Here is a 113,900-nt window from a genome sequence, read left to right as displayed (position 1 = left end):
GATCAACCCGCCTCTGGCCCGACCCAGCCGCAAGAACCGGCGCGCCATCGCCTGCTCATCCGAGATGAGCGCACCGTCGGGGTCGATCGCGGCCCGCCACACCTGCGCCTGCACCCGCACCTCATCGGCATGGAACTCGCCCGCCGAGCCGGTGACCGCCGCCTCCGCCGCGACGAAGTCAACCTCGAGCACACTGCCCGCGGGCACTAGGTCACGATCCTCCACCGGTGTCACACGATCCAGCAACGGCCCGAACGTGGTCACGATCGCCGTCGCCGCATCAACACCGATCCGACCCTCCCGCAGCGCCGCCCCGACGGTCGGAAACGCCGGCGGCACCGTCTCGCCGGTGAGCGTCGTCTCTGGCGCGAGCCGCTCCCCCAGCCGCAGGCGGCGCTGCGCGGTCACCGCGCTGACGCCGGTGACGCGCTGCACCAACTCGACCGCGGTGCGACAACCGTGACGCCTCGCCATCGACTCCCCGCCAAGGCTCGTGCGAGAGCGTCGACCAATCTCACCAGCGACCGAGACCCGAAGCGAGTCAAGAAGCCGGCCGGCCCGCTCCGCGATGTCGAGCAGCTCGATCAGCCCAGCGTCATCCGCGCTCTCGATCCGAGCGTGCTGCGCCTCAACGAACGCCACCAACCCCGCAGGCAGCAGCGCAGCCTGGACCGCGCCTGCCGCAGCGGCGGCGCCAGAAGCCGCGTCGCCCTCGCCCCATCGGTGAACCATGCCCCGATGCTGTCACCAGCCACCGACATTCAAGATCCACGAAAAACCCAGATCAGCGGCCGCTTTCCTGTGGAGAAATCAGACCCTGTGGAGGAGACGGTGCGTGCGGGCAACATAAGAAGGCGTGAGACAACGTCCCCAAGAGTCAGTGCTGCAACGGCGACCAGTCGCGAGGTCCCGGACCATTCCTCAGCGGCACCACTGGCTGCTGCGGAGGTTGGTCGGGCTTCGTCCTGTGGACGAGCCCCGGAGCGTTCCCGGGCGGCCTGCGCCGCTGATACTCGGCGCGCTGTCGAGCGACTCGACGGTTCGCCGCCTGGTACTCCAGCCGGATCAGCCAGCGAAGCGACGTCACCGCGCCGATGCAGGCGAAGAGCCCGAGCACGCCGAGCAGAACGAACGGCGTCCAGTCCGTGACGTACCCGAGAGCTTCATTGATCTCCCCCAGCATGAGCGTCACCCTAGGGCAACCGCGGCCATTTGAGCTAGGTTCACGATTGGAACTGAGTTGCCGTCATCCCACGCGGAAGCGCGACAGTCTCGTTGGCGCGGGGCAAGTATCCGCGTCGAAGGGCCTTGCTGAAGCCCTCAATCGACCTTGCTCACCCCACCGCCCCGAGCAGCACCTCCGCCACGCGCTCCTGCTGCGCCGCGGTGAGATGCGGGAACATCGGCAGAGAGAGGATCTCTTCCGCGGCGCGCTCCGCGACTGGAAACGCTCCGCGTTCATGCCCCAGGGAGCGGTACGCCTCGGTGAGGTGCACCGGCGTCGGATAGTGGATGCCGGTTCCAATGCCGGCGCCCGCGAGCGCCTCGATGGCCTTCGCGCGGTTCTGCACGCGCACGACGTACAGGTGCCACACGTCGACATTGCCGGGCATCGACTCGGGAACTCCCACCGCGGTGCCCGCCAGTAACTCGCCATACCTCACCGCCGCCGCGCGCCGAGCCTCGTTCCATCCGGAGAGTCGCTCGAGCTTCGCCTTCAGCACGACCGCCTGCAGAGCATCGAGCCGCGAGTTGGTGCCAACCGTCTCATGCTCGTACTTCGCGCGCGACCCGTGCCCGCCGATCAGCCGCACCCGATCGGCGAGTTCCTCATCGTCGGTGGTCACCGCTCCCGCGTCGCCCGCCGCACCGAGGTTCTTCCCCGGGTAGAAGCTCGTTCCCGCGATCGCCCCCAGCGATCCGGCGCCACGCCCGTGCCTGGTGGCCCCCTGTGCCTGCGCCGCGTCCTCGATGATCAGCGCGCCCGCGCACTCCGCGATCGGCTCCAGCGCTTCGACCGCGGCGACCTGGCCGTAGAGGTGCACGGGAATGATCGCTCGGGTTCGCGCGGTCACGGCGGCGGCGACGGCATCCGGATCGATGAGCAGATGCACCGGGTCGACATCCACCAGCACCGGCATCGCGCCGGTGAGACTCACGGCCTCTGCGGTGGCGATGAACGTGTTGGCCGGCACGATCACCTCGTCGCCGGGGCCGATCCCAGACGCTCGAAGTGCCAGTTGCAGCGCATCGGTTCCGTTCGCGACGCCCACGCAATGCTTCACCCCCACGGATGCCGCATACGCACGCTCGAACTCCATGACCGCCGCGCCGCCGATGAACGCCCCGGAACGCAGCAGTTCGAGCACGAGCGGCTCGATCTCGGGCATGATCTCGGCCTGCTGGGCAGTGAGATCAACGAATGGGATGTCGGCGGCGACGGCCGCGCGCTCACTCACAAGGCTCATGCGAAGATGCTCCGTTCGATGAATTCGGTCACGGCTCGGGACGGATCGCGCCAGGTCTGCTCGGCGACCGATTCGGAAAGCGATTGCGGCGTGGTCGGGGCCCGCCACGAACGCCAGGCGCTGTCGAGCGCTCGCGCTAGCGCGCCGGGTGTCGGCTGCGCCCAGGCGACGTGCTCGTTCCGCAGCACGATCCGGTTGTGATCCGCGTCGTTGACCACTGGCCTCACGCCGCTGGCAAGCAGTTCCCAGGGGATCAGCGACACGTTGGAGAACGACAGGCTGAGCCCCACACGGCAGCGGTTGTACAGCTCGTCGAGCTCGCGCGGAGTGATGCGCCCATGATCGACTGCGTCGAAGGGAAGGTCGCCGGGCGAGTCGCCGAAGAAGTGGATGCGCGCTTCAGGGTGCATGCTGGCGAACCGCTGCAGAGCGAGCACGCCGAGCTCGTGGCCGCGCCTCGCGACACCCGGCTTGCTGTAGAAGACCACCCCGTCGCGATCATCGAGGTTGCGCACGCTGTACACATCGGTGTCGGCGCCGAACTCGAAGTGGGAGCAATGCATGCCGAACCGATCACTGAGCAGCCCTGCGAGCCACGCTCCGGCCGTGATGCCGGTGAACCCGAACCGATACGTCTCCTCTGCGAGCGCATACAGCGCGCCGTGCGGATAGAACCAGGGCTCATAGTCCTGCACGAAATACATGCGGTGACCGGTCAGGTGCGGCCGGCTGGCGAGCACATGCGCTGTCTGCCACGACGTCGCGATCCAGACATCCGCGACACCGAATCCCTCGGCCGCGTCTCGCACCTCGGCGCGCACGCGCGGCCAGTGCTGCCGGATCACCGCTTCGTGCGCCACCCGGTCACCGCGGAACACGTCGTACAGCACCAGCGCCGTCGAGTGCCCGGCCTGCTCGAGCCCCTCGACCATGCGCAGCATGGTGGTGTGCCCGCCCGACCCTGCCCCGGGCGGCGTGGTGATCCAAGCGATGCGCAGGGGCCGACCGGTCACGACAGGGGGCGCTGCGGGCACCAATTGCGCCGCGTCGGCGACATCGTCGGGATGCAGCGGAAACGGCTCCCCCGCTTCGCCCAGCATCCGATGCGCGACCCGCACCAGTCTTCGGCGCACGCCGGCCACACCATCAGCCTGCAGCACGCGACGCAACTGCCTGAAGCGCGACCGGATCACCGGGCCTCCTTGATCGAGCGGACCACCGATCTGCCGACTTGCGCGGTGAGCAGCAGATACACCGCGAGCCCTGAGCAGCCCGCGACGATGAGGGCTGCCCAGGGCGAGTCGATCAACGAGCCGGCCCACGCCGCCACTGCGCCCGCCGCGAGCGCCGCGAGCAGCAGCGGCGAGAACGCCCGCAGTTGAGCACTCACCGGCACATCGGCGATGCGAGAGAGCAGCCATAGGTATGCGGGCACGACGACGAACCAGCAGACCGCCGCGTGCGCGTAGCCGGCTCCGGCGATGCCCCAGCCGGCGACGCCGGCGATCATCGCGGGCACCAGCGCGATGATCCACAGCACTTGCACCCAGAGGAGTCCGCGCGTCTGGCCTGCGCCGACGGCGAGGTCGGCGAACAGCTCGGAGAGGATGCGGGATGCCGCGAACACGCCGAGCCCCAGCAGCGCCACCGCTCCGGGCAGCCACCGCTCGCCGTAGAGAGCGTGCATGAGCGGGGCGCCCAGCGCCGCCACCAGTGCGCAGATCGGGAAGGTGATCCACGCGACGCCTCGGATGAACTGGGGTACGAGCTCGCCGAGCGTTCCCGCAGCGTGCAACCGGCCGAACGCGGGAACGGCGACGGTTCGGATCAGGGTCGTGATGACGGTGCTGGGGAGGGCTGCGAGGTTGAACGCGAGGAGATAGAGGCCCAACTGCTCGGGGCCCAGCATCCGGCCGACCACGATGTAGTCGACGTTGAGCATGACGAACGCGACGAGGTTCGAGAGCGCGAGCGGCATCCCGAGCCGCATGAGGAACGACAGCTCGGCACGGTTCCAGCCCGGCAGGTAGCGGCGCGGCGTGACGATCCAGTAGCCGATGGTCGAGACGAGCTGCCCCGCCACACGCGACCAGGCAAGCGCCATGGCGCCCCAGCCCGCGAGTGCGAGCGGGACGACGAGCGCGAGGGTCACGAGGATCGCCGTCAGATCGACGATGACGCGCTGGCGCTGCAGGAAGTCGCGCCACACGAGCGCGGTCGGCACTGAGGCGAAGCTCGCGAGCATCACGCTGATCGCCATGACCTGAACCACCGGCGTCGCAGATGGATCGCCGAGGGCGGCCGAGAGCCAGGGGGCGACGAGCACCATGGCGGTCGTCAGCACCGCACCGGTGACCAGCGAGATCGTGAACACCGTGGGCGCGATGCGGTCGGGGTCTCGATCGCCGCGCGCGATCGCAGCCGTCGTGCCGAGCTCGGTGATGTTCAATGCGATCGTCTGAGCGACGAGGGCGACCGCGAGTGCGCCGAACTCGTCGGGCGCGATGATGCGCGCGACGATGAGGGTGGTGACGAACTGCAACGTGCGCGAGAGCGCGATGTTGACCCCGCCCCAGAACGAGCCACGGCGGATGCGGGCGGCCAGCGTCGCCTGATCACCACGCCCGTCACGTACGCCCGTCACGAGATGCCTGCCGTCTCCCAGATGCGCCAGCGCACGCGATCGAGCTGACGGCGCCCGTGCTCGAGGGCGCGCTGAGCGGTGGCAGGCGGCATCCCGCGCGATTGCCGGGCGATGCGCCGGCCGAGCAGTCGGGCACGCCGAGATTGTGCCGACGCAGCGGAGATCTCAGCAGCGACCTGCCGGAGCGGCGCCACCGCCTCAGCCGGATCCCCGGCGTCGAGACTGCGGGCCGCGATCAGCAGCGCCTCGCGTGCGAGCGCCCGCCTGGCCCGCTCCAGCAGCTCGTCGGCGTCTTCGAGGTCGAGGTCCGGGTCGGTCAACGCGTTGAACGCGGCCAGCCTGTGCCGCAGATCGACCGCCATGGTGGCGAACGTGGTGAGGTGCATATTGCCGCCGTGCACCCGGTACCAGGCCTGGGGGCTCCCGTTGACCCTGCCGACATCCCAGTGCGCCGCCACCCTGAGCCAGTAGTGCAGATCGCCGGAATGAGGCAGAGCCGGGTCGTATCCCCCGGCGTGGTGCATCGCGTCGGTGCGCAGCACAGCCTCGGGCGAGAGGATGAAGTTGCGTCCCCGACGCACCGACCACTCGATCCACTCGTGGCCGTGCCAGATCGACCAGGTCTCGGGGAGCGGCCGGTGCGGCGGGGAGAACTCGTCGGCGTGGCTTCGGTCGCCGTCATCTTCGAAGGAAGCCGCGTGGCCGTAGACCAACCCCACTTGTGGGTGGGCCTGCATCAGCCTCGTCGCACGCCCGAGCGCCCCGTCGGCGATCACGTCATCGGCCGAGACCAGGGTCACGAACTCGGTGTCGACCAGTGCGAGGCCATCGTTGTAGGTGGCGATGTGTCCGAGGTTCCGCGTGTGCAGCAGCGCGCGCACTCGCTCCGGATACCGATCGGCGAGCGCCTGCGCGACGGTCGCCGAACCATCCGGTGAGGCGTCGTCGACGATGATGACTCGGGCGTCGACGTCGTGCTGCGAGAGCACGCTCTCGACCGCGTGGGGCAGGTAGTGGCCGTAGTTGTAGCAGGGGATCACGACCGTGATCTCCCCGGGCGCGGCAGCGGGCCGCGGCATCCGAATCCTCATCGTGTCCCCCGACTCATGACGCTGTCGCTCGCCACCCGGCCCCGGTCAGTCACGGTGTGACCGCCACGGGCACCTCGAGTGGCCGCGCCGGCACTCCGGCCCAGATCTCCCCCGGCGGCAGGTCGCGGGTGAGCACCGCGCCCATGCCGAGCACCGAGTGCTTGCCGACCCGCACGTTCTCGCGAACCCCGCAGTTCATCCCGAGGTACGCGCCCTCGCCGATCCACACGTTGCCGCCGAGCACCACGCCCGCGCAGAGCGTCGCGTACGACTCGATGAGCACGTCATGCGTCAGCACGGCGTTCGGCATGGCGACGACATGCCTGCCGACTGAGACATTGGTGGTCAGCACCACACCGGCGAGCAGAATGCTGCCCGGGCGGATGTCGCATCCGGCCGCGACGGAGGCGCCCCGGTCGATCACGGTCACGTAGTCGTCCTCGGTGCGGCCCTGCGCGATCAGCCGATCATCGAGGGAACTGCGCGCCCTGCCCTTGCCGGCGCACAGCAGCAGACGCGCATCCGGATACTCCCGGGCCACCTCGAGCGGACCGAGCACCGGCAGGCCGTCGAGCTTCAGCCCGGCTTTCGCCGGGTCGTCGTCGAGGTAGCCGATCACGTCGTGCTCCCCCGTTCTGCGGATCGACGCGAGAGCCTCTCGCGCGAGACCGCTCGCCGCGACCAGCAGCAGCTCAGCCATGCGCGAGCGCTCCTACCGGTGCGAGGATCGCCTCGATCACGGTCGCCAGCTCGGCTTCGGTCATCTGGTGATACACGGGCAGGATGACGGTGCGGTCGGTCAGGCGCTCGGTGACGGGCAACGGCGCCCGCTGCGACGCTCCTCCCGCATACGCCGGCTGCCGGTGCGCCGCCATGATCCCGCGACGCGCAGACACTCCGGCAGCCGCGAGGTGCTCGAGCAGCCCCTCGCGGTCGAGCGGGTAGTCGTCGCCGATCTCTGCCCAGAGCGACTGGAAGTTGCTCGTCCCGAAGATCGGATCGGTAACCAGACGGATGCCGGGGACGCCCGTAAGCCGCTCGGCGTACTGCGCCGCCAGCTCTCGCCGACGGGCCACGATCGCGGGCAGCTTCTGCAGCTGCACGAGCCCAAGCGCCGCCTGCAGGTCGGTCATGCGGAAGTTGAACCCGATCTCGTCGTACTGCTCGGCGGGCGGCAGCACTGATGCGTGGCGCTCTGCGGCCGAGACGCTCATGGCGTGCTCGCGCAACCGTCGGGCCCGCTCCGCCCAGTCGGCGCGAGAGGTCGTGAGCATGCCGCCCTCCCCCGTGGTGAGCAGCTTGCGCGGGTGGAACGACCATGCCGCCAGCTCTGCACCGGCACCGACCGGGCGGCCCAGGTACTGAGATCCGGCACCGCATGCGGCATCCTCGATCACCACGATGCCCCGCCGGTCGCAGAGCGACCGGATCGACTCCAGATCGGCGGGCACCCCGCCCTGATCCGCAACGATCACCGCGCGCGTTCTGTCGGTGAGCCGGGGTTCGATCGTCGCTGCCGTGAGGTTTCCCGTGAGCGCGTCGACGTCAGCGAACACCGGCTGTGCGCCCACATAGGTGGGGGCGTTCGTCGTCGCGATGAACGAGAACGACGGCACCACGACCTCGTCGCCCGGCTCGACGCCGGCGACGATGAGCGCCAGGTGCAGCGCTGTCGTGCAGTTCGAGGTGGCCACGGCGTGCTCAGCCTGCATCGCGGCCGCGAACTCCTGCTCGAATTCGGCGACGCGCGGGCCCTGCGCGACCCAGCCGCTCTCGATCACCTCCGTGACCGCAGCCACCTCCTCGGGCCCCATCCACGGCTTCATCACGTTGATGCGCGACATCACGCACTCACCTTCCGGCCCGCAGCGATCTCATCTCGCAGCGGAGCCCACCACTCGACGAGCTCACGGAGGCCCTGCTCCAGACCCACCTGCGCCTCGAAGCCGAGGTCGCGTCGTGCGGCGGAAGTATCGGCGAGCCTTCGCACGACGCCGTTCACCGCCCGCTCGGGCCCGTGCTCGACGTCGAGATCGGAGCCCATCACCCGCAGCAGCGCCTGCGCGAGCTCGAGCAGGCTCGTCTCGGTGCCGCTCGCGATGTTGTAGACGCCGTCGGTCACAGCGCTGGTGGCGGCCATCAGATTCGCCCGGGCGATATCGCGTGTGAAGACGAAGTCCATCGTCTGTCGACCGTCGCCGAAGATGAGCGGCGGCTCCCCATCTGCGATGCGTTCCATCCAGCGCACCAGCACCTCGGTGTACGCGCCGTGCACGTCCATGCGAGGGCCGTAGACGTTGAAATAGCGGAGCACGACGGCATCCAGCCCGGTCATCGCACGGAACGAGCGGATCATGCCCTCGTTGAACGACTTCGCCGCGCCGTAGAAGGTGTCGTTGGCGTTGTGATGGTGACTCTCGGGGGTGGGGAACTGCTCTGCCATTCCGTAGACCGAGGCGCTCGAAGCGGCGATGAGCTTGCCGACCCGGTGCCGGGCCGCTGATTCGATGACGTTGAACGTGCCGTCGACGAGCACCTCGAGAGCGAGCCGCGGGTCTTCGGCGCACTGGGTGATGCGAATGGCGGCCTGGTGGAACACGAGATCCTTGCCTCGCACCAGTTCGTCGACGAGTTCGCGATCTCGCAGGTCGCCCTCGATGAGCCGCACCCGGCCGCTCTCGAACGCCGGCTCGAGGTTCGCGAGACGGCCGCGAACGAGGTTGTCGAGCACGTCGATGTGCTCAGCACCGGCGTCGACGAGCTGGTCGACGAGCGTCGAGCCGACCGTGCCGGCACCCCCGGTGACGAGCACTCTGGCTCCGCGGATCTCGGTCATGCGACAACCTCCAGGGGTGAGCGATTCGATGGTGAGGCATGACCGGCGTCGACCGGCACTGCGGCGCCGGCGGCACGGAGACTGATGGCTGCGGCATCCAGCACGCTGAGCACTCGCATTCCCGCGTGCCCATCGGTTCGCGCTGGACGCCCTTCGGAGATCGCGGCGGCGAACTCGGATGCCATCGCGGCGAGCGCCTCGTGCTCGGGCAGCGCGGGCGACCAGGTGTCGCCGAGCCGGTACGACACGGTGGCCGCACGCCGCTCGGCGGTGGCGGCCGATTGGCGATCGATGTCGACCCCACGGTCGTAGATGCTCAGGCGCTGTTGCGGGTTGAGGTCATCCCAGACCAGCGTGCGCTTGGTGCCGCCGATGACCATCTGCCGAATCTTTGTCGGGCTCAGCCAGTTGACGTGAACATGCGCGATCGATCCGTTACCGAAGGGAAGCGACAGGTATCCGATGCACGCTTTGCCGGCACCCAGCGGGTCGGCGCCCTGAGCGGAAACCGATTTCGGTCGAAGCCCTCCGGGCAGGATGAAATCGAGCACCGAGAGGTCGTGCGGCGCGAGGTCCCAGAACACGTCGACGTCGGGTTGGATGAGTCCGAGATTGATGCGAACGGAGTCGACGAACAGGATGTCGCCGAGTTCGCCCTCCTCGATGAGTTGGCGTATGCGCATCACCGCCGGCGTGTAGCAGTAGGTGTGGTCGGTCATCAGCACCAGGCCGCGCTCGGCCGCCGCGCGCACCATGCGCTCGCCGAGTTCGCGCGAGTCGGCGAGCGGCTTCTCGACCACCACGTGCTTGCCTGCGGCGAGCGCGGCGCACACGACGTCGTGATGGGTGCGCGCGGGAGTGGCGATCGCGACGGCGTCGATCGCGGCATCCGCCAGTACCTCGTCGAGGCTGGTGACGACTGCCGCTCCCCCGACCGCGTCGGCGACGCGCTGCGCGCGTTCACGGTCGAGATCGCAGATGGCGGCCAGTTCCCAATCGGGGTTCGCCTTGAAGTTGCGGGCGAGGTTCGGGCCCCAGTAGCCGGCGCCGATCACGGCGATGGTTCTTCTGTCGGGCATGTCTTCCTGCTCCAGAATTCGGGTGTTCGTGGACGAGGAGCGCCAACGCAATCAGCCGGATGGATCGAACAGCACGTCGACCCAGAAGTTGTGGGGCGTGGGCGCGCCCGGGTAATCGGTGCCATACACGTACGCGCCGCCCATGGCAGGACTCGAGAGCGGACCGTTCACCACGGGGTCCTTGAGTCCGTTCAGGGTGACCGCGTAGCGGCCGGTGGAACTGTGCAGGCCGATCCGGTACTCCGTTCCGGCCTGCAACATCACTGGGGAGCTGAACATGGCGGTCTGCCAGCCCTCGGCGGTCTCATCGACGAACTGCACCTCGGCCAGTCGGCCGCCATTGGTGTTCCAGAGGTAACCGGTGTGGGTACCAGTGTTCGCGGCTCCCTTGTAGAAGCGCACGCCGGTCACCGCTCCGGGCGCCTGTGCCACGAATCTCAGGGCGACTTGCACCGATGCAGTGTCGTCCCATGCCGGGTGCTGAGGCACGCTGTCGGCCGGGAACAGTGAAACGACATCGACGGTCGGCGGCGGATCGGCGGTGGTGAACGACCAGGAGGCTCCGCTCAGCGCTGCGCCGTCGATCGACACTGTCGCCCGGTAGACCGTGCGCCACTCGAGCGGGTTCGTCGGGGTGAACGAGAGCGTCGACTTCGCCGAGTCCCACGCGCTCTCTCCCGCGACGGCCCCTGCCGGTCCGGTCAGCGCGAGTGACGGCGCGCGGGTTCCGACTCCGCTCAGGGTCGCGGTGATGACGTCGGTCGGCGCAACGCCGGTCGCGTTCGAGGTCGGGCTCGTCGCCGTCATCGTCACCGGTGTCGGCTCAGGCGTCGGTTCAGGGGTGGGCGTCGGCTCGGGCGTCGGTGTGGGTTCGGGGGTCGGCGTCGGCTCCGGGGTCGGTTCGGGTGCCGGCGTCTGCCCGCCGGTCACGAACACCACGTCGACGAAGTACGCCGAGGCGTTCCAGCTTCCCGTCGGGAAGCCGCTCGAACTGCCGTAGCGGAACCGGCCGTTCTGCGAGGTCTCGGCGGTGATCGGGCCGCTCGTGCGCTGGGTGCTGAAGTACCCGGTCGTGTACGAGTAGCCGCCGTTGGGGGCGAAGTACGAGACGACGTACCGCTCACCCGGTGTCAGCGCCACCGGCGTTGCGAGATTCGCGGTCTGCCAGCCCGTCGCTGTCTCGTTCGTGAAGGTCACTCGAGCGAGCGCGGTGCCGGCGGAGTTCCACAGCGTTCCAGTGTGCGTTCCGGTGTTCAGCGACCCCTTGTAGAACCGGATGCCGGTGACAGAGCCCGGCTGCGACACCGAGAACACCATGCCGAGTTCGACCGACGCGGGCTCGTTGACGCTGAGGGTCTGCGGCGTCGTGTTGCCGTGCAGCGTGAACGTGCCGCTCGGCTGCGGCGCTGTCGCGGTGGTGAACGACCAGTTGCCACCACTCACTTCGGCGCCGGCGATCGCCACCCTCGCCGTGTAGCGGGTCGCCCAGGCGAGCGGTGCCGCCGGAGTGAAGCTGACGGTACGGGTCGTGGCGTTCCAGGTCGACGTGCCGGCGACGGCGCTTCCGTTGGGGTCGGTCACCGCGAGCGTGGGGGTTCCCGATGCACTGACGGCGCTGAGCGTGGCGGAGACAGACGCCGACGGTGACACTCCGGTCGCGTCCCGAGCGGGGGTGGTGCTCGAGACCGAGATCGGTGTCTCTGGCGGCGGTGCCGTCGTGCCGGTCGCGAAGACGATGTCGACGAAGTAGTTCGACGCCTTCCACACGTTCTCGGGGAACCCGCCGCCAGCGCCGTAGCGGAATCGTCCGTTCACGACAGTGTCGGCGATGATCGGCCCATTCGACCGCTGCGTAGAGAAGTAGTCGGACGTCACGGCATAGCGGCCCTGCGGGGCGTAGTACGACACGACGTACCGCTGACCGGGCGAGAGCGTGACGGGCTGCGAGAGCATGGCGGTCTGCCAGCCGCTCGCCGTCTCGTTCGCGAAGGTGACCTGCGCAAGACGCGTACCGTCCGCCGCCCACAGCGACCCGACGTGCGTGCCGCCGTTGCCACTGCCCTTGTAGAAGCGGATGCCGGTCACCATGCCGGCCTGCGTCACCGAGAAGGCCATGCCGAGCTCTACCGCTGCCGTGTCATCGGTCACTGCCGATGTCACCGGCGTCGCGTCGCCGAGCAGGCTGAACTGTCCGTTCCAGGCGGGCGGAGCAGCCGTCGTGAACGACCACGTGCCGCCGGTCGGCGTCGAGCCGCCGATGGAGACGGTCGCCTGGTAGCGCGTCGACCACTCGAGCGCCGCCGTCGGGGTGAAGCCGATCGTGCGGTTCGCGGCATCCCACCTGGTGGTTCCGGCCACCGGGCCGGCGGGGCCGGTCAACGTGATGGTCGGCGTGCTGGCCGGGTCTGCCGAGAGCCGCGCTGACACCGCCGTCGAGGGCGCCACATCGGTCTGTCCGGCTGCGGGGGTGCTGCTCGTGACCGACACGGGGAGCGGGCTCGTGGTGTTGTTCACGTACACGACGTCGACGAAGTAGTTCGTGGTGGAGCTCGACGATGGGAAGCCCGAACTGTAGGTGAACGCACCCGCCGAGGCGCCCACGCGCAGGGGTCCGCGAGTGAAGCCGCCGTCGGCGAACGCACCGAGCGTGGCCGAGTACGCACCGACCGTGGTGCGATATGCGGCGATGTACTCGGTTCCGGCCTGCACAGTGATCGGCGTGCCGAAGTAGACGGTCTGCCAGCCCGAGGCCGACTCGTTCACGAAGGTGGCCGAGCCCAGCTCACGGCCGTCGCTGCTCCACAGCGAGCCGACGTGGGTGCCGGTGTTGCCTGCGCCCTTGTAGAAGCGGATGCCGGCGATCGCGCCGTCGGTGAGCGGGGTGAACTTCACCCCGAGGGTGACCGGGCCGTTGTCAGCGACCTCGAGGATCGCGGGGGTTGCTGTCGGCGGGAACAGTGTGCACGGGCACGCGGCCTCGCCTCCATCGGTCACCGTCGTGAACGACCAGGAGGCGCCCGTCGCCAAGGCGCTGCCGTTCGTGCCGGTTGCGCGGAGCACGACGGTATAGGTGGTGCCGGCCTTCAGCGCGGCGCTCGGTGTGAAGCGCACGGTGCGAGTGGCGGCGTCGTAGGTGACAGCGCCCTGCACTGCGGCTCCCAACTGGTCGGTCACCGTTGCGCCGACGGAAGAGGCGACGACATCCGCGGAGAAGCGCGCGGTGATTGGCGTTGAGACGGGCACATCCGTCGCGCCTGGAGTCGGCCACTGACCGACCGCGGCAAGCGGCACGTTCGCCGCGGTGTCGAAGATCGCGTCGACGAAGTAGTTGCCCAAGCGGTAGCTCAGGTTCGGGAAGGTCCCCGCATTGCCGTAGACACCGGCGGGCTGCGCACCGTAGCCCGAGGCGATCGTGAAGGGCGGCGCGGCCTTCGCGGAGTACGGCCAGTAGTAGGTCTCGATCGAGTAGCGACCCCGCGGTGCCGTGTACGACACCACGTAGGTGGTGTCCTTGGCGACGGCGACCGGGGTCGAGAAGAAGGCGCTCTGCCAGCCGGCGGCGGTCTCATTCGAGAAGGTGACCGTCGCGAGGCGGTTGCCTGCGGCATCCCAGAGCGATCCAACATGGGTGCCGAGGTTGGCGGCCGATTTGTGGAACCGAACTCCCGAGATGAACCCGTCGACCTGGGTGGTGAAGCGCAGCCCGAGCTCGACTGCGGAGGTGTCGCCGGAGTCGACGGTGGCGGGCTGGGTGGCGCCGAAGACGCTGTACGGCCCCGTCACCTGCAGCGGCACCGTCGCGGGCGTGGACGCGTAGTTGGCGCTGTCGTCGATCGCTCGCACCCGGATGCTCTGGGCGCCCATGCCGCTCTGCACGTAGCTATAGCTCCACTGGGTGGTGCCTATCGCCGCCCGCCACGTGGTGCCGCCATCGGTCGAGACTTCGACGCCGGCGACGATTCCGCCCGAGTCGGCTGCGGTTCCGGTGACGGTGACGAGCGTTCCGTTCGCGACGGTCGCTCCGCTGACGGGAGAGCTCACCGTCACGGTGGGCGGCGTGCGGTCGGTCGTCTGCTGGGCTTGCGTGAGGCCGCTCATCAGGGTCGCCGGCTGAGCGCCCATATCGGCCAGCAGGTTCACCTGCGCCTGCTGCATCCGCGGGTCGGCCGGAGCGCCCTCGCCGTCGTGCGTCTGATCGAGCCCCCACGCCCATTGCACGCTGCCGGCGGAGAACACCAGTGCTCCGCTCGAGGCTCGGTAGAGCGTCGTGTGGTGCTTCGTCGTGCCAGGAGTGACAGTGTTGCCGAAGTCGCGCAGCACCTCGGGCACCGCGCCGGTCGTGGTCGACATGCGGATGAGCCCGGGCGGGCTGTAGCCGTTCTCGACCACCTCGTTCGACTCGTATCCGACCGTGTGCGCGGCGAGCGTCGCTGTCTGCGTGCCGCTCATCGACGCGAGCGGCGTGTGCCGCCACATGCGGTACTTGCCTTCGGCGGCTGAGACGGTCAGCGCGAGATCGCTGTGGTTGATCAGGTACATGGTGCCGGTGAGGGCGTTCTCGGGCAGACCACCGCCGTTCGCCTGCGACGCGAACCTCGGGTCGCGCCACGTTCCCGTCCACTCCGCACTCGGGTCGATCTTGGCGTCGTTCCAGGTCTCCTTGTACGACACGAGTGTGCGGTACTGCGTGCGGTCAGCGGATGCCGCCGGCTCCCACCGCACGCGCCAGTACATCTCGTTGCCCGTGAGGAACTGCATGTTGACCCCGGCGGCGCGAGCAGCCTCGACGTTCGCTCGCTGCCGGCCCGACCAGTACTCGTCGTGGCCGACCGAGAGGAAGACCTTGTGATTGCGAAGGTTGGCGCCGAAGCGGTCGGAGTCGATGCCGCTCGCGTAGCTGACGTCGTATCCGTTGCGCTCGAGGAAGCGCACCTGCGCGTACTCGCTCGAAAAGTAGAAGTCGCGCTTGGTGACGCCCTCACGGGTGTTGAAGGGCCGGTTGTAGCTCAGCTTGTACGCGCGCCCATTGGCGCCGCCCTTGTAGAAGCTCGAGCCGCCATAGCTGTTGTACGCCTGCCAGGTGGTGTCAGAGGTCTGGAACAGGATGTCGGATGATCGCGCATCGTTGCGCACGACGAAGATGATGTGGCTGTCGCCGCCGGTGTCCGCTCGCTTGAGACGGGCGACGTAGACGCCCGAGACCGCAGTGGAGGGCACTTGCCAGGATGCCGAGACGGCCCAGTTGCCGCAGTCGTAGAGCTCGGTCGCGACATCCCTGATGCACTGCGGCTGGCTTTGCGGCAGTCGCGCGGAAGGCTGGATGGTCGTGATGAGTCGGGCGCCGTTGCCCTGGTACCAGCCCGTGCGATAGATCTCGAGCGAGTAAGCGCTCGCGTTGGTGTCGACCTTGAAATCGATGCGCTGTCCCGCGTTGACGCTGATGTCGGTGGCGAACCCTTGGATGCTCGGGTCGCCCGCCCCGTCGATGTCCCACACGCTCGCCGGCGTGCCAGGCTTCGTGTTCTCGCAGGCGACGGGGTTCCCGCCTGTGCCGCACGGGTCCACCGCGGCGCTCGATGGGGAGCTCGTCTGAAACAGCATGGTGGTCACCATGGCGATTCCAAGGAGCAGCGCGAGGATGGTGCGACCCGCATGCTGCGTTCTGGACGCAGTCGGATCGTTCGGCACGGTCGGGAACGAAGCTTCGCGCACGGAGTACCTGCGATTCGGGTTGGCAGGCGGGCAGACTGCTGTCTGCGAAGGGCTGCCGTCGTGCAGGCAGCGGGCAGTGCTACGGCGACGCGTCGACCTCGAGTGGTCTACGACCTCGGGTGGCTGCAGACCTCGGGTGGTCTTGCGCCGTCGTCGTGTTCGGGCAAACGGGGTGGGTGGCCCCGGATGCGTGCCACCCTCCCACGACGAGCACCGCCCGGTCTACCCCCCGAATGGGGGGGTGCTGTGCATCTTCGGTCAGGCGGTGATTCAGTCGTCGCGAAGCCGGCTCCCGGAGACCTGCCCTGATCAACAGGGACTTTCGGGCCTGGACGTTCATCCCGGTCGCCGCTAGCTTCGCGGGATGTCGGCTCGCCCCGGCCCGCACGAGGGCGGTGGCGGCTGCGTCCGTCGAACTGAGGAATCGGACGGTGGTGACCTCAATGCGGAGTTGGCGCACGACCCCGTCACCAGGTGAGCTCGAGCTTGTGGAGACGCGGGTGCCTTCGCCGCGGCCCGGGGAGGTGCTGGTGCGCGTCGAGGTATGCGGCATCTGCCGCACCGATCTCCACGTGATCGATCGTGAACTTGAGGTGCATCGTGAGCGCGTCATCCCAGGGCATCAAGCCGTCGGCCGGGTGGCGAGCCTCGGGGCGGGCGTGGAGGAGCCGTTTATCGGGACGCTCGTCGGCGTGCCCTGGTTGCATCGCACGTGCGGAGAGTGCCGGTGGTGCCGTTCGGGAGCGGAGAACCTCTGCCCGAGGTCGCAGTACACAGGCTGGGACGTCGATGGCGGGTTCGCCGAGTTCATCGTCGCACCGGCCGCCTTCATCTACGAGCTTCCCGACGCGGCTGATCCGGCGACCGTGGCACCATTGCTCTGCGCCGGAATCATCGGCTTTCGAGCCCTGAGCCGAGCAGCGCTTCCGCCCGGCGGGGTTCTCGGCCTCTACGGCTTCGGATCCAGCGCGCACATCGTCGCCCAGCTCGCCATCGCCGCGGGCGCACGAGTATTCGCGATGAGCCGGGGCGAGCAGAACCGAGCGCTCGCGCGCGAGCTTGGGGCGGCCTTCGTTGGCGACGCGATCACCGCTCCCCCTGAGCCGTTGGATGCGGCGATCATCTTCGCGCCCGCAGGCGAACTCGTTCCGGTGGCGCTCCAGGCTACTCGAAGCGGCGGCACCGTAGTGCTGGCTGGTATCGAGATGAGCGACATCCCGTCGATGTCGTATCGGCGCACCCTGTTCCGAGAGCGAGACCTGCGCACCGTGACATCGAACACTCGCGATGACGGCCGCAGGCTGCTGAATCTGGCGGCGAACCTCCGACTGCGACCGAGCATCACCCGAGTGCCGTTCGACTCGCTCGACTCCGCCGTCGAATCGATCCGTGATGGCACCGCCAGCGGTTCGCTCGTGCTGTCCGTCGGCGAATCGGATGCCGAGGCGGCGCAGCGGCCGTCGTGACGAGTGCCGGCTCGACCGGCCGAAGGACCTAAGCCCCGCCGAACCGGCTCACCCAGCGGGCATGCTGATGGGGTGTTCCGTGACCGCATCGACGGCGCGAACCGGTTGCTGAGCGAGTTGCACGAGTTCCGCGGCGACAACAATGCCGTCGTCCTGGGACTCCCTCGGGGTGGGGTGCCGGTCGCGGCCGTGGTCGCTGAGGAGTTGGAGCTCCCCCTTGACGTAGTGGTCGTGCGAAAGCTCGGCGCACCATTTCAGCCTGAACTCGCCATGGGCGCTATCGCCGAGGGGGGCACGAGAGTGCTCCACGAGACCTTGATCTCGGAGTTGGGCGTTGACTATTCGCAGCTCGCCCGAGTCGAGCAACGAGAACTGGCAATGCTGAACGACCGCGTGCAGTTGCTGCGACGGAACGCGCCTCCTCGCTCCCTCGACGGTTGCACCGCCATTCTGGTCGACGACGGCTTGGCGACCGGCGCCACCGCCGAAGCTGCCTGTCGATCTGCCCGAGCGAGAGGCGCGGACCGCGTCGTATTCGCTGCACCGGTCGGGCCTCACGATGCTGCCCGCCGTGTTCCGTCAGCCGATCGAGTGATCTGCGCCAACGTCCCAGACTCGTTCTACGCGGTAGGTCAGGCGTATGCAGAGTTCGCGCCGACCAGCGACGAGGAAGTCATTCTCCTTGTCGACGAGGCGCGGCAGCGGGTCGAGGGACGTCCGTGGCGAGCGCGCATCGGCATCCGAACATCAGAGGTGGAAGTTCCCACGGGTCGAGCCGCGCTCAGAGGAACCTTGGGCCTCCCTGCCGACCCCACTGGATTCGTGATATTCGCCCACGGGAGCGGAAGCAGCCGCTCGAGCCCCAGGAACCGACTGGTGGCAGGCGCACTCAATCGCGCAGGCATCGGGACGCTGCTCATGGACCTTCTGCTGCCGCGGGAGGAGGCGCACCGCGAGAAGGTGTTCGATATCCCCATGCTCGGAGAGCGGCTCGTGCTCGCGCTGCATTGGCTCCGGACCGCGGAAGGGATCCGGAGGCTTCCTATCGGATACTTCGGCGCCAGCACCGGTGCGGGCGCCGCACTCTGGGCTGCCGCGGCACCAGAATCCGCCGTGACGGCGATCGTCTCGCGGGGCGGCCGCCCAGATCTCGCCGGCGACCGACTTGGGAGCGTATCGGCACCCGTCATGCTCATCGTCGGCGGCGATGACGCCATCGTGCTCGACCTCAACCGCAACGCGCAGGCGCGCTTGAACGGTCCGAGCGAGTTGGTCGTTGTGCCCGGAGCGACGCACCTGTTCGAAGAGCCGGGCGCTCTGGCCGAAGTCGCGATCGCCGCCCGGCGCTGGTTCCTGCACTGGTTCTCGCAGTCCGACTGAGCGCGCTCACTCGTGCCCGGCATCCTCCTCCGCACGCGCCCAGTCGGTCGCGCCGTACCAGTCGATGACCACGACTGGCTCATCGCCGACGACCCACGCATCATGGCCTTGCGGGAGGCTCGTGATGTCGCCGGGCCCGCCGACGAACTCCCTGCCATCGTCCATGCGGATCGCGAGCCGGCCCTGAACGTGGTACTGGAAATGGGGGGCGAGGCAGGAGTCAGTCCCGGCGATCGGCTTCACATCGTTCGACCACCTCCACCCGGGTTGGAGTGTGAGGCGCCCGATGACACTGTCACCGACCTTCAAGAGCTCAGCCTTGCCGTGCGGGAACTCCCGCACCTCTGAAGGCTTGGCGAACGTTTCATGCTCTACGGTCTGCACTGTGTCCTCCTGACCGAACGCGCACCTCTCGGCGGCGCGTTCACAATCCACCCGTCGGCGAGCCCCGACAAGAGGCGGTCGCCCTGCACCGTGCCGCTACGGCCGAGTCGTGGCCACGGCCGAGTCGCTTGATCTCCCGAGAACACCGCCGCCTACGAAGCACTTCACAAAGCCGACGACGTCAAGTCATGATCGGCACACGAGAACGGTGCGAAACGCCGGGCCGTGCTCCCCCGCGTCGAGCGTTTGCAGGTCGGACGGGATTGGGGGCAGCAATGAAAGCAGAGCCCGCGCCGCCCAATGCGCGGCCGACGCGCGTGGTCCTCATCGTGGGACTTCTCCGCGCGGCACTCACCGCGGTGGTCGTCACGCTGGCGTACTTCTTGCTCCCCCTCGACCGGATGCGTGCGGCCCCGTTGTGGATATCGCTCGGCGTTGCGGGCGCCGCCCTGCTGCTGTTGGCCACCTGGGAGGTCCGCGGTATTTCTCGATCGCGATACCCAGCCATTCGCGCCGTGCAAGCGCTCGCGCTGACTGTTCCGCTGTACGTGCTTCTGTTCGCCGCAACGTATTACGGGATGGCGGTCGAGAATCCGCACAACTTCGAGCCCTCTGGCCTCACGCGCGTCGACATGCTGTATTTCACGGTCACGACGTTGGCGACCGTGGGATTCGGCGACATCGCCGCAGCGAGCCAGGAGGCACGACTCCTCGTCACCGTGCAGATGATCTTGAATCTGCTCATCCTCGGCGCAGGCATCCGCGTCTTCGTGGGCGCAGTCCGCAGTCGTCGCGCAACAAACCGCGCGCAGCAAGCGCCGTGAACGCGAGGACGTCAAGATCCTTGCCGTGATGGCTCAGTCACCGTGACGAGAACTCTGCGAAGGAGAGCTGGGGTACCTGGACTCGAACCAAGAACAACTGAACCAGAATCAGCCGTGTTGCCAATTACACCATACCCCAGTGCGCCCTGCCGAGGCCGGGGCACGAGTAGCTACTTTACCCTACGCAGCAGGCGTGAGCGAATCACGGACGACGGCCTCGGAAGGACCTTCGGCCCGAGATGGTTCGCCGTCGCGCGTGGAGAATAGGGGCGACCGAGGAGGGCAGCGATGTCTACCTACCCCGATGCGCCGATGGGCGATCGCACCCCCTATCAACAGGGCGCGTATCAACAGAGCACGCCATCGAACAGGTCATTCATCGCAACGTGGCTGTTCGCCTGGCTGCTCGGCTTTCTCGGTGTCGACCGCTTTTACCTCGGAAAAGTCGGTACCGGGATCGTGAAGCTGCTCACGATCGGTGGTCTCGGTATCTGGTGGCTCATCGACCTCATCCTCACCCTGGCCGGCGTGCAGCGCGACAAGGAGGGGCGGCTGCTGCCCGACTACCAGGAGCACAAGCTGATCGCGTGGATCGTCACCGCTGCCGGCACCGCACTGTGGATCTTCATCTCCGCGATAACCCGGCTCTTTGCGTTCGTACCCGAACAGCTCGGGCCGATTACGCCTTGGTGGAACGGATGACGAGGATCGCCCATGTCTGACGGACGGAGAAGCGTCAAAGTGGTCGAGCGCGCCGGGCCTTGGGGCTTCTTCTTCGTACTCGCTTACATCGGCGCCGCCATCTACTTCATCTCGCACTCCGACGGCAGTTTCCTCGGGGTAGTGCTGGGACTCTTGCAAGCGATCGTCTGGCCGGTGTATGTCATTTACCACGTGCTCGAACTCCTGGCCGTATGAACCGGCAGCGCGGCACTCCTCACATATCTCTGCGGGAAGCAGGTTGCAACGATGTCTCGAACCCATGTCATCACCGGAGCCGCAAGCGGAATCGGGAAGTCCACTGCTGAGTTGCTGACCCAACGCGGCGACCGAGTCATCGGCGTCGACCTGCGCGGCGCCGATGTGAACGTCGATCTCTCGACCCCGGAGGGGCGAAGCGAACTGGTCGACAGGGTCACCGACTTGAGCGACGGCGTGATCGACACCATCATCGCGAACGCCGGACTGGCGACGCCCACCGCAACCACTGTGGCGGTGAACTTCTTCGGCACTGTCGCGACGCTCACCGGCCTTCGGCACCTGCTCGCCGCGTCGTCTGCGCCGAGGGCGGTTGCGACCGCGTCGATGGCCTCGCTGTTCCCTCCAGACGACGCGCTGCTCGAAGCGCTCACGGCCGAAGACGAGCCGCGAGCGATGGAGCGAGCATCCGAGTTGGAAGCGGCGGGCGGCGACGCCGCATCCCAGATCTACGGAACCACGAAGCGGGCGCTCGCGCGCTGGATCCGGCGGAACGCGATCACGCCTGACTGGGCGGGAGCTGGCATCCCACTCAATGCGATCGCGCCCGGCGTGGTGAAGACGCCGATGACGGAGGCGTTCACCGGCACCGAGGAAGCGCGCACGGCCATCCTGAAGACGGTTCCCATGCCCCTGAACGGCATCTTCGAGCCGCGCGACGCCGCATATCTGCTCGCCTGGCTTGTGAGCACCGAGAATGCACACCTCTGTGGGCAGGTCATCTTCATCGACGGCGGCTCAGACGCGGTGATCCGCGGCGACTCGACCTGGTGACAGAGCCGGTCGCCAAGCGCTCTCAGTGGAGGACGTCCAGGACGACTCTCGACCCGCTGCCAGGGCCCGGAAGGGTGAACGCACGGAAAGGCCGTTTGCTCTCCACGCCTACGCCGAGCACGGTCCTGCCCTCGAAGCTGCCGGCCCACCCGATCTGCCGGAACACCTCGAACCCTGAGACGTCGGCGACCTTGTTCCGATCGGCCGGGAAGTACGTCTCTTCCCGGTCTCGATGTCGTAGGCGGGCGCGAGGACGACCACGCTGAGGAAGGCCGAGCCGGCGAGGGACAGCATCCGACCGCTCCCCTCCTCACTGACTGCGGAGACGTACCGCACCTCGTAGCCGGGCGCACTCCGGTCGAGGTCGATCACGAGGCGGTCGAAGCAATCGTGGCGGCCGACCCGCACGTCGGTCACGCGCGCGGTCGAGGCCTGCGTCGCCGCTTGCGGCGCGGTGGTCCAATCGGCTTCGCACGATGGTCCGGGCGGAGGGGGCGTGATCGGCGCAGCCGTCGGTTCGGGCGAGAGCGTTGGGCTCGTGGGCGTCGGGGCCACCGGCTCCGACGGCGAGGCCGATGGCGTCAGCGTCGAGGTCGGGCTGGGCGAGGGCCCGCCCGTGCACCCGCCCAGCAGCATGACTGCTGCGAGCGCGAGAATCCCCCACGCCGCTCTCACGCCCTGCGCGGTGAGATCGCGCTCGGCAGTCTTGCGGGGTCGGTCACCCGTCATACCCGAACAGTAGGCTCGCGCCGGTTCCCCTCCACAGGGCCCTTCGACCCGATGTCACAGGCCTTCGAAGAGCAAAGCAGCAGAGCAGCAGCGCAGCAGAGCAGACAGCTCAGCGACTGTGCGCGGTCGGCACTCCGATGAGGTCGCGGTTGATGGTCGCCGCGACTCGAGCGCCCGCTCCCGCGGCCACGATGAGCTGCTGCGGACCGGGTGAGGTGCAGTCGCCGGCGGCGTACACACCCGCATGACTCGTGCGTCCATCGCGGTCGATCGTGAGCAGGCCCCAGCCGTCGGTGGCCAAGTCGAGCGAGCCGGCGAAGTCGAGTTGCGCGTGCCACTTCGGCCGAACGAATCCGCCGGAGATCTCGATCACGTCGCCGTCGTCGAGGCGGATGCCGCTGACACCCTCGCGGCTGCCCTCGACATCGGCGATGGGTCTGCGCTCGACGCGCACGCCACGGTCGGCCAACACTTCTTCCTGACCGTCGGTGACAGCATCCGCGCCATTGGTGAAGACCGTGAGGTGGTCGCTCCACTGCGCGATGAGCAGCGCCCGCCACGCGATGTCGGAAGTCTCGCCGATCAGCGCGATCGGCCGGTCGCTGTACTCGTAGCCATCGCAGGCGACGCAGCTGAACAGGCCCATTCCGTAGAACGAACGGATGCTGGGGAGCTTCGGCAGCGTCTCCTTCAGCCCCGTCGCGAGCAGCACCGTCTTGCAGCGCACCACGCGGTCGGGCTGACCGTTGATGCCGCGAGCCCGCACTTCGAACAGGCCCGTCGAGCCGGTCGTGTGAGTGTCGGTCTGGTAGATGTGGCGCCCGGGCTCCTCGAGCGCGGTGATGGACTCGACGACCGCCAGTTGGTGCTCCGCTTCCGGGTAGGCGAGGTACTCCTCGCGGCCGAGTCGCCGGAGCTCATGCGGCGGCGTGTTGTCGCGCGTCAAGAAGCCGTGAGAGATCAGGGTTGCCGAGTGACGCGGGCGGTTGCTGTCGAGCACGAGCGTGCGTCGCCGCGCACGCACGAGATTCAGCGCGGCGGAGAGCCCCGCCGGCCCCGCTCCGATGACGATGACGTCGTACTCGGTGGCGGCATCCGTCGGCAGCGGAGCGCGCTCGGTGGTCACAGCCGCGCCCGAAGCCGTTCGAGTCGGGTCAGCGTCGAGTCGCGGCCGAGCAGCTCCATCGACTCGAACAGCGGCGGGCTCACACGACGGCCCGAGATCGCGGTGCGCAGCGGACCGAACGCGAGCCGCGGCTTCTTGCCGAGGCCGTCGATGAGCGACGCGCGAAGCGCGCTCTCGATGCCGTCGAGGCCCCATTCGTCGAGCGCTGAAAGCGCCTCGATCGATGCCTGAAGCACCTCGCCTGCGTCGTCCTTCAGCCCGATGAGCGCGTCGTCCTCGTACTCGATGGCGTCATCGGCGAGGAAGAAGAAGCCCATCATGTCGCGCGCTTCGCTCAGAAGGGCGATGCGCTCCTGCACGAGGGGCGCGGCCTTCGCGAGCAGCACGCGATGCTCGCCGCTGTTGATGAGGTCGGCGAGGTAGGGCAGCAGCCGCTCGGCGAAGTCGGTCGGCTCCAGCATCCGAATGTGGTCGCCGTTGATGGCCTCGGCCTTCTTCACGTCGAAGCGGGCCGGGTTGGGGTTCACGTTCTCGACATCGAACGCGTCGATCAGCTCGGCGATCGTGAACACGTCGCGATCTGCCGCGATCGACCAGCCGAGAAGTGCGAGGTAGTTGAGGAGTCCTTCGGGAATGAATCCGCGGTCGCGGTGGTGGAACAGGTTCGACTCGGGATCACGCTTCGAGAGCTTCTTGTTGCCTTCGCCCATCACATACGGCAGGTGCCCGAATCGCGGGATGAAGGTGGTGACGCCCGCCTCAATCAGAGCGCGGTACAGCGCGATCTGCCGCGGGGTCGAGCTCAACAGGTCTTCACCGCGCAGCACGTGCGTCACGCCCATCAGCGCATCGTCGACCGGGTTCACGAACGTGTACAGCGGCAGCCCGTTCGGACGCACGACGACGAAGTCGGTGAAGCTGCCGGCCGGGAACGTGATCTCGCCGCGAACGAGGTCGGTGAAGCTCAGGTCGGTGTCGGGCACTCGAAGGCGCAGCGCGGGCTGACGTCCTTCGGCGCGGTAGGCGGCCCGCTGCTCATCGGTGAGGTCGCGCTCGAAGTTGTCGTAGCCCTGCTTCGGATCACGCCCGTTGGCGATGTTGCGCGCTTCGATCTCCTCGGCGGTCGCGAACGACTCGTAGAGGTGACCGGATGCCTTGAGCTTCTCGATGATGTCGGCGTAGATGCCTTGCCGCTGAGACTGCCGGTACGGGCCGTGCGGGCCACCGGTGTCGATTCCCTCGTCCCAGTCGATGCCGAGCCAGCGCAGTGCCTCGAGCAACTGGAGGTAGCTCTCCTCACTGTCGCGCGCCGCGTCGGTGTCTTCGATGCGGAAGATCATCGTGCCCCGGTTGTGCCGGGCGTACGCCCAGTTGAACAGGGCCGTGCGGATGAGCCCGACGTGCGGGGTGCCGGTCGGAGACGGGCAGAAGCGCACTCGGATATCGGAACCGGTCGCGGTGGAGAAGAGATCAGCCATCGAGACCGATTCTAGTTCGCCGGAATGGGCGGTTCAGCGGTTCTCACGCGCCCGTGAGCGGGCGCGCACGATCAGCCAGATACCGAGCACCACATTGACCGGGATCCACAGCAGGAAGACTGACCACCAGAGGTCGAACGCGGCGGGGACCAAGGGATTCACCCCAGGGTCCATCTCAGAGTCAGCGAGGCGCTGCACCCAGGCCGCCGCAATGCCGAGCAGCACCGCGCCGGCCGCTCCGAACGTCGCGACCAGCTTCTCCCACGTGCGCCACACGCGCGACATCCAGACGAGCACGATGCCGACCACCCAGCCGAAGAACGGCACGACGAACCCGCCGACCGCGACGAGCAGGACCGCCGCAAGTTCGAAGCCTCGGATCCCGGTGGCAGCGAGCCCACCCGGTGCCGCCTCGGCACGCGCGTCGGATGCCGCAGACAGCGGTTGCGCGCTGATCCCCGCCGCGGCACCGTCAGGCGCCGCAACAGCGCCGCCTGCGGCCGCCTCCTGGCGGGCGTTCGCCGCGATCAACTGCGGGTCGCCGAGCAGTTCGATGCGCTCGGCGGCGGTCGCGGCATCCGCACCGAGCAGCTCTTCTTCGACACCCGCGCGGATGTCGCGGCGCACGCTTTCGGGCAGGCCCTCGAGCGCCACGTCGAGCTCGGCCAGGTACGACCGTGTGACGCGTGGCAGTTCCGACGACGGCGTGGACGTCATGTGCTCCTCGGTTCGGCGGGTTCGGTGATCGTCGCTTCGTGCGGCGGCCCCGAGCAGGGGGTCGACAGTCCACCGACGCTTCACGCACCCGACCGCCCTGCGCGCTCGGGACGATGGGCCGACGCGCGAGATTCGCGCGGATACCGGCAGGTCAGGCTCGGTTGCGCGCCGGGTTCGAGAGCACGCCGATGCCGTCGATCTCGATCTCGACCGTCTGCCCGTCGACGAAGCCACCGAGGCCGGCGGGTGTGCCGGTCAGAATCAGGTCGCCCGGCAGCAGCGTCCACACATCGGAGATGAACTCGATCAACTCTGGAATCTTGTGCAGCAGATCGCGAGTGAAACCGTGACGACGCTGCTCGCCGTCGACCCTGGTGGTGATCTCGAGGTTCGAGGGGTCGAGCTCGGTCTCGATGACGGGCCCGATCGGGCAGAAGGTGTCGTAGCCCTTCGCACGGGCCCACTGACCGTCGGCGAACATCTGGTCGCGCGCAGAGACGTCGTTCGCGATGGTGTAGCCGAAGATGTGGTCGTACGCGTCGGCGGCCTTCACACGCTTCGCGATCTTGCCGATCACGACTGCGAGCTCGCCCTCGTGCACGATGCGCCCCTCCACCGGCGGGATCTGAATCGTCTCACCGGGGCCGATCACCGAGGTGTTCGGCTTCAGGAAGATGAGGGGGTTGCTCGGCGCTGCGACATCCATCTCAGCCTTGTGCTCGGCGTAGTTCAGCCCCACGCACACCACCTTCGACCGAGGGATCACGGGAGCCAGCAGTCGAGCCGACTCGAGCGGCACACGCTCCCCCGTGGTGTCGAACCCGGCGAACATCGGGTCGCCCTGCAGAACGACGAGTTCCTCGTCGTCGACGATGCCGAAGCGCGGGTCGCCGTCGCCGGTGGTGAAGCGTGCGATTTTCACGTGTTCTCCTCGCGCGCATGAGCCATGCGCATGGTCACATACTGATGGTGGTGATGCTCAGGTGTGAGGGCGCCGGTGCCCATGGGTCCCGCGGATGCCGCGGGCGTGCGTGCTGATCAGGCGTCGAGTCGCAGCATCCAGCCGTGCTTGTCGTCGCGACGACCGTACTGGATGTCGGTCAGCTCCTGCCGGAGTGACATCGTGAGCTCACCCGCCGGCGCATCGGCCGAGCCGATGGCGAAGTCGGGCGTCTTCAGCATCGCGATCGGCACGATCACGGCAGCGGTGCCGCACGCGAAGACCTCGGTGATCTCGCCGGAAGCCGCGCCGTCCCGCCACTCGTCGATCGAGATCTCACGGCGCTCGATGGCGTGGCCGCGGTCGGCGGCCAACTGCAGCACCGAGTCTCGTGTGACGCCCTCGAGGATGCTCTCGGATGCCGGGGTGACCAGCGTGCCGTCGCGCTTCACGAACACGATGTTCATGCCGCCGAGTTCCTCGACGTACTTGTGGTGCACGGGGTCGAGGAAGAGCACCTGCTGGCAGCCCTGCTCGTAGGCTTCCGCCTGAGGCAGCAGCGAGGCCGCGTAGTTGCCTCCGGTCTTCGCGAAGCCCGTGCCTCCGTCTGCTGCTCGCGAGTACTTGCTCGACAGCCAGATCGACACCGGTGCGACGCCGCCGGAGAAGTAGGCGCCGGCGGGGCTCGCGATGAGGTAGTACGCGACCTTGTTCGCCGGGCGCACGCCGAGGAACGCCTCCTTGGCGAACATGAACGGGCGCAGGTACAGGCTGGTCTCCGGGGCTGAAGGCACCCAGTCGCCGTCGACCGCGATGAGTTCGCGCAGCGATTGGATGAAGTACTCCTCCGGCAGCTCCGGCAGCGCGAGACGTCGTGCTGAGCGGTTCAGGCGCTGAGCGTTCATCTCGGGCCGGAACGTCCACACCGAGCCATCGCCGTGTCGGTAGGCCTTGAGCCCCTCGAAGATCTCCTGCCCGTAGTGCAGCACCGCTGCCGAGGGATCGAGGGCGATCGGGCCGTACGGCTGGACTCGCGGCCGGTGCCACCCGCCGCCACGCGACCAGCAGATGTCGACCATGTGATCGGTGAACCGCGTGCCGAACCCGGGATCGGCGAGCACTTCATCGCGCTCGGCGGCCGACTTCGCCTGGAGGTTCTTCGTCACCGCGAATTGGAGCGGAGTAGCGGTTGCGGCGCTGGTCATGGCGTTCCTTAGTGGGCGATCGGTTGGTTCGTTCTATTTGGTCGGTGCTCTTCGGATCGGTCAGTGCTCGCCGATCGCCGCCACGATGGCGTCGCCGGTTTCGCTGGTGCCCCGACGCGCTTCGCCGCGGCCGGCGAGGTCGCGCGCCACTGCCCCATTGATCTTCGCAGCCTCGTCAGCGAGCCCGAGGTGCTGCAGCAGCAGCGCGGCCGAGAGGATGGCGGCGGTCGGGTCTGCGAGCTGCTTGCCCGCGATGTCAGGCGCAGAGCCGTGCACCGGCTCGAACATGCTCGGGAACTCGCGGTCGGGGTTGATGTTGCCCGAGGCGGCCAGGCCGATGCCGCCGCTGATGGCGCCAGCGAGATCCGTGAGGATGTCGCCGAAGAGGTTGTCGGTCACGATCGTGTCGAACCGGCTGGGCTCCGTGACCATGAAGATCGTCGCGGCATCGACGTGCAGGTAGTCGACCGCAACCTCTGGGTACTCAGTGGCGACGCGGTCGACGATCCGCTGCCACAGCCCACCGGCGTGCACCAGCACGTTGGTCTTGTGCACGAAGGTGAGGCGCTTGCGGGCACGGGATTGCGCGGTCTCGAACGCGAAGCGCACGACGCGCTCGACACCGAAGGCGGTGTTGACGCTGGTCTCGTTGGCCACCTCGTGGCGGGTGCCGATGCGCATGGCACCGCCGTTGCCGACGTACGGCCCTTCGGTGCCCTCGCGCACCACGACGAAGTCGACATCGCCGGGGGCTGCGAGCGGCGAGCTGATGCCGGGGAACAGCGTCGCCGGGCGAAGGTTGACGTAGTGGTCGAGCGCGAATCGCAGCTTGAGCAGCAGCCCGCGCTCGATGATGCCTCCCGCAAGGCGGGGGTCGCGCGGGTCGCCCCCGACCGCGCCGAAGAGGATCGCCTCGTGCTGCTTCAGTCGTGCGAGGCTCTCGTCGCTCAGCACCTCGCCCGACTCCAGATAGTGGGTGGCGCCGAAGGGGTACTGGGTCTCGACCAATTCGATGTCGGCCGGAAGCACTGCCCTCAGCACCTTGAGTGCTTCGGCGGTGACTTCTGGGCCGATGCCGTCTCCAGGAATGACGGCGAGATCGATGGTGCGAGGCATGGCCACTAGCGTATCGCGCGTTCGGGAGCGGCCAGAGCGAACCCCCTCTGACGTTCCCAGCGGTTGCTCGTCTTGCGGACAGGTTCCCCACAGGGTCACCATGTGCCGCGGGCCCTGCGCCGATATCACCTCGGTGTCGACCTGGCCCAAGGATCGGAGGAAGCCGTCATGAGCATCGGTTTCGGAGTGTTCCTGTTCGTCGTGGGTGCGATTCTCACGTTCGCGCTGCAGGTAGAGGTCGACTGGATCTCGCTTGACCTCGTCGGCTGGATCCTGATGATCGCCGGCGTGGTGACAGTGCTGATCGGCATTGTCCTGATGGCGCGTCGGCGTCGTTCGACGAGCGTCTCGCGTACCGAGATCGACCCGGGTACCGGCGCGGCGGTGCGCCGCGACGACAACCTGAGCGATCCGCTCTGAGTCACGAGTGAAGGGCGGGGCACGAGGTGTCCCGCCCTTCACCATGGGCGGGCTCCGTGCTCAGCGTTGGCCGCGCTGACCGCACCTAGACTCAAAACATGGAAATCGTTCGCAATATCCTGCTCGTGCTCCACTTCGTGGGTCTCGCCTCGCTGTTCGGCGGCTTCATGGTGCAGATGTCAGCCTTCAGGACTCGTTCCGGCCGCATCAACCCCGCGATCCTCCATGGAGCGCTCACGCAAGTGGTCACCGGCCTGCTGCTGGTGGGCGTCGCAGAGATGGGCGACGCCGATGTCAACCACGTCAAGATCGGCATCAAGCTGGTCGTGGCGCTGACCATCTACGTTCTCGCGCTGGTGTTCCGCAAGAAGGAGACGATCTCGAACGGCATCCTGGGAACGATCGGGCTGCTCACTCTCGTGAACATCGTGGTAGCGGTCTTCGTCTAGCGCGGACTGCAACGTGAAGGGCCGGGGTCTCCCCCGGCCCTTCTTCGTTCTTCCTGTTCGTGGTTACGCGAACGGATGCCGCAGCCGCACCTCGATCGGTGGTCAGACCTCGATGACGTCGATCTCGCGAACGAAATCGGCCTCGATGGCGCCCTCGATCTCGCTGAGCAGTTCAGCGGGCACCGGTGAGTCGACCATCACGATGCTCAACGCCTTGCCGCCGGCGGTCTTGCGCGCGACCTGCATACCGGCGATGTTGATCTGGGCGTCGCCGAAGAGCTTGCCGTACACCGCGACGATTCCCGGGCGGTCGACGTAGCGCATCACGATGAGGTGGTCGGCGATCGGCACCTCGACGTCGTAGCCGTTGACCTCGACGATCTTCTGCGCCTGCCTCGTGCCGGTCAGCGTGCCGGAGACCGAGATCTGCGACCCGTCGCTGAGCGCACCGCGAAGCGTGAGCAGATTGCGGTACTCCTCACTCGTTGCGTCGGTGATGAGCTGCACCTCGACGCCGCGCTGCTCGGCGAGCAACGGCGCGTTCACGTAGCTGACCTGCTCGCTCACGACGTTCGTGAAAATGCCCTTCAGCGCTGCGAGCTTCAGCACGCTCACGTCGAAGGCGGTGATCTCACCGCGCACCTCGACAGCCACGCTCGTGAGCGGGCTGTCGACGAGACCCGCGAACACCTGGCCGAGCTTCTCCATGAGCGGGATGCCGGGGCGAACAGTCGGGTCGATGACACCGCCGGCCACGTTGACCGCGTCGGGCACGAGTTCGCCGTCGAGCGCCAAGCGCACCGACTTCGCCACCGAGACACCGGCCTTCTCCTGCGCCTCACCGGTGGAGGCGCCGAGGTGCGGGGTGACGGTGATGTTGTCGAGCTCGAGCAGCGGCGAGCCGGTGGGCGGCTCGCTGACGAACACGTCGAGCCCTGCACCGGCGATGCGCCGCGACTTCAATGCCTCGTAGAGCGCGTCTTCATCGATGATGCCGCCGCGGCTCGCGTTGACGATGCGCAGCGACGGCTTCGCCTTCGCGAACTGCTCGGCGCCGATCAGGCCCGTGGTCTCAGGAGTCTTCGGGATGTGGATGGTGATGAAGTCGGCGCGCTCCATGAGTTCGTCGAGAGTCACCATCGTGACCCCCATCTGCTGAGCCCGGGCGGGCGTGACGTAGGGGTCGTAGGCGATGATCTCGGTGCCGAACGCGGCGAGCCGCTGTGCGACGAGCGCACCGATCCGACCGAGGCCGACGATGCCGATGGTCTTCTCGTAGAGCTCGACACCGGTGAACTTCGAACGCTTCCATTCGCCGGCCTTCAGCGAGGCGTTCGCGTCGGGTACGAGACGCGCGAGTGAGAGCAGGTGTGTGATCGCGAGCTCGGCGGCGCTGACGATGTTGGAGGTCGGCGCGTTCACGACCATGATTCCGGCCTCGGTCGCGGCCTTGATGTCGACGTTGTCGAGACCCACGCCCGCGCGTGCGATGACCTTGAGCTTCTTGGAGGCGGCGATCGCCTCTGCATCGAGCTTCGTGGCCGAGCGCACGAGCACGGCATCCGCGTCCGCCAATGCTTCCAACAGCACCGCGCGGTCGGTGCCGTCGATGTTCCTGATGTCGAAGTCAGGGCCGAGCGCGGCGACGGTGGCGGGTGACAGTTCTTCTGCGATCAACACGATCGGCTTAGCCACGGGTGCTTCCTTCGATTGAGACGGAGTGCGTCGGAAGAGACAGAAACGTTGTCGGAAACGACTGAACGAGTCTACAGACCGCCGGCATTCACATAGGCGGTCAGGGTGAGGGTCAAGGCTGCTGAGGCGCACAAGCCGGCGAGCAGGGCGCCACCCCGTTCGATCAACGGCCGGCCGCGTCCGATCAGCACCGCGGCGATGAATGCCGCCGGCGGGACGACGATGTTCGCGATGAGGGCCGACCACGGCACCGGCTGGTCGATCTGGAAGAGGTCGTTGAAGTACGCGATCTGCTGGGGCAGAGCGACGGCGCTCGAGGCCGCCTCCCAAAGGTCCCACGCGAAGAAGAGCCCGAAGACGACATAGAGCACCACCAGCGACGCCGTGCGCGGACGCTTCGGCGCCAGGCCGTTGGATGCCGGGGCCGCTTCGGCCGGGGACTCCCCCGTGATCGCATCGTTCACGCCCGTGCTCGGGTTCTCGAGATTGCTCATGCTGCGCTCCCGAGCACCCAGGGAAGCGGCACCAGCAGCACGAGTCCGGCCGCCAGCCAGCCGAAGCGCGCAAGCGGGCGTCTGCCCCGAGTGAGCACGAGCACGACGGCGAACCAGACGGCGGGCGCCACGATGGCGAGCGCCTCTCCGAGCTGATACATGATCTCCGGCAGCAGCGCGCCGAGGGTCACCGGGTCGCGGAACACGGCTGCGACCCAGCCGACGCTGTAGATGACGTAGATGCCCGCGATCACGCCGAGCGCGACCAGTTGCAGCGCACCACCCGTCGACGAGGCGACGGCGGCGCCTGCGTTGGAGGCATCCTGACCGCCTTCGACTCCGGTCGAGAGCGCACCGCGCGCCGAAGACTTCTGGGGCGAGGCGGTGTCGAGGGACTCGTCACCAGCCCATCGCAGCGCCTCATCGTCGGACGCGTCGAACCGGTCGTCGGGAGAATCGCCCTGGGTCACCCGCGCAGCTCTTCGTAGATCTCTTTGCAACTGGGGCAGATCGGGAACTTCTCCGGGTCGCGGCCCGGCGTCCACTTCTTGCCGCACAGGGCCCGCACCGGCTTGCCCGTGATCGCCGATTCGACGATCTTGTCCTTCGGCACGTAGTGCGAGAAGCGCTCGTGGTCGCCGTCTTCGAGCTGCTCCTGGTTGAGCAGCTTCTCGAGTTCGCGATCGAGAACGTCTGTGCCGCCGCCGGTGTGTTCGGTGCTCATACCTTCATCGTAGGCTTCAACGCCTGTTCGCGCCCTCCGCGAGAACGGCCAGCGAAGGGGGTTCGGAAGAGGGCAGCGAAGGGGCCAGCGGCGCAGACTGTCGGATGCCTGAGAGCACCCTCATCGACTCCGGTTCGCGGCTTGCCTGCCGCTGTCGAGACTCAGCCGCGGAGCGCAGCCGCGAGGAGTTCGGGGCCCCGGCGATCGAAGATCTTCCCGCCGAGGTGCAGACCGAGCACAAGACAGAGCAGCCCGAGACCCACGCCGCACCACAGGGTGAGCCAGACGTACTGACCGCCGAGCAATTGGCTTGCGACCGCCAGCGCGAACACCGGTCCGGCCAGCAGGAGCGTCGCGAAGAACGAGACCGCCTGCCGCACCGCCCCGCCGCCGCCCGACGGCTGTTGGAACGGGCTCTCGCCTGGAAGCGCCGTGGGGTACGGCAGGGCCGCGGAGGCGACCGACGAGACTCCGATCGACGCACCCAGAATGGCGAACCCGACGCCGAGCATGGGCGGCAGGATCGCGGCGTCGCCGTAGACACCGGCGCACAGCAGGCTCGCGAGGGTCACGGCCGGCACACCGATGATGATGGGCGGAACTGCCCGCCCCACTCGGTCGTCGAATCCGCGAGTGTCGGCCACGAGGTGGAGCCACACGGCGCTGTGGTCGAGCGCCACATCGTTGTGCACCGACCACCCGATGAACAGGGCCACCACCGGCACCGGCAGCAGCGCGATGAAGTCCACCGGCACGCCGGCGATCAGCAGCGGCACCGCCATGAGCAGCGGGATGAGGGGCACGACGACGATCGCCGTGAGGTAGCGCGGGTCGCGCACCCAATAGGTGAGGCTGCGCGCAGCGATCGCCCACGCCGCGCCGCGCCCGAAGAGACCGAACAGCCCGATGCTGGAGTGGTGCTCCCTCCTGCCTGCAAGGGCAGGAGCGCGCAGCATCCGCTCGACCGCGAAGGACCAGCTGCCGAAGAGCACCGCGACCGAGACGAACGCGACGAGCAGCCTCAGCAGTGCGCCCCACCAATCGCCCTCCGACGCGAGTGGGCCGACGGCCCATGCGGCCCCGAACGGCGTCCAGCCGAGCACCGCAGCGATCTGAGCCACCAGCTCACCGCCCTGCCGCGCCCAGTCGAAGTCGGCGATGCGGAGGAGCACCGGAACGATCAGGGCGAGTACCACCAGCGTGATCACCCGCACGACGCCGCGAGCGACCAGCACCGAGTGGAGCGCAGCTCCGACGCTGATGCCGAGCCGCCCGAAGAGCGCGAGAGTGGCGACGAGCGCCGGCAGTGCGACGACTCCGAACAGGCCCGCAACGCCGTCCCGTGCGAACGTCACCGTATGGGCGATGCCGATGACGATGAAACCCAGCACCGGAAGGCTGAGCACCGACGACAGCAGGATGCCTCTGGCCAGGGCGGCGGGTTCGAGCCCGAAGAGGACGAACCGGCGCGGGTCGAACTGGTCGTTCCCCGAGACGAGCAGCGGCAGCACGAAGATCGCGGCGGTGAACAGGGCCCCTGCGGTCGTGGCGATCGCGGCGGCGGTGTCGACTGGCAGCTCGCGGAGCAGCGCGAACCCGCCGAGTGCGAGGGCGAGGAGCGCGATGCCGTACACGACGACGATCGCGAGGCCCGCGAGCCCGAGGGGGCTGCGGCGCAGTGCGTTCGCGAGGAGGGAGAGCCTCAGTCCGAGAAGCTGTGCAACCACTCGAGCTCCCCGCTCTCGCTGTCGGCTCCGGCAAGCTCGATGAAACGCTGCTCGAGGGATTTGCGCGCGCGCACCTTGCCCATCGTGCCCGAGGCGAGCACACGACCCGAGACCATGATCGCGACGTGCGAGCAGACGCGCTGGATCAGATCCATGCTGTGGCTCGAGAGCAGCACAGTGCCACCGGATGCCGTGTACCGCTGCAGCATCTCGATGATGGTCGCGGTCGATACCGGGTCGACCGCCTCGAAGGGCTCGTCGAGCACGAGCACGCGAGGCGAGTGCAGCATCGCTGCCGCCAGCGCGATCTTCTTCGTCATTCCCAACGAGTAGTCGCCGACGACCCGGTCGAGCGCGTCTTCAAGCCCGAGCGCCTTGGCGAGGTCGGCCGAGCGTCCACGCAGGGTGAGCGTGTCGAGCCCACGCAGCGACCCCGCATAGTGCAGGAACTGCGCTCCGGTCAGGCGGTCGAACAGACGCAAGCGGTCGGGCAGCACGCCGAGCTGCCGCTTGGCCAGCGCGGGGTTGAGCCAGACGTCTGCACCATGCACCGTCACCAGGCCGGCGTCGGGCCGCAGCAGTCCGGTCGCCATCGAAAGCGTGGTGGTCTTGCCCGCGCCGTTCGGCCCCACGATGCCGTAGAAGCTGCCGGCCGGCACTTCGAGATCCATCGCGTCGACCGCCGGCACCCCGTTGAAGTACTTGGTGAGGTTCCGCATGCGAAGCACGACCTCGGCGGGCGCCTTGCGGGGCCGCGGCTTGGCCGGTGCGCTTCGACTACCGCTTGCCGCGTGCGGTGCGACGCGCTTGACGGGATTCGCCTTCGATTTCGCGGGAGCCCGCTTCGCGGGGGCCTTCTTCGCCGTCGTCTTCTTCGCGGGCGACTTCTTGGCCTCTGCGGGCGCGCTCGCAGCCTCGGCATCGCTCTCAGCGTCCGCGTCGCTCGTCGATGCGGGCGAGCTCGGGGCGGCCGGAGGCCCGGGAGGCGTCGGGGCGACGGGAGGAGCAGGCGGGGGCGGAGGCGCAAGGCGCTCCACTGCGGTTCGCACGCCGGAGCTCGCTTGCTGTTCTGGGGCGAGATCGTCTCTCACCCTGTCGTCGACTCCGGGCTCCACTCCTCAACCGTAGCAAGCGCTTCGCGCGCAGCCGACCTCGAAGATCTATCACGAAACGGCTACATTTCCGTGATCGGTGCGGGCCCCCGAGCGGGGGCAGGGGTACCGTGGTGCTCGCACGACGGAGTGTCCACAGCATTGCTGCGCGCCGAACAGCAGGTGAACGGGATTCAGCGTTCTCCCCGGTTCATACAGGTTCTGCACGGGCGCGGGCAGCACAATCCATGAGGAGGAAATGTGAGCACTCAAGTCGTCATTCTCGCTGCCGGTATGGGCAGCCGGCTCGGCCGCACGCTCCCGAAGTCGCTCACCGAGTTGAGCGACGGGCGAACCATCATGCGGCAGCAGCACGACAACATCCATGCCGCCTTCGGCCACACCGCGAAAATCACCACCGTCGTCGGGTACAAGCTCGACTACATCATCGACGCCTTCCCCGAGGCCAACTACGTCTACAACGAGCAGTACGACGTGACCAACACCTCGAAGAGCTTGTTGCGGGCCCTGCGTCGCACGAAGCCGGGCGGCGTGCTCTGGATGAACGGCGATGTGGTCTTCGACCCGACCGTGCTCGTGCGCGCCACCAACCTCGTCCAGCGCGACCAGTCGTTCGTGACGGTGAACACCTCGAAGGTCTCGGATGAAGAGGTGAAGTACACCACGGATGCCGAGGGCTACATCAAGGAGCTCTCGAAGACGGTTCGCGGTGGCCTCGGCGAGGCTGTCGGCATCAACTACATCTCGAGCCGTGACAAGGCTGCGCTCATCAGCCACCTGCAGCGCGTAGACGATCAGGACTACTTCGAGCGGGGCATCGAACTCGCCATCGAGCACGACGGTCTTCGGGTGGAGCCGTTCGACATCTCCGACCTGTACGCGGTCGAGGTCGACTTCGCCGAAGACCTGGAGCGCGCGAACCTCTACGTCTGACCCGCAGCGGGGCGCGCAAGCCCCCGCGTCAGCGGGCAATAGCATTGAGGCCGTGACTGTCCGCACCGAGTCTCCCGCGGCATCCGGGTTCTCGAGCTATCGCCATTCGCTGTGGCTGCTCACCCGGCGCGACCTGCGTGTGCGGTACTCGACCTCGTTCCTGGGGTACCTCTGGTCGGTGATCGACCCGCTCGTGATGGCGGGGATCTACTGGTTCGTCTTCACGCAGGTGTTCGATCGCACCGTCGGCGAGCAGCCCTACATCGTCTTCCTGCTGTGCGCGTTGCTGCCCTGGATGTGGTTCAACGGCGCGGTCGGCGACAGCACTCGCGCGTTCCTTCGCGAGGCGAAGCTCATTCGTTCGACGCGCATCGCGCGTACCGTCTGGGTGAATCGCATCGTGCTGTCGAAGGGCGTGGAGTACCTGGCGAGCCTGCCGGTGCTCGCAGTGTTCGCGGTCGCCTTCGGGGCAGCGTGGCACTGGGAGCTGCTGCTGATGGTGCCCGCGGTGCTGCTCCAGACCGTGCTCACCGTCGGCATCGGGCTGATCGTGGCCCCACTGGTCGTCTTCTTCCGAGATCTCGAGCGGGCCACGAAGCTCGTGCTGCGGTTCCTCTTCTATGCGTCGCCCATCATCTACGGCATCGGCGACCTGCCCGACGGCCTCGAGTTCTGGATGTCGTTCAACCCGTTGGCCGGCATCTTCAGCCTGTATCGAGCGGGATTCTTCCCCGGGCAGCTGCACTGGGATGCCGTCGGCATCAGTGCCGCCATGAGCGTGGCGATCCTGCTGATCGGTGTGTGGGTGTTCCGGCGAGCCGAGCGACTCGTGCTGAAGGAGATCTGATGGCCGTGATGATCGCGACCGAGGGCCTCGGCATCCGTTTCCGGCGCAATCGACGTGGAAGGCGCAGCTTCAAGGATCTGTTCGCATCGAAGCACCGCCGGTCGCGGCCGAATGAGTTCTGGGCACTCAAAGACGTGTCGTTCAGCGTCGAGCGGGGTGAGGCGATCGGCGTCGTCGGGCGCAATGGGCAAGGCAAGTCGACGCTGCTCAAGCTCGTGGCCCAGGTCATGCTTCCCGACGAGGGGTCTGTGCGAGTGCATGGCGGAGTGGCGCCGCTCATCGAGATCACTGGCGGCTTCGTCGACGACCTCACGGTGCGCGACAACGTGTACCTCACCGCCGGGCTGCATGGCATGACCAAGCGCGAGATCGACGCCTGCTACGACGAGATCATCGAGTTCGCAGAGATCCAGGGTTTCGAGGAGACCCCGTACAAGCACCTCTCCAGCGGGATGAGGGTGCGCATCGCGTTCGCCGTGATCTCGCGCCTCGACGAGCCGATCCTCTTGGTCGACGAGGTGCTGGCCGTGGGCGACAAGGCCTTCCGCGAGAAGTGCTACCGGCGGATCGAGCAGCTGCTCGCCGAGGGCCGCACGATGTTCTTCGTCTCGCACAACGAGCGCGACCTGAAGCGCTTCTGCACCCGCGGGCTGTACCTCGACAAGGGGCGCCTGGTGCATGACGGGCCGATCGACGAAGTGCTCTCGCTGTACAACCGGCACTACGCCGACAAGTAGTCGCCTCTCCCCCACCGATCTCGCCGCGCGGACGGCATCCACAGCGGTCGCCGGGGTGTCGGGGGCCGTTCATAGCCTCGCGGCATGTTCACCCCGCTCAGGCCCGTCGACCCCGAACTCGCCTACGCCGTGCCATTCGTCGTCGAGCGAGCGCGAACGCCGGTCTTCGAACTGCTCAACACGAGCGAAGAGCCCGCGCGCGCGGTCATGCTGAGCCTCATCGGCGATGGTCGGCTGGTCTCCGGGATGCCGACGACGCTCGAGCCAGGGGCGCGCCTGAGCTTTGCGCTGCACGGCGACGATGTCGCACGCGGCAGCGTCGTGATCGTGCGCTGGTTCAGGACCGACGGCTGTGAGTACCTGTGGCGTATCGCGTTCTGACTGCCGCTCCCGCTCGGCCGGTTGGCACTGCCCGACGGGTGCTAGTGCTCCGCGCGCCGTTCCCGCTCTCGAAGGAGTTCGGATGCCGTCAGCTGATGCCGCCGCTCAGGAAGAGAGTCGACGCCGATCCCCCGCACGAGCTCGCCCGGGTCGATCTCAAGGGCCGCCGCGATGCGCACAATGGTGAGGAAGTTGGCGTTTCGGTAATCTGCCCTCATGTCTAAGCCATCCTCAGCTGCGATCTACGCGCGCATCTCTTCCGACACGACCGGCGAGGGTCTCGGGGTGCAACGCCAGCTGGAGGACTGCCGGAAGCTCGCTGCTGATCGCGGCTGGCAGGTCGCGGAAGAGTACGTGGACAATGACATCTCTGCCTACAGCGGCAAGATTCGGCCCGCGTATCAGCGGATGCTGCAAGACATGGCGGCAGGCCTGCGCGATGCGGTGATCATGTACAACTCGGACCGGCTCACACGGCAGCCGATCGAGTTGGAGGAGTTCATCCGCGTGTGCGACCAAGCGGGAATCGAGCAAGTCGCCAGCGTCTCGGCTGACTTCAACATCGGCACCGACGATGGTCTGTTCAACCTCCGCATCATGGCCGCGTTCGCCGCGAAGGAGTCAGGGCGCAAGTCCGCACGCCAGAAGCGACAGATCCAGCAGCGAGCGGAGGCAGGTTTGCCCGGCGGCGGAAGCACACGCCCGTTCGGATACGAGCCCGACAAGATCACGATTCGGGAGTCCGAGGCAACCATCGTGAGGTCGCTGGTTGATCGATTCTTGGCTGGCGAGTCCACACGGTCATTGGCGATCTGGTTGAACGACAGCGGCATCCCCACATCGTCCGGCACGGCGCGATGGGCATCGCAAACCGTGCGCGGGATGCTCCGAGGACCGCGCCTCGCCGGCCTCCGAGTGCACCAAGGAGCGATCATCGGGAAGGGCATCTGGCAGCCGATCATCAGCGAGGAGGTGCACGCCCGGATCCTTGCGGAGTTCGACAAGCGCAAGACGTCCCAGCACCGTGCGCCTCGCCGATACCTGCTGTCTGGGATGCTCCGCTGCGGCAACTGCGGGGCGAAGCTGAACTCAGCTGCAAAGCACAGCGCGACAAGAAGCGAAACGCGCCGCTACGTATGCACCGCCGACCCGCGCACCGGAGGATGCGGCAGGCTCACCGTGGTGGCCGCGCCGGTCGAGGAGTGGCTGACCGAAGCTGTGCTCTACCGACTGGACAGCCCCGATCTGGCGGCAGCGCTTACTGGCCAAGCGCACGAGGATGCCGAACGGGATGCGCTCATGGAGGAACTGCAAGCCGATCGCGCGCAGAAGGACGAGCTGGCCCGGATGTGGGCCAACCGCGAAATTGCCAGCGCCGATTGGAAGAGCGCTCGCGAACCGATCGAAGTGCGCATCGCGGCCACCGAGCGACGCCTGCACCAGATGCAGGGCACCGAGGGCGTCGCGCAGATCGCCGGGACGGGCGACGAGATTCGCGCTAGTTGGGCATCCTTGAACCTCGAGCGGCAAAGCGCGATCATCAAGGCGCTACTGGACTTCGCCACGATCAAGCCCGGCAAGCGCGGAGCACAGTCGCTGGATCCGTCCCGGGTGGTGCCCACGTGGCGACTGTGAGCGGTCAGGTGGCGGGTCCGCCGCGCCGCGGCGCTCCCCCGCCACCCTGACCGCCCATCAGTGCGCCCACCTTGGCAACCACAACGGGATCCGACACCCGCACCGGCACCCCCTGCGCGGCGCACGAGTCCTCCAACCACTGCCGCAGAAGCTCTTGATCCACCGCCACAGCTAGCGCCCCCACTGCGCCCAGATCGCCGGAGGGCCCTGCCAGTCCTCCACGTCCGAGGACGACCACCGCGTAACCGGCTGCCCGCCAAGCACCGCCGACGCCTGGTCGATCACCTCGCTCACCGTGGAACCAGACAAGGCGACGGGTTCCGGCTGGAAGCCCTGCGCCACGTCATACCGATGCAGCCCGAGGGCCCGAGCATCCGGATCCGCGAACGTCTTCGCGACGTACTTCGATAAGTACCCCGCCGCCCGCCGCGCTTCCGACAGCGCCCCGGAGCCCACCGGCAGATCGCCCAGCAGCTTGATGTGGACGAACCCGCGACCCCACGTCCGCTCGATCGCGCCACGCTTGATGAACTTCCCCACCGCGAAGTGCGCGTGCAGGCCGTGCCCGGACTTGTGCCACTCCGGAACCCACACGTACGGGAAGGCCTCACCGCCGATCGACTCGCGCAGCTCGCGGAAGAACTCGCCAAGGTGGCTGCGGATCGCCTCGGGATCGTGGCATCCGTCACCGCGATAGGTCAGCGTGCCCAGCCGGTTCAACCGATTCGCGGCGCAGTACCGGCGCAGTCGGGTCCGAGCGCGCCGCCCTGCCTCCTCAGCCGCCCGCTCGGGGTCCTTCGCCTGACCTCGCGGCACGTAGGCGGAGCGCTTCGTGACGTAACGACGGTAGGAACCCCCGCCCTCCCCGGCATCCGGATAGAGCGAGAACTGCCAACCCGAGGCAGGGCGCAGGAAAGCACCACCAGAGGGGGAAGTGGGAACAGACAAAGGGACGACCAATCAACGAAAACCAACGAGGAATCGCTGAAGGCAGCCGTCGCGAACACGGCAATGCAGAAGCAGTTGGGCGCGAACAGTTGCACTCAGCAGCCCGATACGGGCGAACGCCAGAACGGCGAGGGGCACCGTGACGACGGCGCCGCAATCTCAGTAAGTGTCTGTTGGTATGGAAGAACCCGTGACTTCGACACAAGGGCTTCCCTCGCCACGTCTCATAACCGCGGCACCCTTGCGTACCCAGATCTACCAGATGAATTACATCGTTGTCATTCGTTCCCAGCAGACCCTCAGGCACGGGCAGCGGCGCTTCGCGCCGAGCTGCCGCGAAACCGGCCGCTCCGCGCCCGGTTTCTTTGCCACCGAAGGCCCTACCGCGGTTTGCGAGAGCTAGAGAGTCCGCGACGTCGAGCGCGAGTGTTACGCGGGTGCACAACCCGCCACAGGGCCCGTTCGCCGGGCGAACTGAGGCGCCGGACTGCCTGGGCGGCTTCCCGAGTTATGTTGCTAGTTCAAGTAAAGCGGCGCCGCTACGCGGCGCCGACGCGGAACGCATCTGCATCACTACAGCCAGCTTCCACCCACGGCCCCCAGTCGTCGTGGCTATCGGAGATAGGGCTGAACCATTGAATTCGTCCGACCGTGCTGTAGATCGGAATCAACGCGACTAAGTAGCGCCGCTGCTTGTTATCGTGTGACGCTACAGGAAGGCCATTCAGCACCGCAGCCTCACTCAGATGGAGATCCTTTTCAAGGGCAGAGCGAATTCCATCATCTTCGACCTGTGCCACCGCAGCACGCAGGTCGCTTACATTTCGATCGCGTTCTCGGCGAATGCGACCGCGCAACTCCATCGCGGCCAGCCAAGCTACCATCGGTCGAGAAGCATGCTTCTTCCACTCCGACTGAAGCGCAGGTGTGATAGCGGCACCTGTCGCACAATCCTTGTTCTCCAGTTGTCGAACTAACGCCAAGCATGCTGCGCTTGAAGGATGACGGGCTGGGTCACTCACGCGCCGGGCCACCGACGCGTCGATCAATATGTGGCGCGATGGCCTCATTAGTCGGCTTCCTCGTGAAGCTGGACTGCATCAAGGTACTGCCAGTCCGCATCCTGAGACACTTCGTCGAAATCAACTGGCCATTCTCCGAACCGCCCCACGTCATCGATCGACGCCTCCACCGAGGTTTGGAACCCTGTCGACGGATCGCGCGAGAACCAATTCAGCGAAACGGAATCAGAAGGGAGTTTCCCTTTCGCAATACCGGTCTGAATTCCGCGAATGAGAAGAGAACTGTGAGTTTCCGCCACTACGTAAACGCCGCGATTAGCAGCTGCGATCAGGGCATCCGCAAGAGCCAGTTGAGCGCGAGGGTGAAGATGAATCTCTGGTTGTTCGACATACACAAGCTGGCCCGGCTTCGCCGCCAGGAGGGCGACGAGAACAGGCAAGGTCTGACTCACCCCGAATCCTACGTCCGCAACGCTAACGAGGTCTTGAGCGCCGCCCTGTTGTGCGTGGGGCATCCGCCCAACGACAAGTTCGATGGAAGCATCGTTCAGTTTCCGGGCCGACAGCTTCCATGTAAGCCCCAGTGCTTCGAGTTGCTTTGAAAGGACTCCGACGAGCGGGCTTTCCGATTCCGTCCATTCGTAAATAATGCTGGCCACGTATGTTTCGAAAGTGCCCGGATACGTACTTCCGACCGCGGAACGCGCATAGGCGCGCTCCGGGTTTCCCCGCAGTCCCGGCACGTGGATGATGCCGCGAAGGAACCTGACCCATCGATCGTCGTCCGCGTCGCCGCTGACATTGAGACGGTAAGTCATCTCCCCGTCACTTACCGTCATGAAAGGCTCCAAGAAGCAGCGGTTCCTGTAGACCTCGAACCCCCACGAGTCATCCGCTCGGGCCGCCGACTTCTCCGACTGACCAATCTTTCGAACGGCCTGCACATATCGTTCAGCCAGACCTCGATACTCGTCCCGCAGCCTAGCCAAGTCCTTCTTACTAAGCGGGTCCGACAAGACTGTCTGAACACCGTGGGCGCTGGATGTATCTGTCGCAATAGACAATGCCCCGGCGCGCGCAACGAACCTGACCTCGCGCGATTCTTCCCCTTGGTACATGCCCGCCATGAACTCGTTAACTACGTCATTGCGAGACTTGCCACGACTAAGAATTTGCGAGTGTTCAGTGATCTTGACGTTCGGGCCGTATAGGAGGAGCGCACCGGGGTCAAACGCAGAATCAAGCGTCTGCTTCATCATCAGGAATGGCTGAATGAAGCTGGACTTACCCGAGCTATTCGCACCGCTAATTATTGTGAGGGGCTTGACCGAGAGAACACTCTTGTTCCGAATGGCCTTGTATCCCTCCACTGAAAGCGAAAGCGGCCCCGGTGTGTTCGGCTTGCGTTTCGGAACTCTGGCCAAGTTGTAGCTCCTCGTAGACAGCGGCAGCACTTAGGCAGGAACGCCCAAAGGGCCCTGCTCGATTTCGATAGCGTGTTATTGCTAGCCGAACCCGATCGGGATCGCCTTGATTCTAATGGCCGCCCAAGCCTCCCACGGGGAACGTCGATACTTCCTCATGGCCCCCGGGGGTCGGCTTAACAACTAGCCAGCAAGTTCGGGTTGGCAACGCCGCGCTCGACCTTGCCCCAGTTGGTCCAGTGGAGCCCAGCGAGTTCGGCGATGTCCTCCTGGCTGAGCCCGAGCCGCAGGCGGGCCTCGCGAACGCGCTGGCCGAGCGTGATCGCGGCAACGGACTTCGAAGCGGGCACTACTCATGACTAAGCGCATGGCGCGTATGAATCCAGAGCGCACGAGCCCCATGTGTTTGAACCTCAGTGTTCAGATCGGCACGGGAGCGCCTCAGCCTGGGCGGATTACCATAGGGCCCCCGACCGGGAAGGAGCGCCCTGGTGCCTTTGGATCGACGAATCGCTGCCCCGCACCGACTCGCGGAGCAAGCGGCGCAGCAGCGCATGATCGTGCGCGGGTTCGACCGCCTGCTCACCGTGCAGCGGCCGGTGGTGCTGGCTACGCTTCGCGACCTGCGCCGCCGGCATCCGTCTGCGAGCCCCGACGAGACCATCCGGATGCTCGAGCGGCGCTACCTGGCCGCGGTCACAGTCGGAGGGGCGGGCGTCGGAGCCAGCGCGGCGGTGCCGGGTGTGGGCACAGCCGTCGGTATCGCGCTCACGGGCGTGGAAACCGCGGTCTTCCTCGAATCAAGCGCTCTGTTCGCGCAAGCGGTCACCGAAGTGCACGGCATCGCGGTGACCGACCCCGATCGCGCACGCGCCCTCGTCATGACGATGATGCTCGGCGACTCGGGGGCAGACCTGGTGCGTCAACTCGCAGCGCAGTTCGCCGGGAACGGTATGCCGCAGACGGCGTTCTGGGGCGACATCATCGGCAAGAGCTTGCCCAAGGCCTTCACCGGCCAGCTCGCAGACCAGGTCAAGCGGCAGTTCATGCGCCGCTTCGCAGCGAACACCTCCAGCGGCGCGGTGGCACGACTGCTGCCGTTCGGAGTCGGTGCAGTCATCGGCGGGAGTGCGGCACACCTCCTGGGCCGCAAGGTGGTGACCAGCTCTCGGACGGCGTTCGGACCCGCGCCACAGCTCTTCCCCGACAATCTGGCTGCGATCGTTCCGCCCCGTCGGGCGGTCCGCACTGCATTCAAGACAGCAGCCGCGACCACGGTCGAGGCTGGTCAGCGCGCAGCGGCCGGCACCGCTTCCGCGGCGAAGCGGGCTGCGTCGAGCACAGCCAAGGCGGGCCGGACGGTCGGCAACGGTCTCGCTCGGCCGGTCAGACGATCGCGCCGCACCTCAGTCGCCGAATCCGCCTCCGAAGCGACTCAGGACTCGTCGACGGGTGCTTCGTCTTCGTCGGCTTCCTCATCGTCGAACGCACCCACTAGCGCTTCCTGATCGGCATGCAGCTTGGCGTGCACCTGCCAGTGCTCGATCAGCCGCTCCACGGCCCCGTGGAACCGCTGCGTCGATGCCCCTGGCGTCGTGTCGCCGAAGTGATGCTCCGACCAGCGCTGAAGCGTCGCCAGCGACTCGGAACTGGTCTGCACGCGGTCGACAGCCTCGACGACATTGCCCGCGTCTTCCACGTCGAGCCACTCGCAAGAGCCGAGGAACCCCGACGCATCGACGACAGCATCCGACGAAGCAGGGCGTGTAACGATGATGGGCTTCCCCGTCGCCAGCCGGTCGTAGATCATCGCTGACACATCGGTGATCGCCACGTCGGTGGCCGACAGCTGCCAGTCGAGCGACCCGCTGGTGTCGTAGATGTGTCCCGCAGCCGGATCAGCGGCGTTCGCGGCCTCGATCGCCGCGATGACACGCTTGTTCGCCTCGCCGTACGAAGGGTCGGCCACCCCGCTGCGGGGGTGAGGCCGGTACACCACCCGGTGCCTGCCGCTGGCGAGCAGTGCGCCGACGAGCGCCTCGCCGTGAGACGCCACCGAGCCGTAGCGCATCGACCCGCGATCGCCCTCCCAGGTCGGGGAGTAGAGCACGACCGTGCGGTCGTCAGCGGAATACGGAGGCTGCGCGCGCAGGTGGTCGACCTGCGGACGCCCGATGACCAGAGCACGCTCGTCGACGTCGTAGTCCCAGAGCGCGCGGCGCAGCCGATCGAGCGCCGCCTGCCCTGCCACGAACGCGAAATCGTAGGCCTTGTACTGATTGCTGCTCATGTACGCCTTGTCGCTCTCGCCATGGCTGATGAACACGTGCCACATCCGACCGAACCGGAACATCTGGAAGTTCTTGGCGTTCTGATTGACGTAGAACACCAGCTTCAGTTGCCGCTGCTCATGCACGAACCGCTCGAGCTCGGAGATCTTGCGCAGGTACAGCGTCGGAAGCGGGGCCTCGTCCCACAGTGTGAGCGCAGTGCCCGGCGATCTGGAGATGAGCACGACCCGGTGCTGCTTCGAGAGCTCCTTCAACGGTTCGTACCACTGACGGATCTGGTAGAGGTTCACCCTCGTGTCGGCGAAGTACACCGCGATCTCGACGCTGTCGGCATCCGGCATCGGCATGTCTACCAGCCGTCGCTCGACACGCAGTCGTGTCAACCGCGACCTCACCATGTTGCGCAGGATCCGCACAGCGGTCTTCGCGTCGTTCAGCAGCGGCAATTCTTGGTCCTCCGAACGTGCCCTCGCCCGGCAGGCACATCGAAGGATTAAACCAGCGCGTGTCACACAGCCGCCCCGAAACTGCGGGATAGTTGTTGAATCGTGTCCGGGTTCACCTTCTCAGCCGGCAATGCCGCGAAGCTGCTGTCTGCGCCGCTCTATGCCCTCGGCGCGCTCGCAACGCGCCTGACGCCGAGGAACGCGCGGCTCTGGGTGTTCGGCTGCGGCTCCGGGCTCGGTGAGGGGGCCCTCGAACTGGCTCGGCACGTGGCGCGGGCGGATCCGAAGGCGCGTGTCGTCTGGCTGGGGCGCGACGAGGCCGAGGTCGAGGCCGCTCGCGCTCGAGGGCTGCAGGCCGCTCGCCGGGCCAGCTGGCGAGGACTGCGGGCGACGCTTCGCGCCGGTGTCATCGTGATCACGCACGGGTTCGGTGACGTGAACCGATTCGCGGTTCGCGGGGCCTTCATCGTGCAGCTCTGGCACGGCATCCCCTTGAAGCGCATCCAGCTCGATGCCTCTGCGACCTTCGACTCCCCGTTGCCGCTCGAGGGCCTGCTGCGGCGCTTGTATCGGCTCGCCGGCCGCAACATCAGCCTCATGCCGGCAGCCGGCAACATCTCGGCCGAGCGGCTGCGCAGCGCGTTCGGCCTGCCTGCCGAACGGGTCGTCGTGACCGGCGACCCACGAGACGACGTGCTGTGCCGAGGCACAGCGGCCGAGCGCGAGTTCGCGGCGCGCGCACTGCTGGCACCTCTCCTCACCTCGCAGACCGCCGGCGCGACCGGTACCGCGCAGCATGAGCGCGGAGTGCGGTTGGTGCTGCACGCGCCGACCTGGCGCGACGGCGAGCCCGACCCCGTGCTGCCGACCGACAGCGAATGGGCTGCCATCGACGCCTGGCTCGAACGCACCGGCTCCGTGCTGCTGCTTCGCCCGCATCCGCACTCGGTCGGCGAGTATGCGGAAGCGGCCACCCGTTCGCCGAGGGTCGCGCTGGTCGACTCGGAGGCGATCAGCGACGTCAACACCGTGCTTGCGGCCGTCGACGTGCTCATCACCGACTACTCGTCGATCGCCTTCGACTTCGCACTGACTGGGCGGCCGATCCTGTTCCTGGCGCCCGACCTGGAGCGATACAGCCAGACTCGTGGGCTGTACGAGGAGTACCACGACTTCAGCGGCGGGATGGAGGCGTCCGACTGGGCGGCGCTGCTCGACCTGCTCGAACGCTTCGACCGTGACCCGGCGACGCGGCGACTGCTGCGCGACCACAGCGAGCGCCTCGCCACACGTCATCACGCCTACCGCGACGGGCGCAACACCGACCGCGTGTACGACGCCATCGTGCAGCGCCTGCCGGAACGCAGCAGGGGCCGCGCATGAGCACGTCCGACGAGCGCGGCGGCGCATCGCAGGAGCGCGACAACGCCTCCGACGCGCCCCACGTCGACCGCGTCGACCCCACCGACCTCGAAACGAATGGGGAGCCGACTTCGGGTGAGCCGACCGGGGGCATGGATGCGGTGATCATCGACACCGTGATGCTGCACGGCGGAGAAGTGCCGGAACTCGTGCTCGGCGGCACCGGGTCCACGCCGGTCGACCTCGAGCTCGTCGGATCCCGCTGGCGGGCGCCGGCGTCGGTCGAGCGCGACCCGCAGCGAGATGGGTGGCGGGCGACGGTGGCACTCCGGAACGGGCGGTGGTCGCTCGGGGTTGAGGAGCGGCATCCGCTGCCTCCGCCCGCCGGCCGGTACACGATGCGCGCCGCATCGCCGCTTGAGTTCTCGGCTTCGGCGTCGCTACCCGCTGCGCTCTTGGTCGAGCAGGTTGCGAGGCTCTCCTTCGAGCCGGGCGGAGGCATGGGCGATCACCAGGCGCCCGCCCTCCTCATCGCACCCCCGTTGGCCGACGACGAACGCGGGCCGGAGCAGCAACGACGCCTCGAGCAGCAGTACCGGCGAGCGCGGCCAGCGCCCGAGAACGCCGTATTCTTCGAGAGCTTCTATGGCAGCAGCGCCTCGTGCAATCCGCGCGCCATCGACCGTGCCCTGAGCGAGCTCGCGCCGGGCGTCACACGGTACTGGAGCGTCGCCGACGCGTCCGTGCGGGTGCCGGAGGGCGCCATCCGCCTCATCGAGGGCAGCCGCGAGTGGTGGAGGGTGCGGGCGTCGGCGAGGCTGCTCGTCGTGAACGACTGGCTGCGCGGCCGATACCGTCGGCGAGCCCACCAAGCGGTGCTGCAGACGTGGCACGGCACTCCCCTCAAGCGGCTCGCGCTCGGGCGCCCCGGGTTCCGTCCGAGAGCGGCCATCGCTACGCTTCGGGAGCGCTCGCGCTGGAGCATCATGCTCTCGCAGAACCCGCATTCGACGCGCGTGTTCCGCCGCTCGTACGCGTTCTTCGGGCCGGTCTGGGAGCTCGGCTACCCGCGTGACGATGTGCTCTCGCGAGGCGAGGCGTCGACGGTGCGGCGCCGTCTCGGCATCCGCGACGATGCACTCGTCCTGCTCTATGCGCCCACCTGGCGCGACGACCGGCCCGACGAGGTCGATCACTTGGGAAGCGCGGAATTCGTGCGCAGGATGCCGCACGTCGACGACCGCGAGGTGGTCGTGCTTCTCCGAGGCCACTCGCGCACGCTCGGCCCTGGCACCGACGTGGAGGCGCCCGGCGTGATCGATGTCACCCGCTTCCCGGACATCGCCGAGTTGTACCTCGCTGCGGACGCGCTCATCACCGACTACTCCTCGGCGATGTTCGATTTCACGGTCACGGGCAAACCCGTGCTGTTCTTCGCCCCCGATCTGGAGCACTACCGAGACCGGCTGCGCGGGTTCACCTTCGACCTGCTGGAAGATCCGCCCGGCCCGGTGCTCGCCGATGTGGAATCGCTCGCGCGAGCGGTGTCGTCGCTCGACGAGGTCCGCCAGCAGTTCTCCGAGGCATACGAGCGTTGGCGGCAGCGGTTCAATCCGAACGACGACGGCCGCGCAGCGGAGCGAGTCGTGCGGCGCCTGCTCGACACGGGTCGGATCGGCTGAGGCGTCAGCCCGTTCGCGAGGTGTCGACCACGTCGCGGGCGCCCTTGAGAACACCGACGATGAACCCCGCTCCCCACGCGAGATGCATGCTCGGCAGCACCAGCAGGTAGAGCCAGCGATCTCGAGCGGTGGCGCCCCGTTCGCTGACGAAGCTCACCCAGAGCAAGAGCGCGAGGTAGGCGAGCGGGCCGAGGTACACCGCGCTGAGCAGCCACGACGGCCAGCCGTGCACCACACCCGTCAGTTGGAGCACTGCGAGCACCAGGCTGAGCACGATCGCGAGCACCAGCAGGGGCGGCACGAAGAATCGGAGCGGGTTACGGCCCTTGTACCGGCGCACGAGCTCGCCACGCCACGCACCGGTCGCGCTGAACTGGCGCACCAGCTTCTCCCAGCTGTCACGAGGCCAGTACGTCACCTCGAGGTCGGGATCGAACCAGACGAGGTGCCCGGCCGAGCGGATGCGCAGGTTGAGTTCCCAGTCCTCCCCGCGCCGCACCGACTCGTCGTAGAGCCCCGCTTCGAAGAGCACTTCGCGGCGGAACACGCCGAGGTATGCCGACTCGGCAGGGCCGGCATCCGTGCCGCCGTGGTACTGACCTCCGCCAAGCCCGATGCGGCTGTTGTAGGCGCGCGCAACGGCCGCCTGGAAGGGCGTTCGGCCTTGCGCCTTCATCAGGCCGCCGACGTTCGCGGCGCCCGTGCGTTGCAGAACGGCGACCGCCTTCCGCGTGTAGTCGGGCTCGAGCTCTGAGTGGGCGTCGACGCGCACGACGATCGGATGCCGGCTCGCGCGGATCGCCAGATTGAGCCCCGCCGGGATGTCGGTCTGCGGGTTCCTCACCCAGCGCACGCGCGGGTCTCGCTCGGCAAGACGCTCGACGATCTCATCGGTGCCGTCGGTCGAGGGTCCAAGCGCGAGGATCAGCTCTCGCTCGCCGGGGTAGTCCTGCGCGAGCACGGTTCGCACCGCGTGCTCGATGTACCCGGCCTCATTGAGCACCGGAATGACGTAGGAGACGCCGGGGAACCGATCGTCTGCCATGCGCACAAGCGTACCGGCGGGCCGGGTGCGCTCTTCGCGCCCCGGCCCGCCGGTGTGGTCGCCTGGTCCGGCGCTTCCTGTCGCGACTCCCTGCTGCGGCCTAATCGAGAGATCCGAGCGTCACGTCGACCGTGCGCACCTTGCCGTCCCTCACGTAGGTGATGGTCGTCTTGGCGCCCGCCGGCAGCGCGCGCACCTGGGCTGTCAGGTCGTTCGCGCTCGTGATCGGGATGTCGCCCAGGTAGGTGACCACATCGCCCTTGCGCAGGCCGGCATCATTGGCCGCGCCCTGCCCCGGGTTCTCGGCGATCTCGGCCCCGAGCGTGCCGCCCGAGGGCTGGGTGACCATCGCGCCGAGGAGGCCGTGCGTCGCCGCACCGTTGTCGATCAATTCGCCGGCGACCCGCTTCGCCAGATTCGACGGGATCGCGAATCCCACCCCGATGCTGCCCGCCGAGCCCTGGCTGTTGCCCGCGCTCGCGATCGCGACGTTCACTCCGATGAGCTTGCCCTCTGCGTTCAGCAGGGCGCCGCCCGAGTTCCCGGGGTTGATCGCGGCATCCGTCTGCAGCACGCTCAACTGCACGGTCGACCTCGCGCTCGACTGCTCCTGACCCGGCACGTCGAAACGCCAGAAGTCGAAGGGGTTGTCGGGCTGTTGGGGCTGATCCTGCTGCGGCTGCTCGGGCGCTGCAGACGAAGCCACCGTGATGCTGCGGTTCAGTGCGCTCACGATGCCATCGGTGACCGTGTTCGCAAGCCCCAGCGGGGCCCCGATCGCAATCGCCGCGTCGCCGACGTTGAGGCTCGACGAATCAGCGAAGCTGATCGCCGGCAGGTCAGCGCCATCGACCTTGATCACCGCCAAGTCGCTGAGCGGGTCGGTACCGACGAGGGTGGCGTCGAGCACGCGGCCGTGCCAGGTGCGCACCGAGATCTTCGGGTCGCCGCTCGCACCATCGAGGGTCACCACGTGCGTGTTCGTGATGATGTGCCCCTGATCGTCGATGACGACACCCGAACCGGTTCCTGCTCCCTGAGAGGTGCCGACGGAGATGGTGACGACGCTCGGGCCGGCCTTCGCCGCAACCGCGCTGACGGGCGCGACTCCGTTGCCGTTGTTGATGCTGATCGTGCCGGGGCTCTGGCTGCCCACGATCGTGGTGCCGCTGTCACCGCCGTCTGCGATGAGGGCGACCGAAGCGCCCGACACACCGCCGACCAGCGCGCCGACGGCGAGCGCCGCGATGATCGGGATCGCGGAGCGGCGCGGCGCGGTGGCAGGAGCGGATGCCGCTGTGCCCGTGGAGTGAGCGGTTGCCGGGTGCGGGGCTCCGGTGTGGGCCCCCGCGACGTACTGAGCACCGGCGTGCGAAGCGTGCGCATGCTGGCTTCCGGCGTAGGCGGAGGAGCCGAACGCCGCACCGGTGTGCGCGTGTTCCTGTGCGCGCTCAGCACCTGGCGCGTTGCCGACGGGGCTCGGGCCGTGCCCGCCCAGGTGCGGCGCCGACTCCGCAGGCTGGGGACTGGAAGAGCCGGGAGCGGCGGGGGGCACCTCGCTGGTGCGAGGCGCGTCGCTCTGAGGTGTCTGCGGCGCTGAACTCATCGGCGCGGAGTTCATGGTGTCGGGAGCGGCCTCACGGGGTCGCTGCGATCCGGCGTCGAACGGCTCGGGCCGACCCCCGGCATCCGTCGCGCCTAGCTCGGACGGAACAGCGCGTTCACGGTCGTCGCCTCCCGAGGCTTGGCCGGGGTGCTGGTTCTCGGTCGGTTCGGTCATCATGCGCTCCTTTCACGCTTGATCAGCGTCCACCGGCAAGCTGTGCGTTCTCTATGGTGCCGCTGAGCAGCGACTTCCGGCTCCCTTTGGTCTGACTTGTCTCATCGCTCGCGGCTCGGCCACCGGTTGCGCGTCGCACGCAGCACGCAGCACGCTGCACCCAACACGCGAAGGCGTGCCGCTGGCGGTGGTTGCCGGCCGGCGTGACCGTCCGTCACGGTCGGAACGGACAGCCTGTGATCCGAAGGGGCCGGCGGTAATGTTGCCGGGTGACAGTTTCAGGTGCGTGGCGGCGCGCCGCTCAGGGCGCGATGCTGCTCGGTGACGACGGCGAAGTGCGACCAACGATCTTCGCCGAGATGTCGGGGCTCGCCGTGCGTCACGGCGCGATCAACCTGGGGCAGGGGTTCCCCGACGAAGACGGTCCGACCGAAGTGCTCGAGGCCGCCCAACGAGCGATCCGCGACGGCCACAACCAGTACGCCCCGGCCATGGGCGTGCCAGTGCTGCGCGAGGCCATCGCCGACCACCGCGAACGGTTCTGGGGGCTCTCGGCCGACCCGGACCGTGAGGTGCTCGTCACTGCCGGCGCGACAGAGGCTCTCACCGCGACGTTGCTCGCGCTGCTCGAGCCCGGCGATGAGGTGGTGACGTTCGAACCGTTCTACGACCTGTACGCCGCAGTCGTCGCCCTCGCCGGCGCGACGCTGCGCCCGGTTCCGCTGCTCGCACCCGAGTTCGAGCCCGACCTCGACCGGCTGCGCGACTCGTTCACCGATCGCACACGGATCGTGCTGGTGAACAACCCGCACAATCCGACGGGAGCCATGCTGAGCAAGGAGGCGCTGCAACTCATCGCGGAGCTCGCCGAGCGACATGATGCGGTGATCGTCGCCGACGAGGTCTACGAGCACCTCGGATTCGAGTCGAAGCACACTCCGATCGCGACGATCGCCGGTGCCGCAGAGCGAACCGTCAGCATCTCGAGCGCCGCGAAGACCTTCAATGTCACGGGCTGGAAGATCGGGTGGCTGGTCGCGAGCCCGGCTCTCGTCGAAGCGATCGTCGCGGTGAAGCAGTGGTTGACCTATGTGAACGGCACGCCATTCCAGCACGGCGTTGCGGTCGGCCTCGGGCTGCCCGACGAGTTCTTCTCGGGCGTTGCGAGCTCACTCGCGCACAAGCGCAATGTGCTGTCGGCGGGGCTGCGCGAAGCGGGCTTCTCGGTGTCGCCGTCGGCGGGAGGCTATTTCGTCGTCGCCGACGCCACGCCGCTCGGGTACTCGGATGCCGCGACCCTTTGCCGCGAGTTGCCGGAGCGCGCCGGAGTGGCCGCCATCCCGCTCTCCGCATTCGTCACGCCCGAGAACCGGGCTCCATACGAGTCGCTTGTGCGCTTCGCGTTCTGCAAGCGCATCGATGTGCTCGAGAGCGCGGCCGCGCGCCTCGCCTCTATGGGCTGAGCGGCGACCGCCTCAGCGCGTGCGAGGCACGATGTCGAATCGCCGCAGCGCCAGCGCGGGGTTCACTTCGCGCACAGCGCGCACGCGTCCTCGTGACACCCAGCTGACTGCGACGTCTTCGATCTCGCCGATGGTGGCGAGTTCGATGCCCATCGGATCGACGATCATGCTGTTCCCCACGCCGATCGGCGGCGCCTGGTCAGCAGCGGCGAAGTACACGGTGTTCTCGATCGCGCGGGCCGTGACGAGCGTGCGCCAGTGGTACTCCTTCAGCGGCCCCCGCACCCACTCGGCTGGCAGCGCGATGAGCTGCGCACCCGCCTCGGCCAACCGTCGCGAGACTTCCGGGAAGCGGATGTCGTAGCAGGTCTGCATCGCGACCGGAACGCCCTGCACGTCGAAGACGATCGGGTCCTCGATCGGTCCAGGCGCGACGAACTCGCTCTCCTTCTGACCGAACGCGTCATACAAGTGGATCTTGCGGTACACCGCCACCACGTCGCCCGAGGGATTCACGGCGACGAGCGTGTTGAAGAACCGGCCATCGGGCGCCCGCTCGATCATTCCGGCGACCAGATGCACGCCCTGGTCCTGCGCGACGGCTGCGAGACCGGTCACGAACTCGCCGTCGAGATCTTCCGCGGCTTCGAGCCAGGTCTCATCGATCGGCGCGCTGAAGAACGCGGAGTACTCCGGGAACACCACCAGCCGCGCGCCGCGCTCAACCGCGGTTCGGGTGAGCCGGCCGATCGTCTGGAGGTTCGCGGAGGTGTCGGTGCCGGGCGCGAATTGCGCCACGGCAACGCCGAGTACGTCGTGAGGCATACTGCCATCCTGCCAGCGACGCATCGGCTCTGGCAGAGTGTTGCCCATGACCGCTCCCCTCATCGTGCTGGGCTCCGCCAACCGTGACCTCGTCGTGCTCGTCTCCCGGCATCCCTTGCCCGGCGAGACGCTGCTCGCTACCGGGACCACGACCGGCGTCGGCGGCAAGGGCGCCAATCAGGCACTCGCCGCGGCCAGGGCCGGAGCCACGCCGAGCTTCGTCGGCGCGGTCGGGGCGGATGCCGAGGGCGACGAGCTCGTGCAGGCCCTCGCCGACGGCGGCGTGGACGTCACTCACGTGCGGCGATCGATGCTGCCGACCGGGCTCGCGTTGATCACGGTGTCGGACGCGGGCGAGAACACCATCGTGGTCGCACAGGGCGCGAACGCGTCGCTCGAGCCTGAGCAGGTCGCGGGTGATGTGGCCGCAACCGGTCAGGGGCCGGTGCTGCTCGCTCAACTGGAGGTGCCCCTGGATGCGGTCGAGGCCGCCGCCCGGACCGCTGGGCGTTCCGGCGGCCGCTTCGTGCTCAACCTCTCGCCGGCGCGCGAGGTGCCTGACTCACTACTGGAGATATGCGACCCGCTCGTCGTCAACGAGTCCGAGGCCGCGCTGGTGGCGGGTCGCGACGCGGCGAGCGTCGAGTCGGTCGATGACGCGCTCGAGCTGGCCCAGGCGCTGGCCGGCCGGTGCCGGTCGATCGTGATCACGCTCGGCGGCGACGGCGCCGTCTTCGGCGACCAGAGCGGCGTCACCCACGTGCCGGCCGAGAAGGTCAAGGTGATCGACACGACCGGTGCCGGCGACGCCTTCGTCGGAACCCTCGCCGCACGACTCGCACGCGGCGAGGAACTAGCCGATGCGGTCGAGGCCGGGCTCGCGGCCGGCACCGCTGCGGTGCAGCACCTCGGGGCGCAGCCGCCCCGCGCCTGACGCTGCCCGCCCTGTGGCGCGCGCGGTGGCGGCGCGGATCACCGCGGCCCCGATGCCGATGCTCAGTAGGGCGAACACGACAGTCGCGGCCGCATCGGCTCCCGTCGGCGGCAGCATCCCATCAGCCGAGCGACCCGGAGCGATCGCGGGTTGAGCGTTGCTGTGCTGGGTAGTCGGGCCTGTGACCGAAGAGCCACCGCTGGCGGGGCCGCCCGGTGCTGCTGGCGCAGCCTCGACGACGAGCACTCTCGTCGCCGCTGTGAGCGCGGAGTCGAGGGTGTCAGAGGTCACCTGCACATCTGCATAGCCGGGCGGCGTGCCGGCAGGGACGATGGCGCGGAGCTCTGTGTCGGATACCACCGAGAAGCGAGTGCGATCGAGCACCGTGCTCCCGATGCGCAGTGAGGTCGTCAGGGCGTGATCGAAACCCGTGCCGAGAATGGTGATCTCTTCACCGACGCGCGCCTCCGCTGGGGCCACCGAGGTGATGCGGGGCATGAGGAGGAAGGTGGCGGAGGCGCCGACATGGAACATGGGGGCCGCAGCGCTCCAAGTCATTCCGAACTCGTCCGAGAACACGGGCCGCACACCAGTCACGGGCGCCTGAGCTTGGCACAGCAGGACTCCCCGCCCTTCCGCACCGAATGCCGGCACGTGCACGGCTATCTGTGACCCCGAATCGACGGGGACACCGACGGCCACAGGCGCTACAAAGGCCTCGGTCGCAGCCGGGCCATCGGCGGATACGAGACCGCTCTCAAACAGAGCCGATCCCAATGTTCCGGGGCCGTTCCAACTGTTGACTGAGACTCGGAACGCGTTTTCTGGAGTGCCGCCAGCGCTATTTACGACAACCAGACGGACTGATTCCAAATAGTTCACGCCTCGAGGAACGTCGATGGCTACGCCGTGGCGCCCGTCCCCGCTCGTCAGACGCAAAGACGCGCTGCAGTCGTATGGGACCTCCACACTCTCGGCCGCCTGCGCCGAGTGATCGACACCCGGCACAAGCACCAGACCAAGGACAGCCACGATGAGAAAACTGAGATTTCGACAATTTCTCCACACGCTCGCGACCATATTGAGGTTTTCTCGTTACGGCCAGGGCGTTCACGCTCTGTCATGCCCCCACTACGGGCCTCACGACCCCTTTCCGACAGCGAGGAGAGCACCGAAACGCCCCGGCGATGCCGATCAGCCCGTCGCAACACGCCGAAAGGGTCGCGCGAGCACGTCCCGACGTGAATAATGGTGCGGTGCGCGTCGAGGCCCTCCGCGCATGCGCTCGCTCACCACGATCTCGGCGCTCCACGCCGCGCTCGTTCCGCCGCTCTCGACGGATCCGTGACGATTCCCCGACCACAGGGCACTGACGACTGAGACCATGAACGCTGCGCACAAGAACTCTCCTTCCGCCTCCGCCTCCGCCTCTGCGACGACTCCCGATTCGGCGACAGGCGTGACGGCCGTCTCATCGGCCGAAGCGCTCGGCCGACGCAATCGCCTGGTGATCTGGCTGCTGCTCGCGTCGAGCTTCGTCGTCATCCTCAACGAGACGATCATGAGCGTTGCCATCCCTGAGCTCATGATCGATCTCGAGGTCGACGCGCGCGCCGCGCAGTGGCTCTCGACCGCATTCATGCTGACCATGGCGACGGTCATCCCGATCACGGGGTTCCTGTTGCAGCGGTTCAATACCCGTCCGATCTTCATCGCTGCGATGTCGCTGTTCTCGCTCGGCACGCTCGCGGCCGCGCTGGCGCCCGGGTTCGCCGTGCTGGTCGCCGCCCGCGTGGTGCAGGCATCCGGCACCGCGATCATGATGCCGTTGCTGATGACCACGCTGATGACGCTGGTTCCGCCCGGAGCCCGCGGACGCACGATGGGCAACGTGTCGATCGTGATCTCGGTCGCGCCCGCAATCGGCCCGACCGTGTCAGGCGTGATCTTGAACTCTCTCGGCTGGCGGTGGATCTTCATCATCGTGCTGCCCATCGCGCTCGGGATGCTGGCGCTCGGCGCGAAGCGGATCGCGAATGTGACCGAGCCGAAGCAGGTGCCGATCGACCTGCTCTCGGTCATGCTCTCGGCGCTGGGGTTCGGTGGCCTGATCTACGGCCTGAGCCGCATCGGCGAGAGCAGTGCGCAGCCGGCAGATGCTGCGGCATCCGCGACGCAGATGTGGGCGACCATCGCTGTCGGAGTCATCGCGCTGGTGCTCTTCGTCTGGCGACAGCTGCGACTGCAACGCCGGGATCGGGCGCTGCTCGACTTGCGCACGTTCCGCTCCACGAACTTCTCTGTGACCGTGGCGCTCATGGTGATCGCGATGGCGTCCCTCTTCGGCGCCCTCATTCTGCTGCCGATCTACCTCAGGCAGGCGCTCGAGCTGGAGCCGCTGATGATCGGGCTCCTGCTCCTGCCCGGTGGCTTGCTCATGGGGCTGCTGGCGCCGTTCGTGGGTCGGCTGTACGACCGGTTCGGGCCGACACCGCTGCTGGTTCCAGGCACCGCGATGGCGAGCGCGGCACTGTGGATGCTGTCGGCCACGGGCCCGGGCGCGTCCGCGTACTTCGTGCTCGGCGCGCATCTTGTGCTCAGCGCCGGTCTCGCGCTGATCTTCACGCCGTTGTTCACCTCGGCGATGGCGTCGGTGGCACCCTCGCTGTACTCGCACGCGAGCGCGATCGTCGGCACGGTGCAGCAGGTGGCGGGAGCTGCGGGCACGGCACTCTTCGTGACGGTCATGTCGATCCAGCAGCAGGCCAGTCAGGCGCGAGGAGCCGTCGAGACGGTCGCGGTCGCAGAGGGCGTGCAGCTCGCGTTCTTCGCGGCGGCGGTGCTGTTCACGCTCACGATCATCGCGGCGGCCTTCGTGCGCCGCCCGCAGGAGCACCCGCACCCCACTGACGCCGAAGCGCCAGTCAGCGCCGCGGCAGCCTGATCGTGATCCGCCCCTCCTCAAGGGGCCGATCGCCTGCGAGCGGTGCCGGTGCGGGCACGATCTTCTCGGTCTCGAGATGTTCGCGAGCGTGCCGCTGAGCGGGGTTGAACACCTCGTCCATGACGCCGAGCGCTCCAGCCAGGCCGCCGAGCCCGTCGCCGCTGCCCGCGCCGCTGCGGCGGAACCGCAGGCTGCCCACGCACATCGCCACGACAGCGAGGGCTACAACGGCCAGCACCAGCCATTCCATGCCGCGAGTGTACGCCCGAGTCTCGCTCCAGGCCTCGCTTCAGGCGTTCGAAGTCCCTACTATCGACGCACGAGTCTGGAGGCCGATCATGCGCAACGTGACCTATTCGATGAACGTCTCGCTCGACGGCTACATCGTCGCTGCTGACGGAACGTTCGACTGGTCGGGACCCTCAGACGAGGAGTTCCGCTTCTTCATCGACCAGCTCCGGCCGGTGGGCGTGCACCTGCTCGGCCGAAAGCTGTACGAGACGATGCTGTACTGGGAAGACCCGGAGGAGACGCCATCGTTCGACGCCGCCGAGCAGGAGTGGGCATCGCTGTGGAATCCACTTCCGAAAGTCGTGTTCTCCAAGACGCTGTCGAACGTGCATGGCAGCGCGCGGCTCGCGACTGGAACCGTGGCCGACGAGATCGATCGGCTTCGAGCCGAGCCCGGTGACGGCGACATCGCCATCGGCGGCGCCACGCTCGCGGCCCAGGCGGCCGCAGCCGGGCTCATCGACGAGTACCAGTTGATGATCCGCCCTGTGCTGGTCGGCGGAGGAATACCCTACTTCGCGCACGAGGAACGTCGCGTCGACCTCGAGCGCGTCGAGACGCGCAACTTCGACTCCGGCGCCGTCTTCTTGCGGTACCGCGTCGCCCGCTGATCGGCTGCCGGTTTCCGCGCCCGGAATACATGCTTGCGACGGCCGGTTGTCATCCGCGTGAGCAAGAGAATCGGCTTTCTGTCGTTCGGGCACTGGACACCGCACCACTCCTCCTCGACTCGCACGGCGGCAGACGCGATGCTGCAGAGCATCGACCTGGCCGTCGCGGCCGAGGAGCTCGGCGCAGACGGCGCGTACTTCCGGGTGCATCACTTCGCCCGCCAGCTCGGCTCCCCGTTCCCGCTGCTCGCCGCTGTGGGCGCCCGCACTGAGCGCATCGAGATCGGCACCGGCGTGATCGACATGCGCTACGCGAATCCACTGGCGTTCGCAGAGGATGCCGGCGCCGCCGACCTCATCGCGGGAGGGCGACTGCAGCTCGGCATCTCGCGGGGATCGCCCGAACAGGTGATCGACGGCTGGCGGTACTTCGGGTTCGAGCCGGCGGAGGGCGAGACAGAAGCCGACATGGCGCGACGTCACGCGGAGCTCGCGCTGATGGCGCTCTCTGGAGAGCAGTTCGCCCAGCCGAACCCGAGGCCCATGTTCCCGAATCCACCCGGGCTGCTGCGTATCGAGCCGTATTCCGAGGGCCTCCGCCGCCGCATCTGGTGGGGTGCCGGTTCCGATGCCACCGCGCGGTGGGCGGCTCAGCGCGGCATGAACCTGATGTCATCCACGCTCAAAGACGACGAGTCAGGCGAACCGTTCCACGTGCAGCAGCGCAAGCAGATCGAGGCGTTCCGCGACGAGTGGGCGAAGCAGGAGCACGGATTCCAGCCTCGGGTGTCAGTATCGAGATCGATCTTCGCGATCGTCGACGAGCGCGATCGACGGTACTTCCTCGGCAGTGGCGAGCGTGATGACCAGTTCGGCTACATCGACAGCACCCGCTCCGTGTTCGGCCGGTCCTACGCTGACGAGCCCGACGCGCTCGTCGAGCAGCTCCGCGGCGACGAGGCGATCCAAGCCGCGGACACGCTTCTCTTGACCGTGCCGAATCAGCTGGGCGTCGACTACAACGCCCACGTGATCGAGTCGATCTTGAAGCACGTCGCGCCCGCCCTCGGATGGCGTTGACGGACGGCATCCAGGCCGGGTAGCTCGACGTGCGGCGTCGAGGCCCGAGTGACGATCGGATGCCGAATCAGCGCTCGAGCGACTGGCTGGACACGAGCGCGATGGCCGCCTCGGGCGTCGCGATGTGGAACGTGAAGGTCTGCTCGATGTACAGCCGTACCGAGTCGGCGTCGTGGTGGCGATAGCCGACCGAGAGGTCCTGCCCAGACTCGAAGAGGAAGTCGCCTCCGCGCTGGCTGAGCACCACTCCCCCGACGAGTCCTGGCACGCGCACCATCGGTCCGTCGAGGATCGCGCGCACATGCTCGAAGAGCGGGTAGCCCCCGTGCTCGGTGGTCTCGACGATGGCCGTGTGGTCGTCCGGGCTCACTGCCAGGGCGTAGGGGCCCCCGATGCCGTGGTTCAGCAGGGCTTCGACAGCTTGCGCCACCCGCTGCGGGTAGTCCGCGAAATCGGCGACGCGCGGCACGGGGCGGTGGGGTGACGAGGGGATGATGCCGACGATGCCCGCGGCGTCCCATCCGTTGAACACCGCGATGTTCTCAAGCCGGGCCACGCGCAGAGCCGCCTCCGCCAGATCGTCGAAGTCGACGTCGACGGCGCCGCGGTCGGCATCGAAGAGTTCCTCTCGAGACACGGTGAACTCGGCTCGTGCCTCGAGCATCGGCAGCACCCGGCGCCGCCGAGTCGTGACCCCGGGAACAGGTCCGTTGTCGAGCCGGTCGACGCGGCCGAGATTCACAGACGACCGCTGCCAGCCCATCGGCCCGTTGAAGTCGACGAGCCTCCTCGCGCCGAGCGAGTCGACGAGTCGTTCACGCGCCTCGTCGTCGATGAGCTTCCATGCCAGGTCGGAGATCGGGGCGTGCTCCCGAAGCAGATGATCCATCGTCACGCCCTCCCTTGAAGACTGCCGATGCCCAGGCCGGCTCCGTCAGCGGCAGCCGAGTCGGTCGCTGGCGCTGTTGCGGCCTCCGCATCGCCCTCTGCCGCGTTGCCGAGCTCCACGATGTCGCCGCTCTGGAAGAGGATGCCGCGCGCGGTCTCGCGCCAGACCGGCGTACGGCGCAGCAGGAACTCGAGCTCCATGCTGAAGTGCTTGTACTCCTCGGCCAGGGAGTCGTGCATGATCGCCCGCGAGGCGGCATCCGGCTCGACCGAGATGCGCTGGTGGTACCAGCCGATCGCCTCGGCTTCCTCCGTGAGGTTCGCGCACATCCGCGCGAACGTGCGGGTCTCTGCCGAGAGTTCCGCGGCCGGCTCGTGATACTGGTCGAAGCCCATGAGGCCTCCGTTCGCAGCGGAGTGGAAGGGGCCCATCGCCCTGGACGGGGCCGACCCTACGCCTCCCCCCGCGGCCGCGCCAGGGGGTTGGGGAGCCTAGACCGCGACGGTCGAGAGGTAGCTGCGGCACTCGCGCAGCAGCATCTCCATGTAGCCCTGCGCGTCGTACTGCGCACGAAGTCGCGCATTCACGACTTCGACGCTCACCCACGCATCGTCGGGCAGCAGCCGCAGCAGCTCACGGATCGGTGCGTCGCCGTCGCCCGGCATCAGGCGTCCGTGGCGCGACTCCTCGATCTCGTCCGCAACGCTCGGGCGGCCGCCGTCCGCGGCAGTGAGCACAGCCGGCGCGTCGCACAGCTGGAAGATCGGGAAGAGGTCTGCGTTCTCGGCGATCAATTCAACGGTCGCGCCGGTGCGCAAGAAGTGCAGAGCGTCGAGCTCGACCTGGCATCCGACCTCGCGCGCGAGCCGCACCGCCGTGTCGAACGAGTTCAAGTCGGTGTAGTTGACCGTCTCCAGCACCGGCTGCAGTCCCACCTCGTGGGCGTCGGCGGTGAGCTCCGCGAGCTTGGAGGCGAAGAGGCCGGCATCCGGCGTGCGGCCGACGATGTTGACGTACGACGCGCCGAGCTGCGCTCCCATCTCGAACCCGCGACGCCAGAAGTCCCGCTCGGTGCCGGGCTCGACCACGCACACCTCGATGTCGAGCACGCGGATGCCGGTGTCTGCGACCGCCCGCCGGACCTCGTCGAACTCAGTGCTGCCGTACTCGAGCACCGGATCGTCCGCCGTCACAGGGAACACCCGAACGCCCGTCGCATCGAAGCCGGCCGCCGCGGCCGTCTTGACGAAGTCGAGCGCCGAGAGCGAGCGGTCGGTGAGCGGAGCAATGCCGAGTTCGTTGCGCACGGAGTGCCTCTCATGAGTAGGGCATGACGGATGCCGGATGCTGCGGCCCCGCGCCGGGCGGCGGAGCCCGCCCATCCTCCCATGCGCGGCGCGCCGAAGTGGAACCACGTTCCACTTGGCGGGCGCCTCGCCTGGCCTGTCGCGCCCGACACGAGTGAGCAGTCGGGATCGGGCAGCGCTGAATCCCCTGTGAACTGCTGAGCGCCGCGTCGACTCGCCGTACGCTCGCAGCGTGCGGATCGAATCCTTGCGCGATGACGAGATCTTCGTCTTCGGGTCGAACGCCCACGGCATGCACGCCGGAGGCGCGGCCCGATTCGCCCATGAACGATTCGGCGCCGTCTGGGGGGAAGGACACGGGCTGCACGGGCAGTCCTACGCCATCGACACGATGAGCGGACTCGAAGAACTCTGCGTCGAAGTAGCCGGATTCCTGGAGTTCGCGAAGCGGCATCCGCACCTGCGATTCCTCGTGACTGAGATCGGGTGCGGCATCGCCGGGTACACGCCTGAGCAGATCGCGCCATTCTTCGCCGACGCACCAGAAAACGTCGTGCTGCCGCCGAGCTTCAAGGCGCTACTGGTCGAGTTCGAGCAATGATGCGAGGCGTTCGCGCGCTGGCGAGACTGAGGCGCCGACCGATACGGGCCTGCCCCTGACACGGCCGGCAGCGCGCCTCACACCGCGCGGGACCACCCGCCCGGCGGGTAGCTTGGGGCCATGGAAGACGTCACTGAAGACCGAGTCCTCGTCGTCGACGACCTGCTCGGCCGGGCGCCGGTGGAGGAAGGCAGGCTCGGTCACCACACCGTCCTGAAGTCGCCCGACGTGCGCATCGTCGTACTGGCGTTCGAGGCCGGCCACCTGCTGAAGGAGCACTCGGCCCCGAAGACGCTTCTGATGCAGGCGCTCGACGGTCATCTGCTCGTCACCGTGGGAGGGCGCGAAGTGGACCTGCGTCCGGGAATGCTGATCCGGGTCGAGGCGCTCGAGCGGCACGAGGTACGAGCGGTCGAAGACTCGCGCCTGATGCTCACCTTGGTCGGCTGAGTTAGTCGGGCGCGCCGCTCGCAACTCAGGGCGGCTCAGCACCGGTCGGTGTGAACTCAGAGCAGTTCAACCGAGGCCTGCAGCCTCGTGCGCACCTCGAACGACTCGGTGCCACCGATGCGCTGCGCGCCAGGCAGGCCGTGCCGCATCACATCGGCCAGGCGGGATTGCTGCACGACCGCGGCGAGCGCGCCCTTCACCGGGCCGATGACTTCGAGCGACTGTGGTGAGGCGTCGTCTGGAACGACGATGAGCAGGCTGGTGAACCTAGCGCGTGACACCTTCTGCACGGCCTTGGCCCGGCGAGCGAGGGTCTGCACCGGGCGTTCGCCCGCACCGATGCCTTCGCCGATGAGCTCGCCTCGCTTCAACCGGACCGTGCTTCCCCAGTCCTCGCTGAGCATCGCGTACAGACCCGACGGGCCGAGCACGATGTGATCGAGCTTTCCCGCGGAGGTGTCGACATCGTGCCAAACGGTGAACCCGATGCCGAGTGACGCCAGCGTGCGAGCCGTCTGCTCCTCGGCGATCGCCGCCGCCAGTTCGTGACGCACTTCACGCGGCGCGCTCTGCACGAGCGCCGGGTCGAAGAGATCAGGCGCCGGAGCGCCGCGCCCGACCCACTCGCGCATGAGCGTCAGAAAGCGCTCCCGGTGCCAACCCCCCGGGTGCCCGTAGATGCGAGCGCTCGGGCGACTGTCCTGCCGCTTCGGCGGCGGCTGGGGCGCATAGCTGACGGGCGAGCCCGGCTCCGCCCCTCGCCCGCGCCCGGCGTCCCATGCAGCACGGTCTTCAGGCGTGCCGACGCGCTGCCATGCCCGCTGCACGGCATGGAACCGCACGGGGTTGCCGCCCATATCGGGATGCGTGGCTCGCAGCATCCGTCGATACGCCTTCCGGAGCTCTTCCTGCGAGGCGGTCGGTGGCACGCCGAGCACCTCGTAGGGGCTGGATGCGAGTGGGCTGTCGGGCATGGGAATCGGGTTCGAGGCTAGCGGGCGGAGGCTGGGCGGCGCCATCGGGCTGGAGCGGCATGCCGCGTCGATGGAGCGAAGCGGTATCCCACGGTCAATAGACGAAGATCGGCAAGAAGTGCGGATGGTGCGCGTGCACGAGCACCAGGAACACCACCAGGTCGAACAACAGGTGCACCGCGATCACGTACAGCAACGACTTGGTCTTGCTGAAGATCCAGCCCTGCACGAGCGCGAAGGGGATCGTGAGCAACGGGCCCCACGCCTGGTAGCCCAGCTCCCACAGGAACGACACGAACACGATCGCTTGGAGCACGTTCGCGGTCGGCATCGCGAAATGGCGCCGAAGCAGCGTGAACACGGTGCAGATGAAGAAGAGCTCGTCCCAGATGCCCACGGCGTTCACCCCGACGAACAGGCGCGCGATCTCGTCGGGCGCCTCCACAGCGGGCCAGTTCAGGTATACGCCGGAACGAATGAAGTAGAACGGCAGGAGCGCCCAGCCCAGTGCGAGCACGATCACGAGCCAGCTGCGCTCGAGGGTCGACCAGCGCTGTCCTCGTCGCAGGGGGAAGCGCACTGCGTGATCGCGATAGACGAAGCGGCTGATGAGATACGGCACTGCGACCGCGGACCCCAGCACGCTGCCCATCAGCAGCATGTTCCCGTAGCTGATATCGGCTTCGAGCGAGATGGTGCTGATGATCAGCAGGCCGAGTGCGATCAGCAGCAGGTCACGGGCCAGCGCCCGATCGATGAGCACGCTCACCAGCAGGCCCGCGGCGAGCGTCGCGTACCCGAGCGGCGTCTGCACGGCGAACAGCAGTGTGGCGGATGCCGCGACCAGCAGTGCCGGCACGACGCCCCACCACACGATGGGCTTCGCAGGAGCCAGCACAGTTGATGTCACGCGTTCAAGCTTGCCGGATGATCGGCATGACGGCATCCGGTCGAGTGCAGATCTCAGGTGGGTCGCATACGCTCAGAGGCATGTCTGTCGCGACCTACACCCCTGCCGCCGGCGAGATCACGATGTTCAGCACCACCTGGTGCGGCTACTGCAAGAGCCTCAAGACCCAGCTGGAGCGGGCCGGAGTGCCCTATACCGAGATCAACATCGAAGAGGTCGAGGGCACTGCGGAGCTGGTCGCATCGGTCAACGGCGGCAATCAGACCGTTCCGACGGTGATCTTCCCCGACGGCAGCACGGCCACCAACCCCTCGCTCGCCGAAGTGCGTTCACGCTTGAGCTGACCCCGGCTCGCGCACCGCAGGCCGACCTTGATGCCAGCGCGGCTGCCCGGTCGGTGGGCGCAGCGCCAGCACCCGGTCTTCGGCGGCCAATGCTGAGCGCACGACGCTCAGCGGGCGACGCTCAGCGGGCGACGCGCGCTGACTTCGCCGCGTCGAGGAACGCCCGGATGAGCGTGCTGCTCTTCTCCCCAGGGGCGACCTCGACACCGCTCGACACATCGACACCCCAGGCGCCGGAGGCGCGGATGGCATCGGCGACCGTGTCAGGAGTGAGCCCGCCGGCCAAGAGCCACTGCTTCGGCAGTGCGGCGTCACGCATCGACGCGTAGTCCCACGGCTCGCCAGAGCCCGCGCGCGGCGCGTCGATCAGGAGGTACTGCTCCCCCAGGCTGCCCTCGTCGGCCCGGCTGAAGGGCACGGCTCGCACCACCGGGCGTCCCTGCGCCACGAGCCATTCGATCTGCTGCGGGGTGAACTCGCCGTGCACCTGCACGACCTCGGCGCCTGTCTCATTGGCCAGCCGATGCGCCTCCTCCACAGAGACGTCGCGAACCACGGCGAAGGTGAGGGCGCGCTGCGCGACGTGCTCGACGAGGCTGCGCGCGCTGTCGACGTCGATGTAGCGCGGGCTGTCGGTGAGCACGAAGCCGACGGCATCCGCCCCGCCCTCGATCGCCGCGTCGACGTGCTCTTCCGAACGCAGCCCGCAGATCTTGACGAACACCATGCGCTCCATCCTGCACCGTCGGCATGCACAATTGCTGCATGGGTGTGCTCGTGATGATCAACCGACCATCGGCGGATGCCGCAGCGCACCGTCCGGGCGCGCCCGACTTCGAAGAGGCCGACCCCGCTTCGCCGCAGCTCAGCGTGCTCGACCTCGCCGCCACTCGCGGTGACGGGGTGTTCGAGACGATCGCGGTCGGCGACGGATATCCCCAGGCGCTCGACCACCATCTGCGGCGCTTCGCGTCGTCCGCGTCGATCCTCGATCTGCCGTCTCCAGACCTCGCTGTCTGGCGACGGGCGATCCTGGAAGTGGTCGACAAGCTCGGGCCGTTGCCCGAGGCCACAGTGAAAGCGGTGATGAGCCGCGGCATCGAAGGCGACGGCCGGCCCACCGGCTGGGTTCACGGGCAGCAATCGCCGGACCACACGCGTGCACGCACGGAGGGGATCGCCGTCGTCACGCTCGACCGCGGTCTGCGGCACGACGTCGAACGCACCTCCCCCTGGCTGCTCGCGGGCGCGAAGACACTGTCGTACGCCGTCAACCGGGCCGCGATCCGGGAAGCCGTGCGGCGCGGCGCCGACGATGTGATCTTCATCTCGAGCGACGGCTTCGTGCTCGAGGGGCCCACGTCGAGCCTGGTGGTGCAGCGCGGGGACACCCTGCTCACGCCGGGCATCGAGCTCGGCATCCTGGATGGCACCACGCTCGGCAGCGTCTTCGACTTCGCCGCCGAGGAGGGGTTGCGCACGGGCTATGCGATGCTCACCGCCGAGCAGCTCGGCGAGATGGACTCGCTCTGGCTCGTGTCGAGCGGGCGGCACGCAGCGCCGGTTCATACGCTCGACGGCGTGCCGCGTCCCTTCGACAGCGAACTGAACCTCCGCATGAACGCCTTCCTCTCGCGCCGGCAGGAGTAGGCGTACATGCCGGGGCATCGGTATGCAGCGCTGCTTCGCGCGGTGAACGTGGGCGGCACCGGCAAGCTCTCGATGGGCGAACTCCGTGAAGCATGCGAGGTGGCGGGGTTCCGTGATGCTCGCACCTACATCGCCAGCGGCAACGTGGTGTTCACCTCGTCGCTCGGTGAGCGTGCAGTGGCCAGCCACCTGGGGTCCGCAGTCGAAACCCGGATCGGCAAGCGGGTGGAAGTCCTTGTGCGGAATGCCGAACAGCTTCGCCAAGTCATCGAGGCGAACCCGTTCCCGGATGCCGCAGGCAACCGGTTGATGGTCGTGTTCCTGGCTGCCGCCCCTGCCCCAGAGACTCTGACCGCGGTGCGCAAGGTCACCGACGAGCGCATCGCTCTTGGCGAGCGCGAGGTGTACGTGCACTATCCCAGCGGAGTGGGGCGATCCAAGCTCGTGCTCCCGTGGTCGGCTGAGGGGACGGCGCGGAACTTCAACACGGTGTCTGCGCTCGCCGAACTTGCGGCGGGTTTGCCTTGAGAGAACTCATTGTCGGCGGCCCTCGCTAGCGTTTCCTGCAGCACGACCCGATACATCGGCGATCAGGAGGAGGCGAGGCGCGATGTTCATTCTCGACGGACGAATCATCACGAGCCCGAGCGACCTGACGCTCGCGTCGAACTGCGAGTTCGCGTTCTTGCGGGGCATCGATGCGAAGCTCGGCCGCGTGGCGACGGTTGCCGACGATGACGACGCGATGCTCGTCCGTGCCGGTGCGCTGGGCGACCAGCACGAGCTCAACGTGCTCGCTGAGTACCGCGATCGGTTCGGTGCCGGTGTCGTCGAGATCGAGCGGCCCGAGACGCTCACGACCGAATCGATCGAGGCAGCGGCGGCGGCCACTCGCGACGCCTTCGCAGCAGGCGCCGATGTGGTGTTCCAGGCGACGTTCTTCGACGGCTCTCTCGTCGGATTCGCCGACTTCATCGTTCGTCGCGCCGATGGCTCGTATCTGGTGCAAGACACGAAGCTCGCGCGTCGCGCGAAGGTGACGGCGCTGCTCCAACTGGCCGCCTACGTGGATCAGCTCGAGCGCTCAGGAGTGGCGTGCGCGCCCGTTGTGCAGCTCTTGCTCGGCGACGGCACGGTGAGCGAGCACCAGGTGCACGACATCATGCCGGTGTACCGCAAACGGCGAGCGCGGCTGCAGCACTTGGTCGCCGACCGTTCCGCCGCGAGCGCGGCGGTGCCGTGGGGCGAGAACTGGTACTCGGTCGACGGGCGCTGCGCGGTGTGCGCCGCCGAGGTCGAGGCGCACCGAGACGTGCTGCTGGTGGCCGGTATGCGCGTGCAGCAGCGCGAGCGACTGGCGGCCGCAGGCATCCGCACGATCGACGAGCTCGCCGCTGCGACAGAGCGGCCTGATGGCCTCGCGGGCGCGACGTTCGACTCGCTAAAAGCGCAGGCGCGCCTTCAACTGCAGGCGGCGGAGGGCGCGCCACCACCCGTGGAGATCGCAGACGCCGGCTGTCTCGGAGTGATACCCCAGCCTGACCCGGGCGACGTGTTCTTCGACTTCGAGGGCGACCCGCTCTATACCGAGGGAGACGGCCGCACCTGGGGCTTGGACTACCTGTGGGGACTGATCGAAGCCGACGGCACCTTCCGGTCGTGGTGGGCGCACGACTTCGCCGGCGAACGAGCGGCCATGCAGAGCTTCATGCAATACATCGGCGAGCGCCGCGCTCAGTACCCGGGCATGCATATCTACCACTACGCGAGCTATGAGCGCACGCACCTCCTCTCGATCGCCGCCCGGCACGGCGTGTGCGAGAACGAGGTCGACGATCTGCTGCGCAACCACGTGCTGGTCGACCTCTACCCCGTCGTTCGACGCGCCGTACGCGTCGGCAGCCGCTCCTACTCGATCAAGAAGCTCGAGCCGCTCTACATGACCGGCTCACGTGAAGGCCAGGAGGTCACGACCGGCGCCGACTCCATCGACGAGTACGTCGCGGCACGGCAGCACATCGAAGCTGGTGACACGGTGGAAGGCGAGCGGATGCTGCAAGCGCTCGCCGAGTACAACGAGTACGACTGCCGCTCGACCCTTGCTCTCCGCGACTGGCTGCTCGCTCTGGGCTCGCAGCATGGCGTCGAAGCGGGAAGCGAACACACCGACGCCGAAGCGCTCGAGGTGGAGCCGTCACCGCTCGCCGCCAGACTGATGCGACACGCGGGCGTGCCTCTGCACGAGCGCACCGCCGATCAGACGGCCGCGGCGCTCGCTTCGGCGGCGATCGACTACCACCATCGGGAGCAGAAGAGCTTCTGGTGGGGCCACTTCTTCCGATTGGTGGCGCCGATCGACGAGTGGGCAGAGACGCGCGATGTGCTGCGAGTCGAGCGATCATGGATCGAGCGTGACTGGTACCGCGAGGACGGTCAGCGTGTCGAACGGCGCGAGCTCAAGCTGCAAGGGGTGTGGGCCCCCGGCAGCACTGTCAAGGCGAGCCAGCAATCGGGGCCCTACATGGTGTACGAGTGGCCAGGTCCGTTCACCACGGCAGCGCAGGCCCCGGGGGCACGACCGTATCGCTCAGTGCGCGTCCTCGAAGTATTCGACGACGGCGTGCTGGTCGAAGAGACCCTCGCAAGAGACGTCGCCCCATACGACGACCTGCCGGTGGCTCTGACGCCCGGCGCACCGCCGAGGGCCGGCGCGCAGCAGTCGGCGATCGAAAGCTGGGCCGACGAGGTCGTGCGCGCGCTCGACGGCGGTGCATGGCCCGAGAACGCGATGTGCGACATCCTTCGCCGGCGACCGCCGCGCACGAGGAGCGGGCGGCTCGCCCCCGTCGTGGGCGGCGACGTCACCACAGCGGTGGTGGAGAGCTCGCTCGACCTCGATGACTCGTACCTCGCCGTTCAGGGACCGCCCGGCACGGGGAAGACCTGGCTCGCCTCCCGTGTGATCGCGAGGCTCGTCGCCGAGCACGGGTGGCGCATCGGGGTGGTGGCGCAATCTCACAGCGTGGTCGAGAACCTTCTCGAGAAGGTGGCTTCCGACACAGGTCTCGATCCGCGTCTCGTGGCCAAGGCGCCGAAGGACCGATCGGAGTCGGCCGCCCGCAGCTACAGGGTGCTCGCAGACAAGAACGAGGCAGCCCAGTTCGCCATTGAGCACGCGGCGGCGGGGTTCGTCCTGGGCGGCACGGCGTGGGACTTCGCCAACGAGTCGCGCGTCGAGCGCGGATCGCTCGACCTGCTCGTCGTCGACGAAGCCGGCCAGTTCTCGCTCGGCTCGACGATCGCGGCAAGCGTGGCGGCCCGCAATGTGCTGCTGCTCGGCGACCCCCAGCAACTCCCTCAAGTGAGCCAGGGAGCTCACCCCGAACCGATCGACCAATCGGCACTCGGCTGGATCGCCGACGGGCACGATGTGCTCCCGGCTGAGCTCGGGTACTTCCTCGCTGAGAGCCGGCGCATGCACCCCGCAGTGGCCGCGGCCGTCTCCCAACTCTCGTACGAGGGAGCGCTGCGCTCACACCCAGATGCGGCCCGCCGCCGTCTCGAGCATCTGGAACCGGGGGTTCACGCGGTCGCGGTCTCGCACCACGGGAACTCGACCGTGTCGCTCGAGGAGGCGCGACGCGTGGTGTCGCTCGCGACCGAGGTGCTCGGCCGTAACTGGCACGAGGGTTCTGGCGGTCATGATGCGGCGGCTCGACCATTGCGGCCGGCCGACATCATCGTCGTCGCGCCCTACAACGCGCAGGTCGCCGCCATCAGGGAGCACCTCGATGCCGAAGGCCTCGAAGGTGTGCGCGCGGGCACCGTCGACAAGTTCCAAGGCCAAGAAGCGGTCATCGCCATCGTCAGCCTCGCCGCCTCATCGGCTGCCGACGTGCCCCGAGGCATGGAGTTCCTCATCATGCGCAACCGTCTGAACGTCGCCGTATCGCGAGCTCAGTGGGCAGCGTTCCTCGTGCACTCCCCCGAGCTCACCGAGTTCCTGCCCCGGTCGCCCGATGGCGTGGCCGAGTTGAGCGCGTTCATCCGCCTCACCGAGCGGTGAGACGAGCGCGAATCAGCCCGAGCGTCGACCCTGTCGGGCGTCGCGCTCCACCGGCAACGCGCCGCCCTCGTTCGCCCAACGATCCAACTGCTTCTGCACGATCCGCTTCTTGGCAGCCTTCTGATGCTTCCGCGCGGATCGCAGCTTGTCTGCGTGCTGTCCCATGGCTCGAACTGTACCTGCACCGAGCACAACGGCGGCCGAGCATCGAAGCCATTGGTCGCTTCGCGAATCCCAGCGGCTTCCCTCAGATCTCGGCTTCCCTCAGATCTGGAGCACGGCCTTGGCGACCGTGAAGTAGATCACGAGCCCCGTCGCGTCGCAGAACGTCGTGATGAAGGGTGTCGAGAACACGGCCGGGTCGACGCGGATCGCTCGGGCGATGAGCGGCATCGCACCTCCGACGGTCGCAGCGATCGAGCACACGAACAGCAAGGTCGTGCCGATCACCACTCCCATCGGCAGGCCGTACACCAGCGACGCGAGCGCGAAGCCCGCACTGCCCAGCAACAGCCCGAGCAGTGCGCCGACACGCAGTTCTCGGAAGAGCACCTTGCCGATATCACCGGGACGCAGTTCAGCCACCGCCAGTGCACGAGTGATGGTCGTCGCCGCCTGAGAACCGGTGTTGCCGGCGGTGCCCGTCAACAAAGGAATGAAGAGCGCAAGCGCGACCAGCTGCTCGAGGGTGCTCTCGAAGATCTCGAGCACCTGCACCGTGAGCAGTGCCGAGATCGCGAGCACGAACAGCCACACGACACGGGAACGGGCGATGTACAGGATCGACGTCGACAGGTAGGGGCGGCGCAGCGGCTCCCGCGCTCCCGCGCGAGCGATGTCTTCCGCCTCGGCATCCTGCAGCACCCGGTGCGCGTCATCGATGGTGAAGATGCCGATGAGCCTCTGCTCGCTGTCCACGATCGGAATCGGCTCCTGCAGCGCCTCGCACATGCGGGCGGTCTCCTCGGCATCCGCATCGACCGGCGCCGATTCGGCCGGCTGCATGAGCTCCCCGACCTCCCTCGCGGGGTCGCTCTCGAACAGGCTGCGCAATGTCAGCACCCCGAGCAGGCCGCGCTCGTGATCGGTCACGAACACCGTGTACACGGTCGCCGCGTCTCGCGCGCGCTCACGCACCCGCTCCAGCGTTTCAGCCACCGTCGAGTCTGGTCGGGTGGTGACGTGGGCGAGACTCATCTGCCGGCCCACCGAACGGCTGGGGTACCCGAGCATGAGGTGAGTCGTCGCCAACTCATCGGCGTCGAGCGTCGCAAGCAGCCGCTTGGCCACCGCCGCAGGCACCTCGTCGAGCAGACGCACGCGGTCGTCTGGTTCGAGCTTGGCGAAGAGCCTCGCGACGTCCTCGTCCTGGAGGCCGCGAAGCAGCTCCCCCTGCATGGTGGATCCCAGACGCTCGAAGACCTCCATGGCCCGGTCCTTGCCGAGCAGCCTGAACACCACCGCGCCTCGCCGCCATGTGGTGCGCTCGATGAGACCCACCACTTCGCGGGGAGTCAAGCTGCGCAGAAGCCTGGCAGCTTCTGCCAACCGGTCTTCAGCGAGGGCCTGCTCCACCTCCTGCTCGGTGCTCCGATCAGCCATGCGCTTTCTCCTCCTCTCATCGTGCAACTCGAACAGCATGAGCTCCGCTGGCTCCGCTGCAGAACTGTCAGGTGGACTCAGAACCGGCGGGGTTCGGCGCCGCGTCTGACGCTTCTTCTTCGCGGCGTCCTAGCCCGGGAACCGCGGCCCGCACTTGGCACCATCTCGCCGATGAACGCGTTCAGTGAATGAGTCTTCAGTGGAGCTATCGCGCGCCGCGCGACCGGCGAGATCGTCCACGGGTCGGTGCTCGACCCAGCCGGCGGCGCAACCACGTGATGCCGATCGCCCCGGCGAGCAGCACGCCCACCAGCACGCCGAGCGAGAGACGGTTGAGCGCGACTCCCGCGATCAGTGCGAGCCCGAACGCGACCGTCGCCGCCATCGCCCAGGGCGCCCGAGATCGGCGCGCTGCGGCACGAGCTGAACCGGCTTCACGCATCGCTCCACTCTAGGTGCGACGACATCTGCGTTCACTGCTTGGTCCTCGCTGCGCGTTGCACCCCGCGGCTACGCTGAGGGAATGGAGCTGGAGCCGCCGATCGCACCTCAGATGCCCACCGAACGAATCCACCACGGCGACATCGTGGTCGACCCGTACGAGTGGCTGCGCGACAAGTCCGACCCGGCCGTGATCGCCCACCTCGAGGCCGAGAACGCATACACCGAGCAGGAGACCTCGCACCTCGCGACACTGCGCCAGCAGATCTTCGATGAGATCAAGTCGCGCACGCTCGAGACCGACCTGAGCGTCCCGGTACGTCAGGGTCAGTGGTGGTACTACACCCGCACCTTCGAAGGGAAGCAGTACGGCGTCCACTGCCGTGCGCCGATCAGCGGTCCCGACGACTGGGCTCCCCCGACGATCACCGAGGGCGACGACGGCCTCATCGGCGAGCAAGTCCTCCTCGACGACAACGCTGAGGCCGAGGGCCACGACTTCTACTCCTTGGGCAGTTTCGACGTGAGCGACGACGGGTCCCTGCTGCTGTATGGAGTCGACGTCGAAGGCGACGAGCGGTACACGCTGCGGATCCGCAAGCTCGGCGAGGTCGCCGAGGACCACCCCGCGGCATCCGTCGAGATCGGTGATGACCTCCCCGATGTGATCGAGGGCACCGGACATGGTGCGCTCTTCTCACCGGATGGGCGGTGGGTGTTCTACACGACCGTCGACGAGGCGTGGCGCCCCGACACCGTGTGGCGTCATGCCGTCGGAAGCGACAGCAGCGCCGGCGTCTCGGTGTTCCACGAGCCCGACGAGCGCTTCTTCGTCGGCGCGGGGCTGACGCGCAGCCGCAAGTACCTCGTGATCGAACTGGGCTCGAACACGACCAGCGAAGCATGGACCCTCGATGCCGAGAACCCCGAGGGCGAGTTCACGGTCGTCTGGCCCAGGCGCGAGGGCGTGGAGTACGAGATCGAGCATGCGGTCGTCGATGGCGAGCAGCGGCTGCTCATCGTGCACAACGACCAGGCGCCGAACTTCGAACTCGTGAGCGTCTCTGCCGACGACCCGCAGGGCGAGCGACGCGTGCTCATGGCCCATCGCGACGACATCCGTCTCGAGGGCGTCGACGCCTTCAGCGACCACATCGTGGTCGAGTACCGTCGCGACGGCCTGACCAGAGTCGCCATCGCGACCAGCGGCGAGCGAAAGCTGCGCGAGATCGACTTCGACGAGCCCCTGTTCACCGCAGGGGTCGGCAGCAATCCGGAGTGGCACCAACCTGTCGTGCGCCTGGGATACACGAGCTTCGTGACCCCCTCCACCGTCTACGACTACGTCATCGACACGGGCGAATTGCGGATGCTGAAGCGGCAGCCGGTGCTCGGCGGCTACGACCCGTCGCTGTTCGAGCAGCGGAGGGAGTGGGCCGAGGCAGACGACGGCACGATGATCCCCATCTCGCTCGTCTACCGGGCGGATCTCGTGACACCGGGCACGCCTGCACCGATGCTGCTCTACGGCTACGGGTCGTACGAGCACAGCATCGATCCCGGCTTCAGCGTCGCCCGCCTCAGCCTGCTCGATCGAGGGATGATCTTCGCCATCGCGCACGTGCGCGGCGGTGGAGAGCTGGGCCGGCACTGGTACGAGCAAGGCAAGCTGATGCACAAGAAGAACACCTTCCTCGACTTCATCGCCTGCGCCCAGCACCTGATCGACGAGGACTACACGACCCCCGATCGGCTCGTCGCCGAGGGCCGCAGCGCGGGCGGTCTACTCATGGGCGCCATCGCGAACAAGGCGCCGGGGCTGTTCGCCGGCATCCTGGCCGGAGTTCCGTTCGTGGACGCATTGACCACGATCCTCGATCCGTCGCTACCGCTCACCGTCATCGAGTGGGAGGAATGGGGCGATCCGCTGCACAGCCCCGAGGCGTATGCGTACATGAAGTCGTACTCGCCCTACGAGAACGTGCGAGAGCAGCAGTACCCGCGCATTCTCGCCGTGACGAGTCTCAATGACACGCGCGTGTACTACGTCGAGCCCGCCAAGTGGGTCGCGAAGCTGCGGACAGTCGGTGCCGACGCGCTGCTGAAGACCGAGATGGCCGCGGGGCACGGCGGAGTCTCGGGACGGTATCGCGCCTGGGAGGAACGCGCCTTCGACTACGCCTGGATCATCGACGTGGCGGGCGCGCATCCGAGCGGCGAGGGCCGCGAAGTGATGGCGAGCGAGACCTCGCTCGCCTGAGCGAGCACTCGGGCTGCTCGGACAGAGCGAGGCCCGACGGCTCTCAGCTGCCGGTCGGCTCGCTCTCAGCGCCCAGATCGAGCACCAGCTTCCCCCGCAAGTGGCCCTGCGCGAGGTGCTGGTAGGCCTCTCGCACGCGCTCGAGCGGGTACACCGCTTCGATGGGCAGCACGACAGAGCCGTCAGCGATCCAACCGGCAAGCCGCTCGAGCTCGGCGGGCGTGGCGACCTGCCCTCCGACCGTGTGCATTCCGAGTTCGGGGCGGTACGTCTTCGCGGCGGTGGTGTTGATCCGCTCGGGCCGCACGCCGAGTTCCAGCGCCGCATCGATCGACTCCACGCCGTGGTAGTCAAGCGCCGCGGTGACGCCGGCCGGTGCAGCATCCCGGATGCGCTCGACCATGCCTTCCCCGTAGAGCACCGGGATGACTCCGAGTGATCGCAGGAAGTCGTGGTTGTGCAGACCCGCCGCGCCGATAACAGTCGCACCGGCGAGGCGTGCGAGCTGCACCGCCAGCACGCCGACCCCTCCCGCTGCGGCGCTCACGAACACCGTGTCATCCGTACTGAGCCTCAGCGTGCGCACGCTCGCGATGGCGGCGCGGCCGGCGATGTCGAGCGCGCCGGCCTGCTGCATGCTGAGCCCGCCGGGCTTGTGCAGCACTGTGTCGGCGTCGACCACCACGTAGTCGGCCTGCGCCAGATGCCGGGCGCCACCGAAGACCGCGTCGCCCAAGCGCACACCGTCGACCTCGGCACCGACCTGGTCGACCACGCCGGCATAGTCGTTGCCATTGATGTACGGGGGCACGGCGTTCCAGCGCGCGGCGGTCTCGCCACCCGCGAAGATCTTGCGATCCACCGGATTCACGCCCGCGAAGTGCACGCGTACGCGCACCTGCCCACTGCCGGCATGAGGTTCGGTGTCGTCGACGACTTCGAGCACTTCAGGCCCGCCGAAGCGCGTGACGCGCACATATCTCGACATGGCGTCAACACTATCGGCGCTGGCCAGGGCAAGCGTCGGGGCTACGAACCGCCGTCGGGGCGCGACCTCACAGCGCGGGTGCCTCGGCGAGCGCCTCCTCGAGGAGGGAGACGAGCGCCTCGAGCTGCAGCGAGCCTTCTGCGAGCACCTCGGCGTCGCTTCCGTCGAGAGCCCTCGCGGCGAGACCGGCCTTGCTCCCGATGAGCTCGGCGATCTTCGTGTCGAGGGTCTGCGCTGCGATGATCCGCCACGCGGTGACCGGCAGTTCCTGACCGATGCGGTGCACACGGTCGATCGCCTGCGTCTGCTCGGCATCCGTCCAGCTCAGTTCGGCGAGCACGACGTTGGATGCGACCTGCAGGTTGAGGCCGACTCCCGCCGCAGTCAGCGAGCAGACCGCGACCGCGACCTCCGGGTCTTCCGTGAACGCGTCGACGTACTTCTGACGCTGCACAGCCGTCTGGTCGCCGCGAATGCTCACGGTGCGCAGGCCGCTGTTCGCGAAGTGCTGCTCGGCGGCATCCATGACGTCGATGTGCTTGGCGAAGAACACCACCTTCCCGACGTTGCGGGCGAGGTTGACGGTGTAATCGGCGGCGGGCACGGCCTTCGCCTGCCCGATGCGGCGCACCATGGTGAAGACGTTCTCGCCCGACGACTGCGACTTCGATTCCTCGAGTTCCGCGTTGGCCACGAGGCGCACGAGCGCGTGGTCGATGCCGATCGGCTGCTCGTCGCGGTTCGCAAGCACGCGGCGGTAGCGCTCCACGAGCCGCGCAACGAGCGCGCGCTCCGCATCCCGGATGGAACGCCCGAGATCATCGTCGAGCTCGACGGGGATGTCGGCGATGCGCCGGGCGGGAATGTCGGCGGCGACGTCGATCTTCTTGCGGCGAACGATGCCCATGTCGATCACGGCTTGGCGCGCGGCAGCGAAGAACCCGAAGTCTGCCGGAGTGAGCTCGGTGTCTTCGAGGCGCTTCATGAGTTCCGGCAGGGGCTTCTTCTCATCGATCCAGCCGAGGAACTGCCAGATCATGCGGAAATCGTCGACCTGGTTGATGAGCGGCGTTCCGGTGAGCGCGATGAAGAGCGCGTTCGGATGCCGCTGACGAATGCTCTTCGACAGTGACAGCACGTTCTTCGACCGCTGCGACTCGCGGTTCTTGATGAAGTGCGCCTCGTCGACGACCATGCCCTTGAACCCGCGCTTCGACAGCCAGTTGACGTGGCGGTCAAGCACTTCGTAGTTGACGATCACGACATCGGCGAACGCGTCGAGATCGTGGCCGTCGCCATGCACGACGGTGGAGGTGCGGTGCGGCGTCCAGCGCTGCACCTCGCGCGCCCAGTTCATCTTGACGACGTTGGGCACGACGACCAGCAGAGGGTATGAGCCGGAGGCCTCGGCTGCGAGCAGTGCCTGGGCGGTCTTGCCCAGGCCCGGTTCGTCGGCGAGCAGGAAGGTGCGGTGACCCTGGCGGGCGGCCTCGATGAAGCGGCCCTGGTGCGGCATGAGGTGCAGGTCGCCCGGCGCATCGAGCGAACCGGGTTCGGGCAGGTCCATGACGGCGCTGCCGCCGCCCGCACCGTATTCGAACGCGCGGAACAGCGGGTCGATGAGCTCCCAGTTGTTCAGACGACCGCTCAGTTGCGGCTTCGACGTGGGAGCGATGCTGAAGTCGGGAGCCAGGAAGGGGTTGTACCGCTCGTACTGTCGCACCGACTCGGGCACCACGTCGCGCGCGGGGCGTTCTTCGACGGGTTCCGGCTCGGTGACGATGATGAGATCGTCCGGGCTCAACTCCACGCCCGCCGCCATGAGCAGGTCGCGCTTGAGCTCGCGCGCCGCTGTGGTCACCGGGGCGTCTTCGCCGAGCAGGGCGATCAGCGACGTGTCGCGGGCCGCAGTCTTGGCGAGGATGCCGGCGAGGCCGTCGAGCCGCTTCTGTTCGTTCAGGCGCGCGGCATCCGTCAGTTCGGTCGAGTGCTTGACCCGGGCGCGCTCTTCGCGCAGCAGCAGCGCGGCCACCTGGAACTTCGCCCGGCCTGCCGACTTGAGCGGCCCGCGCTGGGCCGCTGCCTCGACTTCGCGCGCGACTTTCGCGAGCACGGGAATGACCCCGCCCTCGTCGCCGTGAGCGCGACGGCGCGTGGTCGCGCGACCGCCATTGTGTTGCCTTTGACGCTGGCCGATGGCCATGCTCCTCCTCGTGCCATCTCCCCGCGATGGCTGGGCGGCGGACACCTGTCCACCGTTGCGGTGCGATACCGCCGACTCGCCGGAAGGCAGGAACGACGGTGAGAAACTGTTGGCCGGCCCCAGACCCAACCGTGAACTCGGATGGTGGCGGCCGTGCTGCAACTAGTCTACGCGCAGTTTCAGGCGTCGGTGCGCTGTTTGATGAACACGCCCGCGAGCACGACGACGATTCCGGCGATGTAGTGCAGCGCCCGCCACAGGTCAGGCCTGAGATCGATGGGCCATACCGGATTCCAGAGCACGGCGATCGCCAGCAGCGGGAGCGGGAACAGCCAATTCTTCGCCTGAAGCGCGAAGACGACCATGATCAGGGCGAAGATGCTCACGACGTACCGCACGACGGTGAACCCGTCAGTCTCGCTGAACCCGGCCCCGATCAGCAGAGCGAGCACCAGAAGGATCGCCGGCAGCAACGCGGTTCGTCGTCGCGCCGGGGTGCGGTACTCGGTCATCGTTTCAAGCCTATGCCGAATGGAAGCCCGGTCGATTCACCCGGTGCCGCTGCAGGGATCGACGGGATCCTGGGGGCGCAGCGGGTCAGACTCCCCCGCCTCCCCCGCCGCCTCCGCCACCACCGGAGGATCCGCCGCCGGAAGAGCCGCCGCTCGTGCTGCTCGACGTGTACGCGGAAGACACCGCCGACGTCACCGCGCCGATGCCGCCGGCGAATGCCGCGGCGCTGAAGGGCGCGCTGCCCGAGTACCAATCGGGCTCACGGTCGAGGTAGCGTGCCAGTTCGGCTGCCCACCGCTTCTCCTGCCCGAACAGCACGGCGTATGGCAGCATCCGCTCGGTCAGGTGCAGCATCTGCTCGCGGTCGCTCGGGTCGACCGGTCGGCGCTCCGCCCCCTGAGGACTCTGCAAGGTTCGCAGCCGATCGGCTTCGGCGACCTTGATGTACAGTTCCATGCCCCGCAGATGGTCGCGGAACTCCGCGCCCTGCGAGGTCAACGGCGCCCGGAACACCGCCGCGGCCGCGCCGATCACCGCCAGCACCGCCACCGCGGCGGGCAGGAGCGGCCAGAAGGCACCGCGCGCATCGTCGAACAACGCGATCATGCACACGAACGCGATGACGGCCCCCAGGAGGGCCAGCACGAACGGCCAGATGAGTTCTCGCATGCTCGTGCGTCGCCGGAGGCCCGCCTTGATCGTCTGCTTGCGAATGGCCGACTGCACCTTCTGCACGCGCTTGCCGACCCGCGTGTCACTGCTCGAGAGCGTCTGGCGCTGACCAGCGCGCGCCGTTGCGCCGAACACGGCATGAACGAGTTCGAGCTCGAGCTCGTTCATGCCCGTGGCGTCCACGAGTTCCACGGCGTACCGACCGGATCTCGCCTCCGGTCGCTCCTCGATGATGCGGAGCTTGCGGCGCACGGCGAGGTCGATGAGCTGCGCCGGCACCGCCTTGCTCGAGCGGCCGACGACATCAGCCGCGAGCAGCACAGTCGCCCCTCTCGGCGGGGCGTACTCGGCGACGATGACCGGTCGGCCATCTGCGTCACGAGTGCGAGTGAACCAGAGGATCCCGCCCCAGACGAGCCCAGCCAGAGCGAGGAGCGTGCCGAGCAACTGCGCCCAGCCTGCCCAGCTCGCGAAATAGCCATTGTCACGGGGCGTGAACGTGCCCTCCTCGAAGCCGATCGCGATGGTCACGTTCTCGTATGGCCGGATGCCGGAAGCCGAGGCCTCGAAGGTGCTGCCGCTCTGCACGATGTCGCAGCGCTGGTTCGAGCCCTCGGCGCCGCGGTAGCAACTCGCGAGTCCCGTCAGTCGCGGGACGAGACTCTCTTCGAGGTGCACCCGGGCGGTCACGACCGCGAACGGTTGCGGCCAGTCCAGGCCATTGGTGTCCCAGTAGAACTCGTCGGAAGCGGTGTCGGCGAAGTAGCGCGTGACGTTGCGCTGGGTGTAGGTGATCACATACGTCTGCATGCCGTGCACGTAATCGTTGGAGGCGATGGTGATGTGCATCACCTCGTCGTCCTCCTCCAGTTCGAAAGCGCGGTCGTTGCCATCGGCATCCGTCACGCTCTCGACCGTGAGATCAGTGGGGTGGCCGTCGTACCAGGTCGGGATCGATCGGCGGATGCCGCGATTCTGATCGCGCTCGGGGAAGCGCGCGACGAGCGTCTCGGTGGTGCGGAGCGTCGAGCGCCCGTCGTCGTCGACGCCTAGTTCGTAGTCGGCCTCGAAACGGTCGAACCCGAAGTCGTTCACGTCTGCCGGCAGCGCAGAGACGGCGTTCGCTGACGCGTTCCCCGCGTTGGACGCGGGCGCCGACACCGGCGCCGCAGCCGCTGCCGCTGCCGTCGCCGGCGTGCCGGCTGCGGCGAGCAACCCGCCTGCGACGAGCAAGGCGATGACGAGCCGTCGCACCGCTACAACTCGACGATGCTGATCGGCCGACTCATGGGAGGCCCGTCCCAGAGCCGCTCGAGCGCGGGACGGAGTTCCGCGACCCAGGCGTCGTACCCGGCAGCGGAGAGCCCACCGCCCTGGCCCCGGTACTCGGCGGTGAGCTCGCCGGACTTGTCGCTCAACGCCGGCCACAGATCGAGGTATTGGGCGCGCACCGTCGCCGCGAACTGCCACAGATGGCGGTTCGCCTCGCGACGACGTTCGGCACTTCGCTCATCGCCCGGCACGACCGAGATCAGCAGCAGCCGCACGCCGGGCAGTCGCCGTCGGACCTCGACGAGGATCGACTCGAGAGTGCGCACGACGTGCTCGACCGTGCTGCCGCGCCGGTCGAAGTCTGTCGGCCCGGCCAGCAGCACGACAGCATCCGGCTGATCGTCGACGACTCTGTCGAGCGCCTCGAGCACCTGCTCGACCTTGGCATCGGGGATGCCGAGGTTCGAGACGTCGTAGTCGGGCACCCACTCCTGCCAGCGGCCATCAGCGACCAGTCCATCGCCGAGGAAAGCGACCCTGCGGCCAGCGCCGCGGTCTGTTCCGCCCATGAGCTCCTCCCGGGTCCGCGTTCAATCATGGCCTGCGAGCCGACGTGAGCCAAGCCTTCCGACGCCCCACAGGGCGCAGATCTGCCACGGCGCTCGAAGGGCGATCATCCCGCGCCTCCATACCAGGACCGGAGGTCGCGCGGCGCGTCTGTCACCACCGCATCGACGCCGAGCGCGAGCGCTGCAGCCCAGTCGTCCTGTGTGTTCAGCGTGTACACCATCACGGCGACGCCCGCGCTGTGCAGATCGTCGACCACCCGATCGTGCTCGATGAGCGACTTCGCCCGAGTCATGAACGCGGATGCCTCGTACTGTTCGACGAGCTCGAGCGGTCGGCGAGGAACGCCCGATGTCACGACGATTCGCGGCAGCTCAGGGGCTTGCATTTGCGCCTGCCGGAGAGTCTTCCGGTCGAAGCTGGCGAGCATCACTCGGTCATGCATCCCGTGCTCATAGACCAGGGTGCGAACGAGACGCACACCCTCGGCACCCCATCGGCCCTTGAGCTCCAGCAGCAGGATCGCCTCAGTCGGCGCGGCGATCGTCAGCAGTTCAGCGAGGGTCGGAACCGGGGTGCCGGCGAACTCCTCGGCGTGCCACGACCCGGCATCCAGAGCACGAAGGGCATCGGAGTCGAGCGCGAAGACCCAGCCCGAACCGTTGGTGGTGCGATCAACAGTCGCATCGTGCATGAGCACGGGCACTCCGTCAGCGGTGAGACGCACATCGGTCTCGAGCAGCTGAGCGCCTGAGTCGAGGGCGGCCAGGTACGCCGGCAGGGTGTTCTCGGGAGCGTTGGAGCGGTCACCGCGATGCGCCGCCACCATGCCGGCCTCGCCAGGTGCTCGGAGGATCTCGAGGGTTCCAGCCGCGTGCACGGACCCCGTGCCGCCGAGCTGCAGCACGCTTCCGACGAGCAGGGCGAGCGAGAGCAGCAGGAGGGCGACGCGCTTCAGACGCTCGGGCCCGGCCGCGATGCTCGTCACCGCCGAACGGCCCCGAAAGACCGGCGAGCGGCGTCCGAGCCGGGACGCTCGCTCGGCAGCGGTACTGGGGCGGGAAGGGTAAGGAGTGTCTGGCATCGATCGCTTCCGGGTCAGCGCCCGCTCCATTGCGGGTGCCGTCACTCTAGCGCGAACGTTACCGTTTCGTTACATGCCCAATTCGGGGCGCACCGGCTGCCGCGCCGGTGTCAGAGCATCGACTTGGTGTGCCAGACGGTCTTCGTCTCGGTGAAGAACCCGATGCGTTCGAGCGTCGCAGCGGGGACTCCAGGCTCGGGGGTCAGCACCCGCTTCAACGTCTGCGCCGCCGCGATCTGCAGATCGACCCATTCGAGCCGCTCGGCGCCGCACAGGTCGAGCGCATTGACGTCTGCATGCGAGGCGAGCCACGGAGCGATCTCGGCGGGTGACCCGGTCAGCACGTTGACCACTCCCCCGGGAACGTCGCTGGTGGCGAGCACTTCCGAGAGACTGATCGCGCTGAGCGGTGCTCGCTCGCTCGCGACGACGACGATGCTGTTGCCGCTGAGGATCGCGGGCGCGACGACGGCTGTGATGCCAAGCAGGCTCGTGCCCCGCGATTGCGGAGCGACGGCGGCGACCACTCCGGTCGGCTCCGGAACCGAGATGTTGAAGTACGGGCCGGCGACCGGGTTCGCATTGCCCATCACCTGTGCGAACTTGTCGGCCCAGCCGGCGTACCAGACCCAGAGGTCTATGGCGGCATCGACCTCGGCCAGCGCCTCGGCGTCTGCAACGCCCTCGACGGCCGCGACCTCGTCGGCGAACTGCCCACGCCGGCCCTCGAGCACCTCGGCGACCCGGTACAGCACCTGCCCGCGGTTATAGGCGGTCGCTCGAGCCCAGCCAGGCTGGGCGGCGCGAGCCGCTCGCACCGCGTCACGGGCGTCCTTGCGGCTCGCCTTCGCTGCGTTGGCGAGGAATCGGTCGCCGGCTCCGACGATCTCATAGCTGCGGCCCGACTCGCTCCGCGGGAACTGGCCGCCGATGTAGAGCTTGTACGTCTTGGGCACTGCGAGACGGCTCACTTCGCCTCCCCCTTCTTCGAGCGTGACGACTTGGGCTTGCTTCCACCGCTGGAGGCCCCCGACTCGGATGCCCCGGTGGCGCCTGCCGCCGGCTGAGTCTCGAGCGATGGGCGGCCCGCGTCGTCTCCGGCATCCGTCGGTGCGAGGACCCGGTTGCGCACGGGCGCTGAAGCAGGTGCGAGGTACGCGCCGAGCCCGTGCCTGCCGCCCTCGCGCCCGAAGCCCGACTCCTTGTAACCACCGAACGGCGATGCCGGGTCGAACCGATTGAAGGTGTTCGCCCAGACGACACCCGCGCGCAGCTGATCCGCGACCGCGAGGATGCGCGAACCCTTCTCACTCCACACGCCGGCCGACAGGCCGTACGGCGTGTTGTTCGCCTTCTTGATCGCTTCATCGGGCGTTCGGAAGGTGAGCACCGAGAGCACGGGGCCGAAGATCTCATCGCGCGCGATGCGGTTGCTCGTCGAGACGTTGGTGAAGATCGTCGGAGCGAACCAGAACCCCTGGCTCGGCAGCTCGCAGGGCGCGGTCCAGCGCTCGGCGCCCTCTTCTTCGCCGATGGCGGAGATCTGACGGATGCGCTCGAGCTGCTCGCTCGAGTTGATCGCGCCGATGTCGGTGTTCTTGTCGAGAGGGTCACCGAGCCGCAGCGTCGAGAGTCGGCTCTTGAGGCGGTCGATCACTTCGTCGTGGATGTTCTCCTGCACCAGCAGGCGGCTGCCGGCGCAGCAGACGTGGCCCTGGTTGAAGAAGATGCCGTTGACGATGCCCTCGATCGCCTGATCGATCGGCGCGTCGTCGAAGACGATGTTGGCCGCTTTGCCGCCGAGTTCGAGGGTGATCTTCTTTCCCGTGCCTGCGGTCGAGCGGGCGATGGCGCGGCCGACGTCGGTCGAGCCGGTGAATGCGATCTTGTCGACGTCCGGGTGATCGACGATCGCGGCGCCCGTGTCTCCAGCGCCGGTCACGATGTTCACAACCCCCGGTGGCAGATCGGCCTGCTGCACGATCTCGGCGAAGAGCAGCGCAGTGAGCGGGGTGGTCTCGGCCGGCTTCAGCACCACCGTGTTGCCTGCCGCGAGCGCGGGCGCGATCTTCCAGGCGAGCATGAGCAGCGGGAAGTTCCACGGGATGATCTGCCCCGCGACTCCGAGCGCCTTGGGGTCGGCTCCGAGGCCCGCGTGATCGAGCTTGTCGGCCCAGCCCGCGTAGTAGAAGAACCAGGCCGCCACCAGCGGCACGTCGACGTCGCGGCTCTCCTTGATGGGCTTGCCGTTGTCGAGGCTCTCTGCGACGGCGAGTTCGCGAGCGCGCTCCTGCACGAGCCGGGCGATGCGGAAGAGGTACTTGCCGCGGTCGCTGCCGCGCATGCGCGACCACACCTGGTCGTATGCACGGCGAGCCGCGGCGACGGCCTTGTCGACATCCGCAGAATCGGCGCGCGCGATCTCGGCGATCGGCTGCTCGTCCGCCGGCGAGATCGTCGTGAAGGGGTCACCGCTTCCGTCGACGAACTGGCCGTCGATGAACAGCCCGTATCGATCACGGAGCTGCAAGATGCTGCGCGACTCGGGCGCGGGCGCGTACTCGAGGAATCCCATGGTGTCTGCTTCCAACTCGTTCAGTCGACGGTGACGTAATCGGGGCCGCTGTAGTGGCCGCTGCGCAGGCGTTGACGCTGCAGCAGCACATCATTGAGCAGGCTCGAAGCGCCGAAGCGGAAGAGGTGCGGCGTGAGCCACTGCTCTCCCACGGTCTCGGCCACCGTGACGAGGTACTTGATGGCGTCTTTGGATGTTCGGATGCCGCCCGCGGGCTTCACCCCGATCTGCTCGCCCGTCAGGCGGTGCCAGTCGCGCACGACTTCCAGCATCAGCAGCGTCACCGGCAGCGTCGCCGCCGGAGAGACCTTGCCGGTCGAGGTCTTGATGAAGTCGCCGCCGGCGAGGATCGACAGCCATGACGCCCGTCGCACATTGTCGTAGGTGTTCAGCTCGCCGGTCTCGAGGATCACCTTGAGGTGCGCGTAGCTGCCGTCGTCACGGCGGCAGGCTTCCTTCACCGCGACGATCTCATCGAACACGCGACCGTAGCGGCCCGACAGGAACGCTCCTCGGTCGATCACCATGTCGATCTCGTCGGCACCGGCTGCCACGGCATCACGGGTGTCAGCGAGCTTCACGGCGAGCGAGGCACGACCGCTGGGGAAGGCTGTCGCCACGGCGGCGACGTTGATGCCGCCGGTGTCGAGCCCCTGGTTCGCCCCAAGGGCGTCGACCGCGATCGGCACCATGTCGCCGTACACGCACACTGCGGCAGGCCTCGGGCAACCGGGGTCGGAGGCGTCGGGCTGCAGGGCCTTGGCCACCAATGAACGAACCTTGCCTGGAGTGTCAGCGCCTTCGAGCGTGGTGAGGTCGACCAACCGGATGATGGTGTCGATGGCCCAGGCCTTCGACGTCGTCTTGATGGAGCGCGTGCCGAGCGAGGCGGCTCGCTGCTCGAGGCCGACGGCATCCACACCGCTCAGCCCTTCGAGATGCAGGCGCAGGCTCTTCTCAGTGAGATCGCCGCCGAGCAGCTGCACCGCCCGGTCGGCGGGTGCGAGCGCGACGGGGTGTTCGAGTGTCATCGGGTTCCCTCCAGAAGGGGCGTCGGCCGTGGCCTGGTCTGAGCGTATGCTGCGGCCCCAACCGTGTACAAGGTACGCGCAACTGCTGCAAGTTGGCGGTGCGTCGCCTGGCTCGCAGCCAGGCGGACCGCTGCGGGCAAGTGCTTGACCGCCTTCGCCCGGGGCCGGAGCTCAAGCCAGCTCGTCGTCGACCTTCCGGCCGCCGGCCAGCATGACTGCTCCGACGAGCGCGCCGCCCGAGGCGACGAGCAGCATCACGAGCGGCGCGAGCCACCCTCCAGTGAGTGTGAGCGAGGCGCCCACGAGGAACGGGAACGAGGCGCCGAGGATGTAGCCGTTGCCCTGAGCGAAGCCCGACACCGCAGTCGTGACCCGCTGGTCACGGGTGCGCAGATTGATGAGAGCCAGCATCACCGAGAAGTTCACCTGCGCCACCGAGATCAGCGCGACCCACAGCCAGGGCACCACCGCGGGCACGAGAAGCAGGCCGAGGTACCCGGCGATGAGCGAGACGCCGCCGAAGGCGATGATGAGCTCCTGGCGACGCAACCGGGCGGCGAGGCCCGGCCCGACCGCGGTCGAGACGACGCCGACCACGGTGTAGAGCGTCAGCAGCGCCGCGGCTTCTGCGCCGCTCGAGCCGGAGATCGCGACGAGCATTGGAGGCAGCCACGCGAAGGTCGAGTAGGAGGTGCCCGAGGAGACCCCGTGGATGATCAGCAGGGCCCAAGTGACCCTCGAGCGGCGCACTGACCCGATGAGCCGATCGGGCGATGATTCGAGCTCCGGGCCGTCGTCGGCCGCCGAGGCGCGGTGCCGAAGCCACAGAATCGCCCACGGCACGGCAGCGACCAGCGCGACGATCGCCCACACTCCGAGATTCACTCGCCAGCCGTAGGCCTCGGTCAGCGGAAGAGCAAGAGCTGGCGGCAGCATCGTGCTGATGCCGATCGCGATGACGTATGCGGTCGTCATCGTGCCGATTCGATCCGGGAAGTAGCGCTTCACCACAGGGGGCAGCAGCACATTGCCCACGCCCGCCGCCGCGAGACCGAGCGCGCTCGAGGTGAGGAACATCGCGGGCTCTTGCGACAGCGAGCGGATCGTATAGGCGAGCGCCATGGCGAGGGCCGCTGCAGCCAGGCTGGCCTCGAGGCCGAACCGTTTGGCGAACCATGGACTGAACAGCCCGGATGTTGCGAACGCTAGCGGCGGGAGCGTGCCCAGCACGCTGAGCACCATCGCGTTCAGGTCGATATCGGCGCCGATCGCTTCGACCACCGGTGATACCGCTGCGACCGCCGAGCGGAGGTTGACGGCGATGAGCAGGATGCTGAGGAGGGCGAGCCCGCGGCCATGCCACAACGGCAAGCGGTGAGAATCGGTCACTAGGCCAAGTGTATGAGCCCGCGAGAGCGGCTCATGCTCGCTACCCTGAGAGGCACGAGGACAGGGGGGCGGATGCAAGACACGGCCGACACGCAGCCCGACGCGCCGCGCTCCGGCATCCGTCCGTCGAACTGGTCGCGGCATATCAGCGGCATTCTGCTGCAGGTGGCCGACCTGCTCGAGCAGGCGGGCGAGGAGGCCTGGGAGCTTCCGAGCATGCACCGCGGCTGGAGCATCCGCGAGGTGGCAGGACTGCTCGTCTGGCGCCTCGGCACCTCGCCCCAGGAGCGGGTGCGCGCGTACTCGCGCACCATGCTCGACACCGGCAGCGCGGCGCAGCTCGGGCTCGCTCGCGCAGCGGCGAAAGGTGCCCTGCCCCCGGTCTTGCGCGACGTCGCTGCCTCGCGGGCGAGCGGCCGTCGCAGGGGAAGCCTCCCGGCGCTCACGGCCGCCGTCATCGGTGCGCTCGACATCGCCACCGCGCTGGGAGCCACGATCTCGATCTCGCCGGTCGTCAGCGAAGCCGTCGCGAGATCGCGCGCCATGTCGGCGCCCGTGGCTCTGCGCACTGTGCTGCGCAGAAACACACTGAAGGCAGCGGATGCCGGCTGGCAGGTGGGCCGAGGGCCCGTGATCAGTGGCGATGCCGCCGCGATCCTGCTGGTGATGTTCGGCCGCACGGCCCTTCCGACCGACTCGGTCAGCGACTCGGACGCGGCGCCGACGCCATGATCTCGCGCGTGCGCCGCACATCTTCGTGCAGTGTGTCGATCAGCGCTTCGATCGTCGTGAACTTCAGCATGTCGCGGATGCGGTCGACGAACGCGATCTCGACGGTTCGGCCGTAGAGGTCGAAGTCCTGGTCGAGCACGAAGGCCTCGACCTGCCGCTCGGGCACGCCGTCGAAGGTGGGATTGTTGCCGATCGAGATGGCCGCCGGCATCGGCACTCCCTCGCCCTCCTGATCACCCGCGATGGTGAGCCATCCGGCGTAGACACCGTCGGCGGGGATGAAGCCTTCCACGTCGGGACGCAGGTTGGCGGTGGGGAACCCGAGCTCGCGGCCGCGCTTCTCGCCCGCGACGACGACCGAGCGCAGCGTCGGCAGGTGACCGAGCAGCTCGGAGGCCCGGCGGACATCGCCCGCGGCGAGCGCCTCCCGCGTCCACGTCGATGACGCGCGCCGACCGGCTTCTCGCACGTCGTCGACCAGACGCACATCGAAGCCGAATCGGGCGCCCTCGGCACGCAGCGTGTCGATGTCTCCACTGCCCTTCACGCCATACCGGAAGTCGCCGCCCACGAATACGATCCGCGCTCGCAGCGCATCGACGAGCACTCGACTGACGAACTCGTCGGGCGTCTGCTCGCGCAACGACTCATCGAATGTGAGCATGAGCGTCGCCTCGACGCCCGCTTCCTCGAGCAGCTCCAGCTTCTGGGCATTGCTGACGAGGGGCTCAGGGCACAACTCGGGGCGCAGGAGCGAGAGCGGGTTGCGATCGAATGTCACCACGGTCGGCACGAGCTGTTCGGCATCCGCCATCCTCTTGAGCTCGTCGATGACTGCGCGATGGCCCATGTGCACGCCGTCGAACTTGCCGATCGTGACGGCGCTCGGGCCGAAGCCGGCGGGCACATCCGCTATCGAGGTGAACACTCGCATCTCAGGCGGTCACCCGCTCATGCGCAGCGCCGCGAGTGCGGGCGAGCCAGGCGAGCCCGAGCACGGGCAGAACGAGCGGGATGAAGAGGTAGCCGATGCCGAAGCCCGACCACACCGAGGGGTGCGCGAACCACTGGGGAAGCGCCAGGCTGAGCACTCCGACCACGAGCACACCCGTCATCTCGAAGCTGATGGCCGTCCAGGCGATCGCGCGCCAGATCCGCCCCGGAGCGAGGAGGGCGATCGTCGCCACGATGTATACGACGGCGGCGACGGCCGAGAGCACGTACGCCAGCGGCGCCTCGTCGAACTTGGTGAGGATCTGGAAGACCGAGCGGCCTGTGGCTCCCAGCGCGAGGATCGCGTAGACCAGCACCAGCACGCGGCCGACACCGCGGCTGCGCCCAGCGGCGCGCGTCGTCCCGGAAGTGCTCATCCCGTCAATGCTAAGCGGGTCAGGCGAACTGCACGAACCAGATGGTGTGCATGCGCAGCACCATGATCGTGATCGCAAGGCTCGCCACACCAAGCACGATGGTGCTCCATCGGTTGCGCTCGACGAGACCCCAGAACACCGCCAGCGGCGGGATGAGGACGGCTGAGATCAAGTAGGCCCAGAACTCGACCGGATGCCCCGTGGGGCGGTTGCCGAGAAAGGGCGCGACGATCGCCATCACCACCTGGGCGAGCAGAAGCGCCTCGACCAGCACCACGGCACCGAGCGTGAAGTCGTTGGGCTTGCGCCCCATGGCTCCGAGCACGAGGCACGCGAGGCCGCCCACCAGTGAGACGCCCGCAAGCAGCCAAGTGAACCAGTCGATCACGCAAGCACCTCATCCGTCGGGAAGTTGACCAGGGGCCTCGCCCGTCGACCGCGGAGCTCGACGAGCCCCGCGAGGGCGCCATCAGGCGTGACGGCGGCGATGCACTCGATGTCTGCCGCGTCGACCTCGACGCGTTTGCCTTGGGCGAGGTCGCGCGCCTGCTCGGCGGTGAGCTGCAGGCTTCCGAAGAGGCTCGCGGCGACGTCTGCGGGCCGCAGCAGCGCTTCGGCGAGGGCTGCTGTGTCGGCGGCGGCCGGCTGCGAGCCGGGGGCTGGGCGCTCGGGCAGCGTCGCGGCATCCGACACCATGAACGGACCGACGCGGCTGCGGCGCAGCGCCGTGAGATGCCCGCCCACGCCGAGCGCTTCGCCGAGATCACGCGCGAGAGCTCGGATGTACGTGCCCGACGAGCACTCGACACGCACATCGAGGTCGATGAAGCCGTCGCGGCGAGTCTCGAGCAGCTCGAACGCAGACACCGTCACCGGGCGCGCATCGAGTTCGACGGTCTCGCCGTCGCGGACCCGGTCGTACGCGCGCCGGCCCGCCACCTTGATGGCGCTGACCGCACTCGGGCGCTGGAGGATGTCGCCGGTGAGCTCCGCGATTCCGCGCTCGATGGCGGCCGGGTCGATGTGCGAGACGTCGTGCGCTTCGCCGAGTTCGCCCATCGCGTCGTCGGTGCTCGATGACTGCCCGAGGCGGATGGTGGCGAGGTACTCCTTGTCGAGCCCGACGAGGTACGTCAGCAGGCGGGTCGAGCTGTTCAGGCCGAGCACCAGCAGGCCCGTGGCCATCGGGTCGAGTGTGCCGGCATGGCCGACCTTGCGAGTGCCGGCAAGACGGCGCACTCGCGCGACCACGTCATGGCTGGTGATGCCGGGCGGTTTGTCGAGCAGCAGGATGCCGCTGCGGGATCCGATCGCAGGCGTCACCCTTGCACGGTACCCCAGCGCGCGGGGGTCGCTGCGCCACGCGACCGGTGCAGCGCGCGCTCGGCGCCCGCGATCGCGCCCGGTGACCGGTGACCGGTGACCGGTGACGGCATCCGCCCGGGTTGCTCGGGCTGCCCGCGCGCCGAGTGCCATCGCACCGTGCTGGGCGGCCGGACGGCCCGACTCTTTGCGCGCCACCTGTTCGCAATCGCGCCACGTACAGCTGGCGCGGACTTGCGCAAGTGGCGCGGATGCTGCCCCCGCGGGGCGCAGCGGAGCAGTGCGGTGTACAGGCAGGGCCCCCCGGGCCCGCGGCTGCCTAAGCTGGTTGGCGTGCGAGTCGGTGTGGTCGGTGCTGGGGCGATGGGCGGCGCGATCGCGGCGATGCTCGAGCGAGCCGGCAACGAGGTCTGGGTCGCGGCACGGGGCGAGCACCTCACCGCGATCCGCCGCGACGGCCTGAAGCTGGACGGGGCGTGGGGCGAGTACACCGCGCGGGTCTCGGCCGCGAAGACGCTGCCCCTCAAGGCGAAGCCCGAGCTCGTGATCATCGCGACCAAGGCGATGGATGCCGAGGCCGCAGCCCGCGACAACGCCCGCGCCATCGGCGACGCTCCGACCGTGGTGCTGCAGAACGGGCTGGGCGGCATGGAACGGGTGGCGGAGCAACTCCCCGGCTCCCCCATCGTCGGCGCACTGTCGATGATCGCCGCCTCGTACGTCGCCCCGGGTCATGTGCGGGTGACCACGGCAGCCAACACGGTGCTGGGGGCGTTCCGAGGCACACAGGATGCCGACGCGGCGGAGCTCGCGGCATCCGCGCTGAACGCGGCCGGTATGCCGGCAGAGGTCATCGCCGACTTCGAAGGCGCTCAGTGGACCAAGCTGATCGTCAACCAGGTGAACGCGCTCCCCGCGATCACCGGGCTGAGCGTGCAGGAGGTCATCTCGCACGCTGGGCTGCGCCGCATCATGACCGCCAGCATGCGTGAGGCGGTGCGCGTCGGCCTTGCCAGAGGAGTGCGCTTCGCGGCCTTCAACGGCCTCACCCACGCCAGATTGTCGTTCGTCGCCCGGGCGCCGCTCTCGCTCGGGCAAATGCTGCCGCTTCGCATCCGCGCGTACCTTGGCGCCACTCCGAACCCGGGATCGACGCTGCAGTCGATCCGTCGCGGACGACGGAGCGAGATCGACTTCTTGAACGGGGCTGTAGTGGCCGCAGCGCAAGGCACTGAGGTGCCCGTTCCGGTGAACACGGAACTGCTGCGGCTCGTGCACGAGGTCGAGACCTCCGGTCGGCACCTCCCAGTGCGGCGGGTCATCGACCGGGTCACCGCTGCAACCGGACCGTTGCGATGACGACGCGGCCTCCGACCAGCACCGCCACAGAGCGAGTCGCCACCACAGAGCGCGTCGCCACAACAGAGCGAGTCGCCGCCACAGAGCGAGTCGCCGCCACAGAGCGCATCACGGGGCCTGCGGATGAGCATGCCGCTGTGCGGGCCGCCGCGATCGCCGACGCCGTCATCGCCTGGTTCGGCGAGTACGCCCGCGAGCTGCCCTGGCGTGAGCAGGGCTTCCCCGCCTGGGGCATCCTCGTGAGCGAGGTGATGCTGCAGCAGACTCAGGTCGCACGCGTCGTGCCCCGGCTCGCCGAGTGGCTCGATCGCTGGCCGACACCGGCCGCCCTCGCCGCGGAACCGCCCGGCGAGGCCGTGCGCATGTGGCATCGGCTCGGCTACCCGCGCAGGGCGCTGAACCTGCACGCAGCCGCTGTGGTGATCACCGAGCGGCACGGGGGCGAAGTGCCGAGCGACGTCGAACAGCTGCTGGCGCTGCCCGGCGTCGGCGACTACACCGCGCGGGCCGTGGCGAGCTTCGCGTTCGGTGAGCGGCATCCGGTGGTCGACACGAATGTGCGACGGGTCATCGCTCGCGCCGTGGCAGGTCTCGCCGAGGCGGGGCCACCCCGCATCCGCGCCGACCTCGAGGCCATGGAGCGCTTGCTGCCGACCGACCGCAGGCAAGCGCAGCTGACGAACGCGGGTGTCATGGAGCTCGGCGCCATCGTGTGCACCGCACGCGCTCCGCGCTGCGACGGGTGCCCCATCAACGCGCTCTGCGCTTGGCGCGCCGCCGGCTACCCCGCATACGACGGGCCGCGAGCGCGCGGGCAGGCACGGTTCGAGGGCAGCGATCGCCAGGTGCGAGGCCTTGTCATGGCCGAGCTGCGTGCGAGCGACATTCCCGTGACGAGAACCGAACTCGAACGCGCCTGGCCGGATGCCGAACAGCTCACGCGCGCGATCGACACCCTCGTGCGCGACGGCCTCGCCGTCTCAGAGGGCGACGCCTACCGCTTGCCCTGAGCGGGCTGGGTGAGCGCGCGCCGGAGACGGCTGCCCTGAGGGAGCTGCCCTGAGGGGGCTGCCCTGGGCCGGCTGTCGGGCCCGATTGCGCTCAGTCCTCGCGCTGCGCCAACCGCTCTGAGCGGGCGGTTCAGTCGTTGTCGTCTGCGTCGGGGTCGAGGTCGTCGTCAGACGCTACGACCGCGTCATTGACGTCGTCGAACTCAGCGTCGGGGTCGAGGTCGTCGGTCGCGTACACCTCGTCGTCGCGCTCGTCTCCGGCTTCAAAGTCGTCGTCGACGTCGTCTTCCTCGTCGTCCTCGTCCAGGTCGTCGTCCTCGTCATCATCGTCGTCATCCCAGTCGTCGTCCTCTGCAGAGCGAGGCTTGACGTAGGGATCGGCCTCGCCCGCGTACTCGGCCGAGGCGGCGAGACGCTGGGTCTCGGCATCCTGCTGCTGTGCGCGAGCGAGCAGGTCGTCGATGTTCGCGGCGTTCTCGGGGAGTGCGTCGGGGATGAACTCGAGCGACGGCGTGAGCCGGGCAGTGATGTTGCGCCCGACCTCGCTGCGAAGCATGCCCGTGGCCGACTTCAGCGCCGCTGCCGTGTCGGCGCGCTCCTGGTCGGTGCCGTAGACGGTGTAGAAGATCGATGCGTGCTGCAGATCGCCGGTCACGCGCACGTCGGTGATCGTCACGAAGCCGAGGCGGGGGTCTTTCAAGCCTCGATCGATGCGACGAGCGACGACCTCTTTGATGCGGTCGGCCAGCTTCCTGGCCCGCTGGGGATCAGCCATGGCTCTCTCCTCCCGTTACGAAAGTATGTGCCCGCGCGGTTGCGGGCAGACGGCGGGCGCCGGATGCGGACCGTTGTCGGCCAGCATCCGGCGCCCCAGGCATCCGTGCGGTGAAGTCGCGGATCAGACCCGCGGCTTCTCCTTGAGCTCGATCGTCTCGATCTCGTCGCCGATGCGGATGTCGTTGAACTTGCCCAGACCGATACCGCACTCGAAGCCCTCGCGGACCTCGGTGACATCGTCCTTGAACCGGCGCAGCGACTCGATCGCCAGACCGTCGGCCAGCACGACGCCATCGCGGATGACGCGCGCCTTGGCGTTGCGCGTGATCGTGCCCGAACGGACGATCACACCGGCGATGTTGCCGACCTTCGACGAGTGGAAGACCTCGCGGATCTCGGCCACGCCCGACTGGACTTCCTCATACTCGGGCTTGAGCATGCCCTTGAGCGAGTTCTCGATGTCTTCGAGGGCCGAGTAGATGACCGAGTAGAAACGCACATCGACACCCTCGCGCGCAGCGCGCTCGCGGGCCTTGACGTCGGGGCGGACGTTGAAGCCGATCACGATCGCGTTGTCGATGGTCGCGAGGTCGATGTCGGACTCCGTCACCGCACCGACACCGCGGTGCAGGATGCGGAGCTGAACGCTCTCGTCGACCTCGATCTTCATGAGCGACTCCTCGAGCGCCTCGACGGCACCCGACACGTCACCCTTGATGATGAGGTTGAGCGACTCGACCTTGCCCTCTTCGAGTGCACGGGTGAAGTCCTCGAGGCTGATGCGCTTGCGGGCCTTCGCCAGCTGTGCGTTGCGCTCGACGGCTTCGCGCTTCTCGGCGATCTGACGCGCGGTGCGGTCTTCATCGGTGACGATGAAGGTGTCGCCGGCGCGCGGCACGCTCGAGAGGCCCTGCACCTGCACGGGACGCGACGGACGAGCTTCGTCGACCGCGTCGCCGTTCTCGTCGAGCATCGCGCGTACGCGGCCGTAGGCCGTTCCGGCGACGATCGCGTCGCCGACTCGCAGCGTTCCCGACTGGATGAGCACCGTTGCGACGGAACCGCGGCCCTTGTCGAGCTTCGCTTCGATCGCGATACCGCGCGCCGCCTTGTCGGGGTTCGCGCGCAGGTCGAGACCGGCGTCAGCGGTGAGCAGCACCGCGTCGAGGAGCTCGGTGATGCCGACGTTGTTCTTCGCCGACACGTCGACGAACATGACGTCGCCGCCGTACTCCTCGGCCACGAGGCCGTACTCAGTGAGCTGCTGGCGCACCTTGGCCGGGTTGGCCTCAGGCTTGTCGATCTTGTTCACTGCGACCACGATCGGCACGCCTGCGGCCTGGGCGTGGTTCAGCGCCTCAACCGTCTGGGGCATGATGCCGTCGTCGGCCGCGACCACGAGGATCGCGATGTCGGTGACCTGCGCACCACGGGCACGCATGGCGGTGAACGCCTCGTGACCGGGGGTGTCGATGAAGGTCAGCGCGCGCTCGATGTCGTCGTGCTCGGTCCATACCTGGTATGCACCGATGTGCTGGGTGATGCCACCGGCCTCGCCGGCGCCCACGTTCGCCTGACGGATCGCGTCGAGCAGTCGGGTCTTACCGTGGTCGACGTGACCCATGACGGTGACGACCGGCGGACGGATCTCGAGCACCGAGTCATCTTCGTCTTCGAGCTCCTGCTCGAGGTCGATGTCGAAGGTCTCGAGCAGCTCGCGGTCTTCGTCTTCAGGCGAGACGATCTGGATCTTGTAGCCGAGCTCGTCGCCGAGCACCTCGAAGGTCGCCTCATCGAGCGACTCGGTCGCCGTGGCCATCTCACCGAGGTGGAACAGCACGGTCACGAGGTTCGCAGGGCTGGCGTCGATCTTCTCGGCGAAGTCGGAGATCGATGCGCCGCGACGCATGCGGATGATGGTGCTGCCGTCACCGCGGGGAACGCTGACCCCGCCGAGCGACGGCGCTTGACGCATCTCGAACTCTTGGCGCTTCGTGCGCTTCGACTTGCGCGCCTTGCTCTTGCCGCCACCGCGGCCGAACGCACCTGCCGTGCTGCCACGGCCACGGCCGCCACCGCCGGGGCGACCGGCAAAGCCGCCAGCCGGACGGAAGCCGCCACCGGCACCGGGGCCACCGGCACCCGGACCGCCGCCACCGGGACGCTGACGCTGCTGGTGCTGAGCACCACCGGGCTGGCCGGGGCGGAAGCCGCCGGGCCGCGGAGCGCCGGGACGAGGAGCACCCGGGCGGGGCGCACCCGGACGAGGCGCTGCCGGGCGAGGGATCGAGTTCGGGGTCGGCCGGGCCATGCCCTGGGTCGACGCGAAGGGGTTGTTGCCGGGGCGGGGTCCGCCCGGACGAGGCATGCCCTGGTTGCTGCTGTACGGGTTGTTGCCGGGGCGCGGCGCACCGGGTCGGGGCGCCGCCTGAGCACCGGGCTTCGGGCCGCCCGCGGCAGGAGCCGCCGGGCCGGGCTGCGCCGGAGTCGGCTCGCCGGCGGCCTTGGCCGCCGCCGCTGCCTCGGCCTGTCGCTCGGCGACCGACTTGGGTGCGGGCTGCTGCTCAGCGGACGCCTCGGCGACCGGCGCAGCCGGCTTCGAAGCGGGCTTCGGGGCCGGGGCCGGGGCCTTGGGCGCGGCCTTCTTCTCGGGCGCCTTGATGCCGTCCTTCTCGAAGGCGGCGCGCAGCCGTCGCGCAACCGGGGGCGCGATGCTGGAGGACGGTCCCTTTACGAACTCGCCCAGCTCCTTGAGCTTCTCAAGGGCAGTCTTGCTGTCGATGCCGAGTTCGCTCGCGATCTCGTGCACGCGTGGATTCGCCACAGTTCTCCTGTCTGGGTCCGCGACCCGACAGGGGCGCAGACATTAGTGGTGGACGGGTCTCATTTCGAGCCGCTCATGAGTTGTCCATTGCCATTCAGCCTGTCTATTCGTTGATGCTGAGGTTGATCAGCGCTTCCGAGGGTTGCACCGCTCGACCCGCTCGAAGCGCCCGCCCGAAAGCGTTGCGTTTCACCGCCGTGTCGATGCAGGCACGCGTGGGATGAACCCACGCACCCCTCCCGGGGAGCACGGCCGCGGCATCCGCCACGACCTCTCCATCTCGCGCCACGACCCTCAGAAGCGAGGAACGCGGAGCGCGTTGTCGGCACCCCAGGCAAGTTCTGACGGGCTCCATCCTACTCCCCCTCTCCTGAGAGTCGGTCCGCTCCGGGCGCGGGGCGTGATGTCAGGAGCGCGATCAGTCGTCGAGCACGCTGTCGGGCTGGATGTCGATGCGCGCACCGGTGAGCTTCGCGGCCAGTCGAGCGTTCTGGCCCTCCTTGCCGATCGCCAACGAGAGCTGGTAGTCGGGCACCAGGGCGCGCACGGCCTTCAGACCCTCGTCGATGACGAAGGCGCTCGTGACCTTGGCGGGCGAGAGCGCGTTCGCGACGAAGGTGGCGAGGTCGTCGGAGTAATCGACGATGTCGATCTTCTCGTTGTTGAGCTCGGCGGTCACCGCACGCACGCGCTGGCCGAGTTCGCCGATGCAGGCGCCCTTCGCGTTGACTCCCGGCTCGAGCGCGCGCACCGCGATCTTGGTGCGGTGCCCGGCTTCCCGAGCGAGCGAGGCGATCTCGACGACACCGTTCGCGATCTCAGGCACCTCGAGGGCGAAGAGCTTGCGCACCAGAGCGGGGTGCGTGCGAGAGACGGTGATCGAAGGCCCCTTGAGGCCCTTGGTCACGCTCGTCACATAGACGCGCAGGCGGGTGCCGTGGGTGTAGTCCTCGCCGGGCACCTGCTCCTCGGGAGGCAGGATCGCCTCGATGGTGCCGAGGTCGATGTGGATCATGCGCGGGTTCGGTCCCTGCTGGATGACGCCCGCCACGATGTCGCCCTCGCGACCGCGGAACTCGCCGAACACCGCGTCGTCGGCGATGTCTCGCAGGCGCTGGTTGATCACCTGCTTCGCCGCCGATGCGGCGATTCGACCGAAGTCGCTCGGGCTGTCGACGGCCTCGCCGATCTGGTTGCCCTCGTCGTCGAGCTCGGGAACGTACACCGTGACATGGCCGGTCTTGCGGTCGAGCTCGACCCGCGCGCGACCGCCGTGCTCGCCGTGGCCGTGCTGGCCCGCCGCATGCTCGTCGTGCGGGTGCGGCTCACCGGCCGAGGTGTGCTTGAGGTACGCCGTCAGGATGGCCTGCTCGATGATGCTCACGAGCTCTTCGAAAGGGATCTCACGCTCGCGCTCGATCGTGCGCAGCACGCTCAGGTCAATCTCCACCGAGGGCCTCCAATATTCAGATCTCAGCGGGTGCGCTTCCGCACCCGACCCGGCACGGCGCCGCACCGGAACGCATCATTCTACGACACCGGATGCCGCCGCATCCGGTGCTCGACTTTCACCCCCGCGAGAAATACGGTGTGACGCACGGCGACCCAAAGCAGGGAGTGGTATGGCGCACATGATCGCTGAGGTCAGGACAGTCCGCTCTGTCGGCATTGCGCTGATCGCTCTCGCCATGGTTGCTCGCTACTTCGCCGGCGCAGTCACAGTGGCGCTATCGAACGCCCTCTGGGATAGGCCGATCGAGTACACAGTGATCGACTTCGCCATACAGGCGGTCGCCCAGATCGGCATTCCACTGGGAGCCGTGTTCGTCGGCGTCTCGATCGTGATCGCCAAGATCAATTCGGCAACGGCGCTAGCACCGGCCGGCCCTGTGGAGGCGAGGCAGACTCCTCAGGTCGAACGCATGGACGGCGCGGCCGGCACAGCCTAGTTCGCGCTCGCTTCTGCCGCAGAGAGCCGGCTCACGACGTCGGCGATCGCGACCTGCTCACGCTCGCCGGTGCGGCGGTTCCACAATTCGACAATGCCGTCAGCGGCCGTGCGCCCGACGATCACGATTCGTGGGACGCCGAGCAGTTCGGCGTCGCCGAACTTCACGCCCGGTGACACCTTCGGGCGATCGTCGTACAGCACATCGTGTCCGAAGCCCTCCAGCTGCGAAACGAGCTCTTCGGCGATCGTGTAGACCGCGGCATCCTTGCCTGTTGCGACCACGTGCACGTCGAAGGGCGCGACCTGCTCCGGCCACGTGAGCCCCTTGTCGTCATGGTTCGTCTCGGCGAGAACCGCCATGATGCGGGTCACTCCGATGCCGTACGAGCCCATGGTGACGGTGACCAGCTTGCCGTTCTCGTCGAGCACCTGCAGCCCGAGCGCCTCGGCGTACTTGCGGCCGAGCTGGAACACGTGGCCGATCTCCATGCCCCTCGCGGCCTCGATCGGCCCGGAGCCATCCGGTGCCGGGTCTCCCTCGTGCACCTCCGCGATGTCAGCCACGCCGTCGGCGGTGAAGTCGCGGCCGGCGATGAGGCTCAGCACGTGCTTGCCGTGCTCGTTCGCGCCGGTGACCCAGGCGGTGCCCTCGACGACGCGAGGATCGAGCAGGTACCGGATGCCGCTGCTCGACGTCTCGCCGAGCACGGCCCCAGTTGGCGTCCACGGCCCGAGGTAGCCCCTCACGAGCCGCGGGTGCTTGGCGAAGTCCGACTCGGATGCCGGTTCCACATCGGCGGGCGCGAAGACCACCTCGGCGCGCTTCATGTCGACCTCGCGGTCGCCCGGCATCCCGACGACGACGAGTTCGCGTGAGCCGTCTTGGTGCGTGAGCGCCAGCACGACATTCTTCAGCGTGTCGGACGCGAGCCATGCGCGGTCGGTGCGTGCCTGATTGGTGTTGAGCTCATCGATGAGCCCGAGGATCGTGCTCGAGTCGGGGGTATCGACGACGATCGGCTCAGGTTGCCCGTCGATCGGGAGCGCCTCGGACGCGGGCGTCTGGTAGGCCTCCACGTTGGCCGCGTATCCCCCGGCCGAGCGCACGAAGGTGTCTTCGCCGACCTCGGTGGGGTGCAGGAACTCCTCGCTGCGCGACCCGCCCATCGCGCCGGCATCCGCCTGGACGATCACGTACTCGAGCCCGAGCCGCGTGAAGATCCGCTCGTAGGCGTCGCGCTGCGCCTGGTAGCTCTCGGCGAGCCCCTCGTCGGTGACGTCGAAGGAGTAGGCGTCCTTCATGGTGAACTCGCGGCCGCGCAGCAGGCCCGCACGGGGGCGCGCCTCGTCGCGGTACTTGTCCTGGATCTGGTAGAGCGTGACGGGAAGGTCCTTGTACGAGGAGTACAGGTCTTTCACCAGCAGCGTGAACGGTTCCTCGTGCGTGGGCGCGAGCAGGTAGTCGGTCTCTCGCCGGTCCTGCAGTCGGAAGAGGTTCGGGCCGTACTCGGTCCAGCGGTTGGTGGCCTCATAGGGCTCGCGCGGCAGCAGGGCCGGGAAATGCACCTCCTGCGCACCCGCCGCGGCCATCTCCTCGCGGATGATCGTCTCGATGCGGGCCTTCACCCGCAGCCCGAGCGGCAGCCAGGCGAAGATGCCCGGCGCCTGGCGGCGGATGTACCCGGCGCGCACCAGTAGCTTGTGGCTGGCGACCTCGGCGTCGACGGGGTCTTCGCGGAGCGTGCGGAGGAAGAGGTGGGAGAGACGGGTGACCACGCCGCAAGTCTAGTTCGCGGCATCCCGCCCCCTTTTCTCCCCCGCCTCCGGCTCCCCCGCCGTCTCGCCGCCGCCCCGTCTCCCCGTGTGCGAGCATCCACTCCGCCGAGATGACACGATCGGCACCTTTTCGGGCCCGGAGCGCGCAGATTCTGTCATCTCGAAGGGGTTCGAACGCGAGGGTGGGGCAGGGGGTAAGAAGGGCAGCCGCGGGGCGCGAGGAAGGGCAGCCGCGGGGCGCGCGGAAGGGCAGCCGCGCGGGCGGGGCAGGCGGCGCGAGCGCGGGGGCGCGCGGGGGCGCTCAGGCTGCGCGGACGGGGCGGAGCGGGCGGATGCCGAGGGCGAGCGCCGCCAGCACTCCCGCGACGAGCAGCAGCGTGAGGGCGTTCAGGCCGCCGTAGCCGAGCAGCGCCATGATGAGCCCCGCGAGGGCGCCGCCGCCGGCACCGGCGAGATTCATCGCTGTGTCGGAGAGCCCCTGCACGCGTGCCCGTTCGCCGGGCTCGAGCGCGTCGGTGAGCATGGCGGAGCCGGACACCGTCGATGCCGACCAGCCGAGGCCGAGGAGCGCGAGCGCGATGCCGACGGTCGCATGATCGCCACCGGCGACCCAGTTGAGCACGAGGGAGGCGACGAAGACGAGTTGCCCGAGCACGATGACCGGCACCCGGCCCAAGCGGTCGCTGAGCCAGCCGAACAACGGCGAAAGCGCGTACATGCTCGCCGTATGCATGCTGATCACGATGCCGACGATCACGAGCGTGCCGCCGTGCTGCGTGAGGTGCAGAGGCGTCATCGCCATCACCGCGACCATGGTCGCGTGACTCAGCACCACGGCGACGATGGCGATGAGGGCTCGCGGCTTCTCGACGAGGATGCTGAAGGGGCCGACTCGCCTCGTCCGGGCAACCGCGGCGCCTGCTCGTTCGGCAGCCTCCTCAGCAGGTTCCGCCGCGCCGAGAAGCACCGGCCCGGTCGCGGTGCTCACGTCGGTCTCGCCGCCCACCGACGCCGATGCCGCTGCGGCTGCGGCTGCGGCTGCTGGCGCAGTAGACGCGTCCTGCGGAGCGGCGGATGCGGGAGCCCTGCTCTCGAGCGAGAGCGCCGTGAGCAGCGGGTCGGGTCGTAGCGCGCTCAGGTACAGCGTCATCGCTGCGAGCTGCGCGAGGATCGCGAAGGCGAACCCGCCCGTGAGTTCGGGCAGCCCGATGGCCCCGCCGACGATCTCCCCCGGCTCGAGCAGGTTGGGACCGACTGCCACGCCGATCGTCGTCGCCCACACCACCAGCGAGAGGTCGCGCCCACGGCGAGTGGGTGACGCGAGATCGGCGGCGGCGAATCTGGCCTGAAGGTTCACGGCCGAGCCGGCGCCGAGCACCGCGAGCCCCACGAGCAGGAGCCAGAACTGCATCCACGCTGCGGCGGCGATGATGACCACTGCGCCAAGGGCCGCAAGCGCGCCGCCCGAAGCGAGGGCGATCCGCCGGCCAGTGCGCGCGGCGACTCGCGCGAGCGGAATGGCGAGCGCAGCCGCGCCGAGCGTGAGCATGGTCGCTGCGAGACCCGATAGGGCGGCCTCGCCGGAGACGTGCTCCGTGAGCAAGGCGCCGAGCGAGAGCGTCGACCCCATGCCCACGCCGCTGAGCACCTGACCGGTCGCGAGAACACCGAGGGTGCGCCGTTGGACGCGCGCGACGTCCACGGCAGCGACATCCGTCACAACAGGCATCCTCGCCCCTCGGATCAGTTCCGTCGGATCAGTCGATCGTCAGCACACGGGCTTCGTCACGCGCCGACGGTGACCGTGGGTTCGCCGCTCTCGCTCGCGGGCATGCTCGCTGCGATGCGGTTCGCCTCGGCGATCAGGGTCTCGACGATCTCCGCCTCCGGCACGGTCTTGATGACCTCGCCCTTCACGAAGATCTGGCCCTTGCCGTTGCCGCTCGCGACGCCGAGGTCGGCTTCGCGCGCTTCACCAGGACCGTTCACCACGCAGCCCATCACGGCGACGCGCAGCGGCACGCTCATGCCCTCGAGTCCGGCGGTGACACGGTCGGCGAGCGAGTACACGTCGACCTGGGCGCGCCCGCAACTGGGGCACGAGACGATCTCGAGCTTGCGCTCTCGCAGGTTCAGCGACTGGAGGATCTGAAGCCCGACCTTGACCTCTTCGGCGGGCGGTGCGGAGAGAGAGACACGAATGGTGTCTCCGATGCCCTCGCCGAGCAGGATGCCGAAGGCCGTGGCGCTCTTGATGGTGCCCTGGAAGGCCGGGCCCGCCTCGGTGACGCCCAGATGCAGCGGCCAGTCGCCCCGTTCGGCGAGCTGGCGGTAGGCCTTCACCATCACGATCGGGTCGTGGTGCTTGACCGAGATCTTGAAGTCGTGGAAGTCGTGCTCCTCGAAGAGGCTCGCCTCCCACACAGCGCTCTCGACGAGCGCCTCGGCGGTCGGCTTGCCGTACTTCTCGAGCAGGCGGGGGTCGAGCGAGCCCGCGTTCACTCCGATGCGCAGGCTGACGCCCGCTGCTTGAGCGCGCCGGGCGATCTCACCGACCTGGTCGTCGAACTTACGGATGTTGCCGGGGTTGACCCGCACCGCAGCGCAGCCGGCGTCGATCGCGGCGTACACGTAGTTGGGCTGGAAGTGGATGTCGGCGATGACCGGGATCTGGCTCTTCTTCGCGATGATCGGGAGCGCCTCTGCATCGTCGCGGCTCGGCACGGCGACGCGCACGATGTCACAGCCGGATGCGGTGAGCTCGGCGATCTGCTGCAGCGTCGCGTTGATGTTCGTTGTCGGCGTCGTGGTCATCGACTGCACGCTCACGGGCGCGTCTCCGCCCACGAGCACCTTGCCGACCTTGATCTGGCGGGACTTTCGCCGCGGAGCAAGCGTTTCGGGGATTCTCGGCATACCGAGGTTCACTGCAGCCACGCGACGAGTCTACTTCTGGAGCCTGCGCATAGCCGGAGCGGTACCCATCAGGTTCGACGGCGACCCTTCGGGCGGTCAGGTGCGCCCGACCCCGAGTTGCTCCGGTGCTTTGAGCTGAATCGTCTCGCCGCCACGGGTGACGACCACGAAGTAGGCGTTGAGTTCCCCCGGAACCTCGGATGGGCCGAGTTCGGCACCGTGTTCAAGGGGGATTTCAGCCCATTCGCCTGCAGGGTCGTAGGCCACCCCGTACTCGGCGGCGAGCGCGTCGAGATCATCGCCTATCCGGAACCCGGAGGGCGTGCGGATCTCGAGCTCGCCGACCGAAGCCGACTTCACATACACCGCGAGATTCATGGCCCTCACATCGGGGCCGTCTTCGTCGACCCAGGTGGTGAGGTCGTCGGCGAAATGGCCGGGATGGTCGTCGCCGACGATGAAACCGGGCCAGCGGTAGTAGGTGGTGCGCGGGTCATGGCAGCACTGCCCCGGCCACTCGACCACTTCTGGAGCGCTCCCGATCGCGGCTACGAGCTCGTCGGTGAACTCGACTGCGTCGAGGTCGTAGCTCAGCCGCTTGAGCACGCGACCTTCGGCATCAGCCAACTCGAGCATCGTCGGCGCGACCACGATCGCCGCCACCTTCGCTGGCGGCTCAGCGGTGGGCGATGCCGGCTGCGGAGAGGAGGTCGACTGCGGCTTCGCGACCGGCGACGCGGCGCACGAGCTGAGCACCGCGATTGCGAGCGCGCTGACAATCGCGGCCCGCACGGTGTTGACTCCTCCGCGCCCGCGTTCCAGATGGCGACTGCCCAACATGTCGGCCAGCTTGGCAGGGAAGCGATCTCGAAGGCGTAACGAATGCCGCGTGCGCTCGGCAGCATCCGCGCTTGCTACTGTCGATTGCAGCAGTGGAGCGCCAGGTGCGTGCTCGAACGACCGGGGCGAAGGAGCCGTACATGCCGAATGAAGTCGTGATCCTGTCGGGAGCGCGCACGCCGCAGGGGCGCGTGAAGGGCCAGCTCGCATCGCAGAGCTCCGTCGACCTCGGAACGGTTGCCATCAAGGCAGCGCTCGAGCGCTCCGGTGTGCCGGCAGAGCAGATCGGGCACGTCATCATGGGCCAGGTGCTTCCCGCCGGCGCGGGACAGAACCCGGCGCGGCAGGCCGCCATCCGTGCGGGCATCGGGTGGAACGTACCGACCACGCTCATCAACCGGGTGTGCCTCTCAGGCGTGAGCGCGGTGATCGATGCGGCTCGCATGATCAGGGAGGGCGACGCCGAGGTCGTGGTCGCCGGCGGCATGGAGTCGATGACCCAGGCGCCCCACCTTCTGCTCGGTACGCGCATGGGCTGGGGCTACGGCGCCGTGGCCGCAGTGGACCACATGGAGCACGACGGCCTGCTGGACGCCTTCGATCACGAGTCGATGGGGCTTTCGACGGAACGTCCGCTGAGCCGTCTCGGCATCTCTCGGGAGGATCAGGATGCCGTTGCCGCGGCCTCCCACCAGCGCGCCGCCGCGGCCCAGGCATCCGGACTCTTCGATGCCGAGATCGCGCCGGTCGAGATCACGGGACGCAAGGGCGAGGTCACGACGATCACGACCGATGAGGGCGTGCGCCCCGACAGCACCGTGGAGACCCTCGCGAAGCTGCGGCCGGCCTTCGACCCGGAGGGCACCATCACGGCGGGCAACTCGTCGCCCATCAGCGATGGTGCGGCAGCGCTCGTCGTCGCCGATCGGGAGTGGGCGGAGAGGAACGGGTACGAGTGGCTCGCGATCGTGGGCAAGCACGGCCGAGTGGCCGGGCCTGACAACTCACTGCACTCGCAGCCGTCTCGCGCGATCGAGCAGGCCCTGCTGCGTCAGGGATGGCAGATCGGCGACCTCGACTTCATCGAGATCAACGAGGCGTTCGCAGCGGTCGCCGTCCAATCGATGCGCGACCTCGGCATCTCGAGCGACATCGTGAACATCCACGGCGGTGCCATTGCGATCGGCCACCCGGTCGGCGCGTCGGGCGCCCGACTCACCGTGCACGCCGCGCACGAACTCGCGCGCCGCGGTGGCGGCAAGGCTGCGGTGTCGTTGTGCGGGGGCGGCGGCCAGGGCGACGCGCTCATCCTCTACCGCTGATTCGCGGCACAGCTGAACCCGCAACGCTGAGTTTGCAGCGCTGAGTTCCCGCTGCCGCTGAACCGCGCTCCGCGGTTCGTGCGACGGGGCTAGAGGATGCTGACGGGCTTCACGATGTCGGCGTAGATGAGCAGTGCGCTCATCACCCCGAGCACAGCGACGACGCCCAGAGTGATCGGCACGAGCCGCGCTGTGTCGACGGGGCCCGGGTCGGGCCTGCCGAAGACCCGAGCGAACCAGCGTCGCAGGCCCTCCCAGAGGGCACCGGCGACGTGCCCGCCGTCGAGCGGCATCAACGGGATGAGGTTGAAGACGAAGAGCGCCACGTTGAGCGCTGCGACCAGGCCCACGAGTCCCGCCGCACGGTCGACGATCGGCGCAGTATCGACGCTCGCGATCTCGCCCGCGATACGGCCCACCCCTACGACGCTGATCGGTCCGTTCGGATCGCGGGCCTCGGTGCCGAAGGCGGCCTGCGCGACCTCCACCATGCGCTGCGGCAGGTGCAGGACGATGTTCACCACTGCGGAAAGGTTGTCACCGACGGCTGGGAGCACAGCGGTCGCGGGCTGCTGCACTCGCTCGTACGCAGGACCGACCCCGACGAAGCCCACCTCTTCGGTGACGGGCCGGCCGGCGGCATCCATCTCAATCTGGCCATCCTTTGTGTAGACGTACCGCTCGGTGAGCAAGGGCGTCACCGAAAGGGTCTGCTCCCGGCCATCGCGCACGATGTCGAACGGCACCGTCTCCCCAGCGTGCTGCCGGATGGTGGCCGAGAGTTCGCTCCAGTCGTCGATGGGCTCGCCCGCGATCGAGACCACGCGGTCACCGGGCCGGAGCCCCGCCTCTGCGCCCGGGGCGAGCGGGTCGTCGGCGCTGCAGGAGGTCGCCGTGCTGCCCGCTGGGATGACGCACTCCGAGACGCTGCCGAGCGTGGTGCTCGGCGTCTGCAGTCCGAACCCCATCAGGAGCACCGCGTAGAGCACCACCGCGATCAGCAGGTTCATGGCCGGCCCGCCGAGCATGATGATGATGCGCTTCCAGATCGGCAGCCGATAGAACAGGCGCTGCTCGTCGGTATCGACTGCACTCTCTGCAGACGCGGTGCGGGCATCCTGCACCAGGGCGTTGAAGAAGCCGGTGCTCGAGGTGCGCGCCGACTTGCGTCCCTTCTCGGGCGGGTACATGCCCGCCATCGAGATGTAGCCGCCCAGCGGGATCGCCTTGACCCCGTATTCGGTCTCGCCCCGTCGGCGCGACCACAGCGTCGGACCGAACCCGATCATGTACTGGCCGACCTTGACGCCGAACTTCTTCGCAGGAACGAGGTGCCCGATCTCGTGCAGCCCGATGGAGAGCGCCAGGCCGATCACGATGATCAGCACGCCCACGATGTACAGCAGCACGCTCTCCACCCGCTCAGGCTAGCGATCGCTGGCCATGAAGCAGCTTTGAGCCGACGCGGTTCGCGTTGCTCGCCCGGGAACCGCGTACGAGCTGCAGCAGGCCGGCGCACCGATCGGTGGGAGAGGGTCCGGGCTCAACCCCGAGCGATGATCGCGTCGGCTTCGGCACGGGCCCAGCGCTCCGCGGAGAGCACCCCTTCGAGGCTCGGGTCGCCGCTCTCGTGCCGCTCGACCACGGCGCGCACCGTGTCGATGATGTCGAGGTAGCCGATCGCGCCCGCGTGGAACGCGTGCACGGCCTGCTCGTTGGCGGCGTTGAACACGGCCGGGAAGGTTCCACCCGCCCGGCCCGCTTCCTTCGCCATCGTCACCGCAGGGAACGCCTCGTCGTCGAGCGGCTCGAAGGTCCACTGGCTCGCAGTGGTCCAATCGAGCGGGGCACCGACGCCGGGAACCCGATTGGGCCAATCGAGGCCGAGCGAGATCGGCAGCCGCATGTCGGGCGGCGAGCACTGCGCGATGGTGGATCCGTCGACGAACTCGACCATCGAGTGCACGATCGATTGCGGATGCACTGTGACGTCGATGCGGTCGAAGTCGATGTCGAACAGCAGGTGCGCCTCGATCACCTCGAGACCCTTGTTCACAAGGGTCGACGAGTTCGTGGTGACGACCACGCCCATGTCCCACGTCGGGTGGGCGAGCGCCTCCGCCGGTGTGACCGCCGCGAGCGATTCCCTTGAGCGGCCACGGAACGGTCCACCGGATGCTGTGAGCACAAGCCTGCGCACCTCGTCCGGTGCACCGGCGCGCAACGCCTGGGCGATCGCCGAGTGCTCGGAGTCGACCGGCACGATCTGGCCCGGTGCAGCGGCGGCCTTCACCAGGTCGCCGCCGACGATGAGGCTCTCCTTGTTCGCGAGGGCGAGCGTGGCGCCCGACTCCAGTGCGGCGAGCGTCGGTTCCAAGCCGACGGAACCCGTGATGCCGTTGAGCACCACGTCGGCGTCGACCCCGCGAACGAGCTGTGCAGCATCCGCCGCTCCGAGCGCCGTCTCGGCCACCCCGAATCGACGCGCCTGCTCGGCCAGCAGCTCGCCGTTCCGGCCCGCCGCCAGGCCGACGACCTGGAAGCGATCTCGGTTCGCCTCGATCACGTCGAGCGCCTGGGTGCCGATCGAGCCCGTCGACCCCAGGATGATCACGCGGCGCATGGCGCTTACGCTACTGCGCGTCTTCGATCTGGATGAGGAAGACGAGTGTCTGGCCGCTCAGCGCATGGCCCGCACCCTCGGGCCCGTAGGCATCTTTCGGCGGGATCGTCACGATCACCGTCGAGCCGACCTTCTGACCGATCATCGCCGCCGCGAAGCCGGGGATCACGCCGTCGGTCGAGAAGGTCGCTGGCTCGCCCCGGGTGTAGCTCTGATCGAAGATCTCGCCGGTGTTCCAGGATGTGCCCTGGTAGTGCACCGTCACGGTCGCGCCATCCTCCACGACATCGCCATTGCCCTCTTCGAGCACGGCGAGCTGAAGCTCAGGCGACGGCTCGGTCTGCGGCAGGGTGACGACCGGCGCCTCGCTCTCGAGGTCGACTGTGGGCACGTTCTCGGTCCAGGTCGCGGGCTCGAGCGGCTTGACACGAGAGACGATGTCGGCGACGAAGACGAGCGAATCCGTGCCCTTGACTTCGAGGTCGGCGAGGCCCTGAGCGCCCCACAGGTCGGCGGGCGGCAGCACTCCGACCACCCGGCTGCCCTCGGGCGCGCACTGCAAGGTTTTCACCAGGCCGGGCAGAATCTGCTGCTCATCGACCGCCATCGGCACCTCGGCGCCTTCGGTGAAGCCCGTGCCGGGAATCTCTTCGCCGGTGGTGGCGTTCCAGAGCCCAAAGTAGACGTTGACGTCGTCGCCCGAGGCGATGAGATCGCCATCGCCCTCGATCGCGACAGCGCGCTGCGTCTTCTCCACCGACAGCGGAGCCTCGAACTCGATGACCGGAGTCGTGCCGAACTCGCCCGTGACGCTCACCGCGTCGACGCCGCTGCCGCCGCTCGCGAGGCAGTCGGTCGAGCCTGCCGGCGAGGGAGCGGCGCTCTCATCGGGATTCGAGTCGGTGTCGGGGTTCGCCGCACAGCCTGCGAGGGCGGCGGTGAGGGCGACCGTGACGGTCAGGGCAGCGAATGCGCGCACGCGGAAAACCTTCGTGAGAGAGACAGGACGAATGCTCCATCTTCGCGCATCGTGGCTTCGGCTGTGCTGACAACCGGCTCAACGCGTGCCATGACACCGTCCCCTGTCACGGTGGTGGCAGCGGGCAGCCCTAGGCTGGGCGGCATGGAGTTCACGGTCGAACAGGAACGCAAGCTCGTCACCGACCTGCCGGGTCCGAAGTCGAAGGCGCTGCAGCAGCGGCGCGAGGCCAGCGTCTCGCGCGGTGCGGGCACGCTGGCGAACATCTACATGGAGCAGGGATCGGGCGCGATCCTGCGCGACGTCGACGGCAACCAGCTCATCGACCTCGGATGCGGCATCGGCGTCACGACGATCGGGCATGCGAATCCGGAGGTCGCCGCCGCAGTGGCCGAGCAGGCCGCGAGGCTCACCCACACGCTGTTCACGGTCACGCCGTACGAGAACTACGTGAAGGTCGCCGAGAAGCTCGCACAACTCACCCCCGGCGACTTCGAGAAGCATTCGATTCTCGTCAACTCGGGCGCAGAAGCGGTTGAGAACGCCGTGAAGATCGCGCGCAAGTACACGGGGCGACGCGTGATCGTCGCCCTCGACCACGCCTTCCACGGGCGCACGAACCTCACCATGGCGATGACGTATCGCCCCTGGCCCGAACGCGCCGGCATGGGACCGTTCCCGGGCGACATCTTCAGCGTGCCGATCAGCTATCCGTTCCGAGACGGCCTCTCTGGTGCGGAAGCGGCCGAACGGACCATCGACTACATCGAGACGCATATCGGCGCGAGCGAGGTCGCTGCGTTCTTCGCCGAACCGATCCAGGGCGATGGCGGCATCGTCATCCCGGCAGAGGGCTACTTCCAGCGCATCGCGAACTACTGCCGCCGGAACGGCATCCTGTTCGTGGCCGACGAGATCCAGGCGGGCATCGCCCGCACGGGCAAGTGGTTCTCCATCGAGCACCACGATGTGGTGCCCGACCTTGTCACCATCGCCAAGGGGCTCGGCGGCGGCATGCCGATCGCAGCGGTCACGGGCCGCGCCGAGGTCATGGACGCCGTGCAGCCGGGAGGCATCGGCGGCACCTTCGGCGGCAACCCGGTCTCTGCGGCGGCGGCGCTGAAAGTACTCGAGATCATCGAACGCGATGACCTGCTGGGCGAAGCGCAGCGTGTCGAGCGCACGCTGCGAGAGCGGATCGGCGGCTGGCCCCAGCGCTACAGCTTCGTGGGCGAGGTGCGCGGCCGAGGTGCGATGTTCGGCGTCGAACTGGTGCTGCCGGGAACCAAGAAGCCGAACCCCGAGGCGCTCAAGCACGTGATCTCGTACGCCACATCGCGGGGTGTCATCCCGCTCGACTCGGGCAGCTGGGACAGCGTCCTGCGTTTCCTGCCATCGGTCGTGATCAGCGATGCCCTCATCGATGACGCCATGAGCGTGATCGAAGAGGCGCTCGACGACTTCGAGGTGTCGGTCAACCAGTGCTGAGCGGATGCCGCTGAGCGGATGCCGCTGAGCTGATGCCGCTGAGCTGATGCCGCTGAGCTGATGCCGCTGAGCTGATGCCGCTGAGCTGATGCCGCGGGGCTGACAGCGCTGGGCTCACCGCGCTGAAGTCGCCGCCGCGGCATCCGGCCACGGCATCCGGCCAGGGCATCCCGCCAGCGCGTCCGTGGTCAGCCGGCGGTCACTCTGGTGGTCGGCTCGTGGTGCACGGGGAAGTTCACAGAACGTGCGATGAAGCAGAGGCGCTCCGCCTCATCGTGCAGCCGGTCCGCGAGCCCCGGATCGGCGGTCAGCGCTTCGCTCGGTGAGACTGTGACCTCGGGCCTCAGCGTGACCGAGGTGAACTGCCCGGCCGCTCCTTCCATTTCGATGACGCCGGTCGCGGCGTCGCGATAGCCGGTCACCACGATGCCGTGCTGCACCGCAGCGTAGAAGTAGCTCATCATGTGGCACTGCGAGAGCGCAGCGATGAGCAGCTCTTCCGGGTTCCACCGGGCCGCGTCGCCGCGGAACACCGGCGCCGCCGACCCGGCCAGTTCCGGCTTGCCCGGGGCGCGCACGATGTGCTCGCGCTCGAACGCCCGCGCACTGCTCGTGCCGCTCCCCCGGTTGCCGGTCCACTCGACCTCGACCGCGAATCGGTGCTCCTGCTCCATGTCGCCAGCGTAGGCCGCCGGTCGCGGCCTCCCGGGGATGTCGACCTCAGCGCAGCGCGAGCCGCTTGCGTCTGGCCGCGTTCGTCACCTGCACGACGATCACGATGACGATCGCGAGGAAGAACACGGCCGAGGCGATGACGTTGGCCTCGGCCGGGATGCCGCGCGCCGCCGCAGTGTAGATGTACTTCGGGAACGTCATCGTGGAACCGGCGTTGAAGTTCGTGATGATGAAGTCGTCGAAGCTGAGCGCGAACGAGAGCATCGCAGCGGCGATGATGCCGGGCAGGAGCAACGGGAAGGTGATGCGCCAGAACACCTGCCGCGGCGAGCCATACAGATCGCGGCCTGCCTCCTCGAGCGCCGGATCGAGCGACGCGACCCGAGCGCGCACGGTCACCACGACGAAGCTGATGCAGAACATCGTGTGCGCGATGATGATCGTGACGAGGCCCTTCTGCACACCCGCCGCGAGGAACTGGGCGGCGAGCCCCGCACCGAGCACGACCTCAGGGGTCGCCATGGGCAGGAAGAGCAGCAGCGTGGTCGCTGCGCGGAACCGGAACCGGTACCGCACGAGAGCGATCGCGATCATCGTGCCGAGCACGGTCGCGAGCAGCGTCGCGACGAGCGCCACGATGATGCTGTTGCCGAAGGCGATGCAGACGTCCTGCGCACGGCAGACCTGTAGCCAGTTGTCGAAGGTGAAGCCGCGCCAGATGATGTTCGTGCGCCTGGCGTCGTTGAAGCTGAACACGATCGTGTAGACGATCGGGATCATGATGAACGTCAACGCGATCACGCTGTAGACGGCGAGCGCGTACCTGCCGAAGCCCCTCATACGAGATCCTCCGTTCCGCTCTTCCGCACGTATGCCCCCACCAGGATCAGGATCGTCGCCATGAGGATGATCGACAGTGCCGCGGCAGCCGGGTAGTTCTGGAGGATCAGGAAGTTCGTCTCGACGACGTTGCCGATCATGGCCGTCTCCGTGCTTCCGAGGAAGTCGCGGCTGGCGTTGATGTAGTCGCCGGATGCCGGGATGAATGTCAGCAGCGTGCCGGACACCACACCAGGCATCGACAGCGGGAGCGTGACCGTGCGGAACGTCGTCCACGGCGAGGCGTACAGATCGCCGCCCGCCTCCACGTACCGCAGGTCGAGCCGCTCGAGCGAGGTGTAGATCGGCAGCGTCATGAACGGGATGAACATGTACGTGAGACCGAAGACCACCGCCGCGGGCGTGCCTGTGATGTGATCACCCGGGCCCATCAGTGAGAGCGCATTCAGCGCCCCGACGACCGGGCCCTCATCGGCGAAGATCTGCTTCCACGCCAGCGTGCGCAGCAGGAAGCTGATGAAGAACGGTGCGATCACGAGCACCAGGGCGAGCGCCTGCACAAGCGGGAACCTTCTGAGGTTGACGCCGATGAAGTACGCGAGCGGATACCCGATGATGAGCGCGAGCACTGTCGCGATCGCCGCATAGCCGAAGGACCGCAGGATGTGGGGCAAGTAGGTCTCGACGACCTTGACGTAGTTCTCCCAGCGAAACGCGTAGTCGAACTGGCCGATGTCTCCGAACTCGCGCGGCGCCATGAAGCTCGTGAGCAGCAACGAGATGAGCGGCACGAGGAAGAACAGCGCGAGATAGGCGATGCCCGGCAGCAGCAGGAACAGCGCGACGCGGCTTTTGCGCCGCGGGCCTTCCTGAACGGTTGCGACCCCGGGTGCCGCACCGCTGGAGAACGCTCCGAACGCCATGCTCAGGCTCCCTCGAGCTCCGTCTGGAGCTGGCGGCGTCGCTGCGCCGCGATCGACTGAGTGTCGTCGTCGGCGGCGAACTTCGGAAGCTGCTCCGGCTCGTCCTCGAGCCCGAATCCGTGCTCGACGTGCCAG

107 protein-coding genes, 1 tRNA gene and 2 pseudogenes (2 of these 110 only partly in view) are annotated in these 113,900 nt (G+C 68.0%); 34 read left to right on the top strand and 76 right to left on the bottom strand.

Annotated features, from left to right (window positions below):
- The 11 genes from QF206_RS01295 to QF206_RS01245 all read right to left on the bottom strand — a co-directional run.
- Positions 1-732, bottom strand: the 5' portion of a protein-coding gene (locus QF206_RS01295) for an HNH endonuclease signature motif containing protein (RefSeq protein WP_281487392.1). It extends 831 nt beyond the left edge of the window; only the first 732 of its 1,563 coding nucleotides appear in the window; the start codon lies at positions 730-732; the stop codon falls past the left edge of the window.
- A 145-nt stretch (positions 733-877) separates the two neighbouring features.
- Positions 878-1,183, bottom strand: coding sequence for a hypothetical protein (locus QF206_RS01290; RefSeq protein ID WP_281487391.1), 306 nt, complete (start codon positions 1,181-1,183; stop codon positions 878-880).
- Between the two features lie 151 nt (positions 1,184-1,334).
- Positions 1,335-2,468, bottom strand: a complete 1,134-nt coding sequence (locus QF206_RS01285) for a DegT/DnrJ/EryC1/StrS family aminotransferase (protein WP_281487390.1) — start codon at positions 2,466-2,468, stop codon at positions 1,335-1,337.
- Complete coding sequence (locus tag QF206_RS01280; RefSeq protein WP_281487389.1) at positions 2,465-3,661, bottom strand: rhamnosyltransferase WsaF family glycosyltransferase; 1,197 nt, start codon at positions 3,659-3,661, stop codon at positions 2,465-2,467. Before QF206_RS01280 ends, QF206_RS01285 begins: the two co-directional genes overlap by 4 nt.
- Complete coding sequence (locus QF206_RS01275) at positions 3,658-5,112, bottom strand: lipopolysaccharide biosynthesis protein (RefSeq protein ID WP_281487388.1); 1,455 nt, start codon at positions 5,110-5,112, stop codon at positions 3,658-3,660. Before QF206_RS01275 ends, QF206_RS01280 begins: the two co-directional genes overlap by 4 nt.
- Positions 5,109-6,191, bottom strand: a complete 1,083-nt coding sequence (locus tag QF206_RS01270) for a glycosyltransferase family 2 protein (RefSeq protein WP_281487387.1) — start codon at positions 6,189-6,191, stop codon at positions 5,109-5,111. The genes QF206_RS01275 and QF206_RS01270 overlap by 4 nt, the downstream gene beginning before the upstream one ends.
- Before the next feature lie 61 nt (positions 6,192-6,252).
- Positions 6,253-6,903 carry a NeuD/PglB/VioB family sugar acetyltransferase gene (locus tag QF206_RS01265; protein WP_281487386.1) on the bottom strand — a complete coding sequence of 217 codons (651 nt, stop codon included), beginning with the start codon at positions 6,901-6,903 and terminating at the stop codon, positions 6,253-6,255.
- Positions 6,896-8,047 carry a DegT/DnrJ/EryC1/StrS family aminotransferase gene (locus QF206_RS01260; protein WP_281487385.1) on the bottom strand — a complete coding sequence of 384 codons (1,152 nt, stop codon included), beginning with the start codon at positions 8,045-8,047 and terminating at the stop codon, positions 6,896-6,898. Before QF206_RS01260 ends, QF206_RS01265 begins: the two co-directional genes overlap by 8 nt.
- Positions 8,047-9,039: an NAD-dependent epimerase/dehydratase family protein gene (locus QF206_RS01255; RefSeq protein WP_281487384.1), complete on the bottom strand. Its 993-nt coding sequence runs from the start codon at positions 9,037-9,039 to the stop codon at positions 8,047-8,049. The genes QF206_RS01260 and QF206_RS01255 overlap by 1 nt, the downstream gene beginning before the upstream one ends.
- A complete protein-coding gene (locus QF206_RS01250; protein ID WP_281487383.1) occupies positions 9,036-10,118 on the bottom strand; it encodes a Gfo/Idh/MocA family protein in 1,083 nt (360 codons plus the stop codon). Before QF206_RS01250 ends, QF206_RS01255 begins: the two co-directional genes overlap by 4 nt.
- A 51-nt stretch (positions 10,119-10,169) precedes the next feature.
- Positions 10,170-15,830 (bottom strand): DUF4082 domain-containing protein, encoded by a 5,661-nt coding sequence (locus QF206_RS01245; RefSeq protein ID WP_281487382.1) that lies wholly within the window; start codon positions 15,828-15,830, stop codon positions 10,170-10,172.
- A gap of 443 nt (positions 15,831-16,273) precedes the next feature.
- Between QF206_RS01245 and QF206_RS01240 the strand changes: the two genes are divergently transcribed.
- Both QF206_RS01240 and QF206_RS01235 read left to right on the top strand, forming a co-directional pair.
- Positions 16,274-17,296: a zinc-binding alcohol dehydrogenase family protein gene (locus QF206_RS01240; protein WP_281488098.1), complete on the top strand. Its 1,023-nt coding sequence runs from the start codon at positions 16,274-16,276 to the stop codon at positions 17,294-17,296.
- Positions 17,297-17,368: 72 nt separating this feature from the next.
- The gene (locus QF206_RS01235; RefSeq protein ID WP_281487381.1) at positions 17,369-18,676 is read left to right on the top strand and encodes a phosphoribosyltransferase family protein; all 1,308 of its coding nucleotides are present in this window, start codon (positions 17,369-17,371) and stop codon (positions 18,674-18,676) included.
- A 6-nt stretch (positions 18,677-18,682) separates the two neighbouring features.
- Here QF206_RS01235 and QF206_RS01230 read toward each other — a convergent pair whose 3' ends face one another.
- The gene (locus tag QF206_RS01230; RefSeq protein ID WP_281487380.1) at positions 18,683-19,060 is read right to left on the bottom strand and encodes a cupin domain-containing protein; all 378 of its coding nucleotides are present in this window, start codon (positions 19,058-19,060) and stop codon (positions 18,683-18,685) included.
- Positions 19,061-19,335: 275 nt separating this feature from the next.
- Here QF206_RS01230 and QF206_RS01225 point away from each other — a divergent pair, with 275 nt between their 5' ends.
- Positions 19,336-19,884 (top strand): potassium channel family protein, encoded by a 549-nt coding sequence (locus tag QF206_RS01225; RefSeq protein WP_281487379.1) that lies wholly within the window; start codon positions 19,336-19,338, stop codon positions 19,882-19,884.
- A gap of 67 nt (positions 19,885-19,951) precedes the next feature.
- Here the strand turns inward: QF206_RS01225 and QF206_RS01220 are convergent.
- A tRNA-Gln gene (locus QF206_RS01220) sits at positions 19,952-20,023 on the bottom strand.
- Between the two features lie 149 nt (positions 20,024-20,172).
- Here QF206_RS01220 and QF206_RS01215 point away from each other — a divergent pair.
- From QF206_RS01215 to QF206_RS01205, 3 genes are read left to right on the top strand one after another with little or no spacing between them, the layout of a single operon-like run.
- Entirely contained in the window at positions 20,173-20,586 is a 414-nt protein-coding gene (locus QF206_RS01215; protein ID WP_281487378.1) for a TM2 domain-containing protein, read from the top strand.
- A 12-nt stretch (positions 20,587-20,598) separates the two neighbouring features.
- Positions 20,599-20,802, top strand: coding sequence for a hypothetical protein (locus tag QF206_RS01210; protein ID WP_281487377.1), 204 nt, complete (start codon positions 20,599-20,601; stop codon positions 20,800-20,802).
- Positions 20,803-20,853: 51 nt separating this feature from the next.
- Complete coding sequence (locus tag QF206_RS01205) at positions 20,854-21,636, top strand: SDR family oxidoreductase (protein WP_281487376.1); 783 nt, start codon at positions 20,854-20,856, stop codon at positions 21,634-21,636.
- 22 nt (positions 21,637-21,658) lie between these two features.
- Here QF206_RS01205 and QF206_RS12455 read toward each other — a convergent pair.
- The 7 genes and pseudogenes from QF206_RS12455 to QF206_RS01175 all read right to left on the bottom strand — a co-directional run bounded on the left by QF206_RS12455 (position 21,659) and on the right by QF206_RS01175 (position 28,947).
- Positions 21,659-22,272, bottom strand: a pseudogene (locus QF206_RS12455) (AMIN-like domain-containing (lipo)protein).
- A 202-nt stretch (positions 22,273-22,474) separates the two neighbouring features.
- Positions 22,475-23,491 (bottom strand): NAD(P)/FAD-dependent oxidoreductase, encoded by a 1,017-nt coding sequence (locus QF206_RS01200; protein WP_281487375.1) that lies wholly within the window; start codon positions 23,489-23,491, stop codon positions 22,475-22,477.
- Positions 23,488-24,969: a glutamate--tRNA ligase gene (gene gltX / locus QF206_RS01195; protein ID WP_281487374.1), complete on the bottom strand. Its 1,482-nt coding sequence runs from the start codon at positions 24,967-24,969 to the stop codon at positions 23,488-23,490. The genes QF206_RS01200 and gltX overlap by 4 nt, the downstream gene beginning before the upstream one ends.
- A 33-nt stretch (positions 24,970-25,002) precedes the next feature.
- Positions 25,003-25,686 carry an HAAS signaling domain-containing protein gene (locus tag QF206_RS01190; protein WP_281487373.1) on the bottom strand — a complete coding sequence of 228 codons (684 nt, stop codon included), beginning with the start codon at positions 25,684-25,686 and terminating at the stop codon, positions 25,003-25,005.
- A gap of 151 nt (positions 25,687-25,837) precedes the next feature.
- Positions 25,838-26,608, bottom strand: a complete 771-nt coding sequence (locus QF206_RS01185) for a fumarylacetoacetate hydrolase family protein (protein ID WP_281487372.1) — start codon at positions 26,606-26,608, stop codon at positions 25,838-25,840.
- 116 nt (positions 26,609-26,724) lie between these two features.
- The gene (locus QF206_RS01180; protein WP_281487371.1) at positions 26,725-27,831 is read right to left on the bottom strand and encodes a branched-chain amino acid aminotransferase; all 1,107 of its coding nucleotides are present in this window, start codon (positions 27,829-27,831) and stop codon (positions 26,725-26,727) included.
- Positions 27,832-27,891: 60 nt separating this feature from the next.
- Entirely contained in the window at positions 27,892-28,947 is a 1,056-nt protein-coding gene (locus QF206_RS01175; RefSeq protein ID WP_281487370.1) for a 3-isopropylmalate dehydrogenase, read from the bottom strand.
- A 168-nt stretch (positions 28,948-29,115) separates the two neighbouring features.
- Between QF206_RS01175 and QF206_RS01170 the strand changes: the two genes are divergently transcribed.
- Together QF206_RS01170 and QF206_RS01165 are read left to right on the top strand one after the other, a co-directional pair.
- Positions 29,116-29,367 (top strand): DUF6458 family protein, encoded by a 252-nt coding sequence (locus QF206_RS01170; protein ID WP_281487369.1) that lies wholly within the window; start codon positions 29,116-29,118, stop codon positions 29,365-29,367.
- Positions 29,368-29,465: 98 nt separating this feature from the next.
- Positions 29,466-29,816, top strand: a complete 351-nt coding sequence (locus QF206_RS01165; RefSeq protein WP_281487368.1) for a hypothetical protein — start codon at positions 29,466-29,468, stop codon at positions 29,814-29,816.
- Positions 29,817-29,918: 102 nt separating this feature from the next.
- Here the strand turns inward: QF206_RS01165 and serA are convergent, their stop codons facing one another.
- From serA to QF206_RS01135, 6 genes are all read right to left on the bottom strand, one after another.
- On the bottom strand, positions 29,919-31,511 hold the full coding sequence (gene serA, locus QF206_RS01160; protein WP_281487367.1) for a phosphoglycerate dehydrogenase: 1,593 nt from the start codon (positions 31,509-31,511) through the stop codon (positions 29,919-29,921).
- A gap of 71 nt (positions 31,512-31,582) precedes the next feature.
- Positions 31,583-32,005: a hypothetical protein gene (locus tag QF206_RS01155; protein WP_281487366.1), complete on the bottom strand. Its 423-nt coding sequence runs from the start codon at positions 32,003-32,005 to the stop codon at positions 31,583-31,585.
- Positions 32,002-32,475 (bottom strand): hypothetical protein, encoded by a 474-nt coding sequence (locus QF206_RS01150; RefSeq protein ID WP_281487365.1) that lies wholly within the window; start codon positions 32,473-32,475, stop codon positions 32,002-32,004. The genes QF206_RS01155 and QF206_RS01150 overlap by 4 nt, the downstream gene beginning before the upstream one ends.
- The gene (locus QF206_RS01145; protein ID WP_281487364.1) at positions 32,472-32,729 is read right to left on the bottom strand and encodes a DUF3039 domain-containing protein; all 258 of its coding nucleotides are present in this window, start codon (positions 32,727-32,729) and stop codon (positions 32,472-32,474) included. Before QF206_RS01145 ends, QF206_RS01150 begins: the two co-directional genes overlap by 4 nt.
- Positions 32,730-32,890: 161 nt before the next feature.
- Complete coding sequence (locus QF206_RS01140; RefSeq protein ID WP_281487363.1) at positions 32,891-34,456, bottom strand: ABC transporter permease; 1,566 nt, start codon at positions 34,454-34,456, stop codon at positions 32,891-32,893.
- Positions 34,432-35,571 carry an ABC transporter ATP-binding protein gene (locus QF206_RS01135; protein WP_281487362.1) on the bottom strand — a complete coding sequence of 380 codons (1,140 nt, stop codon included), beginning with the start codon at positions 35,569-35,571 and terminating at the stop codon, positions 34,432-34,434. The genes QF206_RS01140 and QF206_RS01135 overlap by 25 nt, the downstream gene beginning before the upstream one ends.
- Positions 35,572-35,808: 237 nt before the next feature.
- Here QF206_RS01135 and QF206_RS01130 point away from each other — a divergent pair, with 237 nt between their 5' ends.
- From QF206_RS01130 to QF206_RS01115, 4 genes are all read left to right on the top strand, one after another.
- Positions 35,809-36,501, top strand: coding sequence for a phosphocholine cytidylyltransferase family protein (locus QF206_RS01130; protein ID WP_281487361.1), 693 nt, complete (start codon positions 35,809-35,811; stop codon positions 36,499-36,501).
- Between the two features lie 52 nt (positions 36,502-36,553).
- Positions 36,554-37,348, top strand: a complete 795-nt coding sequence (locus tag QF206_RS01125) for an ABC transporter permease (protein ID WP_281487360.1) — start codon at positions 36,554-36,556, stop codon at positions 37,346-37,348.
- Entirely contained in the window at positions 37,348-38,085 is a 738-nt protein-coding gene (locus QF206_RS01120; protein WP_281487359.1) for an ABC transporter ATP-binding protein, read from the top strand. Before QF206_RS01125 ends, QF206_RS01120 begins: the two co-directional genes overlap by 1 nt.
- 84 nt (positions 38,086-38,169) lie before the next feature.
- Complete coding sequence (locus tag QF206_RS01115; RefSeq protein ID WP_281487358.1) at positions 38,170-38,466, top strand: hypothetical protein; 297 nt, start codon at positions 38,170-38,172, stop codon at positions 38,464-38,466.
- A gap of 41 nt (positions 38,467-38,507) precedes the next feature.
- Here QF206_RS01115 and QF206_RS01110 read toward each other — a convergent pair whose 3' ends face one another.
- The gene (locus QF206_RS01110; RefSeq protein WP_281487357.1) at positions 38,508-38,684 is read right to left on the bottom strand and encodes a hypothetical protein; all 177 of its coding nucleotides are present in this window, start codon (positions 38,682-38,684) and stop codon (positions 38,508-38,510) included.
- Between QF206_RS01110 and QF206_RS01105 the strand changes: the two genes are divergently transcribed.
- Complete coding sequence (locus QF206_RS01105; RefSeq protein ID WP_281487356.1) at positions 38,683-40,101, top strand: recombinase family protein; 1,419 nt, start codon at positions 38,683-38,685, stop codon at positions 40,099-40,101. The two genes, QF206_RS01110 and QF206_RS01105, sit on opposite strands and share 2 nt — an antisense overlap.
- 171 nt (positions 40,102-40,272) lie before the next feature.
- Here the strand turns inward: QF206_RS01105 and QF206_RS01100 are convergent, their stop codons facing one another.
- The 4 genes from QF206_RS01100 to QF206_RS01085 form a co-directional block, all read right to left on the bottom strand.
- Positions 40,273-41,049 carry a rolling circle replication-associated protein gene (locus QF206_RS01100; RefSeq protein WP_281487355.1) on the bottom strand — a complete coding sequence of 259 codons (777 nt, stop codon included), beginning with the start codon at positions 41,047-41,049 and terminating at the stop codon, positions 40,273-40,275.
- A 539-nt stretch (positions 41,050-41,588) separates the two neighbouring features.
- The gene (locus QF206_RS01095; protein WP_281487354.1) at positions 41,589-41,933 is read right to left on the bottom strand and encodes a hypothetical protein; all 345 of its coding nucleotides are present in this window, start codon (positions 41,931-41,933) and stop codon (positions 41,589-41,591) included.
- A gap of 185 nt (positions 41,934-42,118) precedes the next feature.
- A complete protein-coding gene (locus QF206_RS01090; RefSeq protein WP_281487353.1) occupies positions 42,119-43,495 on the bottom strand; it encodes an AAA family ATPase in 1,377 nt (458 codons plus the stop codon).
- 176 nt (positions 43,496-43,671) lie between these two features.
- Positions 43,672-43,845, bottom strand: a complete 174-nt coding sequence (locus QF206_RS01085; protein ID WP_281487352.1) for a helix-turn-helix domain-containing protein — start codon at positions 43,843-43,845, stop codon at positions 43,672-43,674.
- 141 nt (positions 43,846-43,986) lie between these two features.
- Here QF206_RS01085 and QF206_RS01080 point away from each other — a divergent pair, with 141 nt between their 5' ends.
- Positions 43,987-45,003, top strand: a complete 1,017-nt coding sequence (locus QF206_RS01080) for a hypothetical protein (protein WP_281487351.1) — start codon at positions 43,987-43,989, stop codon at positions 45,001-45,003.
- Here QF206_RS01080 and QF206_RS01075 read toward each other — a convergent pair.
- Positions 44,931-46,232, bottom strand: a complete 1,302-nt coding sequence (locus QF206_RS01075; RefSeq protein ID WP_281487350.1) for a CDP-glycerol glycerophosphotransferase family protein — start codon at positions 46,230-46,232, stop codon at positions 44,931-44,933. The two genes, QF206_RS01080 and QF206_RS01075, sit on opposite strands and share 73 nt — an antisense overlap.
- A gap of 102 nt (positions 46,233-46,334) precedes the next feature.
- Between QF206_RS01075 and QF206_RS01070 the strand changes: the two genes are divergently transcribed.
- On the top strand, positions 46,335-47,615 hold the full coding sequence (locus tag QF206_RS01070; protein WP_281487349.1) for a CDP-glycerol glycerophosphotransferase family protein: 1,281 nt from the start codon (positions 46,335-46,337) through the stop codon (positions 47,613-47,615).
- Positions 47,612-49,276, top strand: coding sequence for a CDP-glycerol glycerophosphotransferase family protein (locus QF206_RS01065; RefSeq protein ID WP_281487348.1), 1,665 nt, complete (start codon positions 47,612-47,614; stop codon positions 49,274-49,276). The genes QF206_RS01070 and QF206_RS01065 overlap by 4 nt, the downstream gene beginning before the upstream one ends.
- A 4-nt stretch (positions 49,277-49,280) precedes the next feature.
- On the opposite strand, the gene QF206_RS01060 is transcribed toward QF206_RS01065, so the two are convergent.
- Positions 49,281-50,321, bottom strand: a complete 1,041-nt coding sequence (locus QF206_RS01060; protein ID WP_281487347.1) for a glycosyltransferase family 2 protein — start codon at positions 50,319-50,321, stop codon at positions 49,281-49,283.
- Positions 50,322-50,421: 100 nt separating this feature from the next.
- Positions 50,422-52,101: a S1C family serine protease gene (locus tag QF206_RS01055; RefSeq protein ID WP_281487346.1), complete on the bottom strand. Its 1,680-nt coding sequence runs from the start codon at positions 52,099-52,101 to the stop codon at positions 50,422-50,424.
- Positions 52,102-52,370: 269 nt separating this feature from the next.
- Between QF206_RS01055 and QF206_RS01050 the strand changes: the two genes are divergently transcribed.
- Complete coding sequence (locus QF206_RS01050; RefSeq protein ID WP_281487345.1) at positions 52,371-53,564, top strand: aminotransferase class I/II-fold pyridoxal phosphate-dependent enzyme; 1,194 nt, start codon at positions 52,371-52,373, stop codon at positions 53,562-53,564.
- Between the two features lie 12 nt (positions 53,565-53,576).
- Here the strand turns inward: QF206_RS01050 and QF206_RS01045 are convergent, their stop codons facing one another.
- Entirely contained in the window at positions 53,577-54,389 is an 813-nt protein-coding gene (locus tag QF206_RS01045; RefSeq protein WP_281487344.1) for a carbon-nitrogen hydrolase family protein, read from the bottom strand.
- 46 nt (positions 54,390-54,435) lie between these two features.
- Here QF206_RS01045 and QF206_RS01040 point away from each other — a divergent pair, with 46 nt between their 5' ends.
- Positions 54,436-55,323 carry a ribokinase gene (locus tag QF206_RS01040; protein WP_281487343.1) on the top strand — a complete coding sequence of 296 codons (888 nt, stop codon included), beginning with the start codon at positions 54,436-54,438 and terminating at the stop codon, positions 55,321-55,323.
- On the opposite strand, the gene QF206_RS01035 is transcribed toward QF206_RS01040, so the two are convergent.
- Complete coding sequence (locus tag QF206_RS01035) at positions 55,243-55,881, bottom strand: IPT/TIG domain-containing protein (protein ID WP_281487342.1); 639 nt, start codon at positions 55,879-55,881, stop codon at positions 55,243-55,245. The genes QF206_RS01040 and QF206_RS01035 overlap by 81 nt on opposite strands.
- 826 nt (positions 55,882-56,707) lie before the next feature.
- On the opposite strand from QF206_RS01035, the gene QF206_RS01030 reads away from it, so the two are divergent.
- The gene (locus tag QF206_RS01030) at positions 56,708-58,267 is read left to right on the top strand and encodes a DHA2 family efflux MFS transporter permease subunit (RefSeq protein WP_281487341.1); all 1,560 of its coding nucleotides are present in this window, start codon (positions 56,708-56,710) and stop codon (positions 58,265-58,267) included.
- On the opposite strand, the gene QF206_RS01025 is transcribed toward QF206_RS01030, so the two are convergent.
- Positions 58,248-58,517: a hypothetical protein gene (locus tag QF206_RS01025; protein WP_281487340.1), complete on the bottom strand. Its 270-nt coding sequence runs from the start codon at positions 58,515-58,517 to the stop codon at positions 58,248-58,250. The genes QF206_RS01030 and QF206_RS01025 overlap by 20 nt on opposite strands.
- Positions 58,518-58,605: 88 nt before the next feature.
- On the opposite strand from QF206_RS01025, the gene QF206_RS01020 reads away from it, so the two are divergent.
- Together QF206_RS01020 and QF206_RS01015 are read left to right on the top strand one after the other, a co-directional pair.
- Positions 58,606-59,169, top strand: a complete 564-nt coding sequence (locus tag QF206_RS01020; RefSeq protein WP_281487339.1) for a dihydrofolate reductase family protein — start codon at positions 58,606-58,608, stop codon at positions 59,167-59,169.
- A gap of 57 nt (positions 59,170-59,226) precedes the next feature.
- Positions 59,227-60,249 (top strand): LLM class flavin-dependent oxidoreductase, encoded by a 1,023-nt coding sequence (locus tag QF206_RS01015; protein WP_281487338.1) that lies wholly within the window; start codon positions 59,227-59,229, stop codon positions 60,247-60,249.
- A gap of 67 nt (positions 60,250-60,316) precedes the next feature.
- Here the strand turns inward: QF206_RS01015 and QF206_RS01010 are convergent, their stop codons facing one another.
- The 3 genes from QF206_RS01010 to QF206_RS01000 form a co-directional block, all read right to left on the bottom strand.
- Positions 60,317-61,138: a family 1 encapsulin nanocompartment shell protein gene (locus tag QF206_RS01010; RefSeq protein WP_281487337.1), complete on the bottom strand. Its 822-nt coding sequence runs from the start codon at positions 61,136-61,138 to the stop codon at positions 60,317-60,319.
- A gap of 2 nt (positions 61,139-61,140) precedes the next feature.
- Positions 61,141-61,533 carry a ferritin family protein gene (locus tag QF206_RS01005; RefSeq protein WP_281487336.1) on the bottom strand — a complete coding sequence of 131 codons (393 nt, stop codon included), beginning with the start codon at positions 61,531-61,533 and terminating at the stop codon, positions 61,141-61,143.
- Positions 61,534-61,629: 96 nt separating this feature from the next.
- The gene (locus QF206_RS01000; protein WP_281487335.1) at positions 61,630-62,445 is read right to left on the bottom strand and encodes a sugar phosphate isomerase/epimerase family protein; all 816 of its coding nucleotides are present in this window, start codon (positions 62,443-62,445) and stop codon (positions 61,630-61,632) included.
- Positions 62,446-62,677: 232 nt separating this feature from the next.
- Between QF206_RS01000 and QF206_RS00995 the strand changes: the two genes are divergently transcribed.
- The gene (locus QF206_RS00995) at positions 62,678-63,046 is read left to right on the top strand and encodes an A1S_2505 family phage non-structural protein (RefSeq protein WP_281487334.1); all 369 of its coding nucleotides are present in this window, start codon (positions 62,678-62,680) and stop codon (positions 63,044-63,046) included.
- Positions 63,047-63,166: 120 nt separating this feature from the next.
- Positions 63,167-63,496 carry a cupin domain-containing protein gene (locus tag QF206_RS00990; RefSeq protein WP_281487333.1) on the top strand — a complete coding sequence of 110 codons (330 nt, stop codon included), beginning with the start codon at positions 63,167-63,169 and terminating at the stop codon, positions 63,494-63,496.
- Between the two features lie 56 nt (positions 63,497-63,552).
- Here QF206_RS00990 and QF206_RS00985 read toward each other — a convergent pair whose 3' ends face one another.
- Complete coding sequence (locus QF206_RS00985; protein ID WP_281487332.1) at positions 63,553-64,470, bottom strand: J domain-containing protein; 918 nt, start codon at positions 64,468-64,470, stop codon at positions 63,553-63,555.
- 94 nt (positions 64,471-64,564) lie between these two features.
- Positions 64,565-65,416, bottom strand: coding sequence for a CPBP family intramembrane glutamic endopeptidase (locus tag QF206_RS00980; protein ID WP_422785338.1), 852 nt, complete (start codon positions 65,414-65,416; stop codon positions 64,565-64,567).
- Positions 65,417-65,460: 44 nt separating this feature from the next.
- On the opposite strand from QF206_RS00980, the gene QF206_RS00975 reads away from it, so the two are divergent.
- Positions 65,461-65,724, top strand: a complete 264-nt coding sequence (locus tag QF206_RS00975; protein WP_281487330.1) for a mycoredoxin — start codon at positions 65,461-65,463, stop codon at positions 65,722-65,724.
- A gap of 121 nt (positions 65,725-65,845) precedes the next feature.
- Here the strand turns inward: QF206_RS00975 and QF206_RS00970 are convergent, their stop codons facing one another.
- The gene (locus QF206_RS00970) at positions 65,846-66,451 is read right to left on the bottom strand and encodes a phosphoribosylanthranilate isomerase (RefSeq protein ID WP_281487329.1); all 606 of its coding nucleotides are present in this window, start codon (positions 66,449-66,451) and stop codon (positions 65,846-65,848) included.
- A gap of 38 nt (positions 66,452-66,489) precedes the next feature.
- Between QF206_RS00970 and QF206_RS00965 the strand changes: the two genes are divergently transcribed.
- The 3 genes from QF206_RS00965 to QF206_RS00955 all read left to right on the top strand — a co-directional run bounded on the left by QF206_RS00965 (position 66,490) and on the right by QF206_RS00955 (position 71,440).
- Complete coding sequence (locus tag QF206_RS00965) at positions 66,490-67,374, top strand: aminodeoxychorismate lyase (protein ID WP_281487328.1); 885 nt, start codon at positions 66,490-66,492, stop codon at positions 67,372-67,374.
- 6 nt (positions 67,375-67,380) lie between these two features.
- Positions 67,381-67,902: a DUF1697 domain-containing protein gene (locus tag QF206_RS00960; RefSeq protein WP_281487327.1), complete on the top strand. Its 522-nt coding sequence runs from the start codon at positions 67,381-67,383 to the stop codon at positions 67,900-67,902.
- 82 nt (positions 67,903-67,984) lie between these two features.
- Complete coding sequence (locus tag QF206_RS00955) at positions 67,985-71,440, top strand: TM0106 family RecB-like putative nuclease (RefSeq protein WP_281487326.1); 3,456 nt, start codon at positions 67,985-67,987, stop codon at positions 71,438-71,440.
- Positions 71,441-71,452: 12 nt separating this feature from the next.
- On the opposite strand, the gene QF206_RS00950 is transcribed toward QF206_RS00955, so the two are convergent.
- The 3 genes from QF206_RS00950 to QF206_RS00940 form a co-directional block, all read right to left on the bottom strand.
- On the bottom strand, positions 71,453-71,605 hold the full coding sequence (locus QF206_RS00950; protein ID WP_281487325.1) for a hypothetical protein: 153 nt from the start codon (positions 71,603-71,605) through the stop codon (positions 71,453-71,455).
- Positions 71,606-71,704: 99 nt separating this feature from the next.
- Entirely contained in the window at positions 71,705-73,042 is a 1,338-nt protein-coding gene (mgtE, locus tag QF206_RS00945; protein WP_281487324.1) for a magnesium transporter, read from the bottom strand.
- Between the two features lie 205 nt (positions 73,043-73,247).
- Positions 73,248-73,484 (bottom strand): hypothetical protein, encoded by a 237-nt coding sequence (locus QF206_RS00940; RefSeq protein ID WP_281487323.1) that lies wholly within the window; start codon positions 73,482-73,484, stop codon positions 73,248-73,250.
- Between the two features lie 81 nt (positions 73,485-73,565).
- Between QF206_RS00940 and QF206_RS00935 the strand changes: the two genes are divergently transcribed.
- Positions 73,566-75,743, top strand: coding sequence for a S9 family peptidase (locus tag QF206_RS00935; protein WP_281487322.1), 2,178 nt, complete (start codon positions 73,566-73,568; stop codon positions 75,741-75,743).
- Positions 75,744-75,786: 43 nt separating this feature from the next.
- On the opposite strand, the gene QF206_RS00930 is transcribed toward QF206_RS00935, so the two are convergent.
- The 10 genes from QF206_RS00930 to QF206_RS00885 all read right to left on the bottom strand — a co-directional run bounded on the left by QF206_RS00930 (position 75,787) and on the right by QF206_RS00885 (position 88,037).
- On the bottom strand, positions 75,787-76,731 hold the full coding sequence (locus QF206_RS00930) for an NADP-dependent oxidoreductase (protein WP_281487321.1): 945 nt from the start codon (positions 76,729-76,731) through the stop codon (positions 75,787-75,789).
- Between the two features lie 67 nt (positions 76,732-76,798).
- On the bottom strand, positions 76,799-78,934 hold the full coding sequence (locus QF206_RS00925; RefSeq protein WP_281487320.1) for a DEAD/DEAH box helicase: 2,136 nt from the start codon (positions 78,932-78,934) through the stop codon (positions 76,799-76,801).
- A 179-nt stretch (positions 78,935-79,113) separates the two neighbouring features.
- Positions 79,114-79,446: a DUF6804 family protein gene (locus tag QF206_RS00920; RefSeq protein ID WP_281487319.1), complete on the bottom strand. Its 333-nt coding sequence runs from the start codon at positions 79,444-79,446 to the stop codon at positions 79,114-79,116.
- A gap of 85 nt (positions 79,447-79,531) precedes the next feature.
- A complete protein-coding gene (locus tag QF206_RS00915; protein ID WP_281487318.1) occupies positions 79,532-81,373 on the bottom strand; it encodes a DUF2207 domain-containing protein in 1,842 nt (613 codons plus the stop codon).
- A 2-nt stretch (positions 81,374-81,375) separates the two neighbouring features.
- Positions 81,376-81,960 (bottom strand): GDSL-type esterase/lipase family protein, encoded by a 585-nt coding sequence (locus QF206_RS00910; RefSeq protein ID WP_281487317.1) that lies wholly within the window; start codon positions 81,958-81,960, stop codon positions 81,376-81,378.
- A gap of 104 nt (positions 81,961-82,064) precedes the next feature.
- Entirely contained in the window at positions 82,065-82,946 is an 882-nt protein-coding gene (locus tag QF206_RS00905; protein WP_281487316.1) for a glycerophosphodiester phosphodiesterase, read from the bottom strand.
- Between the two features lie 206 nt (positions 82,947-83,152).
- Positions 83,153-84,013, bottom strand: a complete 861-nt coding sequence (locus QF206_RS00900) for an aldehyde dehydrogenase family protein (protein WP_281487315.1) — start codon at positions 84,011-84,013, stop codon at positions 83,153-83,155.
- Positions 84,010-85,617 (bottom strand): aldehyde dehydrogenase family protein, encoded by a 1,608-nt coding sequence (locus QF206_RS00895; protein WP_281488097.1) that lies wholly within the window; start codon positions 85,615-85,617, stop codon positions 84,010-84,012. The genes QF206_RS00900 and QF206_RS00895 overlap by 4 nt, the downstream gene beginning before the upstream one ends.
- Positions 85,618-85,637: 20 nt before the next feature.
- A complete protein-coding gene (gene deoC / locus QF206_RS00890; protein ID WP_281487314.1) occupies positions 85,638-86,648 on the bottom strand; it encodes a deoxyribose-phosphate aldolase in 1,011 nt (336 codons plus the stop codon).
- A 171-nt stretch (positions 86,649-86,819) separates the two neighbouring features.
- Positions 86,820-88,037, bottom strand: a complete 1,218-nt coding sequence (locus QF206_RS00885) for an MFS transporter (protein WP_281487313.1) — start codon at positions 88,035-88,037, stop codon at positions 86,820-86,822.
- Between the two features lie 72 nt (positions 88,038-88,109).
- Between QF206_RS00885 and QF206_RS00880 the strand changes: the two genes are divergently transcribed.
- Positions 88,110-88,769: a hypothetical protein gene (locus QF206_RS00880; protein ID WP_281487312.1), complete on the top strand. Its 660-nt coding sequence runs from the start codon at positions 88,110-88,112 to the stop codon at positions 88,767-88,769.
- Here the strand turns inward: QF206_RS00880 and QF206_RS00875 are convergent.
- Genes QF206_RS00875 through truB form a run of 4 tightly spaced genes read right to left on the bottom strand, consistent with a single transcriptional unit; the run spans position 88,738 to position 91,462 of the window.
- Complete coding sequence (locus tag QF206_RS00875; RefSeq protein ID WP_281487311.1) at positions 88,738-89,703, bottom strand: bifunctional riboflavin kinase/FAD synthetase; 966 nt, start codon at positions 89,701-89,703, stop codon at positions 88,738-88,740. The two genes, QF206_RS00880 and QF206_RS00875, sit on opposite strands and share 32 nt — an antisense overlap.
- A 1-nt stretch (position 89,704) precedes the next feature.
- Entirely contained in the window at positions 89,705-90,139 is a 435-nt protein-coding gene (locus tag QF206_RS00870; protein WP_281487310.1) for a hypothetical protein, read from the bottom strand.
- A 19-nt stretch (positions 90,140-90,158) separates the two neighbouring features.
- Positions 90,159-90,527 (bottom strand): hypothetical protein, encoded by a 369-nt coding sequence (locus tag QF206_RS00865; RefSeq protein ID WP_281487309.1) that lies wholly within the window; start codon positions 90,525-90,527, stop codon positions 90,159-90,161.
- Positions 90,524-91,462 (bottom strand): tRNA pseudouridine(55) synthase TruB, encoded by a 939-nt coding sequence (gene truB / locus QF206_RS00860; protein WP_281487308.1) that lies wholly within the window; start codon positions 91,460-91,462, stop codon positions 90,524-90,526. The genes QF206_RS00865 and truB overlap by 4 nt, the downstream gene beginning before the upstream one ends.
- Positions 91,463-91,795: 333 nt before the next feature.
- On the opposite strand from truB, the gene QF206_RS00855 reads away from it, so the two are divergent.
- Both QF206_RS00855 and QF206_RS00850 read left to right on the top strand, forming a co-directional pair.
- Positions 91,796-92,821 (top strand): ketopantoate reductase family protein, encoded by a 1,026-nt coding sequence (locus tag QF206_RS00855; protein ID WP_281487307.1) that lies wholly within the window; start codon positions 91,796-91,798, stop codon positions 92,819-92,821.
- A gap of 137 nt (positions 92,822-92,958) precedes the next feature.
- Positions 92,959-93,831, top strand: coding sequence for an HhH-GPD family protein (locus QF206_RS00850; protein ID WP_281488096.1), 873 nt, complete (start codon positions 92,959-92,961; stop codon positions 93,829-93,831).
- A 301-nt stretch (positions 93,832-94,132) separates the two neighbouring features.
- Here the strand turns inward: QF206_RS00850 and rbfA are convergent.
- The 4 genes and pseudogenes from rbfA to nusA form a co-directional block, all read right to left on the bottom strand.
- Positions 94,133-94,606, bottom strand: a pseudogene (gene rbfA / locus QF206_RS00845) (30S ribosome-binding factor RbfA); the annotation flags it as partial.
- A 123-nt stretch (positions 94,607-94,729) separates the two neighbouring features.
- The gene (gene infB / locus QF206_RS00840) at positions 94,730-97,432 is read right to left on the bottom strand and encodes a translation initiation factor IF-2 (protein WP_281487306.1); all 2,703 of its coding nucleotides are present in this window, start codon (positions 97,430-97,432) and stop codon (positions 94,730-94,732) included.
- A gap of 103 nt (positions 97,433-97,535) precedes the next feature.
- On the bottom strand, positions 97,536-97,787 hold the full coding sequence (locus tag QF206_RS00835; protein ID WP_281487305.1) for a YlxR family protein: 252 nt from the start codon (positions 97,785-97,787) through the stop codon (positions 97,536-97,538).
- A 63-nt stretch (positions 97,788-97,850) separates the two neighbouring features.
- The gene (gene nusA, locus QF206_RS00830) at positions 97,851-98,882 is read right to left on the bottom strand and encodes a transcription termination factor NusA (RefSeq protein WP_281487304.1); all 1,032 of its coding nucleotides are present in this window, start codon (positions 98,880-98,882) and stop codon (positions 97,851-97,853) included.
- Positions 98,883-99,054: 172 nt separating this feature from the next.
- Between nusA and QF206_RS00825 the strand changes: the two genes are divergently transcribed.
- Positions 99,055-99,381, top strand: a complete 327-nt coding sequence (locus tag QF206_RS00825; RefSeq protein ID WP_281487303.1) for a hypothetical protein — start codon at positions 99,055-99,057, stop codon at positions 99,379-99,381.
- On the opposite strand, the gene QF206_RS00820 is transcribed toward QF206_RS00825, so the two are convergent.
- From QF206_RS00820 to QF206_RS00805, 4 genes are all read right to left on the bottom strand, one after another.
- On the bottom strand, positions 99,378-101,159 hold the full coding sequence (locus QF206_RS00820) for a proline--tRNA ligase (protein ID WP_281487302.1): 1,782 nt from the start codon (positions 101,157-101,159) through the stop codon (positions 99,378-99,380). The two genes, QF206_RS00825 and QF206_RS00820, sit on opposite strands and share 4 nt — an antisense overlap.
- A 301-nt stretch (positions 101,160-101,460) precedes the next feature.
- On the bottom strand, positions 101,461-102,888 hold the full coding sequence (locus QF206_RS00815) for an MFS transporter (RefSeq protein WP_281487301.1): 1,428 nt from the start codon (positions 102,886-102,888) through the stop codon (positions 101,461-101,463).
- A gap of 56 nt (positions 102,889-102,944) precedes the next feature.
- Positions 102,945-104,075, bottom strand: coding sequence for a flavodoxin-dependent (E)-4-hydroxy-3-methylbut-2-enyl-diphosphate synthase (gene ispG / locus QF206_RS00810; protein ID WP_281488095.1), 1,131 nt, complete (start codon positions 104,073-104,075; stop codon positions 102,945-102,947).
- A gap of 96 nt (positions 104,076-104,171) precedes the next feature.
- Positions 104,172-104,867, bottom strand: coding sequence for a hypothetical protein (locus QF206_RS00805; protein ID WP_281487300.1), 696 nt, complete (start codon positions 104,865-104,867; stop codon positions 104,172-104,174).
- 188 nt (positions 104,868-105,055) lie between these two features.
- Between QF206_RS00805 and QF206_RS00800 the strand changes: the two genes are divergently transcribed.
- Positions 105,056-106,237 carry an acetyl-CoA C-acetyltransferase gene (locus QF206_RS00800; protein ID WP_281487299.1) on the top strand — a complete coding sequence of 394 codons (1,182 nt, stop codon included), beginning with the start codon at positions 105,056-105,058 and terminating at the stop codon, positions 106,235-106,237.
- 89 nt (positions 106,238-106,326) lie between these two features.
- Here the strand turns inward: QF206_RS00800 and QF206_RS00795 are convergent, their stop codons facing one another.
- From QF206_RS00795 to QF206_RS00785, 3 genes are all read right to left on the bottom strand, one after another.
- Entirely contained in the window at positions 106,327-107,655 is a 1,329-nt protein-coding gene (locus QF206_RS00795) for a M50 family metallopeptidase (protein ID WP_281487298.1), read from the bottom strand.
- A 125-nt stretch (positions 107,656-107,780) separates the two neighbouring features.
- Complete coding sequence (gene dxr / locus QF206_RS00790) at positions 107,781-108,860, bottom strand: 1-deoxy-D-xylulose-5-phosphate reductoisomerase (protein WP_281487297.1); 1,080 nt, start codon at positions 108,858-108,860, stop codon at positions 107,781-107,783.
- Positions 108,861-108,870: 10 nt separating this feature from the next.
- Positions 108,871-109,839 carry an FKBP-type peptidyl-prolyl cis-trans isomerase gene (locus QF206_RS00785; RefSeq protein ID WP_281487296.1) on the bottom strand — a complete coding sequence of 323 codons (969 nt, stop codon included), beginning with the start codon at positions 109,837-109,839 and terminating at the stop codon, positions 108,871-108,873.
- A 144-nt stretch (positions 109,840-109,983) separates the two neighbouring features.
- Between QF206_RS00785 and gabT the strand changes: the two genes are divergently transcribed.
- Complete coding sequence (gene gabT / locus QF206_RS00780) at positions 109,984-111,327, top strand: 4-aminobutyrate--2-oxoglutarate transaminase (protein ID WP_281487295.1); 1,344 nt, start codon at positions 109,984-109,986, stop codon at positions 111,325-111,327.
- On the opposite strand, the gene QF206_RS00775 is transcribed toward gabT, so the two are convergent.
- The 5 genes in view from QF206_RS00775 to QF206_RS00755 are tightly spaced (at most 46 nt apart) and all read right to left on the bottom strand, a layout consistent with a single transcriptional unit that may run on beyond the window.
- The gene (locus QF206_RS00775; RefSeq protein WP_281487294.1) at positions 111,314-111,496 is read right to left on the bottom strand and encodes a hypothetical protein; all 183 of its coding nucleotides are present in this window, start codon (positions 111,494-111,496) and stop codon (positions 111,314-111,316) included. The two genes, gabT and QF206_RS00775, sit on opposite strands and share 14 nt — an antisense overlap.
- A gap of 19 nt (positions 111,497-111,515) precedes the next feature.
- Positions 111,516-112,001, bottom strand: coding sequence for an OsmC family protein (locus tag QF206_RS00770; RefSeq protein WP_281487293.1), 486 nt, complete (start codon positions 111,999-112,001; stop codon positions 111,516-111,518).
- 46 nt (positions 112,002-112,047) lie between these two features.
- The gene (locus tag QF206_RS00765; RefSeq protein ID WP_281487292.1) at positions 112,048-112,842 is read right to left on the bottom strand and encodes an ABC transporter permease; all 795 of its coding nucleotides are present in this window, start codon (positions 112,840-112,842) and stop codon (positions 112,048-112,050) included.
- Positions 112,839-113,765: an ABC transporter permease gene (locus QF206_RS00760; protein WP_281487291.1), complete on the bottom strand. Its 927-nt coding sequence runs from the start codon at positions 113,763-113,765 to the stop codon at positions 112,839-112,841. The genes QF206_RS00765 and QF206_RS00760 overlap by 4 nt, the downstream gene beginning before the upstream one ends.
- 2 nt (positions 113,766-113,767) lie before the next feature.
- Positions 113,768-113,900 carry the 3' end of an ABC transporter ATP-binding protein gene (locus QF206_RS00755; protein ID WP_281487290.1) on the bottom strand. The gene runs 1,067 nt beyond the window's last position, so the window shows 133 of its 1,200 coding nt (coding positions 1,068-1,200); its start codon lies off the right edge, out of view — the gene reads right to left on this strand; the stop codon is at positions 113,768-113,770.

Source organism: Ruicaihuangia caeni (assembly GCF_029952955.1).
Lineage (GTDB): Bacteria > Actinomycetota > Actinomycetes > Actinomycetales > Microbacteriaceae > Ruicaihuangia > Ruicaihuangia caeni.
The sequence above is the reverse complement of the archived record's forward strand: the minus strand, read 5'-3'. Positions and strand labels throughout refer to the sequence as shown.

What these genes read in the sequence shown, in the direction of transcription:
- QF206_RS01010 (WP_281487337.1), bottom strand. Translation starts at nt 61,138, where the DNA reads ATGGATCATCTGCTTCGGGAGCACGCCCCGATCTCCGACCTGGCATGG.
- QF206_RS00975 (WP_281487330.1), top strand. Translation starts at nt 65,461, where the DNA reads ATGTCTGTCGCGACCTACACCCCTGCCGCCGGCGAGATCACGATGTTC.
- QF206_RS00930 (WP_281487321.1), bottom strand. Translation starts at nt 76,731, where the DNA reads ATGTCGAGATATGTGCGCGTCACGCGCTTCGGCGGGCCTGAAGTGCTC.
- QF206_RS00925 (WP_281487320.1), bottom strand. Translation starts at nt 78,934, where the DNA reads ATGGCCATCGGCCAGCGTCAAAGGCAACACAATGGCGGTCGCGCGACC.
- QF206_RS00880 (WP_281487312.1), top strand. Translation starts at nt 88,110, where the DNA reads ATGCAAGACACGGCCGACACGCAGCCCGACGCGCCGCGCTCCGGCATC.
- QF206_RS01215 (WP_281487378.1), top strand. Translation starts at nt 20,173, where the DNA reads ATGTCTACCTACCCCGATGCGCCGATGGGCGATCGCACCCCCTATCAA.
- QF206_RS00960 (WP_281487327.1), top strand. Translation starts at nt 67,381, where the DNA reads ATGCCGGGGCATCGGTATGCAGCGCTGCTTCGCGCGGTGAACGTGGGC.
- QF206_RS01005 (WP_281487336.1), bottom strand. Translation starts at nt 61,533, where the DNA reads ATGGGCTTCGACCAGTATCACGAGCCGGCCGCGGAACTCTCGGCAGAG.
- QF206_RS01120 (WP_281487359.1), top strand. Translation starts at nt 37,348, where the DNA reads ATGGCCGTGATGATCGCGACCGAGGGCCTCGGCATCCGTTTCCGGCGC.
- QF206_RS01110 (WP_281487357.1), bottom strand. Translation starts at nt 38,684, where the DNA reads ATGAGGGCAGATTACCGAAACGCCAACTTCCTCACCATTGTGCGCATC.
- QF206_RS01060 (WP_281487347.1), bottom strand. Translation starts at nt 50,321, where the DNA reads ATGGCAGACGATCGGTTCCCCGGCGTCTCCTACGTCATTCCGGTGCTC.
- QF206_RS00980 (WP_422785338.1), bottom strand. Translation starts at nt 65,416, where the DNA reads ATGCCGTCATGCCGATCATCCGGCAAGCTTGAACGCGTGACATCAACT.
- QF206_RS01115 (WP_281487358.1), top strand. Translation starts at nt 38,170, where the DNA reads ATGTTCACCCCGCTCAGGCCCGTCGACCCCGAACTCGCCTACGCCGTG.
- QF206_RS00760 (WP_281487291.1), bottom strand. Translation starts at nt 113,765, where the DNA reads ATGGCGTTCGGAGCGTTCTCCAGCGGTGCGGCACCCGGGGTCGCAACC.
- QF206_RS01290 (WP_281487391.1), bottom strand. Translation starts at nt 1,183, where the DNA reads ATGCTGGGGGAGATCAATGAAGCTCTCGGGTACGTCACGGACTGGACG.
- QF206_RS01145 (WP_281487364.1), bottom strand. Translation starts at nt 32,729, where the DNA reads ATGAGCACCGAACACACCGGCGGCGGCACAGACGTTCTCGATCGCGAA.
- QF206_RS01030 (WP_281487341.1), top strand. Translation starts at nt 56,708, where the DNA reads ATGAACGCTGCGCACAAGAACTCTCCTTCCGCCTCCGCCTCCGCCTCT.
- QF206_RS00770 (WP_281487293.1), bottom strand. Translation starts at nt 112,001, where the DNA reads ATGGAGCAGGAGCACCGATTCGCGGTCGAGGTCGAGTGGACCGGCAAC.
- mgtE (WP_281487324.1), bottom strand. Translation starts at nt 73,042, where the DNA reads ATGGCTGATCGGAGCACCGAGCAGGAGGTGGAGCAGGCCCTCGCTGAA.
- QF206_RS00800 (WP_281487299.1), top strand. Translation starts at nt 105,056, where the DNA reads ATGCCGAATGAAGTCGTGATCCTGTCGGGAGCGCGCACGCCGCAGGGG.
- QF206_RS00940 (WP_281487323.1), bottom strand. Translation starts at nt 73,484, where the DNA reads ATGCGTGAAGCCGGTTCAGCTCGTGCCGCAGCGCGCCGATCTCGGGCG.
- QF206_RS01025 (WP_281487340.1), bottom strand. Translation starts at nt 58,517, where the DNA reads ATGGAATGGCTGGTGCTGGCCGTTGTAGCCCTCGCTGTCGTGGCGATG.
- QF206_RS01165 (WP_281487368.1), top strand. Translation starts at nt 29,466, where the DNA reads ATGGAAATCGTTCGCAATATCCTGCTCGTGCTCCACTTCGTGGGTCTC.
- QF206_RS00920 (WP_281487319.1), bottom strand. Translation starts at nt 79,446, where the DNA reads ATGACCGAGTACCGCACCCCGGCGCGACGACGAACCGCGTTGCTGCCG.
- QF206_RS00985 (WP_281487332.1), bottom strand. Translation starts at nt 64,470, where the DNA reads ATGCCCGACAGCCCACTCGCATCCAGCCCCTACGAGGTGCTCGGCGTG.
- QF206_RS00870 (WP_281487310.1), bottom strand. Translation starts at nt 90,139, where the DNA reads ATGAGCACTTCCGGGACGACGCGCGCCGCTGGGCGCAGCCGCGGTGTC.
- QF206_RS01270 (WP_281487387.1), bottom strand. Translation starts at nt 6,191, where the DNA reads ATGCCGCGGCCCGCTGCCGCGCCCGGGGAGATCACGGTCGTGATCCCC.
- gltX (WP_281487374.1), bottom strand. Translation starts at nt 24,969, where the DNA reads ATGGCTGATCTCTTCTCCACCGCGACCGGTTCCGATATCCGAGTGCGC.
- QF206_RS01285 (WP_281487390.1), bottom strand. Translation starts at nt 2,468, where the DNA reads ATGAGCCTTGTGAGTGAGCGCGCGGCCGTCGCCGCCGACATCCCATTC.
- QF206_RS00965 (WP_281487328.1), top strand. Translation starts at nt 66,490, where the DNA reads ATGGGTGTGCTCGTGATGATCAACCGACCATCGGCGGATGCCGCAGCG.
- QF206_RS00935 (WP_281487322.1), top strand. Translation starts at nt 73,566, where the DNA reads ATGGAGCTGGAGCCGCCGATCGCACCTCAGATGCCCACCGAACGAATC.
- QF206_RS01260 (WP_281487385.1), bottom strand. Translation starts at nt 8,047, where the DNA reads ATGTCGCGCATCAACGTGATGAAGCCGTGGATGGGGCCCGAGGAGGTG.
- QF206_RS00815 (WP_281487301.1), bottom strand. Translation starts at nt 102,888, where the DNA reads ATGCCTGTTGTGACGGATGTCGCTGCCGTGGACGTCGCGCGCGTCCAA.
- QF206_RS00875 (WP_281487311.1), bottom strand. Translation starts at nt 89,703, where the DNA reads ATGCGAGTGTTCACCTCGATAGCGGATGTGCCCGCCGGCTTCGGCCCG.
- QF206_RS01190 (WP_281487373.1), bottom strand. Translation starts at nt 25,686, where the DNA reads ATGACGTCCACGCCGTCGTCGGAACTGCCACGCGTCACACGGTCGTAC.
- QF206_RS01225 (WP_281487379.1), top strand. Translation starts at nt 19,336, where the DNA reads ATGAAAGCAGAGCCCGCGCCGCCCAATGCGCGGCCGACGCGCGTGGTC.
- QF206_RS01250 (WP_281487383.1), bottom strand. Translation starts at nt 10,118, where the DNA reads ATGCCCGACAGAAGAACCATCGCCGTGATCGGCGCCGGCTACTGGGGC.
- QF206_RS01040 (WP_281487343.1), top strand. Translation starts at nt 54,436, where the DNA reads ATGACCGCTCCCCTCATCGTGCTGGGCTCCGCCAACCGTGACCTCGTC.
- QF206_RS01055 (WP_281487346.1), bottom strand. Translation starts at nt 52,101, where the DNA reads ATGACCGAACCGACCGAGAACCAGCACCCCGGCCAAGCCTCGGGAGGC.
- dxr (WP_281487297.1), bottom strand. Translation starts at nt 108,860, where the DNA reads ATGCGCCGCGTGATCATCCTGGGGTCGACGGGCTCGATCGGCACCCAG.
- QF206_RS01170 (WP_281487369.1), top strand. Translation starts at nt 29,116, where the DNA reads ATGAGCATCGGTTTCGGAGTGTTCCTGTTCGTCGTGGGTGCGATTCTC.
- QF206_RS01205 (WP_281487376.1), top strand. Translation starts at nt 20,854, where the DNA reads ATGTCTCGAACCCATGTCATCACCGGAGCCGCAAGCGGAATCGGGAAG.
- QF206_RS01255 (WP_281487384.1), bottom strand. Translation starts at nt 9,039, where the DNA reads ATGACCGAGATCCGCGGAGCCAGAGTGCTCGTCACCGGGGGTGCCGGC.
- QF206_RS01155 (WP_281487366.1), bottom strand. Translation starts at nt 32,005, where the DNA reads ATGAGCAATCTCGAGAACCCGAGCACGGGCGTGAACGATGCGATCACG.
- QF206_RS01210 (WP_281487377.1), top strand. Translation starts at nt 20,599, where the DNA reads ATGTCTGACGGACGGAGAAGCGTCAAAGTGGTCGAGCGCGCCGGGCCT.
- QF206_RS01045 (WP_281487344.1), bottom strand. Translation starts at nt 54,389, where the DNA reads ATGCCTCACGACGTACTCGGCGTTGCCGTGGCGCAATTCGCGCCCGGC.
- QF206_RS00950 (WP_281487325.1), bottom strand. Translation starts at nt 71,605, where the DNA reads ATGGGACAGCACGCAGACAAGCTGCGATCCGCGCGGAAGCATCAGAAG.
- QF206_RS00775 (WP_281487294.1), bottom strand. Translation starts at nt 111,496, where the DNA reads ATGCCCTGGCCGGATGCCGTGGCCGGATGCCGCGGCGGCGACTTCAGC.
- QF206_RS00895 (WP_281488097.1), bottom strand. Translation starts at nt 85,617, where the DNA reads ATGGGATTCCTCGAGTACGCGCCCGCGCCCGAGTCGCGCAGCATCTTG.
- QF206_RS00765 (WP_281487292.1), bottom strand. Translation starts at nt 112,842, where the DNA reads ATGAGGGGCTTCGGCAGGTACGCGCTCGCCGTCTACAGCGTGATCGCG.
- QF206_RS01065 (WP_281487348.1), top strand. Translation starts at nt 47,612, where the DNA reads ATGAGCACGTCCGACGAGCGCGGCGGCGCATCGCAGGAGCGCGACAAC.
- QF206_RS00955 (WP_281487326.1), top strand. Translation starts at nt 67,985, where the DNA reads ATGTTCATTCTCGACGGACGAATCATCACGAGCCCGAGCGACCTGACG.
- QF206_RS00825 (WP_281487303.1), top strand. Translation starts at nt 99,055, where the DNA reads ATGGCGCACATGATCGCTGAGGTCAGGACAGTCCGCTCTGTCGGCATT.
- QF206_RS00835 (WP_281487305.1), bottom strand. Translation starts at nt 97,787, where the DNA reads ATGGAGCCCGTCAGAACTTGCCTGGGGTGCCGACAACGCGCTCCGCGT.
- QF206_RS01265 (WP_281487386.1), bottom strand. Translation starts at nt 6,903, where the DNA reads ATGGCTGAGCTGCTGCTGGTCGCGGCGAGCGGTCTCGCGCGAGAGGCT.
- gabT (WP_281487295.1), top strand. Translation starts at nt 109,984, where the DNA reads ATGGAGTTCACGGTCGAACAGGAACGCAAGCTCGTCACCGACCTGCCG.
- QF206_RS00970 (WP_281487329.1), bottom strand. Translation starts at nt 66,451, where the DNA reads ATGGTGTTCGTCAAGATCTGCGGGCTGCGTTCGGAAGAGCACGTCGAC.
- deoC (WP_281487314.1), bottom strand. Translation starts at nt 86,648, where the DNA reads ATGACACTCGAACACCCCGTCGCGCTCGCACCCGCCGACCGGGCGGTG.
- QF206_RS01095 (WP_281487354.1), bottom strand. Translation starts at nt 41,933, where the DNA reads ATGGTAGCTTGGCTGGCCGCGATGGAGTTGCGCGGTCGCATTCGCCGA.
- ispG (WP_281488095.1), bottom strand. Translation starts at nt 104,075, where the DNA reads ATGCCGAGAATCCCCGAAACGCTTGCTCCGCGGCGAAAGTCCCGCCAG.
- QF206_RS00990 (WP_281487333.1), top strand. Translation starts at nt 63,167, where the DNA reads ATGGAAGACGTCACTGAAGACCGAGTCCTCGTCGTCGACGACCTGCTC.
- QF206_RS01180 (WP_281487371.1), bottom strand. Translation starts at nt 27,831, where the DNA reads ATGACCAGCGCCGCAACCGCTACTCCGCTCCAATTCGCGGTGACGAAG.
- QF206_RS01035 (WP_281487342.1), bottom strand. Translation starts at nt 55,881, where the DNA reads ATGACTTGGAGCGCTGCGGCCCCCATGTTCCATGTCGGCGCCTCCGCC.
- QF206_RS01240 (WP_281488098.1), top strand. Translation starts at nt 16,274, where the DNA reads ATGCGGAGTTGGCGCACGACCCCGTCACCAGGTGAGCTCGAGCTTGTG.
- QF206_RS01175 (WP_281487370.1), bottom strand. Translation starts at nt 28,947, where the DNA reads ATGCCTCGCACCATCGATCTCGCCGTCATTCCTGGAGACGGCATCGGC.
- QF206_RS01105 (WP_281487356.1), top strand. Translation starts at nt 38,683, where the DNA reads ATGTCTAAGCCATCCTCAGCTGCGATCTACGCGCGCATCTCTTCCGAC.
- QF206_RS00910 (WP_281487317.1), bottom strand. Translation starts at nt 81,960, where the DNA reads ATGGGCGGAACAGACCGCGGCGCTGGCCGCAGGGTCGCTTTCCTCGGC.
- QF206_RS01020 (WP_281487339.1), top strand. Translation starts at nt 58,606, where the DNA reads ATGCGCAACGTGACCTATTCGATGAACGTCTCGCTCGACGGCTACATC.